We start from the raw sequence: 108,401 nt of genomic DNA on the forward strand, positions 1-108,401 counted from the left end.
GATCGAAAAAGGCGAGAGCGAACGGCCAGATCGTGCGCCTCGATGGACGTCCCTTGCCGTCGGCATAAGCGATCTGCAGCTTGCACTCCGCACGGATCGCGTCGCGGATCGACGCGAGTTCGGTGTCACCAGCCGCGATCGATTCCCCCGGGCCGATCAGCAAGCTCGACGCATCGAGCCTGTCGCGCAAATCGTCCGGAAGCACCGCTCCGATCTTGGCAAGTGCGTTGCGGGCGGCCGCGCCGAGCGGCTGATCCGCGCGTTCCGCCACCCATCGTGAGCCGAGCACCAACGCCTCGATCTCCTCCTCGCTGAACATCAGCGGCGGCAGCATGAAGCCGGGCCGCAGCACGTAGCCGACACCGGCCTCGCCGTCGATATGTGCGCCTTGCGCCTTCAAGGTCTCGATGTCGCGGTAGAGCGTGCGGAGCGACACGCCGACCTCGTCGGCGAGCACGGCGCCCGCGACCGGCCGCCGATGCCGGCGCAGCACCTGAATCAGATCGAGCAGTCGTTGCGAGCGGGACATCGGCGAGCCTCGGGCGAGGCATACTACGTCATGCTGCCAGGAAATGGCAGTATGAGAATGTCAGCGCGAGATCAGCGGACGTCACCGGCGATTTACGCGTAGGCGGCCTAGTGCTCGCCGCCCATCTGGGCGAGCAACTCCTCGATGTCGACGTCGACCTGGCCCGCGGCGCGGACGTGGCGGACCTCGAAGCTGTCGGGCTGGAAGCGATATTCCACGAGCCCGACTTCCTTGATCGCGATGCGGTCCTGGCGCTGATCATTGATCCTGAAGCCGGCCGACGGTGCCCAGACGTGGCGCGTCTGCCGATAGGTGAAGTCGCGCCGCTGGTGCACGTGCCCGCTGGCGATCAGGCGCAGGTCGACATCCGCGAACATCTCGATCAATCGCGCGCGTGCCGGCTGCGGCACGTAGCGGATCGAGGTCTCCGGTGTTTCAGGGTCGTCGGGCAGGTTGAGAAACAGCGGCTTGTGGACGAACAGCGCGACCGGCCTGCCGTTGGTGCGCGCGATCTCGGAAGTCAGCCAGTCGAACTGCTCGGCCTCGAAGGCGAGCCCTGAATTCATGACCAGCGAGTTGAGGCCGATGAAGCACCAGCCCGCGGCCTCGAACGACCAATGATCTTCGCCGATGATCTCGCAGAATTGCCGGCGGTGCGCCTCCGCGACCGGCGGCTTCGGTGCGGGCCCGATCGCGGTCGGATTATCGCCGATGTCGTGATTGCCGGGGATGTAGCGGCAGGCGACGGGCAGGGCGTCGTGCAGGCCTTTGGCGAATTCGACATCGTCGCGGCTGGTCGGCCCGTCGAAGGAGACGTCGCCGGTGTTGACGATGAGATCGGGCCTGTCAGCGTCGATGTGCTCGCTGACGCGCTGGAAGTTGGCGATCAGACCGGGGAAGCGCCGGCCGAGATGGGTGTCGGAAATCTGCGTCAGGCGAAATTCGGGCATGGCCGATCATAAGGCCGGCCAGACGTCGGAACGATGACGGCACGCGCTCGAACAAAGTTTAAAGCACGCGATAGCGGATCGTGTAGGCGTCCTGCGGCGCGACACTGCCGGTCACTGGCGAGGCGATGCGGTCGGCGAGGTGCCAAGGGCCGAACTGCTCGGAGCGATGCGGCTCGGCCGGCAGGCGGAGGCGGAATTCGAAAGTGCCTTTGCCGGGCAGGTTCACGACCAGCATGCGGTCGGCAGTGCGATGGTTGAGCGCGACCGCGCCACGCAGCAGCGCGTGGCCGTCCGGGAGGTCGCTGATCCCATCAACCAGCGCCAGCGTCTGGTTGCGGTCGGTGTGCAACTCGATCTGGGTGTCGGTGACGGCTGCCAGCGTCTCCCGGGGCATGCGGATCTCGAACTCGACCGCGGGCTTGGACGGGTTGAGGCCGAGATAGGCCGACGCGGCATGGCGCATGTCGAAGGCGGCAAAGGCGAACAGGGCCAGTGCGGCGAGTGTCGCGAGGCCATGCCTGACCACGTCGCGCCAGCTCCGGTAGCTCAGGCGGAAATACACCGTCATGGCCAGCGCGACCGCGAGCGCCGCGGCGATACCTGATAGCGCCGACATCCAGATGCCGAGCTGGCCGTCCGCGGATTCGGTCCAAAGGCTGGACAGGATGGTCATGATGGTCTCTTGGCGCTCTCTCGCCTTGCGGCCTGCAAAAGGGGGCCGAAATCGCTTTAACTATCGGCAGTTGGTCGCGGGATCGGGAACACCGGTTCAACTGGTTGATTGTCAGGACGAGGAGCGGCGGCTAAGGGACAGGTCCGGCGGCCGCCGCCGGATGGGAAAGCTCGGATGTCCATTCAAATGGTTTTGCTGCCTGTCTTCATGCAGGTCGGTCTCACCTTCGCGCTGCTGATCGGCATGGCGCTGGGGCGCCGGCGTGCGCTCGTCTCCGGCGAGACCAAGAGCCGCGACATTGCCCTCGGCGAGCCGAACTGGCCGAAGGGGGCCACACAGATCGCCAACTGCTACCGCAACCAGTTCGAGCTGCCGGTGCTGTTCTACGCCCTGATCGCGCTGGCGCTTCCCTTGCGCCATGCCGATCTCTTCATCGTGCTGATGTCCTGGGTGTTCGTGGTGACGCGCTTTGCCCATGCCGGGATCTTCGTCTCCTCGAACCAGCTCGGCCCGCGTTCCACGATCTGGCTCGCCGGCGTGCTTGTGCTGCTGGCGATGTGGATCTACTTCGCGCTGAAGATGCTGTTGTTGATCTAGGCCTTAGGTGCCGGATCTAATCTGAAAGATTCAAATGACTCCCGCTGCCCGGCTGTCCGCAGCCATCGAACTGATCGACACCATCGAGAAGGACCGCGTACCTGCCGCCAAGGCGCTGAAGGAGTGGGGCACCGCGCACCGCTTCGCCGGCTCCGGCGACCGCGCCGCCATCGCCGGCCTGGTCTGGGACGTGCTGCGCCGCTACGCCTCGAGCGCCTGGCTGATGGACGCCGATACCGCGCGGGCGCGGCTGATCGGCATGCTCCGCCTCGAGCGCGACATGGACACGGCGACCATGGCCGCGTTGTTCGATGGCGGCCGGTTCGCGCCGGCACCGCTGACCGAGGCCGAGCAGGCCGCGCTCAGCCATCGTTCGCTGAAGGACGCGCCGGCTGCGATTGCCGGCGACTATCCCGAATGGCTCGATCCGCATCTGACAAAAGTGTTCGGCGAGGACCGCGCCGCCGAGGCTGCCGCGATGGCGAGCCGGGCGCCGCTCGATCTGCGCGTCAACACGCTAAAATCCAATCGCGACAAGGTGCTGCGGGCGCTTGCTCATCTTCATGCGAAACCGACGCCATGGTCCGCAAACGGCCTGCGCATCGAGCTGTCGGCCGATGCGCGCAACCCCGGCATCCAGGCCGAAGAGGATTTCATCAAGGGCGGCGTGGAAGTTCAGGATGAGGGATCGCAGCTTGCGGCCGCTCTGACTGCGGCAAAACCCGGCGAGCAGGTGATCGACCTCTGCGCCGGTGCCGGCGGCAAGACATTGGCCCTCGCGGCGATGATGCAGGGCAAGGGCCGGCTGATCGCGACCGACAGCGACAAGCGGCAATTGGCGCCCATTCATGAACGCCTGTCGCGCGCCGGCGTCCACAATGCCGATGTCCGCACGCCCAAGGGCGAGGCCGATCCGCTGGCCGACATCAGCGCCACCGCCGACCTCGTCGTGATCGACGCGCCCTGCACGGGAACCGGAACCTGGCGCCGCAACCCCGATGCCAAATGGCGCATGCGTCCGGGCGCGCTGGAGATCCGCCTGCGCGACCAGCAAGAGGTGCTGGAGCGCGCGGTTCCGCTGGTCAAGGCCGGCGGCCGCATCGCCTACATCACGTGCTCGGTGCTGGCGGAAGAGAACGGCGAGCAGGTGAGGGCGTTCGTAGCGAAGCATCCCGAGTTCGCGGTGGTGCCGCCGGAGCAGACCGCGAGCGTGCTCTGGGACAAGGCCGAGGATTTTGCGCAAGCCGCGTTGCCGTCGCCGGAAGGCTGGCTGATGACGCCGCGGCGGACGGGGACCGATGGGTTTTTCGTCTCGGTGCTGCGCAAAGCGTAGCTCTCGTAGGGTGGGCAAAGCGAAGCGTGCCCACCAATTCTAGCGAGAACGCGGAGAGGTGGTGGGCACGGCGCAAGTGCGCCTTTGCCCACCCTACGGCACCGCGTGTGGGGCGCCATAGTTCCCCCAAAACAAAGCTCCCCCAAAACAAAAACCCCGCAGACCGGATCCCGGTCGCGGGGTTTTCTAACTCAACGTCCTGCCGGTACGTCCGCGGTCAGAACGGTGCGTAGGCGATTAGCCGACGCGGAGATTGTCAGCCGACGACTTGCCACTGCGGCGGTCGGCGACGATGTCGAACGAGACCTTCTGGCCCTCGTTGAGGGAGGAGAGGCCGGCGCGCTCGACGGCGCTGATGTGAACGAACACGTCCTTCTGGCCGTCATCCGGCTGGATGAAACCATAACCCTTTTGGGTGTTGAACCACTTCACGGTGCCCATAGCCATGGGAATTTCCTTTAGTTAGTTTGAGACAGTATGCACGCGGACCGGTACGCATCGATGCGCCCATAGTCCCTGATGAGTCGATGTTTTGGAGAAGTCATCTGAAGCGTGCGCGCCTGTCTTAGACGAGGCGAAGCGGCCCAGTCGTTCGGCCAAGTATCGATGATCACAATATAGCGAGAATTTGGGGCCACTTCAAGGCACCACCCGTGGACCGGCATGTCGCCGGACTTTGCTATTTTGCGGTGCAAATAAGCGGCTGCGCGCGGCCTCAGTCCACGATGAAAAGCGTGGCGCCCGACGCCGTCGAGGACCGGTGCGCGGCATCGCCGAAATCCGAGACCTGGTAGCTCATCCCGGCCGTCAGCTTGAACTTGCGCCCGTCGCGCAGCTCGCTGTCGAGCTCGCCCGCGAGCACATAGAGCACGTGGCCGCGATCGCACCAATGGTCGGCGAGATAACCCGGCGAATACTCGACCATCCGCACCCGGAGATCGCCGATGTTGAGCGTGCGCCATTTGGCCTCGCCGGTCTCGCCGGCATGCGTGGTCGGCTCGACCTTGCTCCAGTCGGTGACGGTGAAGGGGGAGGTGGGGAGTTTCATCTGGAATCCTGTGTCAGAGCCGGCGGCGCTGTTGTTAGCGCACACTGTTGCGACAGTCTGCGTCATTGCGAGCGAAGCGCCAGCAATAATGAGGTTGGGGCACGCTCTCGCCTCACTCGCTGTGTCATCGCCCGCGAAGGCGGGCGATCCAGTATTCCAGAGGCTGTGCCGTGATACGGAGAAGCCGCGGCGTACTGGATTCCCCGCTTTCGCGGGGAATGACATCGGTGGATGAGGCGGCACCGCCTGCACGCGACGCGCGTAGCATTCAATGCATCAAATGGTTCGCCGACCCCTGCACGATCAGCCCCGCATCATTCACCCGCAGATATTCGCAGATCTTCTTGCCCCGCTCGTTCGCGTAGAACACCACCACGCTGTCCGGGCTGACGAACAGATCGATCACCGTGAAATGCAGGTTCGGGATCAGCCCAAGCGCCTTGCCCCAATAGGCGCGCAAGCTCTCCTTGCCGCGCACGGTGCCGCTGGCGTCGAACCCGAGGGACGGGATTCGGTCTGAGGTCATCACGGCCGCCTCGTCATAGAGTGTGAGCACGCGCTCGAGATCGCGCGCGTTCCAGGCCTCGACCCAGGTCCGGCCGAGCGCGGCCAACGTTGCGGGCTGATGATGCTGTGACATGGCGTTCTCCCTGATCCGCCCCTCTTGTTGGCGAGGGGCATATTAGGTCAATAATACTTACCTATATCTGTTTGTCCATGCCCAAAGAAGAATGTGGGCGCGCAGCCGGCGCGGTTGCGGCTGGCGCTCCGCCAGCGTATTTGCTGGCCATGACAGCAGCACAGAACGACCGCTCCGCGTCGACGCCCTCGGTGGCCTCGGCGCACGACAAGATTCTCATCGTCGACTTCGGCAGCCAGGTGACGCAGCTGATCGCGCGTCGCGTGCGCGAGGACGGCGTCTATTGCGAGATCGTCCCGTTCAACAAGGCCGAAGAGGCCTTCAAGGAGATGAAGCCGAAAGCGGTGATCCTCTCCGGCGGCCCTGAATCGGTGCATGAGGCCGGCTCGCCCCGCGCCCCGCAATTGATCTTCGCCTCCGGCGTGCCCGTGATGGGCATCTGCTACGGCCAGATGACCATGGCGGAGCAGTTAGGGGGCACCGTCGAGGGCGGCCACCACCGCGAATTCGGCCGCGCCGATGTCGAGGTCAAGGCCGACAGCAAGCTGTTCGAGGACGTCTGGTCGTCAGGCAGCAAGAACCAGGTCTGGATGAGCCACGGCGACCGCATCACCAAGATGCCGCCGGGCTTCTCCGTCGCCGGCACCTCGCCGAATGCGCCGTTCGCCATCATCCAGGACGAGACGCGCAAATATTACGGCCTGATGTTCCACCCCGAAGTGGTGCACACGCCCGACGGCGCCAAGCTGATCCGCAACTTCGTGCGCAAGATCGCGGGGCTGTCAGGCGACTGGACCATGCGCGCCTTCCGCGAGGAGGAGATCGCGAAGATCCGCCAGCAGGTCGGCAAGGGCAAGGTGATCTGCGGCCTCTCCGGCGGCGTCGATTCAGCCGTGGCGGCCGTGCTGATCCACGAGGCGATCGGCGACCAGCTCACCTGCGTCTTCGTCGATCACGGCATGCTGCGCCTCGATGAAGCCAAGACAGTCGTCGACTTGTTCCGCCACCACTACAACATTCCTCTCGTGCATGTGGACGCGTCGAAGCAGTTTCTGGGCGAGCTCGAAGGCGTCACTGACCCCGAGACCAAGCGCAAGACCATCGGCCGCCTCTTTATCGAGGTGTTCGAGCAGGAGGCCAAGAAGCTCGGCGGCGCCGATTTCCTGGCGCAGGGCACGCTCTACCCCGACGTGATCGAGAGCGTCTCCTTCACCGGCGGACCTTCTGTCACCATCAAGTCGCACCACAATGTCGGCGGTCTGCCCGAGCGCATGAACATGAAGCTCGTCGAGCCCTTGCGCGAGCTGTTCAAGGACGAGGTGCGCAAGCTCGGCTACGAGCTCGGCCTCCCCGAAATCTTCGTTGGCCGCCACCCGTTCCCGGGCCCGGGCCTTGCCATCCGCTGCCCCGGCGACATCACCAGGGACAAGCTCGACATCCTGCGCAAGGCCGACGCCGTCTACATCGACCAGATCAGGAAGCACGGCCTCTACGACGACATCTGGCAGGCGTTTGCCGTGCTGCTCCCGGTGAAGACGGTAGGCGTCATGGGCGACGGCCGCACGTATGATTTCGTCGTGGGCCTCCGCGCCGTCACCTCCACCGACGGCATGACCGCGGACTTCTACCAGTTCGACATGAAATTCCTCGGCGAGACCGCCACGCGCATCATCAACGAGGTGAAGGGCGTGAACCGGGTGGTGTACGACGTGACGAGCAAGCCGCCGGGGACGATTGAGTGGGAGTGACACTCGCACTGAGCGTGTTATTCTCACTATCAATCAGAAGGGGGGAGAATGATCAAATCAAGCGGAGACGCGCTTTCGAAAATCATTGAGCAACTGCAGCAATTGGAAGACCTAGAGCGCGACCGGGTTATTCGCGCGGCGCTAGCCTTCTTTGGTGTCGAGCAGGATGTTGGCAATGGCAGTGACGGCTTGCGAAGAGAAAATCCGGCCGATGGCAAAGCTGGTCCCAAAATAATTCGCGAGCGGGCGTCTGGAGCGAAAGAATTCTTTGACAACAAAGATCCTCGGAGCAAAATTGAGGAATTGGCGGTAGCCGCGCGCTTTCGCGAAGAGACAGAAGACGTCCACACTAGTTCGCAAGAAGAGCTGAGATCTATTTTTGGCGCGGCTCGAAGGACGTTCGACGCTCATAATTTTAGACGCGATATAGATAATGCTAGAACGAAACGTTTATTCATGCGCGGCACCGGGCGAGACTCCGTGCAATTGTCCAGCTTTGGGCAGACCTTCGTTGATGCGTTGCCGGATCGCGAGAAGGTAAAGTCGCTTCGATCGAGTGTTAGACGGCGCGGTGGAGGAAGGAAGAAGAAATCACCCAAAAAGGCCAAGGCATAACTTGTGCGATCCATCATAGAAAACCAACTTGCGCTTCAGCTGGACGCCAAGTTGGTGCGCGAGTTGCTAGAAGCGCATGCTGAAGCGAAACGAAATTTCTATCTTGACCATTTGCGCCCCACCGAAGTCGAAGGAGGGCGATTTTGCGAAGCAGCCTTTCGAATCCTGGAGCTGGTCACGAAGGGCGCGTTCACGCCTCTGAATAAGCCGCTGACCAACTCCGATAAGATCATATCAGATCTTGCTAATCTAGATGCTTCGAAATTCAACGACTCCATACGGCTGCACATACCACGATCACTGCGACTCGTTTACGACATCAGAAATAAGAGAGATGCCGCGCATTTGGCGGATGGCATCGATCCGAATTTGCAGGATGCAGGCCTTGTTGTAGGTATACTTGATTGGGTTTTAGCCGAATTTATTCGGCTGTATCACAGCGTTTCCGCCGATGAGGCGTCCGAAATTGTCTCAGGGATTGTGAAGCGAGTTGCGCCTGTCGTTCAGAATTTTGATGGCTTTCTCAAGGTGCTCAACCCCGATCTGGGTGCGAGCGATCACTGTTTGGTGCTTCTCTATCAACGGGGAGATCAAGGCGCCACGTTCGAGGAAATCAGGGGCTGGGTACGCCCGGCGATGCGGGCCAACTTGCAGCGAACGCTCAATAGTCTTGTTGAGAAAAAAGATTACGCCCATCTTGCTGGCGGGCGAGATTATCGGATTACTCGTCTGGGCGAGCAATACGTGGAAGCAGAGCGCCTCATAGTGCCCTCCCAACTATTTTGAGTGACCGAGTTGCTGAGCCTTTTGGCGGATCAAAGGGTCCTCTCGTCTGACTAATTAGGGCGGAAACGATGGCAATTAGAGAGGAAGTTCGGCAAATCATTTTCATACTTGAAGAAGAGGGCTTTGGGGCGCTTGCTGGAGAGCTTTTGACCGAAATCAGTTTAGGGCGCGAAGTTGAGAAGGAAATCCCTTCGGACGAGCATGCCGATGGACGCGTCGATGTCGAGACGGTTGTCATACGTACTCCAATCGGGGAGGATGAACAGCTTCGTGAGGCGATGAACTTCATTCGCATGCGGTTGGTACAGCCGGTGCGGGCCTTCGCAGAAGCGGAGCGGATAGCCAGCGAATTATCTGACCAGCACAGCGTGCGGATCAGGTTTATCGACCCCGAGGATCGCGTAGAAGTCGAAGCTATCAGCCGACGTGATGTTGGCGATACTTCAGTCGCCGACCGGCTCGAGGCCCTGCTGGAGCGCCTTCCTTCAATGATTGAGCCACCGAACGTGGTTGGATCCTGATATGCCCTTGAGCGCTACTGCCGAAGCCGAACTGCGGCAGATGCTCCGCGATTTTCGCGCCGCGCATCTCGGCGCCGTGACACCTACAGGCGAGGGCAAGGCGCTTGAGGCGTGGGTCTTGATGAAGCTCGCCCACACAGTCTGGCAGTCAATGCCGGCTTGGCGAGTAACGCTATGCCGCGGCGATGGTAGTTCACTGCCGCCGGGCGCGACTTTTGATTTGCCGAGCCAACGGTCGAGAATTCAGCCCGCTAGTCCGACCGCACCAAGCTATGTCCTTCTGGAACACACGACCTACGAGGACCGCCGACTCGAACTGCGTGGGAGCGTCCAGTGGAAGGGGCGCAGCGGCGCGAAACACGAGATTGATGTGTCGGTTGTCCCGGCTGACATCGGGGAGGCGATCCGGGATAATGGCGGCGGATATCCTCACGGGCTCCCAATCGTGGCGATCGAATGTAAGGATAAGGGTGGTTTCGGTCCACTTGACGAAACCCGGCAGACTCTTGCTCGGATGTATGACCTAGTGCTTGTCACCCAACCGGTTTCAACTTGGTCCTGCCGTATATACGAGACGGCGACGAACACAAATTGGGGCAACAAGAGTTCGCGCTACATCTCCTTCTTCCAAAAAGGCACATTCGGAATTGTGAGAGCTGGCGGGTTTCAATCCGGCGCGGGAACGCTCGCTGCGCATTATTCGATTGAGCACTTTTCCGACGTCTACGCCGCTACGTCCGCCATCAATGTTCTTCTAGCCAGCTTCCGCCGTACCCTTGCTAGGATAAGCGAATTCTAGATTTTGGAGTTACGGTGACAGTGCATTTAACTATCGCGGGCCAAAGGAGGCTTGTGAGTTGAACGAACTGTCACCTTGATTCGACGTTTCGGGATTTTACTCTCGGGTCAAATCACACGGTCGTCGATCGATCACTGCTCCTTCCTGAACAAATCCTGGAAGATGAGCGGGCCCCAAATGCGGCCGCGCGCGTGCACCAGCGCGCCGCCGTCGTTGAGCCTTCCCAGCTTGATGGGTGCGAACCCGAGTTGTTTGGCCAAGGCCGCCACGGGAGTGATCGCGTCCTCGTCGTCGCTTGACAGAAAGACGACCCGGTGGCCGCCCTCGACGACGGGATCGGCAGCCAGCTTGGCCGCAGCCAGGTGATTGAAGCCTTTCACGAAGCTGGCGCCGGTGAACGCCTTCGCGACGAAGGCGGAGGACGTGAGACCGTCCAGCTCTTCAGGGGGAACGCCATACGCGTTCGTCGCGTCGATGATCGTCTTGCCTTTCCAGCTCGGCAGGGCCTTCGCAACCTCGCGGTTCTCGGCGAACGGCACCGCCAGGATGATCGTGTCGGCCTCGAGTGCGTCCCGCAGCGATTTGGCGACGACCGTGGGTCCAATCGCCCGCGCCTGCGGTGCCAACGCCTCGGGCGGCCGGCGGCTCGCGACTGTTACCTCGATGTTCTTGCGGGCGAAGGCGCGGGCGAGGGCCTGGCCTACCGGACCGAATCCGACAATCGCATAGCTCATGATCATTCTCCGATTTGTGTTGATATTGATTGTCCGGCCTCAGATGGCCGAGAAGCCGCCGTCGACAGACAGCTCCACCCCGTTCACGAAGCTGGAATCGTCAGACGCAAGAAACAGCGCGACCGCCGCAATTTCCTCGGGACGACCCATCTTTCCCCGCGGGATCAGCGACTCGAACATCCGCTTCGCTTCCTCGGTGAGAACCTGGTCCTGCATCGGTGTGGCGATGGGCCCCGGGCTCAGCACGTTCACCCGGATATTCCGGCCCTTCAGTTCGTTGAGCCAGGTGCGCGCGAATGAGCGTAGCGCCGCCTTGCTCGCCGCATACACGCCGTAACCGGGAAAACCTTTCACCGAAGCAACCGACCCGGTCATGAAGATCGATCCGCCATCGCGAAACAGCGGCAACGCCTTCTGCACCGTGAACAGCGTGCCGCGCGTATTCAGGCCGAAGGCTGCATCGAAATGCTGCTCGGTAATCTCGCCCAGCGGGACGGCTTCGCCCGTGCCGGCGCTCGCATACAGGATGTCGATCTTGCCCTTGACCCGCTTCACCGTGTCGAACAGGCGGTCGAGGTCCTCGAGATTGGCCGCGTCGCCGCGCACGCCGGTGACGTTCCGGCCAATCAGCCTGACGGCCTCGTCGAGCGCTTCCTGCCTCCGGCCGGTGATGAAGACATAGGCGCCTTCTTCGACGAACAGCCTAGCGCTCGCCAACGCCATGCCGCTCGATCCACCCGTGACGACTGCAACCTTACCCTCAAGCTTTCCCATGACTTCCTTTCAGACTCCGTCTTTGGTCGTTCGGGGACGCCCCCGAAGGATCTCGACATAGGTCTGCCGGCGTCAGGCGTTGAGTGCGGAAGCGCGCACACCGGTGGTGCGAAATCGATCCGGCTGGACAATTGGCGCCTGCCGCGACGATCGGTGTCCGCGGTTCGGAATTGGGACGTGCTTGCCGGCATGGGCTGTGATCGCCGCCCGTGCTACCCACATACGAGATGCTGTCCGATGTGCAGGACACGGGCATTGGAAGGCGCACCCCGGCGGTGCTGGATTGCACCATGATCGACTGGGATGACGTTCGCTACTTTCTTGCCGTCGCGCGTGGAGGCTCGGTGCGGGCTGCGGCCGAGCGCCTCGGGGTGAACCACTCGACCGTGCTGCGACGCGTCGCCCAACTGGAGGAGCGGCTCGGGGCGCTCATGTTCGAGAAGCTGCCGTCAGGCTACCGCTTGACGGCTGCAGGGGAGGAGGTCCTCGAGCTGGCGGACCAGATGGAAGCGTCGTCGCACCAGCTGGAGACGCGCGTCTTCGGCCGCGACCAGGGCGTGCGCGGGCTTCTGCGGGTGACGCTGGCACCGCCGCTGGCGACACACCTGCTCATGCCTGATTTCGCCGATTTCGCGCGTCTGCATCCGGATATCGAGATGGACATCCTGTCGTCCGGCGAGCTGGCAAATCTGACCAACCGGGAGGCCGACGTCGCGATCCGCGTCGTCTACGACCGCAAGACCTTGCCGCTCAATCTTCACGGCGTGAAGGGACCCGAGGTGTTCGGCGGCGTCTACACGTCCCGCGATCGACTAACCGCGTGGCGTGCGGGCGCGCCCGATCCCGTCAGGTGGATCGTCATCAGCATTCATGGAATTCCGGATTGGGCCAGCGAGGGTGAGGTTCGCACCACGGAGGTTCCGTTCAGGGTCACGGACGCCGGGGCGCAGATCGTGGCCGTGCGGCAAGGGCTCGGGATGACGACACTGCCGTGCTTCGTCGGAGATGCCGACCCCCTGCTGGTGAGGGTGCCGGGCACCGAGCTGCACATGTACGGAACGCTCTGGCTTCTCACCCAGGGAGAGACACGCAAGACCAAGCGCGTGCGGCTCTTCACCGAGTTCGTATCCCGCAGGCTCGCCGCGTACGCGCCGCTTCTCGCGGGACTGTCCGTATCGCGCGACTGATGCCATGATAGCGCGTAGGCGACACGGACAAGGGTACGTCGCGCAAGCCATTCCTTGACCCGCACACCGACGCTTTTCCACGACAGGCCAGAGTGACCATCGTATAATCGCAAGTCATGGCGGTGAACATATGACTGCCGACGACCTTGGAGTTTAACGTGAGGAGACATGGCGGTTTCGGAGGACAACAAATCTCTCGCCCGCTATTTGCGAGATGTTACGCAGGGCTCACCGACGGTTACCAAATATTGGGATGACGCCCGCGTCAGCGATGTCGACATCATGATCATCAAGGACGTCCCGGCAGGAGGCGTTTCCACCTATGCCAGCCTGGCGCTCTCTGACGCGAAGACAGGGCTGACGTCCGGCGACAAGGCCCTGGGCGTCGAGATCCTGCTGGCTCTGGCGACGGAATGCGCCGAGGGCGCCAATATGATCGCGACCTGCGCTTTCAGCATCAAGAAGAACGAGATCACACCCTTGCCCGGCGTCGTCATTCCGCGAGTCCTGGAACTATATGGCGAAGGGCGCGACATGAAGCACGCCATGCTCGTCTCTCCGTTCTCGTGGGAGCTGGAAGCGCAGTCCTTCCCGGCCAAGTCCGTCGCCTGGCTGCAGGTGCTGCCTATTTCCGACGCCGAGCGGGACTACGCGCTGGCGAACGGGTCCGAGGCGCTGGAGGATCTGTTCGAGGAACGACAGATCGACGTCTTCGACATCGATCGTCCCAGCGCGCTTTGAACCTTGATCGCCGCCATCTCGTGGACGCCTGCGCCACACCTCGTCTGGAATAGGATGATGAGGGACTTCGGCCCGATGAGTGTCGCTTCGCGTCGCTCTACCGCGGAGCCAATCCCGCACCGTTTTGAAACGCCAGCAGCCCAATGCAGAAGATCGCTGCGCCAACCCACAGCACCACGGGGACCAGGTATGGCGACGAGATGATTTCGAGCACGGGAAATTCCCGGTCTGAAACAAACCTTCTGTAGGCCACCCATGCGGTTGCGACGAGGGGCGTGAAGGCGACAACGAAGTAGAGCGCCCCCAGGATCCAGCCGAAGGCGGTCAGATCCTTGGATCGCGTGACCTCTCCTGCGAAGCCGAGCGCGGCAATTGAAACGAAAGCGCCCAACGCGCTGATGAGAAGCTCGGCGGCCAGGACGACGATCGATAGAGTTGCATGCATGCTTTGATTCCGTTTGAGAGTGGGATTTCCTTGAGGCCGCGGCCCGGATGGCCGGCGAGTGCATCAGCCACGATTGAAGTCCTCGAGGTCGAGGACGAAACGCTCGAAGTCCGGCGCCAGCTCGTGCATGTTCGGGAAGTCGGCGAGATCATCGCCACCATCATGCGGTTCGTTGTCGTGGTCCCAGAAATAGACCCGGCCGTAGGATGCCGGCTCGAGGCTCAGAATGAACAGATTGCCGCCGGGGTCGCGTCCGATCGGGCAGCATCTGACAGGAATGCGATCCATCGACCGCCGCATCTCGTATTGCTGGAGGATGCCCGATGTCGCGGTGCCCCGGACGGACAGGATGCGATCGAGAATCGTGACGTCGTTCTGGGTCTTGATCCGAACGCCGTCGATGCTGAACTCACCGCCGTCGCTCTGGGCCAGAAGCGCCTTGAAGGACTCGGGGAGCCTGGCACCCAGGGCCGCCTCAACACGGGCGATGTCCTGGGCTGAAGCCGGCGGATGGGTCACTTTGAGCAAAGGAAGGTAGTTCATCCGCACGTCAGCTTGAAAGGCAATGCCGGTCCTCGTGAGTCCCGAGGTTCCGACAGTCTAGCGCTTGGACGTAGGCGCTTGCAATCGTAGCGCGTAGGATGCGCGCTGTCTGCGAGGAGGCCGGGCATCGCCTGGCGTGCAAATCGGCGGGCCGTGCGGTGTGCTGCAAACCGGCCGCACTTTTATGGAAGAAGCCGCAGGATGGACATGAGCTTCGAACTGATGATGTTGGCAGCCGCAACCATTTGGGGCTTCCTTCAGCTGGTCGCCGCCGCGCAGGCCGCGAACGCGCAGTACGGCCTCAATTGGGCTGCAAGCCCGCGCGACGTCGAGATGCCTCCGCTCAAGCCCATCCCCGGGCGCATCAACCGCAACTTCCGAAACTACATGGAGACGTTTCCGTTCTTCGTCGCGGCGGTCCTCGTTGCTCAGACGGCCGGCGTCCACAATGAGCTGACCCATTGGGGATCGATCGCTTATCTCGGCGGGCGTATCGCTTACACCGCGCTGTATGTCTCCGGCATACCGCTCGTCCGCTCGCTGTTCTGGAACGTCGCTTCCTTCGGCATGCTCGCAGTTCTGGCCGCGCCTTTCCTGCAACACTGAATCCCGCAGGATGGCGACAGCGCAGCGAACCGCTCATTTGACGATGAAAATTGCGCTCAGCGGAAGTCCGGTGATGAAGGCCAGGACCGCGAGGTAGAGGAGCTTTGCCACGGGACGGCCGGCTTCGCGCGCCCGGCTCGGTTTTGCCGGATCGTAGTCCACCTCGACCTTCGCGCCGAGCCTGCGCGTGGTGTCGTTGCAGTTGAGGTCCGAGGTAAAGGTGAATTCGCGGCCGGATGCATCCTTGAAGCGGATGATCGGCCGATCGGGAGAATCGTCACCGGGATCGATGCCGACGACCGTGCCGGCCGCGCGGCGGCCTCTGCGCAGGATGACGAGATCGCCATAGAGGTGGATGAACAACAGGGTCGCAAAGCCCGCGGCGACCAGGAAGAAGTAGGTCTGTGGGACCGACGGATTGAACCCGACCAGTCGCGCGAGAGCCTGGAACGGCGTCAGCACCGCCTCGAACAGGGCGGATACATTCATCCAGAAATGATTCCAGATCTGCTGCAAGGTCGGTCTTCAACCTTCAGGGTGGAACGACTTCCGCCGTCCGTCGTCAATCGGTCTAGCTCAATTGCGGCTTGCGCGCCAATCGTCTTGCAGCATTCGGTTAAGGACAGGTGACGACGAGCCCGCCGATGCAGCGATATCTGGCATTCACTTGTCAGCGCGTCGGATGGGTAAGGCGCCGAGCCTGCCGACTGAGCTGCTTCGCTGCGGGCATTTCATTTCCCTCAAACCCCGGCGCTCAATTGTCGCACCTTCGTGTGAAACCCTTCACACGCACGCTCACATCAATCATGCGACAAAGTACCTGTTGTGATTGTATGTGGTGAATTGACACCACATCGGCTTGAAATGAGCTGCACACGCCAGAACGACATGTTGAAATAGCCATCGACCGGCCGATCGCGCCGGTCGATGAGAGCTATGGAGACACTATGGCTGACAAACACGGACAGGGCATGGTTGGTACGTGGACCAAAACCACGGCGGCCGCGTGTGCGGACAAATATCCCGCCACCATCACATTCTCGACCGGCACTTACCGCGGCATGCGCGGTGAAGGGCAGGGCATGGTGTGGTGGGACGCGGGAATCTACCGTCTCGAAGACTCCAACACGCTCGTCGTCGGGACGGCGACTGATGAACTTGTGACGTATCACATTTCACGCGAGGCCGACCGATTTGAGTTCACGGATTCAGAGGGCTGTCTTGTGACTTATCGGCGCGCGTAGGATTTCGCACGCTGGATTTTTCACGCCGTTTCTTACGCCCTGGCCAACAAGAAAACTCGGTTCAATCGCCAATGAGCCCGCTGCTCACGTCGATCGCCTCCATATTTTCAACGATGGAGAAGACGACATGTGCAATTGTTCAGAGCATGGATCGAGCGCAAGCCTATCGAAGATGACTGCGGCATCGGTCGAGCCGGCCATGAAGCCGCTTGTGCCGCTGTCGCGGCAGATCAGCTTCAGCGATGACGATGCCGGCGATCAGCCGGCCTCGACCGATCTCCAGCCCATTCCGCCGTTCAGGCTGTGCAAGCTCGACTTCCGCGAAGGCTGCTACCAGATCAACTTCAAGCCGACGGCCGGCTTCGTGTCGTTCGAAGGCACGCTGCGCGTCGATCGCTCGGCGCCCGACGGTGGCGCCGATCATCTGATCGTCAGCGGCGATCTCTACTCGAAGCGGCCTGTGATCGGTCCGATCACGCCGGTCCTGCCGGTGCTGCCCGTGGGTGATGCGGACGAAGACGAAGCGGCGGGGGAATCGGGACTGACGAGCCTGGCCGGTTCGCTCAGCGCGCTCGATAACCCCATCATTCCGTCTCCGATTCTCAGGCCGAGGATCCCCATCTTTCCCCGCGCGCGCTATCATTCCTATCTCAGGGTGACCAGCGTGTCGGCGCCGGTGGCGGTCCCGTTTCCGAAGAAATGCGAGCTGACGATCACGGCCGAGCAGTTCAATTACACGCAGCCGCCGGCCGGCCAGTTCAAGGGCTCATTCCCGGCGACGCCGTCGCGCACCGTGACGCTCAAGCTTGCGAAAGTGCCGGCGCCGTTTCCGTTCTCGCTGACCGGCGGGCCGTTCTACCAGGGCCGGCTGTTCGAGGGCGGCGTGGACAAGGGCAGCATCACGCTCGCCTGGGTGTCGAGATTCTTCCGCCGTTGCACGCTGGAGATCGACACGCTGGTCGGTGCGGTCAGGCCTGCACCGGTGCCGGATGGCGCCGGCGGCACGGAGTTCTTCGACACGGTCTTCGCCAAGACCGGCTGGCAGTTGACGGTCGTGCAGGACCAGCTCAACGTCCCGGTGCCATCGGGCGTGACGCCGACCAATTGCTGGAGCTCGGCGGATCTGCACGCGCTGATGACCAGCGTGCGCAATCCCGCGACCAATCTCGACACCGAATGGCGCGTGCACATGATCGTCGTGCCTGCAAAACTCGGCTGCTCGCGCGGCATCATGTACGACCAGATCGGCGTGCCCCGCGAGGGCTGCGCCAGCTTCTCCGATGACGGTTACCCCGTCGCGGACTCCTCCAACTTCGGCCTCGCCGCCAACAAGAAGCAGCGCGACGTGCCGCGTGCGTTCCTGCGCAGTGCGACCCACGAGCTGACGCATACGCTGAACCAGATCCATCAGGAGCAGGAAACGGCGGCCGACAACTCGATCATGACCACGACGCCGAGCGTGGCCGACGTGCTCGGCGGTCCCGCGAGCGGCGAGCCAGGCGTGTTTCCGGATCAGATCAAGCTCGCGCACAACACCAACGTCCGTCATCACCTGAACCACATGCCGGATCCGGTCATTCGTCCGGGCGGATGGCCGTTCGCAAGCTGGTTCCCGACCGGTGCGCCGCAGGCCGCCGACCGTCACGACTTCGAGCCTTCCGAGCTCGCGCTGACGGTGACGGCCGCGACAGACCGTGTGGCGCTCGGCCAGCCGCTGGATCTGACGTGGACGATGACGAACAAGAGCGGCGTGTCGCTGCGCGCGCCGAACGACGTCAGCATCGAGGCCCTGTTCGCATCGATCACCGTCACCGACGGCGAGGGGCGCGAGTGTCCGGTCAGGCCTTTCGTGATCCTGTGCGAGCACGCGAAGCTGGGCGAGCTGGAGCCGGGCAAGACCGTCACGGCGTCGGCAAAAGTGTTCTGGAGCACGGCGGGCTTTGCCTTCGAGAAACCGGGCCGCTACCGCGTCGACGTCGCGGTGTCGTGGTCGGCGCAGGGCGTGATGGTCGGCGTGCAGTCGGGCATCGACGTGTTCGTCGACTATCCGACCAGCTCTGCCGACAACCATTCGGCCAATCTCGTGCTGCATCCCGAGGTCGGCAAATGGGTCGCACTCGGCGGCGAGGCCTATCACCTCGGTGAGGCATGCCGGCGCTTGCAGGCACTCAGCCAGACCGCGGCGCCAGCCGGCGCGCGGGCCGCGATGGCTGAAGCCGGCGACGGCGCGGCCGCGCCGCGCGCGATCGACGGCTTTGCGGACATGCTGCCGGACCGCGCCAAGCTCGCGCGGCTGCGCCCTGAACTGACCGCCGACACCGGCGGCCGCGCGCTGCGCGGACCGGCGCGCGCCGCGGCGCCGGGACGCAAGCGCGCCGCGAAGGCGAAGAAGCGCACGGGACGAAAAGGGTAGCCGCTTCGGCGAAGACCGCCGGTGTCGGGTAGACGGCCGTACCTTGCGATGATGTCGCTTGTGCGCGCCGTCGCCGCCACCGGCGGAACGACGGCAATATGAAACGTCCACATTTGTCGCGCCGGCCTGGCGCGGGTGAAGCACGCTGCGCCGTTCAGAACCGGCGCGGGGCCGTCATCGGGGAACACCGCACGGCACCCCGGCGCAAACGCGGGATGTGGGCTGCGCGCTCCCATGATAGGCCAGCCACATCGTCACCTCCGGAGCCTGCCTTCATGTCCGTCGCGACCGCTGCCAGCCAAGCCCCCGCAACCGCCACCGAGACCGACCCTGAAGCGCTTGGCTGGATGAAGGGTTTCCCGCCGGCGCCCGACCGCATCGTCAGCTTCCAGGACGGCTCGTTCCGCAGCTTCCCTGAACTCCGCTGGGCCTGGAGCAACATCCGCCAGCTGGTGCCGACCGTAAACGTCTGGCGCGGGGCGGGGCCTGCGTCTCCGCTGCCGCGCGAGGACCACGACATCGGCGGGGTCGCCTCGACCACGATGGACGGGCGCCCCATGACGTTCGCGACAATGCTGGAGGAGACCTATACCGACGGCATCGCGGTGCTGCATCGGGGCAAGCTGATCTATGAGCGCTATTTCGGCGCATTGAAACCGCACAAGCCGCATATTGCGATGTCGGTGACGAAGTCCTTCACAGGCGTGCTTGCCGGCATGCTGGTTGCGGACGGCAAGATCGATCCGCAGGCGCCTGTGACGGACTACGTGCCGGAGCTGAAGGCGGGTGCGTTCGGGGATGCGCGCGTGCACGAGGTCATGGATATGACCACCGGGCTCGCATACACCGAAGTCTACACCGACAGGAATTCCGCCGTGTGGGGCCTGCGTCGCGCCAACGGCATGGCGCCGATCCCGCCCGATTATGACGGCCCGACCACCATTTTCGATTTCCTCGTCGCGCAGAAGAAGCAGGGCGAGCACGGCAGGGCGTTTGCCTACAAGACCGTCAACACTGACGTGCTGGCCTGGATCATCAGGCGCGCCAGCGGCATGACGCTGTCGGACCTGCTCTCCGAGCGCATCTGGCAGCCGATGGGCGCGGAGGAGGACGCGCATTATCACGTCGACCGCATCGGCACCGAGAGCGGCGGCGGCGGCCTGTCGACCACGCTTCGCGATCTCGCCCGCTTCGGCGAGACCATGCGCAATCACGGCCGGTTCAACGGCCGTCAGATCGTGCCTGAAACCGTCGTCCGGGACATCGCGCGCGGCGGCGATCCCGAAAAGTTCAAGCCGGCCGGCTACACCACGCTGCCCGGTGCGTCCTATCGCAATCAATGGTGGGTCACGCACAACGCGCACGGCGCCTACATGGCGCGCGGCGTGCACGGGCAGGGCATTTACATCGATCCCAAAGCCGAGATGGTGATCGCGCGCTACGCATCGCACCCCGCCGCGGGCAACGCCGCCAACGACCCCGTCACGCTGCCGGCCTACATGGCGCTGGCGAAGGCGCTGATGGCGGGCGGGTAGGGCAGCTTGTAGGATGGGTAGAGCGGAAGCGAAACCGATCATCACTCGTCACAAAGAACCCGATGGGTTTCGCTTCGCTCTACCCATCCTACGCGTTCCTTCATGCCAAACCGCAAGATCGGTCGAGCACGCCATGGCCATCAGCGGCTAACTGGAGCCGCCACGGAGGAGGGACGATGACGGCGGCACTGCAACACTATCAGGCCCGGATGCGACGGGTGCTGGATCATATCGACCGGCATCTCGACGAGGATCTGGATCTGGATACGTTGAGCGGCGTTGCGGCCTTCTCGAAATTTCATTTCCACCGGCAGTTCACGGCGACCTTTGGGCTGTCTGTGCATCGCTATGTCCAACTCGCCCGCATGAAGCGTGCTTCCTATCGGCTGGCCTTTGCCGACGCCCAAAGCGTCACAGAGATTGCGATGGATGCCGGTTACGACGCACCCGATGCCTTCGCCCGCGCCTTTCGGCAACGGTTCGGGCAATCGCCGTCATCGTTCCAGAAATCTCCCGACTGGGAGCCGTGGCTTGCGGCCTTCGGGCCTCTCGATATCGCAAGGAGCAAGCTCATGAGGACTTTTACGGCTGATGACGTGACGATCCGCGAAGTGCCCACCACACGGGTGGCGATCATGGAGCATCGGGGGAGCCCTGCGACGTTGGGCGCCACCATTCAGCGGTTCATCGCGTGGCGCAAGGCCCGCGGCCTGCATCCCAGGAACAGCCCGACCTTCAATGTCTGGCGTTCCGAGCGGCGTCCTGAATCGCCTGCCGATTACAGCACGGACCTCTGTGTCGGGACCGACCAGCCGATCGAGGCGAACGGCGAAGACATCAAGGCTGGAGAAATCCCCGGCGGACGCTGCGCCGTGCTGCGCGTCGTCGGCTACACCGACAATCTGGAGCCCGCGGCGCTCTATCTTTATCGCGACTGGCTTCCGGCCAGTGGCGAGGAAGCGCGAGATTTCCCGATCTATTGCCAGCGGCTGAGCTTCTTCCCGGAGGTGCCGGAGCATGAGACGGTCGCCGAGGTTTTTCTGCCGCTGAAATAGCGTCGTCTGACGGCGGCTTGTCCCTTTCGATAGAACCGGATAGGCCGCTATCTACCACCGCAATTCATGCCTCAGCCATGCTCCTCCTGCCAATGCGGGTAGGTGACGTAGGCGGTGACGGCGCCTTGCTCGTGCGAGCGGATGGTGACCGTCTCGCCCTTCGGCATGTAGACGATCTCGCCCGGACCCGCGGTGACGGTGCTTCCTTCACTCGTGACCGAGAGCTTTCCTTCCAGCACGAGCATGACGTCGTCGACCGCAAGCTTTTCGTCGAGGCTCTGGTCTGGCGCGTAGCGGCCGAAGCCGATGGTAACAGGTCCGCCGTGACGCTGGTCGATCACATTGCCGGCGAAAATCTCGCCGTCCTGTCCCGGCGAACGCTCGAACGAGGCGTCGGCGATGGCGAATTTGCGAACTTTCATGAAATCCTTCCGTCTTGCGCCAGGGTCCGGCGGCGTGGAGGACCGACGCTTCAGCAGCTTCTTTGTTCATCTCGCCCTGCGAGGCGGTTTGACGCAGCTTGAAAATATAAGGATTGACTTATATTAGTTCAGGCCGATATTCGTACCTGCAGCCAACGACACGGAGGAGCGCAATGGAGATCGATGTCGCCAGGGTTTTAGGGCTCGTTACGCGTTCGGTGAAGAATTTCGAGAAAGACGGGAAGCCCGCCAGTGCGGTCACGCTGACGCGGCTCTACGACACCAGCGTCGACGATCTCTGGGACGCAGTGACCAGCAAGGAGCGGATTCCGCGCTGGTTTTTGCCGGTCGAGGGAGATCTCCAGCTTGGCGGAAGGTACCAGCTCAAGGGCAATGCAGGCGGCACCATCACGGCGTGCACGCGGCCGGCCCATTTCGCGGCGACGTGGGAATTCGGCAGCGCCGTGAGCTGGATCGATGTCAAGCTGACGGCAGAACGAAGCCAGGCGCGCCTGACGCTGGAGCACACCGCGATCGTCGAGGATCACTGGAATCAGTTCGGGCCCGGCGCGGTGGGGATCGGCTGGGACCTCGCCATTGCGGGACTCGAGCGATATCTTGCGACCGGGGCGTCGGTCGACCATGAGACGGCCGAGGCATGGATGGTCTCTCCAGCGGGCAAGGACTTCATGACGAGAAGCGGCGAGTATTGGCGCGCAGCGCATGTCGCGAGCGGGGTCGATCCCGACACGGCGAAGCAGCGCTCGGACCGCACCATCGCGTTCTATCGCGGCGAGATGCCGCCTGACATCGCACATCCGGGCACGGGAAGCTGATGCACGTCTTCGACGTCCTCGCCGATCCCGTGCGCCGTCGCATCCTCGAGCTGCTCGCGCCGGGCGAAATGGCGTCCGGTGAGGTTGTCGAAGCGATCGGGGCCGAGTTCGGGATCACGCAGGCGGCCGTGTCGCAGCACCTCAAGGTGCTGCGCGAGAGCGGCTTTGCAACGGTTCGGGCGGAGGCGCAGAGACGGCTCTATTCGGTCGACGTGGCCGGGCTTCGGGCGGTGGATGCATGGATCGGCCAGTTCAGAAATTTCTGGGAGCCGAAGCTGGATGCACTGGCGACCGAGATCGCGCGTGGCAAACGCGAGCGCCGCAACGCGCCGATCACCAAGCGGAGCGGGAAGAGGGCCTGAGAGAAGGCAAGTGGCGAAAGAGACAAGACGTCGCGGTCACCGCGACATCTTGTCAGACCCTTCGTCAGATCCTTGCGTTCAGTCGCGATCGTCGAACCGGCACGATCCCGTGCGACAGACGGCGCGCAAAACATTCCATGCTCATTTTCGTTCTATTGCGAAACGATTCCGGCACTTGCGGTTGAACTCCGCCGGCGCGTCCATCAAGGTTTGTTTCAACAGATCTATGAGGACGGCTCGACACCTCTTGGCGATCACGATGGACGCCGCGACGATTAGCAGGAGAAGATTCATGAGCGAGATAAAGGACGACCCCGAGGATTCGAGCCGCCGCGACATGCTTCGCACGACCGGCGCCGCGATGGCGATCGGGCTCGCCGCATCAAGCGGTGCACTCGTCACGCCTGCATCTGCGCAGGGCGCCGACCCGACGTCTGCCGCCGCCCGCAACACCGGACACCTCGGTGGACGGCTGCAGGGTGTCCAGCACTTCGGGCTGACGGTGCAGAATATGGAGCGCGCTTTCGAATTCTACACCCAGGTGCTTGGTGGGACGGAGGTGTTTCGTCACGGTGACTTCCAGGGCGACGCCGTCCAGAACACGCTGCTCGCGGATCAGGAGATCCGCGCTCACGAGCTGGCGGTCAACCCGCGCACCATCGGCGTGCCCGATTTGCGTGGCGGCGCGCAGCGGCTCGACGTGCGCTTCGTCCAGTTTGACAACGTCGTCATCGAGCTTCTGCAATATCGCGATTCAGACCAGCCGATGGGCAGTCCGCACTCCTTTGCAGAGCCGGTCCACAATATGAGTCCGGCCTTCCCACGGATGATGCACATCTGCTTCTACGTCCGTGACGATGTCGATTTCAACAAGTTCATCACCGATCTCGAAGCCGAGTCCGCACGCCGCGGCATGACCCAGGTGCGCGCCAACCGCACGATCCGGGTCTCGACGGAAGAACAGCGCCGGGCGGCGCCCGAAAACACCCATACCAACAAGGTGACGGTCGCCCCGTCGGATGGCTGGGAGCTCATCTATTGCAAGGGGCCCGAGGGCGAGCAACTCGAGTTCGTGAAGGCGCTTGGTCCGGTCAAGCAGCGCTTTGCCGATGCGCTTTCGGCACGACGTCGCACGGTCGGCAGCGCGCAGTAATCCGGTGGAGATCGGAATGCGATACAGAATTGCTGTTGCGTTGTCGTGCGGCGTGTTCGCCGTGGCTGTGCTCCTCACCTGGGCGCCGCGGGCGGTGGCTCAGGAATCTGCGGGGATCCGCTACGCGCAAATCCCCGACGGGGCCTACTCGATCGTGGCCGAGGTTCGGGCCAAGCCGGGCAAGGAGGCGGACCTGCGCGCCGCCACCCTGCCGCTGGTCGCGCTGGTCCGGAGCGATCCCAAGAACCTTGTCTATTTCCTTCAGGAGGATCGCGAGGTGCCGGGGCATTTCATCTTCTACGAGGTCTTCGCCAGTCTGGCCGACTTCGACGCCCATAACGCCACTCCGTACGTCAAGCAATGGTTCGCCAAGCTGCCGGATCTAGCGGATGGCGGGGTCAAGGTGATGCGCATGGAAGTGCTGACCCACGCCGCGCGGTGATGCCTTGAGTCGGTGGATCAGCCGGCGGCGGCGCGACGTGCTGTCCGCCCGGCGAAGTGCGCCACTATGTTGCGGTCATGGGTGCGCGCGGGTTACCGCTCACGGCAATTCGCGCCAGCGCATCGGCAGGACGCCGTCCTGCCTGAAACGGTCGAGGAAGCGGAAGCGAGCGGCTTGCGGATTGGGGCGGGCTTCGATCGTGTTGCCGATGATCTGCACGACGTCGTTCTCGTCATAAGCGGGCCAGAGCGGCACGCCAGGTCCGTTCGGATCGCCGCGTGTCGCGAAGTTCACCCAATAGTCCATCATCGTTCCCGCCAGCGCGCGGTCCTGTTCGGCCGGCGGCGCCGTGCTGCCGACGATCTGTTGCGGCGTCAGTGTTCCGAACACGAACGGGATTTCGGTGACGTGCGAGGCGATCGGCGTGTAGGGCGATGTATAATTGAAGAAGTAGCCATAGACCGGCGCGCGTCCCGCGCGTCGATGCAGCCGAAGCCACTGCCAGCACTGCTCGCCGATGACGGTGTCGCCGGTGAGCGCGGCCGCCGACGTCCTGGCCTCCGCGTCGGTCGCTGCAGGATAGACCTTCAGGAAATCGGCCATGCGCTCCCGGCTGAACATCCGCTCGGCCGCGGCGAGAAAGGTGAGGGCGGACTGATGGGGAAGTGATTGTGCTGGAAAAGGGAATTCCTCCGCGGCATTCCAGCCCGCCAGCAACGGGATGTGCATCTGTTCGCCGCGCAGGAAACGCCGGGCGGGCACGTCGGGCACCAATTGATGATCGATGCTTGGTGAAAATGCCGCAACGACGGGGCTGGTCTTGAAGCTCCACGGCGCGGCGGCATTCAGGCGGTCGGCCGGCATGGTGCGCAATTCCGCGATCGACGCATTGCCTTGCTGTCGGGCGAAGGTGCGACCTCGCGCCCGGGCTTCCTCGAAAGTCTGGAGTGGCCCGTGTCTGCCATCCCAGAACGCGCCGCTCTGTCCGATGGCTTTATGAAACAATCCCCGTGCGAGCGGCGAAGCCATCAGGATGCCGACGGCCATGGCCCCGGCGGACTCGCCGAACAATGTGACGTTATCGGGATCGCCGCCAAAGCCCGCGATGTTGGCCTTGACCCAACGCAGCGCCATCAGTTGGTCCTGCAAGCCGTAATTGCCTGACGGCGCTTCCGTGTCGAGATAGGGATGGGCGAAAAAGCCGAGGATGCCGAGGCGGTAATTGAAGCTGACGACGACGACACCCTTGGCGGCCAACGCGGCGCCATCGGTTGCGGGGTTGGCCGAAGAGCCGAACTGAAAGCCGCCGCCGTGAATCCACACCATTACGGGCCGCCTCTCGTCGGTACGCCGTGCGGCAGTCCAGACATTGAGATAAAGACAGTCCTCGTCGCGCGGTCCCGGCCGATGGTCGTTTTCGAGTGCCGACAGACTGCCCGCGCCGAAGGCGAGCGCATCGCGCACGCCATCCCACGGCGCCGGCGGCCTTGGTGCGCACCAGCGCAGGGGCCCGACCGGCGGCGCCGCGTACGGGATCCCTTTGAACGCAAGAACGCCGTTCGCATCCCTGTGGCCGTGCACGGCACCTGCCTGGGTGCGGACCTCACGTCCAAGCTCGGCTGCTTTCGAGGTCATGACGCCATGCATGATTGTGTCCCTTGATCGCGTGAGCACCCGGCCGCCGGCCGGGCAGGTTCGGTGCGAGCCTATGGACTTCGGCGTCTCCTGAATTTAGATATTCAGCCAATCAATGACTAAAAACAGTCAGCCTCAAGACAAAGGTTTATGCGGCAGCCCCTTCGCTTTCCCTGGTCCAATCTCGATGTCGACGATCGCTCCGCGCCCGTTATCGCCGTGCGCGTCGATGTCACCGGGACCAGGGCAGAGGTGCCCGATCATCAGCACCGCAAGGGGCAGCTGATCTTCGCGCTGGGCGGCGGCGTCACATGTCGCGTTCCGAGCGGCCTCTGGATGGTGCCGCCGCATTGTGCGGTGTGGGTGCCGGGCGGCATGAAGCACAGCAACCTCGCGACCGCCAATGCGCGGCTGTTCTTCGTCTACATCGAGCCGGAGATGATCGAACTGCCGGATCGATGCTGCACATTGTCGATCTCGCCGCTGCTGCGCGAATTGATCGTCGACTTGTCCGATCAGGCCGCTGACGACGGGGCGAGGAGGGATCTGCTGGCGACAGTGCTCTTGCGCGAACTACCTCGCATGCCGGTTCAGCAGTTGCATCTACCGCTCTCGCCGGAGCCACGATTGAAGCGGATTGCCAAGGCGCTCGCAGAAGATCCTTCCGACCGCAGGACGCTGGCCGAATGGGCCAAACGCGTTGCGTTGAGCGAGAGCAGCCTCGCGCGTCTCATCGTCAGGGAGACGGGGCTTAGCTTCGGGCGCTGGCGCCAGCAATTGCACCTGATCGTCGCCATCCGGGAGCTCACCTCCGGCGCAAGCGTGCAGCAGGTTTCGGCGGACCTCGGCTATGACTCCGTCGCGGCCTTCATCACCATGTTCAAGAAGGCGCTCGGGAAGCCGCCGGCGAAATATCTCGCCAGTATCGCACAGGATCCCCCTACGAATTCCGCGACATCTTCTCGAACTTCTTGATCAGCCGCTCCCGCTTCAGCCGCGACAGCCGCTGGATCCAGAATAGGCCGTCGAGCTGGTCGATCTCGTGCTGGTGGCAGACGGCGCGCAAACCGTCGGACTCCTCGCTTTGCATGTTGCCGTCCAAATCCTGATAGCTGATCCGCACGCGGGCGTGGCGCTGGACCTCGTCGTTGACATCAGGCATCGAGACGCTGCCTTCCTTGTGCAGGATCATCTCGGACGAGGCCCATTCGACTTGCGGATTGACGTAGGTCTGCGCACCCGCCTTGGCGTCGAGCTCGAGCACGACGACGCGCAGCGACACGCCGATATGCGGCGCCGTGATGCCGATGCCCGGCGCGGCGCGCATCGTGTCGAGCAAATCCGCCGCGAGCTCGCGCAAGGCGTCGTCGAAGGTGGTGACGGGGCGGGCCGGCATCGCGAGCCGGCGGTCGGGGTAGCGGACGATCGGGCGAATGGTCATGCCGGGCTGGTACCACTCACGGAGGGTTGAAGCACCTGTTCTTGACGTCCTACCAACTGGAAGGTAGTTAAGCTGCCATGTCCAACGTTTCCTCGACCGCCGACGACATCCTGGCCTGCGCCCGCACCCTGATCATCGCGGGCGGCTACAACGGCTTCAGCTATGCCGACGTCGCCGACGTGGTCGGCATCCGCAAGCCGAGCATTCACCACCATTTCGCCAGCAAGGTCGATCTGGTCCGCACCCTCGTGTCGCGCTACCGCGCGGAGGCCGAGGCAGGACTGGCCGCGCTCGAGCGCAATGTCACGGACCCCGGCGATCAGCTCAAAAGCTATGTCGCGTATTGGGAAGCGTGCATCAAGGATGCGACGGCTCCGTTTTGCGTGTGCGCGCTTCTTGCCAGCGAGCTTCCGATTCTGCCGGAGGAGGTGGCGCTCGAAGTCCGGGCGCATTTCAAATCTCTGGCGGCCTGGCTGACGTCCGTCATGGAGCGCGGCAAGCGGCAGGGGCGGCTCCAGCTCTCCAGCATCGCGCGGGTCGAGGCGGAGGGATTCATGGCAACCGTTCACGGCGCGATGCTGTCGGCGCGCGCCTATGGCGATCCAAAAACCTTCGCGATCATTACCCGGCCGCTGCTGGATCGGCTTTCCACCAGGCACTGAAGGACGAGATTGGCGCCGATGCAATCGATCGGACGGGCGGGGCGCTTTTTCGCTTCATACGAAATCTACCAACTAGTAGGTAAGGAACAGACAATGAGAGATCGTGAGATGACTTCGGACACTGCCGACCATGCGCAATGGCTGAAGCAGTACTATTTCCTTCGGGCCGCGTTTTCCGTCGCCTGGGTCATTGCGGCCTTTACCCTCGCGCCGTCGTCGGCGGCGATCGCAGCAACCTTGCTCGTCGCCTATCCGGCGTGGGACGCCGCCGCCAATTATCTCGACACGCTCCGCAGCGGCGGCCTGAATCAGAACCGCACGCAGGGCTTCAATGTGCTGGTCAGTCTGGCGACCACCATCGCGGTCCTCCTGGCCTTGCAGGCGAGCATGAACTGGGTGCTCGGGATCTTCGGTGCGTGGGCGATCCTGTCGGGGTTGCTCCAGCTCGGCACGGCCATCCGGCGCTGGAGGAGTTTTGGCGCGCAATGGGCCATGGTGCTCAGCGGTGGCCAGTCGGCGCTCGCAGGCGGCTTCTTCATCTTTCAGGCCACGACGCCGATGTCCCCAACGATCGCGAATGTCGCGGGCTATGCCGCGGTGGGTGCGATCTACTTCCTGGTCTCGGCGGTCTGGCTCACCGTCAGCGCATGGCGTCAGAGTGCAGCCCTGTAAGGCGGCGCCGCCGACGTCACGCCGGATAGGGCGTGCCGTCCTTGTGCAGGAAACGGCCGTCGGACGCCGGGCTCATCATGTCGACGTCGGAGCAGGTGATGAGATCGTCGGGTGAGCGCGAGCCGATTTCGAGATAGACGGCCATTGCATTTGATCGGTTGATCATGTGATGGCCGTTGCCGCTTGCCTTCGGGAATGCGGCGCAATCGCCCGCGTGCAGCACGGTTTCGCCGCCGTCCTCGATCAGCGTCACTTCGCCTTCGAGCACATGGACGAACTCATCTTCATGCGAATGCCAGTGCCGCTGGCTCGACCAGCCGCCCGGCGGCAGGCGCATCAGGTTGACGCCGAAATCAGCCAGTTCCCCGGCATCGCCGAGCCGCTGCCGGATACGCTCGGCGCAAGGCGCGTTGAAGGGCGCCGGGTAGCCGGAGCCTTTGCGGGCTGGCACGGCCGCGATGTCGATCTTCGGCATGGATGCTTCCCTGGAATTCGCTGTGGGGCGGCTCTTCGCGGCGGACGCCGAACGCGGCCACAGACATGGCCGCAACCGCGTGGCGCGAGGTCGACGGGAGCTGATGAGCGGGACGATGCTCATCGTGCCGGTGTTTTGCCCGACGTGTCAAATCGGGTTCCCGCATCGCACGTCGCCGGCATCGTAAGTCATTGATGTCGCAGAGGCCGGCTACTGTGCATGGGGTTGTTTTCGACTTTTTTGTTGGCAGGTTCCAAAAGGGTGCGGCAAAAATGACGCCGCACTGTCGGCCGGCGCTGTTCCCATTCGTCTTCCAAGTGAGACAGACCTGACGGGAGACCAACATGAACACTTCCTCCTATCGCTGGGTGATCGTCGCCGCCGGCGGCCTGCTCGGCTGCGTCGCGATCGGCGGCATGTTTTCGCTGCCGGTGTTCCTGCAGCCGATCGCAAAGGATACCGGCTGGTCGGTGACCGGCATTTCCAGCGCGATGACGATCGGCTTTCTGGCAATGGCCTTCACCAGCATGGCCTGGGGCACGCTGACGGATAGGCTCGGGCCGCTGCCGGTGGTGCTGACGGGATCGACCGTGCTGTCGCTGAGCCTGTTCGCGGCCAGCCACGCCACCTCGCTGCTCGCGTTCCAGTTCCTGTTCGGCCTCTTGGTCGGCGCCTCCTGTGCGGCGATCTTCGCCCCGATGATGGCGACGGTTACCGGCTGGTTCGACACCCATCGCAGCCTCGCCGTCTCGCTGGTCTCGGCCGGCATGGGCATGGCGCCGATGACGATGGCGCCGCTCGCGGCCTGGCTCGTCTCCGGCCATGACTGGCGCACCTCGATGCAGATCGTGGCGCTGGTGGTCGGCGCCATCATGATTCCGGTCTCGTTCGTGGTACGCCGTCCGCCGGCGCTTGCACACGCCGTGGCCGCACCAACGGGCGAGGGCGCCGCGCAGGGCGAGATGTCGATGGGCGAGGCGCTGCGCTCGCCGCAATTCATGATCCTGCTTGCCACCAATTTCTTCTGCTGCGCCACCCATTCCGGCCCGATCATCCACACCGTCTCCTATGCCGTGAGCTGCGGCATTCCGCTGGTCGCGGCGGTGACGATCTACAGCATTGAGGGTTTTGCCGGGATGGGCGGGCGCATCGCCTTCGGCCTGATGGGTGACCGCTTCGGCGCCAAGCGCGTGCTGGTGACGGGCCTGCTGCTCCAGGCGTTCGGCGCACTCGCCTATGCCTTCGCGCACCAGCTCGCGACGTTCTACGCGGTCGGCGCCGTCTTCGGCTTCATCTACGCCGGCACCATGCCGCTCTACGCGGTGCTGGTGCGTGAAAACTTTCCGCTGCGCATGATGGGCACGGTGATCGGCGGCACCGCGATGGCCGGCAGCCTCGGCATGGCCACCGGTCCGCTCGCCGGCGGCCTGATCTACGACGCCTTCTCCAGCTACGCCTGGCTCTACATCCTCTCCTGGGCGATGGGCCTGGGTGCGTTCCTGATGGCGATGAACTTCCGGCCGTTCGCGAAGCCGCGGGGTGAGGTGGTGCCGGCGGCGGCGTGAAGCAGGGGGCTCGTCAGCCGCGCTCGTTCTGCCGTGCCCTCTGATAGTGCCGGTGCGCCTTGGCGCGGTTTCCGCAATCGCCCATCGCGCACCATCGCCGGTTTTGTGCGCGGCTTTCGTCGACAAAGAGCCAACCGCATCCGCGGTCATCCTCGCATTGCTTCACGCGATGCGCCCGCGGCCCTGTCATCAGCGCGGCCGCCGAAATGATGATCGGCTTGAGCCAGTCGAGGCCGTCGCCCTCGGGTCGCAGGTTCCATGTGACGTCACCGGAATCCCATGCGAGCGCCGCCGCCGGCATCGTCCGGGCAAGCATCCGGTTGAAGGCCTCGAGGGCCTCGCGGGGAGGCGCGCGGCGTCTTATCCGGGCGACGAGAATCTCGTAGATCGCCTCGCGCAGAGTGATCGCTTCGCAATACGCCGCCTCGCAGCGTGCGACGTCGGCCCGCCACGCCGACCGGATTCGTTTCAGATCGCGCGCACTTCCAACCCCGCTTCCTCCGAGCCACGTCAGCAATGCGCCGGCGTCGGCAAGCCGTTCCTCGGAGGGATCGCGCAACCGCCAAGCCGCCGTGTTGACGAAACGGATCGCCAGCTCTTCGCCGCCCTCCTTCTCGCGGGACCTGTCAGTTTGTTGGGAACGCAAACGGCACCTGCAAGGTTTGTCTAACCATATAACAGGTTATGAGCTGATTATGCCGCCTTCAAGTGTGCATTTGGCGATCGTCTCGGCGTTTGCCGCCATCTACCTCGTCTGGGGCTCGACCTATCTTGCGCTCGCGCTTGCCCTGCAATCCCTGCCGCCATTCACGCTGATGGCGGCGCGCTGCTTGATGGGCGGCGCCATCCTGTTCGGCGCCGCACGCGCGGCCGGCGCATCCTCGCCGCCGCGGAAGACCTGCCTCGTCGCCATGATCTGCGGCGTGCTTTTCTTCGTCGGATGCCACGGCGTGCTGGCCTACGCCCAGCAGCGGGTGCATTCGGGGCTTGCTGCGGTGCTGCTCGCAACCATTCCGCTCTGGATCGTGCTGTTGCAGGTCATCTTTCCCGGCAGCGAGCGGCCAAACTGGAAGACCGTGGCGTTCCTCATTCCCGGTGTCGCGGGGGTTGCGCTGATTGCGTCCCATGAAGCGTCCGCCGGCAGGGACGGGCTGCGCGCGAGCGACGTCCTTCTGCTGCTTGGCGCAGCACTGTCCTGGGCCGCCGGGACATTCGTGTCCGAGCGCCATTCCGGAACCTCCTCGCCTGTCGCGCTGTCCGGCCTGGAGCTGCTCGCCGGCGGCGTGGTGTTGCTGGCGATTGGCGCGGCGCGCGGCGAGCTCGGCGGGCTGCATCTGTCCAGCATATCGGCCGCATCGATTGCAGGCTGGACCTACCTGACCTTGATGGGCACCGTCGTCGCCTTCGCAGCCTATATCTGGCTGCTCAAGCAGGTGCCGTCCACGCTGGTTTCGACCTACACTTTCGTCAATCCGATTATTGCGGTGCTGCTCGGCTGGGCGTTTCTCGGCGAGACGCCGTCGCTGTGGATGCTGGCCGGGGCCGCCCTGGTCATTGCTTCCGTTGCAGGTCTGCTTCTCGCGCGAAGCAAATCACAAGGGAGGGCGAACAGATCATGGTCGGTGCAGCTATCCGAGGGCTAAAGCTGCGCCTCGATCGTGGCCTTGTCGACGACGGACCATACCTGCTGGATCTTTCCGTCGCTGAACTCGTAGAACACGTTCTCGCAGAATGACACGCGCTTGCCGTTGACGGCAAGCCCCAGGAATGTCCCGACCGGCTTGCAATCGAATTTGAGCCGGACCGCGATGCGGGGTGGATCGCTTATCAGCAGTTCGATGTTGAAGCGCAGATCCGGAATCTCGCGAAAATCCCGCTCCAGCATCGCGCGATAGCCCGTCAGCCCGAATGGCCGCGCGTTGTGGGCGACGTCATCATGCACGAACTGCCCGAGCGCCGGCCAATCCTGCCGGTTCAGGCAGGCGATGTAGTCGCGGTAGAAACTGGCAAGGTCGTCTCTGGTCACGGCAGGGTCCTCCGGCTTACCCGCGCCGCCGCAGATGCTCGATCAGCGCGCGCAGCTTCGGTGCAACATTGCGGCGGCTCGGGTAGTAGAGATAGAAGCCGGCAAAGGCGGGGCAATAGTCTTCCAGGATCGGCACCAACTCGCCGCGCGCAAACGCTGGACGAAAGCTCGCCTCCATGCCGAAGGTGATGCCGGCGCCGGCCACCGCCAGCTTGATCATCAGTGCCATGTCGTTGGTGGTGATCTCAGGTGCGACCGCGACGCTGAACTCCTTGCCGCTATCCGCAAACTCCCAGCGATAGGGCGGGGCGTTCGGCGCCGGGCGCCAGCCGATGCAGCGAAAGGAGGCGAGCTCGGACGGGTGCGAGGGGACGCCAAAACGGTCGCGGAAATCAGGCGCGCAGACCGCGAGCTGGCGTTCGTCGCCGGCGATCGGCACCGCGACCATGTCCTGCTCGATGACTTCGCCGAGGCGGACGCCGGCGTCGTAGCCCGCGGCGACGATGTCGAATTCCGCGTCGGTCACGGTGATGTCGAGCTGCACCTCCGGATTGGTTGCCGTGAAGGCCGCCAGAAACGGGCCCGACAGAAAATGCTCGGCAATGGAGGAGACCGCGAGCCGCAAAAGTCCGCGCGGCCGCCCGCGCAACGCCTCGGTGCTATCGAGGGCGGCGCGCATGTCGGCGATGGCAGGGGCGACCTCCGCATGAAGCCGCTCGCCGGCCTCGGTCAGGCTGACGCTGCGCGTCGTGCGCTGGACCAGCGCGATGCCGAGGGTTTCCTCCAGCCGCCGGATCGTCTGGCTCACCGCCGAGCGGGTGACGCCGAGACGGTCCGCGGCGGCACGAAAATTCCGCTCTTCGGCGACCAGCGCAAAGACGGCGAGGGCGTTGAGGTCAGGTTCCATCGGTTAGCGCAACTTGTCAGTGTGGTTAGGTATTGTCGTCTTATCATGACAGCGGCGCCGGTCCATCTTCCCGTCATCACTTCGAACGCGACGGGAAAGAGCTTCATGCCGATCGACAAAGTCATTCTCATCACCGGTGCCTCCAGCGGCATTGGCGCGGGCATCGCGCGCGAGCTGGCCGCGGCCGGCGCGAAAGTCCTGCTGGGCGCACGGCGCGCCGATCGACTGAAGGCGCTCGCGGCCGAACTGAATGCGGCAGGCGGAACGGCGCTCGCGCATCCGCTCGACGTCACCGACCGCGCCAGTGTTGCCGCCTTTGCGGACGCCGCGCGCGGCGCCTGGGGCCGTGTCGACGTCATCGTCAACAATGCCGGCGTGATGCCGCTGTCGCTGATGGCCTCGCTGAAGGTCGAGGAGTGGGACCGGATGGTCGACGTCAACATCAAGGGCGTGCTCTACGGCATCGCGGCCGTGCTGCCGGAGATGGCGGCGCGCGGTTCGGGTCAGGTCATCAACATCGCCTCGATCGGTGCGCTGAGCGTGGTGCCGACAGCGGCGGTTTACTGCGCGAGCAAATATGCGGTACGAGCGATTTCGGATGGCCTGCGCCAGGAGCACGACAACATCCGCGTCACCTGCGTCCACCCCGGCGTGGTCGAGAGCGAGCTCGCCGACACCATCACCGATCCCGTGGCGGCCGCGGCAATGAAGACCTATCGTGCGATTGCGCTGCGGCCGGATGCCATCGCCCGCGCGGTGCGCTTCGCCATCGAGCAGCCCGATGATGTCGACGTCAACGAGATCGTCGTGCGCCCGACCCGGACGACGTGACGAGACCCCATTCGCATCAGATGCGTTTCTCGAAAAACAGGTCCGGGTAGGGATCGTCGTTGAACCGCGGAATTTCCCTCCACCCCGTCTTGCGGTAGAGCTGGCCGGCCTCGGCGAGCGCGCTGTTGGTGTCGAGCCGCAGCAGTGCGATGCCGAGCTCGCGCCCAGCATCTTCGGCCGTGTCCATCAGGCGCTGGCCGAGCCGCAATCCGCGCGCGGCGGGAGCGACCCAGAGACGCTTGATCTCGGCGTAGCCGTGATCGGTTCCCTTCAACCCGACGCAGCCGATCGGCAGCGTGTCCGACATCGCAACGATGAACGTGCCGCGCGGCCGGCGCATGTCCTTGGCGTTGGGGTCGCGCGACAGCGACACGTCAAAACCCTGTTTGAAGCGGCGGCCGAGCTCGGCGTAATATTCGCCGAGGCAATAGCGTGCCTCGTCGCTGCGCGGATCCATCTCGTCCAGCGAGATGCGCTCGCGCGTCAATGCGGAGGCGATCAGATCCATCGCCGCCAGCAGCGCCTCGGCTTGCGAATGTTGCGCGAGGAACCCCTCGGCCTGCTTGTTTGACAGCGCCTCATAGGCCGCGAACTCGCGCCGGCCGGTGCGCGTCAGCGTGGCAACGCGACGGCGTGCATCGTCGGCATGCGCGGTGGTTTCGATCAGCCCTTCGTCCTCGAGGCTGCGGAGCAGCCGGCTCATCAGCCCGGAATCCAGGCCGAGATAGTCGCGGATATCGGCCACGTCCGAGCGGCCCTGTCCGATCGCATTGAGCACACGCGCGGCACCCAGCGGCCGGCCGCGTCCGAGGAATGAATTATCGAGCGCGCCGACGGCGGAGGTGACGGCGCGATTGAAGCGGCGAACGCGGGAAACGGGGTCGAGCATGATGTCGGACTTTAGTCAGATATTATTCCCGGGTCAATGGCGGCAGTGTTTCTCACTTCGCCAGCGTGAGCAGCGCCTTGTCCTTCTCGACGATATAGGTCGCAAGCTCGCTTGCCGTGTCGTTGCCGACATTCTTCGCCGCATGCACCGTTCCGGCCGGAACGAACAGCACGTCGCCGGCCTTCAGCGTCACCGGCGGCTTGCCTTCGACGTCATATTCGATGGCGCCCGCCAGCACGTAGATGATCTCTTCGCCCGGATGGGTGTGCCGGCCGAACGCCGCGCCGGGGGCGAGGTCGACGCGCACCTGCACGGCTTCGTGCCCGGGCGCACTGAGATCGTGGCGCTGGAGGTCGGTGCGCGTGACGCCGGCCGGCTGCGCCGCAGCGGGCAGGGTGACGAGATTGGCGGCGAGCACGGCTGCGCTCGCCAGCACGCGCAGGGGTCGCAAAAGTCGGTAGCTCATGATCGGCTCCTTGTGATCGCTCGATGGTCAGCGCCGCGCGAGCCCGGCCGGTCTCCGGCCGGTCCGCGTCGTGGCGTTTCAGGCGAGGGTGGTGGTCACCTCGATGTTGCCGTGCACCGCCTTGGAATAGGGGCAGATGCCGTGTGCGGCTTCGATCAATTCCTGCGCAATCGCGCGATCGATGCCGGGGACGCTGACGTCGAGACGGGCGCGCAGGAAGAAGGCGCCGCCCGCGTTGTTCAGATCGATCGTGGTCTCGACCGACGGCTCACTCGGCAGCTTGATCTTGCGCTGGGCGGCGGCAAGCCCGAGCGCGCCGAGGTAGCAGGCCGACCAGGCGGCGGCGAACAGATTTTCGGCGGCCGGGTGCGGCTGGGCCAGCTTGATGTCGAGCGAGCCGTCGCCCGAGCGCGCGGCGCCGTCGTGGCCGGAGGTGACGTGGGTCTTGCCGGAGAAGAGGAGCGTTGCAGCGGTGGTCATGGTCGTATCCCTTCGTTGGATTAAGATCGTGTCCGATCTAATCGGATGCGATGTGAAATAGAGCCGCCATCTCCGGTGGTCAAGCTCTTCCGATTTAATCGGATGCGATTTATATGGATTGGCAGATCACGAATTGCGGAGGTTCCCGTGGCCCGTTCCCCCAAAACCGCCGGCAAAGGCCGGAAACTGTCGAATTTCCTGTGCTTTGCGATCTATTCGGCCAATCTCGCCTTCGGCCGGGCTTATAAGCCGCTGCTGGACAAGGTCGGGCTGACCTACACCCAATACATCGCCATGGTGGCGCTGTCGGACGAGGACGTCCTGACCGTCAGCGCGCTCGGCGAGAAGCTGTTCCTGGAATCCAACACGCTGACGCCGATCCTGAAGAAGCTCGAGCAGATGGGCTTCATCAGGCGCCAGCGCGATCCCGCGGACGAGCGACAGGTGCGGGTGAGCCTGATGCCTGCGGGGCGCAAGCTGATCGAACAGGATCTCAGTGGATCCCTGATCGAGGCCACCGGCCTCGGCGACGATTTTCCGGTGGTGCAGAAGACGGTAAGCACACTGCGCGACAATCTGTTGCGCGCGACGAACGCCGACGGCACGAAAAACCGCTGATCCCGGACGCGCCGCTTCTCCGCTCGTCGATGGCCTGGGTTTCGGACCGGATCAGCTTGATATCCTGGTCGGCGGCCCGATCTTCTAAATCGAATCCAGAACCGGCAGTATATCGGGGAATCTCAATGTCGCCGCGAGCAAGCTGAGTGCTGCACGCGGAGACCGTCATGCCGGCGGTGCGAGCCCAAGTTCCTTGCGCGTCTTCCGCGTCAGTTTGGCCACGATCAACGCATGGGCCTGCGCCAGATAGGTAGCGAGCTCGGAATCCGACAACGCGTCGTTTCCGACGAGCTGTACCCATTTGGCGCGCGCCAGATAGGGTGCCGGCCGCGCGATGCCGTGCTCGATCAGCATCGCATAGGCCATGTTCGAGACCTTGAACATGTAGCCGCCGGAGCGCGCCGCAAAGCCGCCGCCGAGCGCGAACATCTTGCCGCCGACCTTGAACACGGAGGTGCCCTCCCACTGAACCACCTTGGTGACGGCGGGCAGGCGCAGACAGCGGGTCTCGAAGCTCCTTGGAGTCATGACGCCAGCGATAGCACGCTACGTGCGGCGTGCAATGCGCATGCTAGCGGCCGAGCGCTGCGAACGCGGCAATGGTGCGGTCCACCGCGGCCTCGTCGATGTGGCGATGGGTGACGAGCCGGAGCTGCGAGGGACCGCTGGCCTGCACCAGGATGCCGCGGCGCTTCACGCCCTCGGCCCATGCTGCGGCCTCGCGCGCGCTCGCGGAGACGTCGATGCGCAGGATGTTGGTCTGCACGTGGTCGGGATCGGCGAGCGCGGGGTCGAGCCAGCTCAAGGCGGCGGCGAGCCGTTTTGCCGCCGCATGATCCTCGGAGAGGCGCGCGATCATGGTCTCCAGCGCGACGAGGCCGGCGGCCGCGACGATGCCGGACTGGCGCATGGTGCCGCCGACGAGCTTTCGCAAGGCCCGCGCCTTTGCAATGAACGCCTGGCTCCCGCAGAGCAGGCTGCCGACCGGCGCGCTCAGGCCCTTGGACAGGCAGACCATCACGCTGTCGGCGTGCTCGGCGATCCGTGCCGCCGATACGTCGAGCGCAACCGAAGCGTTGAAGAGGCGGGCGCCGTCGAGATGCACGGCAAATCCGTTGGCCTGTCCGAGCGCATGAATTCGCATCATATGGGCGAGGGGCAGCACGGTGCCGCCGGCGCCATTATGCGTCGTCTCCATCGCAATCAGGCCGGGCTGGCCCGAGGTGCGGATCGCTTCTTCGAGCGCCGCTTCGTCCATCGCGCCGCGACGGCCCGGCATCGGCGTCGGCACCAGCCCTGCGATCTCTACGACGCTGCCGAGCTCGGAATTGAGCAGATGCGCGCCGCTATCCGCGAACACATCCTTGCCGCGCTCGGCATGGACGAGCATCGCCAGCAGATTTCCCATCGTGCCGCTCGGCACGAATAGGGCGGCCGCCTTGCCGGTCAACGCGGCGCCGCGCGCCTCGAGCTCGCGGACGGTCGGATCGCCTTCGCGGCCGTCGTCGCCGAGCGGGGCGCGCTGCATGCGCTCCAGCATCGCCGCCGTCGGCAGCGTGACGGTGTCGCTGCGCAGATCGACATGGGGTTGCTCGGCGCTCATCAGGCGTCCTGCACTTGCAGGCCCGTTGTCACAGGCTGCGCCTCGTCGGCGGCCACGTCGCCCGCAAACCGTTCGACCAGCTTCACCGCGACCGTATTGCCGAACACGTTGATCGCGGTACGGCCCATGTCGAGGAAAGCGTCGACGCCGGCGATGATCGCGAGCGCCTCGATCGGCAGCCCGATCGCCGACAGCACCATGGCGATGGCGACGAGGCCTCCGGAGGGAACGTTGGCGCTGCCCTTGCTCGCGATGGTGGTGACCATGACGATGGTGAACAGGGTCGACCAGGTCAGCGTCACGCCATAGGCCTCCGCGAGGAAGGTGACGGCCAGCGCGAAATACATGATGGCGCCGTCCCGGTTGAAGGCGTAGCCGAGCGGCAGCACCACCGAGACGATGCGCTCCGAGGCGCCCATCGCCCGCAGCTTCTCCATGTGCAGCGGCAAGGTCACTTCCGAGGAGCGGGTGGAGAAGGCGAGGATCATCGGCTCCATCACCGCTTTCGTGACGGCAATCGGCTTCTCGCCGATCGCAAGCAGCATCAGCCAGAAGATCACCACCATGATGGCGAGGCCGAGATACATCACGCCGACGAGTTTTGCGAGCGCGAGCACGGTGGCGAGGCCTTGCGTCGCGAACAGCCACGCCATCACCGCGAAGATCGCAATCGGCGCCAGCGAGGTGATCCATTTGGTGATCTTGAACATCGCCGCCATCACCGCTTCGAGCACGGCAACCATGGGCTCGCCGACCTTGCCGACCGAGGCCAGGGCGAGGCCGAACAGAATGGCGAAGACGAGCGTCGGCAGGATCCTCTGCTCGGCCATCGCGGCGACGATGTTCGAGGGAATCATGTCCATGAAGAACTTGATCCAGTCGACCGTGACCGCAAGGTTCTGCGGCACCTTGCCGGTAGCCGCCAGCGGCGCGCCGGCGCCGGGATGGAAGGCGGCGTTGAGGAGCAAGCCGATCAGGATCGAAATCACGGTCGCAAGGTAGAAATAGCCGAGGCTGATCGCAGCGACGCGCCCGAGAATCTTCAGCTCGCTCCCCATCCGGTAGAGGCCGAGCGTGACGGCCGCGAACACCACGGGAATGACGATCATCTTCACCGCCTCGACGAAGGCGGTGCCGATCGGGCGCAGGCTCGCGCCGACATCCGGCCAGAGCAGGCCGACACAGAGGCCGGCGGCAAGGCCGATTAGCATCTGGAATACGAGCGGCAATCTGAGCAGCGGCCGGATCATGAATGGCGGTCTCCTTGTCCCGGATATTGCGTGCGGATGGCGCCGAGCGCGGTGAGGCGCGCCTCGAATGCGGATGAGAGGTGCCGCCACATGCGATGCTGCGCGGCATCGGGATCGTGCGCTTCAATGGCTGCGTAGATATCGAGGTGCTCGCCGACGGCCTGGCGCGTGCGCTCGATGCTGTATTGCCGCATCTTCTGGAGAGCGAGGCCGCTCTGCGCGCGCAGATTGTCGTAGGATTGCGCCAGCCGGCCGTTGCCGGTCGCGCGAAACAGCTCATCGTGGAAGGCCCAGCCGACCTGCTGCGCCTCTTCGACATCGAGCGTCGCGCCTGACTGGATCCGGCGCAGCTCCTCCGCGCAGTGTCGCAGCGGCGCTGTCGGCCCGCGCGTCGCGGCGAGATAGGCCGCCATGCCTTCGAGCGCGAGCCGCAATTCATGGATCTCGCGCAGATCGTCGAACGACATCTGCCGCACGAAGGTGCCGCGCATCGGATGGATGGTGAGGAGGCCGTCCTGGGCGAGCGCCTTCAGCGCCTCGCGGACCGGGGTCCGGCCGAGCGCGAGCCGGCTCGACAGGCTGCGCTCGGACAGCGGCTCGTCGGGGGCGAACTCGCCTGACATGACGAGATCGCGGAGCAGGGCATAGGCGCGGTCGCGGTCCAGAGAGGTCGTGGTCATAACTGACATACCAGCGGCATGTCAGAGGAGTGTCAAGCCTACGCGCTGATTTTGCTGGTGAAAGAGGGCGTGAGGCGAAATCACGGACTCGTGCCTTGCAGATTGTATCTCAAAACGTATCTTACGATATATCTGACAGCGGAGACGTAAGATATGTTTCGAGATAAGCATCATGGCCGGCATGGCCGGGACGATCGGGAATTCCAGTTTGCTTTCGCCATGGGCCGGCACGGCGGGCGGCATCGCTTCGGCCGTGGCGGGCATGGCTTCTTCGGCGGCGGCCCGGGCGGCGACTTTCCCGGCGCAAGGCGGCTGTCATCGCAGGACCTCCAACTGGTGATCCTGGCGCTGCTCGCCGAAAAACCGGCGCACGGCTACGAGCTGATCAAGATCATCGAGGAACGCTCCGACGGCTTCTACACGCCGAGCCCCGGCGTGATCTATCCGGCGCTGACCTATCTCGAAGAGGTCGGCCACAGCAGCGTCGCGCAGGATGGCGGCCGCAAGCTCTACAGCATCACGGCGCAGGGTGAGGCGCATCTTGCCGAGAACCGCGCGACCGCAGATGCGATCCTGCAAGCGCTGTCGCGGATCGGTCGCCGCATGGACGAGGTGCGCGAAGCCTTTGCCGGCGTCGGCGATCTCGATGCGGATGCGTCCGACGAATTGCATCGTGCGCGCCACAATCTGAAGCGCGCGCTGCGCTCCAGGCACGGCGGTGACGCCGCAGAGGCGCGCCGCATCGCTGCGATCCTGGACCGCGCCGCCGCGGAAATCCTCGGCAAGTAACGGACTGGCAAGTGAGGCAATCCATGAGCGATCGGATCCACAGTCCCATTCAGGACGCGCGCGTCAACGCCGTCATCGCGCGCCTGCAAGGCGCGCGGCAGCGTCCGTCCGGCGGCGGCCCGCGCGGCGGCTTCAACAGCCGCGATCCGCACGCCTATGCCGAGCAGGGTTTTTCGATCCATCCGGAGCAGGGCGAGCTGATCTATCTCTTGTGTCGCGGCCTGCGCGCGACGCGCGTGGCCGAGTTCGCAACCTCGGTCGGCATGTCCACGTTCTATTTCGCGGCGGCCATCCGGGACAATGGCGGCGGCACGGTGATCGGCTCGGAGATCGTGCCGGCCAAGGTCGAGACCGCGAGGCGCAACCTCACGGACGCAGGCCTTGCCGACTACGCCGAGATCCGCGAGGGCGATGCGCGACAGACGTTGCGCGATCTCGGCGGGCCCGTCGATTTCGTCCTGATCGACGGCTGGCCGCGCGAGGAGGAGCCGTCGCTGGCCCGCGAGGTGATCGAGATCGTCGCGCCGCAGCTGCGCGTCGGCGGCTATGTCATGAATGACAACGCCGAGCCGGACTATCTCGATTTCATCCGCGATTCCAACAACGGCTTCGTCTCGATGACGCTGCCGCTCAAGGGCGGCACCGAGCTCAGCCTCAAGGTCAGGTGACCGCGTCCCTGGCGCGATACGCCTCGGGAACGACGAACACCTCGTCGGCGCGGCCATAGCCGCCGTCGCCGACTTCCTCGATCAGCACCATCGTGTGCGGCCGCGCCCCTTCGCCGAAATAGTCGACGAACAGCGCGGTGAGGCGATGCACGATCTCCGCCTTCTGTGTGCGCGACAGCGCGGCCTGCGGGATCTTGATGTTGGCGAAAGGCATGATGGTTCTCTCCGTGTAAGGGTGCTTCAGACCACGCCACCATTGGCGCGGACGATCTGGCCGTTGACCCAGCCGCTGTCATCTCCGGCGAGGAAGGCGACGATTCCGGCGATATCGTCGGGCTGCCCGAGCCGGCCGAACGGGTTCATGCCGGCGATCGCGCGCACCTGCTGCTCGCTCTTGCCCGCGAGGAAGAGCCGGGTCTCGACCGGCCCGGGCGCGACCGCGTTGACGGTGATGCGCCGGCTGCCGAGTTCCTTGGCGAGGATGTGGGTCATGGCTTCCACCGCGGCCTTGGTCGCCGCATAGACGCCGTAGCCGGGCTGATAGAGGCCGATGACGCTGGACGAGAAGCTGACGATGCGGCCGCCGTCGTGGAGCCGGCGTGCAGCTTCCCGCAACGATCGGAATACGCCGTCGAGGTTGATCGATGTCTGCCGCGCGAAGGCTTCGTCGGTCACCTCGGCGAGGGGTCCGAGCTCCATCACGCCGGCATTGTTGACGAGGATGTCGACGCCGCCGAAGGCCTGCTCGGCCGCATCGAACAACCGGGCCGGCGTTGTCGGATCGGCGAGATCGGCCTGAACGGCGAGGGCGCGTCCGCCGGCGGCCTCGATCTCGGCGACGAGCGCGCCGGCGGCCGCCTGGCCGCTCGCATAGTTGATCGCAACCGCGATTCCGTCCCGTGCCAGCCGGCGGGCGATGGCTGCGCCGATGCCGCGGGAGCCGCCGGTGACGATGGCGGCACGTTGATGTTGGTTGGTCATGATGGGCCTCCTCGGGGGTCTTCCGCCCCGAGATAGCTGATCGCGCCCTCCGGATAATCGCCCGGCGCTTGCCATCACTTGTCGGCTGTGGTGAACAATCGGCCATGGACCGCTTTGACGCCATGCGCCTGTTCATCCGCCTCGTCGAACGGCAGAGTTTTACGGCTGCCGCGGCCGACCTCGGCATTCCCCGCTCGACCGCGAGCGAGGTGCTGCGTGGTCTCGAGACGCGTCTCGGTGCACGGCTGCTCGAACGCACCACGCGGCACGTCACGCCGACGCTCGACGGCGAGGATTATTACCGCCGCTGCGTCGCCATCCTGGCGGAGGTCGAGGAAGCGGAAGCCGCGATGCGCGATGCGCAGCCGCGCGGCTTGCTCCGGATCGACGCACATCCCTTGCTGACCCGCACCTTCATCCTGCCGCACCTGCCGGAATTCCTGGCGCGCTATCCGCAGCTCGATTTGCAGATCGGGCAGGGCGACCGGCTGGTCGATCTCGTGCGCGAGGGCATCGATTGCGTGATCCGGTCGGGCGAGCCCGACGACAGCGGGATGATCTTGCGCCGCCTCGGCACGGTCGCGGAGATCACGGTGGCGAGCCCGGCCTATCTCGCGCGTCACGGCATGCCCGCGGCGCCCGATAGGCTCGACGGCCATCAGATGGTGGCGTTCATCTCCTCGCGGACCGGCGATGTGCTGCCGCTGGAATTTTCCGTTGCCGGTGGCTTGCGCCACATCGTGTTGCCGAGCCGGGTTCGCGTCAACAATTCCGACACCATGGCCGATCTCGCGCGGCTCGGCTTCGGCCTGGCGCAGGCGCCCCGCTATCGCTTTGCGGAGGATCTCGCCCGCGGCACGCTGGTCGAGGTGCTCGCGGATTATCCGCCATCGCCGACGCCGCTCTCCGCACTCTATCCGCAGAACCGCCAGCTCGCGCTGCGCCTGCGCGTCTTCCTCGACTGGATCTCAGGCATTTTCGCCACGGCGAAGCTGTGAGAGGGCGCTTCTTTGTGAGTTGTGCCCGCGCCGCGGACCGGTACGATGCGCGCGCTCCTGTGGACACGGGAGCCAGCACAGCGACCGGGAGGCGACATGAGCGGGCAGGACCACAAAGTCAAAGGATCGGACCTGTTTGTCGCGGCACTGGAGAACGAAGGCGTCGATCGCATCTTCGGCGTGCCCGGCGAGGAAAATCTCGACCTCGTCGAATCGCTCCGCACCTCTAAAATCGAGCTGGTGCTGACCCGCCACGAGCAGGCCGCCGCCTTCATGGCGGCGACGCATGGCCGGCTCACCGGCAAGCCCGGTGTTTGCCTCTCGACGCTCGGCCCCGGTGCGCTCAATTTGTCCACGGGTGCGGCCTATGCCCATCTCGGCGCGATGCCGATGATCTTGATCACCGGACAGAAGCCGATCATGAGCAGCCGGCAGGCGCGTTTCCAGATCGTGGATGTGGTCGCGACCATGAAGCCGCTGACAAAATTGTCGCGGCAGATCGTCAGCGCTTCCAGCATTCCGACCGTGGTGCGCGACGCGTTTCGCGTCGCGATGGAGGAGCGGCCGGGGCCCGTGCATCTCGAACTGCCCGAGGATATCGCCGGCGATGAAGTCCCTGCCGCGCCCGTGATCCCGGTTCACCCGATTGAAATTCCGGTCGCCCATCGCACCACGCTCGACCGCGCCGCCGACATGATCCTGGCCGCCAAGCGACCGCTGGTGATGATGGGCGCCGCCACGAGCCGGCCGCGCTCGACCCACGGCATCGCCAGCTTCGTACGGCGGACCGGCATTCCGTTTTTCACGACGCAGATGGGGAAGGGCACCGTGCCCGGCGGCACCAATCTCTACATGGGCACGGCAGCGCTGTCCGAGCGCGACTACGTCCATGACGCGATCGACGCGGCCGATCTGATCGTGGCGATCGGCCACGATCCGATCGAGAAGCCGCCCTTCATCATGGGACCGTCGGGGCCGAAGGTCATTCACGTCAGCTACACGCCGGCGAGCGTCGAACTGGTCTATTTCCCCGACGCCGAGGTCGTCGGTGATGTCGGCCCGAGCCTCGAGCTTCTGGCCGACCGGCTCGAAGGCAAGCTGCCGCAGGCGGCGGCGCTGCTGCCGCTGCGCGAGGAGATTCTGAAGCACATCGCCGACCGCGCCACCGAGGCGCGCTGGCCGCCGACGCCGCAGCGGATCGTGCACGACATCCGCCAGGTGATCCCGGAGAACGGCATCGTCGCGCTCGACAACGGCATGTACAAGATCTGGTTCGCGCGCAACTACCGCACCCGCGTCGCCAACACGCTGCTGCTCGACAATGCGCTGGCGACGATGGGCGCCGGCCTGCCGTCGGCGATGCTGGCCGCGATGCTCTATCCCGACCGACGCGTGCTTGCGGTTGCCGGCGACGGCGGCTTCATGATGAACAGCCAGGAGATGGAGACCGCGGTTCGCCTCAAGCTCAATCTCGTCGTGCTGGTGCTGGAGGACAACGCCTACGGCATGATCCGCTGGAAGCAGGCCGTCGACCATTTTGCCGATTACGGCATGACCTTCGGCAATCCCGATTTCGTCCTTTATGCCAAAGCCTACGGCGCCGAGGGACATCGCATCGAGAGCATCGACAGCTTTGGCCCGACGCTGGATGCCGCGTTCAAGGAGGGCGGCGTGCATCTGGTCGTGATCCCGATCGACTATTCGGAGAACGTGCGGGTGCTGGTCGATGAGCTGCGGGCGCATGAGAAGGCGAAGGGGTGATTGATGGAGCGAAGCTGTCTCCACATCGTCATTGCGAGCGCAGCGAACCAATCCAGGCTGCCTCCGCGGACAGACTCTGGATTGCTTCGCTGCGCTCGCAATGACGGACGTCTGGGCGAGGACCTCCTGCCGACATGACAATCACACTTGTGTCGCACTCTCCGATCTCCGACATTCCCAATCACCAAACCAACCACAGGAATATCAAATGACTCGCGTTCGCTGTATCACCGAGATGGGCATGGGCGTCGACGTCCACGGCAGGGACGCCACCAAGGCGGCGAAGCGTGCGGTGTCGGATGCGATCCGGCATTCGAGCCTTGGTTTCTTCCGCATGATCGACAAGACCGCGAACGACATGTTCGTCGATGTCACGATCGCCGTGCCCAATCCGGAAAGCGTGGACAAGGACGCGGTTGCCAAGGAGCTTCCCTACGGCACCGTGACCGTCACCGCGGTCAAGGGTGGGCTGGAGATTCCTTCGGCCACGGAAGTGGCCAACGACCCCATCCTGATCGCCAACGCCGCCGTCATCGTCAGCTTCGAGAAGGACTAGGCCCGTGTCCGACAGCGATGAGCGGCTTCTGGATCGTCCGATCTGGAGCGCGCTGACGACCAGCCAGAAGCACCTGGCGGAAGGCGGCCCGCAGGCGCTGCGCTATCCCGTAGACATGACGCCGTTCGCCGACATGGTGGACATGTCCGCGGCGAGCTTTGCCGCGCTCGGCGAACTCATGTCGCCCTCGCAGGTCGCCGCGCTGTTCACGCCGGACCCCGTTGATGTACCCGCCGGCTTCAAGGTCGTGCTGGCCGACGCTGGCGAGCAGATGATCGGCTCTCCGGCCGACAGTCCGCTTCATGATGCCGAGATCGTCCGGCTGGGTGCAGCCGACGTTCCCGCCATGATGGCGCTGACAGAGTTGACCAAGCCCGGTCCCTTCGCGCTGCGGACGCATGAGCTCGGAACGTTTCTCGGCATCCGCGCCGGCGGCGAACTGGTCGCGATGACCGGCGAGCGGATGAAGCCGGGAAAGTTCGTCGAGATGACAGCGGTCTGCGTCCACCCTGATCATCGTGGGCGGGGTTACGCGCAGGCGCTGCTCGCGGCGGTCGCGCGTCAGATCGAAGCGCGCGGCGAAATTCCGTTCCTGCACGTGTTTTCGAGCAACTCATCGGCCATCGCGCTGTACCAGCGCCAGGGGATGAGGATTCGGCGCCGCCTGCACGTCACGGCGTTCATGAAGCAGGAATGAGCCGCGTCGTTCGGACGGGCTTCATATCCGGCGAATTCACGCTATATCGATCCCAATCATCATTGGGGGAGCACATGGACGCCAGAACACCGGATTTTTCCGCCGCGCGGACGGCGATGCAGCGGTACGTCGATCAGGAGATCATTCCCGGCGCATCCTGGGCCGTGCTGCGCGGCCGTGATGTCGTCGATCAGCAATGCGTCGGCTTCGCCGACCGTGAGGCGGGCACCGCGCTGCGGCCCGACCACATTTTTCGCGCGTTTTCCAATACCAAGATCTTCGTCACTTGCTCGATCATGCTGCTGGTCGAGGAGGGCCGCATCGGGCTCGATGACCCGATCGAGAAATTCCTGCCGCAGCTCGGCCATCGCAAGGTGCTGAAACAAGGTGCGGCAAGCCTTGCCGAGGTCGAGCCGGCGAGGAGCGCGATCACGATCCGCCACCTTCTGACCCACACGTCGGGCCTCAGCTACGGCATCTTCGATCCCGGCACGGTGCTGTTCAAGGGTTACAACGACGCGCGCGTGCTCAATCCGCTGACTCAGCTCGCCGACATGATCGACCAGCTCGCCGGTCTGCCCCTGTCCTATCATCCCGGCGAGGGTTGGGAATATTCGGTGGCGACCGATGTGCTCGGCCACGTCGTGGAGGTCGTTTCGGGCAAGTCCCTCGATGCCTTCCTCAAGGCGCGCATCTTCGATCCGCTCGGCATGACCGATACCGGCTTCCATGTGCCGGAGGCGCAGCAGGGCAGGCTGGTCGCGCTCTACACCGGTGCCGACGTCCTCGATCCCATGAAGCCGGGCCTGACGCGAGCCGACAATCTTCCGTTTCCGCAGGCCTATCGGCGGCCGTTCCCGCGGCTGTCGGGCGACGGCGGCCTGGTCTCGACCCTGCCCGACATGCTCGCGCTGGTCCGTGCCCTGCTGCCCGGCTCGGATGCGCTGCTCAAGCCCGACACGCTGCGGCAGATGATGACGAACCAGTTGCCCGCGGGCCAGACCATCCGCTTTGCCAATCTCGGGCCCATCCCCGGCAAGGGCTTTGGCCTCGGCGGGGCCGTCACCTTCGCGCCGGCGCCCTTTGATCCCCCGAATTCGACCGGCGAATTCCAGTGGGGTGGCCTTGCCGGCACCCATTGGTGGATCTGCCCGCAGGCCAATACCGCCGGTGTGCTGATGGCCCAGCGCTATATGGGATTCTGGAATCCGTTTTTCTTCGAGTTCAAGCGCCTGTCCTATCAGGCCGTCGGAGGCTGACCGCAAAAAATTGTCGCCCGCCGCGAATCCTTTTGGGTCGTCGCGCCCTCTTGACGGTCGAGGCATTTTGCTTCGGCTCTTCTCGGAGGATGTGATGGCATTCTACAGAAAGAACATCGGTGGCCTGCACCAGGCGGTGCGAAGGTGCGCCTGCATCGTGCGCGCGTCCTGATGCGCGAATATCTGACGAGGTGATTGGAGGATGCAGGCGGGAGGCCAAGCCTCCCGCCCACTGTTTGCGTTAGTCCTTCCACGGATCGAATTCGCCTTCGCCGGCCATGGCGACGGCGAACGGCCGCAGCGTGTGCAGCACCCGTACGGTCCCGGCGTGCTCCGCCAGCACGTCGGGCAGGCGGCGATAGGCCATCGGGCTCTCGTCGAGGTCGGCACCGATCAAGGTGACGCCACGCTCGTTGAGCCAGCGGTCCATCTCTGCGCGCGAGAAGCGCCGCTTCGCCTCCTTGCGTCCAAACATGCGGCCGGCGCCGTGCACGGTCGAATAGAGCGAAGCCTTGGCTTCCGGACTGTCGACGCCTTCGAGGATGACGGCGTCGTCACCCATCGAGCCGCCGACGAATCCCTTCTGGCCGGGAAACGCCGGCGTCGCGCCCTTGCGCACCACCCACAGATCCCGCCCGTCGTGGGTTTCACGCCAGGCATAGTTGTGGTGGTTGTGCACGCTCTCGGTGACGCTGCCGCCGATGATCTGGCGAACGCGCTCGACGACCCACTCACGGCCCGCATAGGCGTAGCGCCCGGCGAGCTGCATCGCCGCGATGTAGCGCCGGCCGAGCTCGGACTCCTCGTCGACCACGGCGGGTGGGACGTTCATGCCGTCCTTGCCGCCGGCGGCCTTGAGGTAGCGCGTCGCGGAGGTGTGCCCGAGACCGCGGCTTCCGAAGTGGACGCCGATCCAGACAAAGCCGTCCTCGTCGCGCATGAGGTCGACATAGTGGTTGCCCGACCCGACCGTGCCGAGCTGGCTCACCGCCTTCTGGCGGTAGGCCTCCATGTCGCTCTCGCGCCAGGCATCGCCGTCGTCGAACAGCGCGTGCTCCGCCCGCTCGGCGTTGGCGCGGCCGACGCCGAACGAGATCACCTTGGCGACGTCGCGGATGATCGTGGGCACGATCGCCGCAATGTCGTCGAAGCGCGTGTCGAGCTTCGCAGCCATGTTGCCGCAGCCGATGTCGAAGCCGACGCCCGAGATGCTGATCTGCTTCTCGTAGGCGATGACCCCGCCGACCGGCTGGGCGTAGCCGAGATGGCCGTCGGCGCAAATCACGCCGGACACGACATTGCCAACCGCCATGCAGTTGCGCATCTGCGCCACCGTCGCATCCTCATGCGGGCCGAAGATCTTCAGCGGCGCATTCTGGAAGCGAGCCTCCTGCGGACGAAGCTCGGCGATCGCGCTGGCGGTCGCATCGGCCTCACGGGCGAGGTGCTCCTTGCGCGCGGCGTCCCGGTAGGAGCACCAGGCCGGCTGGCCGCGTCCTTCGCCAACGCGCGAGTCGGGATCGACGCCGGCGGCGAGGCAGAGCTCGCGGGCGCGTTCCATGAAGGGATCGGATCGTCGCATGGTCGTATGTCCTGCTTAACGTATTGCTTTGGGCAACAAAAAACCCTCCTGAGCGGTCGGCTCGGGAGGGTCCGTGAGATGTGGACTCTTGATCTCGCTATCAGGCAAGACCTCTCCCATGAGCCGAGCGTTCGCGATCGATTGACCGTAGATCATTCGACAGGCGGACCAGGATTGCGTAGCGGTACGGCATGGCTCGGTTCATGATGTGCTTCGCGAGCGGAAGTGCTGGCGAGGGCGCACGACCTACGCTCGCAACTTGCAGATGTCAAGCGATGCGCGGGTGAAATTTGAAATGATGGACGCATGATTTGCCGAACTATCTCGGCCTCGACGGATTTCGCTTCGGCTGGGTCGCTGCCTGGATCGATGAACGTGGCCATCATGGTTTCGATTACTCGCCGGGCCTGACGCGCCTGCTCGCGCTGCCGCACGCACGCGCGATGATCGACATGCCGATCGGCCTGGAGGAGCGCGGCTATCGCGCTTGCGATCTGCGTGCGCGCGAGCTGGTTGGCCCTGCCGTGTTTCTCGGTGCGCGTCGGGATCTCTGGAGATTTCCGGACATGGCAGCGGCCAATCGCCACTACTGGAAGCACGAAGGCGAGGGCAGGGGTGTGTCGGCGCAGCTCTGGAACATCAGGGACAAGATCCGGGACGTCGACGAGATCATGACGCCGGCGCGGCAGGCCACGATCGGCGAAGCGCATCCGGAATTGATTTTCTGGAATCTGGCAGGGCAAATCCGGCTTGCGACCAAGACATCTGCAGAAGGTCGCGAGCAGCGCATCGCGCTGCTGACGCAACGCGGCTTCACGCGCTTGCCGAAATGGCTGACGCTTCGCTACGGCACCGGCATCGGTCGCGACGATCTCATCGATGCCTGTGCCTGCGCGGTTGCGGCACGCGACAGCAGGCAGCGGGTCGGCGGGGAGAAGGTCGATCCGCGCGGGCTGCGGATGGAGATCAACTACTGAAGGCTGGACGCCGGTCTCGCTCGGGAAAAAGTGGCAATTTATTTGACGCATATAGGAACCGCCGATGGTCAGCCGGCGTTCCCCGTCCGAACATTTGATAGAGAAGCTCGGCGATGAATGATGCCAGTCAGTTCGCGACCGCGATGCTCGCGCTCGTTTTCACCGCGGCCCTGCTCGTCACCGGGCAGCTCTTCATCGAGCAGCGCGCCCAGCGCGATATGACGTACGCCATGGGCCATTTGCTGCGGCCGTTATGATCCGGCTGACCGCTCAACCTTGCGTCGTTCGGTGGCTCGCCTAGATTAGGCGGAAGCTCACAAACGAAGCCGGGGTCCCGATGTCCGATCTTTCCTCCTTTGCCATCACCAGGCGCTGGCCGGCCAAGCATCCCGAACTGCTCCAGCTCTACTCGCTGCCGACGCCGAACGGCGTCAAGGTTTCGATCATGCTGGAGGAGATCGGGCTGCCTTACGAGGTGCATCTCGTCGACTTCGGCAAGGACGATCAGAAGACGGACGAATTCGTCTCGCTCAATCCCAACGGCAAGATCCCGGCGATCCTCGATCCCAACGGTCCCGGTGGCAGGCCGCTGCCGCTGTTTGAATCCGGGGCGATCCTGCAATACCTCGCGGAGAAGACCGGCAAGCTTTTGCCCGAAGATGCCGCGCGCCGCTACCAGACCCTCGCCTGGTTGCATTTCCAGATGGGCGGCATCGGGCCGATGTTCGGCCAGGTCGGCTTCTTCCACAAATTCGCCGGCAAGGATTTTGAGGACAAGCGGCCCCGTGACCGCTACGTCGCCGAGGCCAAGCGCCTGCTCGGCGTGATGGAGACGCATCTGACGGGCCGGCAATGGTTCATGGACGACGACTACACCATCGCCGACATCTCCATGCTCGGCTGGGTGCGCAATCTCAACGGTTTCTACGGCGCCGGCGATCTCGTCGAATTCAGCCGATTCACGTCGGTCGGTGCCTGGCTCGAACGCGGCCTTGCGCGTCCGGCCGTGCAGCGCGGGCTGAACATTCCGCCGCGGCCTTGAAACTAGCCTACCGCTTTGTAGGTCATGTAGAGCGCCATCAACGCAACGAGGGCGATCATGCTCCGGCGCAGCACCGATTTGCCGACGCCGTTTGCTAAGCGCGCGCCGAGATCGGTGCCGACCCAGAGGCCGGCGACGATGCCGATGATGGCGGGCCAGCCGACCATGAGGCCCTTGCTCCAGTAGATCCAGGCCGCGGGAATGTTGGTCGGGATAATCGAGAAGATGAGGCTGACGAGTTGCGCCTGGTGCTGCGGTACGCGCAGCCCGGCGGCGAGACCGACCGTGATCGCGAGCCCGCCGCCGATGCCCATGAAGCCGGAAGAAAAGCCGGCAAGGAAGCCGATGAGCAGAAGGGGAGGCCAGGGCAGCTGCTCGCGATCATGGACGTCGCCGCCGCCGTCCTTGCGGTCGCGACGCAGGATCAGGAGCGCGATCAGCGCGACGAGATAGGCGACATAGGTCCATTGCAGGACCGCGTCGGAGACGGCGGCCGCGGCATAGCCGCCACCCGCGCCGCCGGCGAGAAATCCGATGGCGATCCAGACGATCCACGGCAGCGGGCTGCGGTTGCCGCTTTGCCAATAGCGGCGCGCGCCGGCAAGGCCCGTCGGCGGGATCTGCGTGATCAGCGAGGTGCCCTGGGCGATGTGTTGCTCCGCGCCGAGCAGCAGCACGCTGAAGATGACCAGGCCGCCGCCAGGACTTGTGCCCGTGAAGCCCGACGCCAGCCCCGCGACGAGGCCGACGCCGCCGCCGGCGAGAAGCTCGTGAATCCAGGACATCATTCACGTCCTGCTTCGGCGCTTGATGTCCGTCTTGGTCGTGCGAAAACCCTCGATCACGCTCGAGACGGCCGTCATGCCGGCCGCGACGTCAAAATCCTCGCCCCAGCATTTTTGCAGCACAAGCCCCTGGAAGATCGCGACCAGCACGCGCGCGATCGCGTCAGCGCCAACGTCGCGCTTGATCAAGCCGTCGTGCTGGCCGCGCTCGACCAGGGCCACGATCAGCGCGCGCGGCATGGCGATGCCCTCGACGACGCTGGTGCGGACGCGGCGGTTGCGCAGCGCCTCGGCCCAACCGTGAATGCCGACGCGGCGTCGCGCTTCGCCCGCGGCATCGGTGAGCCATTGCGCGTAGACGCGAACCAGCGCGTGCAGTCCCTCGATGGGATCGCCGGAGCCCTGCGCGACCGAATTGAGGACGGCCTCGCGGCGATGCCGGTCGTCGGCCAGCGCCTCGATCAGATCGTCCTTGCTCTGAAAGTAGAGATAGACCGCGCCATGGCTCAGGCCCGACCGCTTCACGATGTCGGCCATGCCGGTCTGGTGAAATCCGTCTTCCGAGAAGCAGGCGAGCGCCGCTTCGAGGATCTGCTGACGCCGGTCTTCACGTTTCTTGTCGCTGATTTTGGGCATCCGTCCGGTCCATAAATAATTGACAGATCAATCGTTTTGGAATTGTGGTCAGAAAAGCCAGGGCGCAGGCGCGAATTATAAAAAACGATCAGTCAGTCATTTTATAATCGAATCATATTCTGGTCAAGTCGGAGCGGCTTGGCTGACGAAAGGGAACGAGGCGATGGCAGTAGTGCAGACGTTAGAACAGCCGCCCGCCGTTCGGCACGGGCTTGCCCGGCTGCACCAGCACGACGTTGCCGTCGGCATCGGGGAAGCCAAGCGTCAGGACCTCCGAGATGACGGGACCGATCTGGCGCGGCGGGAAATTGACGACGGCCGCGACCTGCTGCCCCACCAGTGTCTCCAGCGGATGGTTTTCGGTGATCTGTGCCGAGCTCTTGCGCACCCCGATCGCGGGGCCGAAGTCGATCCACAGCCGAAAGGCCGGCTTGCGCGCCTCCGGGAAGGGTTTGGCGTCGACGATGGTGCCGACACGGATATCGACTGCGAGGAAGGCGTTGAAGTCGATGGTCGGCGACGCGGCCGCGGCGGGATCGTGGGTGACGTGCATCATGTATCCGTTCGGAGGGCTGGCTTCGTTCGCGATATTGTCGCGCGAAGGAGAGTTTCGTACAACGCCGCAGCCGAAGCATCACGCATGCGCGAGGAACTGGTCTTGCCCAACATCATCTACGGCATCAAGAATTGCGACACCATGAAGAAGGCGCGCACCTGGCTCGATACCCACGGCGTCGCCTATGAATTCCACGACTACAAGGCGGCGGGCGTCGAGAAGGACAAGCTCAAGCAATGGAGCGACAAGGTCGGCTGGGAGACGCTACTCAATCGCGCCGGCACGACCTTCAAGAAGCTGCCCGATGCCGACAAGGAAGGCCTCACCGAGAAGAAGGCGCTGGCGTTGATGCTAGCGCAACCATCGATGATCAAGCGGCCGGTGCTCGAAGCCGGCGGCAAACTCCTGGTCGGCTTCAAGCCGGACATCTATGCCAAGGACGTCAAAACCAGATAGGTCGTGGCCGGTTAATTCAGCTCGATGATCTCGGTGGTGACGCCGGGCTGATCGGCGAATTCGACAACGTCGGCCGCAGCGATGCGGCCGGGTGCGCGATGGAAGAGGTCGTGGTCGATCACCGCGCGCAGTTTCGGGCGCGGCGGCGCGTCATTTCCGCGCATCAGATTCTTGATCTCGAAACCGCCGTCCTCGCAGAACGTCTTGACCGAAGCGATGATGTGACAGACCGTGCCGTCGGTCTGGAACGGCAGCAACAGCCGTTCATAGGCAACCACGCGGCCGTAGATGTCGTCGACGTCGGCAACGCTGTAGACCGGAAGCCCGCGCGCCACGCATTCATGATAGAACGGCATCACGAACGGCACGAGCTGCGGACCGATATAGTCGTCGAGCAGAACACCCTTGCCGGTATGTCCATAGGCACGTGAGATGCGCGTGCCTTCGCTCTGGATGGTGAGGCGCGGCGCCGCTGCAGAATTGTCCACCGTGTAATAGATGAGATCGGACAGCTCTTCCTCGAGCCGCGCGGGTTGATACTCCCAGATCGCCGGTGCCGTCTGCTCGCGCGCATAAAGTCGCAGCCACGTGTTCAGGAGATCACGCTGCCTGATCGACTTGACGACGGAGGGAGCTGCGCTTGCAAATTCCAAGACAATATTCCCGGCGATAAAAACGCGTACATGATCCAGCTTGCGGGAAAATTTTTGATGAAGGCTGGCGCAAGGAACGAAAGACCGTTAACGACGGCTTGATAACCGGTGCTTTGAGAGCCGGGAGGCCGGGCAGGCGACAACAAATCAAGTCCGACTAAGGGAGCATAAGCCTCCCGGCCGGAGACCTGATCTGCTCAGCTTTCCGCCTTGCCTAACCCCCGTCACCTCCGGCATATTCCGCGCCCGGAGGCGGCGTTCCGGGACGGGCTCCAAGGCCTCCGGAAAGCCGAAGTACACCAAGGATAGCCACGCGCATTTCGCGGGCAGGGGGAAATCTGTTTGGCCGATGAGTTCATTCTCGAAACGGAAGGCTTGACCAAGGAGTTCGCGGGCTTCTTCGCCGTCCGCGACGTTGCGCTCAAGGTTCGCCGCGGGAGCATCCACGCGTTGATCGGCCCGAACGGGGCCGGCAAGACGACCTGCTTCAATCTTCTGACCAAGTTCCTCAAACCGTCCGCCGGCAAAATCCTGTACAAGGGACAGGACATCACCGCGATGGCGCCGGCCGATGTGGCCCGCATGGGCCTCGTCCGTTCATTCCAGATCTCGGCGGTCTTTCCGCATCTCACCGCGCTGGAGAACGTTCGTGTCGCGCTTCAGCGCCAGCACGGCAGCTCCTTCGATTTCTGGCGCTCCAAATCCGTGCTCAACCGCTTCAACAACCGCGCGCTGGAACTGTTGAACGATGTCGGCCTCAGCGAGTTTGCCAACACCCCGGCGGTCGAGATGCCCTATGGGCGCAAGCGCGCACTGGAGATCGCAACCACGCTCGCGCTCGACCCGGAGATGATGCTGCTGGACGAGCCGATGGCCGGCATGGGCCACGAGGACATCGACAAGATCGCGGCGCTGATCAAGCGCATCTCTGCGAAATACACCATCTTGATGGTCGAGCATAATTTGAGCGTCGTCGCCAATCTCTCCGACATCATCACCGTGCTGACGCGCGGGCAGGTGCTCGCGCAGGGCAATTACGCCGAGCTCACCAAGGACGAGCGCGTCAAGGAAGCCTATCTGGGAGCCGGTCATGCCTGAGATTGCAACCGCGGAAGCTCCCGCGAAGACCGCTGCCGGCGGCAACATCCTTCAGGTCCGCAACCTCGAAGCCTGGTACGGCGAGTCCCACATCCTGCACGGGATCAATTTCGACGTGAACGCAGGCGAGGTCGTCACGTTGCTTGGCCGCAACGGCGCCGGCAAGACGACCACGCTGAAGTCGATCATGGGCATCATCGGCAAGCGGACCGGCTCGGTGAAGTTCAACGACCAGGAGATCATCCGCGCGACCTCCGACAAGATCGCGCGGATGGGCATCGCGTTCTGCCCGGAGGAGCGCGGAATTTTCTCCAGTCTCGATGTGCGAGAGAATTTGCTGCTGCCGCCGGTGGTTCGCCCGGGCGGATTGCCGCTCGAGCAGATCTTCGACCTGTTTCCCAACCTGAAGGAACGTCTCAACAGCCAGGGCACCAAGCTCTCCGGCGGCGAGCAGCAGATGCTCGCGATCGCGCGCATCCTGCGCACCGGCGCGAGCTTCCTGATGCTGGACGAGCCGACCGAGGGCCTCGCGCCCGTCATCATCCAGCAGATCGGTCACACCATTGCACGGCTCAAGAAGGAGGGCTTCACCATCCTCCTGGTCGAGCAGAACTTCCGCTTCGCATCCACCGTCGCCGACCGCTATTACGTGGTCGAGCACGGCAAGATCATCGACGGATTTTCCAATTCGGAGCTTGCCGCCAACATGGACAAGCTCCACACCTATCTCGGCGTTTGAGACTACCAACGAGAAGAATTCAAAAAGGAACGTTGCATGAAGACCAAGTCGATTGCGTCATTGCTGCTGACCACCGCGCTCACCTTCGCCGCAACAGGCGCAGCGTTCGCGCAGGACAAGACCGTCAAGATCGGCGCGTTGTCCGATCAGTCCGGGCTCTACGCCGACCTCGGCGGACCCGGCTCGACCCTCGCCGCGCAGATGGCCGTTGAAGATTCGGGCCTTGCTGCGAAGGGCTGGAAGATCGACATCATCTCGGGCGATCACCAGAACAAGCCCGACATCGGCACCGCGATCGCGCGGCAGTGGTTCGACGTCGAGAAGGTCGACATCATCGTCGACGTGCCGAATTCCGGCGTGGCGCTCGCCGTCAACAACGTCATCAAGGAAAAGAACGGCGTCTACATCAATTCCGGTGCTGCGACCTCGGACCTCAGCAACGCGCAGTGCTCGCCCAACACCGTGCACTGGACCTACGACACCTACATGCTGGCCCACACCACCGGCCAGGCGCTGGTGAAGGCTGGCGGCGACACCTGGTTCTTCCTGACCGCGGACTACGCCTTCGGCGCGGCGCTCGAGCGGGACACCAGTGCGGTCGTCACCGCCAATGGCGGCAAGGTGGTCGGCGGCGTCAAGCATCCGCTGAACACGCCGGATTTCTCGTCCTTCCTGCTGCAGGCGCAGGCGTCCAAGGCCAAGATCATCGGCCTTGCCAATGCCGGCGGCGACACCACCAATACGATCAAGCAGGCGGCCGAGTTCGGCATCGGCAAGGGCGGCCAGAAGCTCGCGGCGCTGCTGCTGTTCCTCACCGACGTCAAGGCGATCGGCCTGGAGACCGCGCAGGGCCTCAACTTCACCGAGACCTTCTACTGGGACATGAACGACCAGACCCGCGCGTTCTCCAAGCGCTTCGCCGCGAAGATGAAGAACAGCGCGCCGCCCACCATGGTGCAGGCCGGCGTCTATGCGGGCGTGCGCCACTACCTCAAGGCGCTGGAAGCGCTCGGCGGCAATTCGCATGACGGCGCGAAGATCGTCGAGAAGATGAAGTCGATGCCGACCGAGGATGATCTGTTCGGGAAGGGCGAGATCCAGCCCAACGGCCGCACCATCCACAACGCCTATCTGTTCGAGGTGAAGAAGCCCTCGGAGTCCAAGGGGCCGTGGGACTTCTACAAGCTGGTCGGCACGGTGCCGGGCGACCAGGCCTTCACGCCGCTGTCCGAGAGCAAGTGCGCGCTCTTGAAGAAGTAGGATAACGGCCCGCAGGCCATCAGGCCCGCGGGCGACTTTCAGGGAACGCCGAAGGGACCGGGTGCGGGATCGATGCAGGCTCTTTACGCTCAGCTACTGGTGGGACTGATCAACGGCTCGTTCTACGCGCTGCTCAGTCTCGGGCTTGCCGTGATCTTCGGCATGCTCAACATCATCAATTTCGCCCACGGCGCGCTCTATATGATGGGTGCCTTCGTCGCCTATTTCCTGCTCAACAATGATTATCTCAGTATCGGCTACTGGCCCGCACTGATCATCGCTCCGATCGTCGTCGGCATCTTCGGCATGATCCTGGAACGGACCATGCTGCAATGGCTGACCGGGCTCGACCATCTCTATGGGCTGCTCCTGACCTTCGGCATCGCCCTGATCGTGCAGGGCGTGTTCCAGAACTATTTCGGCTCCTCGGGCCTGCCTTACGCCATTCCGGACCAGCTCAAGGGCGGCATGAATCTCGGCTTCATGTTCCTGCCGGTCTATCGCGGCTGGGTCGTCGTCTTCTCGCTGATCGTGTGCATCGCCACCTGGTTCCTGATCGAAAAGACGCGGCTCGGCGCTTACTTGCGCGCGGCCACCGAAAATCCGACGCTGGTGCGCGCCTTCGGCATCAACGTGCCGCGCATGATCACGCTGACCTACGGTCTCGGCGTCGGTCTTGCCGCGCTCGCCGGCGTGCTCTCGGCGCCGATCAACCAGGTGCGGCCGCTGATGGGCGCCGACCTCATCATCGTGGTGTTCGCGGTGGTCGTGATCGGCGGCATGGGATCGATCATGGGCTCCATCATCACCGGCTTCGCGCTCGGCGTGATCGAGGGCCTGACCAAATATTTCTACCCCGAGGCCTCCAACACCGTCGTGTTCGTGCTGATGGTGTTGGTGCTTTTGGTGAAGCCAACGGGATTGACGGGAAGGGCGGCCTGACATGACAGCCTTGACGGACGACACGCTGCCGGTAGCCCCGCGCGCCATTCGCGACGAAATGATCGTCTTCGTGGTGATGGCGCTGCTGCTGGCCTCGGTGCCATTCAGCGGCATCTACCCGTTCTTCGTGATGCAGGCGCTGTGCTTCGCGCTGCTCGCCTGCGCCTTCAACCTGCTGATCGGCTATGGCGGCCTGCTGTCGTTCGGCCACGCGATGTTCCTGGGAACGGCCGGCTATTGCAGCGCGCATGCGCTGAAGGTATGGGCGCTGCCGCCGGAGCTCGGCATCCTCGTCGGTGTCGCGGGGGCTTTCGTGCTCTCGATCGTCACCGGCTACATCTCGATCCGCCGCCAGGGCATCTATTTCTCGATGATCACCCTGGCGCTGTCGCAGCTCCTGTACTTCATCTACCTCCAGGCGCCGTTCACCCATGGTGAGGACGGCATCCAGGGCATTCCGCAAGGGCACATGTTCGGCGTGTTCGATCTGTCCAAGCCGACCGTGCTCTACTACGTCGTGCTGGTCGGCTTCCTCGCCGGCTTCCTGCTGATCTACCGCATCATCAACTCGCCGTTCGGCGAGGTGCTGAAGGCGATCCGCGAGAACGAGCCGCGCGCGATCTCGCTCGGCTACCGGACCGACCAGTACAAGTTCCTGGCGTTCGTGCTGTCGGGCACGCTGGCCGGCTTTGCCGGATCGCTGAAAGTGTTCGTGGCGCAGAACGCCTCGCTCACCGACGTGCACTGGTCGATGTCGGGCGAGGTCGTGCTGATGACGCTGGTCGGCGGTCTCGGCACCATCTTCGGCCCCGTGGTCGGCGCCTTCGCGATCATCGCCATGCAGCAATATCTGGCAGGGTTTGGCCAGTGGGTGACGGTGATCCAGGGCTCGATCTTCGTGATCTGTGTGCTGACCTTCCGCCGCGGCGTCATCGGCGAAATCGCGCATTACTTCCGGCGGTCGCTCTAAGGCATTGATTTAAAGTCAATTTATCCTCCGCGCGAAAGTGGTGGATGATCCGGCTTCGCGGGCGTGAGGTGACGCACGCGGATCGAAAATGGTCTATGACAGTTTTGTGACGGTCCTTTTGGGCCGGGCCATTTCCAACCGGTAGCCACTTCCCATGATGCGATGGTTTCGCGCGTTCCTGCCCAAGGAAGAACGCTTCTTCGACCTGTTCGACCGCCATGCCCAGACCGTGATTCAGGGCTCGATCGCGCTCCAGGGCATGCTCAACGGGGGCGAGGAGACGCCGGTCTACTGCCAGCGGGTCAACCAGTTCGAGAATGACGCCGACAACATCACCCGTGAGGTGCTGACGGCGGTGCGACGCACCTTCATCACCCCGTTCGACCGCGGCGACATCAAGAACCTCATCACCTCGATGGACGACGCCATCGACCAAATGCAGCAGACGGCCAAGGCCGTGATGCTGTTCGAGGTCCGCAGCTTCGAGCCGCCGATGCGCGAGATCGGCGCGCTCCTGATCGAATGCGCCAACCTGGTCGGCCGGGCGCTGCCGCTGATGCAGTCGATCGGCCCGAACGTCGCGATGCTGACCGCGATCACGGAGGAGCTGGGCAAGCTGGAGGGCCGGGTCGACGATCTCCACGACATCGGGCTGAAGGAACTGTTCCTCAAGCACCGCGACGGCAACGCGATGGATTTCGTCGTCGGGGCGGAGATCTACGACCATCTCGAAAAGGTGGCCGATCGCTTCGACGACGTCGCGAACGAGATCAACAGCATCGTCATCGAGCAGGTCTAGGGGCGGCGCCGTGGATGCTGCGTTGGGTCTTCCCGTCCTGGTCGGACTGATCGCCGTCGCGCTGCTGTTCGACTTCCTCAACGGCCTGCACGACGCCGCCAATTCGATCGCGACCATCGTCTCGACCCGCGTGCTGCGGCCGCAATTCGCGGTGCTCTGGGCCGCGTTCTTCAATTTCATCGCCTTCATGGTGTTCGGCCTCCACGTCGCCCAGACCATCGGCACCGGCATCATCGATCCCTCGATCGTCGATGCCCAGGTGATCTTCGCGGCCCTTGTCGGCGCGATCGTCTGGAATCTCGTGACCTGGGGCCTCGGCATCCCGTCCTCCTCGTCGCATGCGCTGATCGGCGGGCTTGTCGGCGGCGGCATGGCCAAGGCTGGAATCTCGGCGGCGGTGTGGAGCGGATTGTCCAAGGCGGTGCTGGCGATCGTGCTGTCACCGCTGGTCGGCTTCCTGCTGGCGATGGTGCTGGTCGCAATCGTGTCCTGGGCCTCGGTGCGCTCGACGCCGTTCGCGGTCGACCGCGCCTTTCGCATCCTGCAATTCGCCTCCGCCTCGCTCTATTCGCTCGGCCATGGCGGCAATGACGCGCAGAAGACGATGGGCATCATCGCCGTGCTGCTCTACTCGCAGGGCCATCTCGGCAGCGACTTCTCGGTGCCGTTCTGGGTCGTGCTGTCCTGCCAGGCGGCGATGGCACTGGGCACGCTGATGGGCGGCTGGCGCATCGTCCGCACCATGGGCCTGCGCATCACCAAATTGACCCCGATGCAGGGCTTTTGCGCCGAGACCGGCGGCGCCGCGACGCTGTTCATGGCGACCTTCCTCGGCGTTCCCGTCTCGACCACCCACACCATCACCGGTGCCATCGTCGGCGTCGGCGCGGCCCGCCGCGTCTCGGCGGTGCGCTGGAACGTGGCGAGCTCGATCGTCTATGCCTGGGTGATCACCATCCCGGCCTCGGCCATCGTCGCAGCGCTGACCTGGTGGGCGGTCCAAATCTTCGTCAGGTAACGAATTTCAGTCCGGCAATACCGGCGACGATCAGGCCGATGCTGGCAAGGCGGAACGCTGTGGCCGGCTCGCCGAACAGGATGATGCCGAGTGTCGCAGTGCCGACCGCGCCGATCCCGGTCCAGACCGCATAGGCGGTTCCGACGGGCAGTGATTTGAGAGCTATCCCGAGCAGGATGACGCTGCCGGCCATGGCCGCGAGCGTGATGACGGACGGAACAAGCCTGGTAAAACCCTCTGTGTATTTCAGGCCGATCGCCCAGGTGATCTCGAGAAGACCGGCGACGAACAGGATGCTCCAGGCCATGACGACCCTCCGTTCAAGGCAGGGTCGTCCCCGCGGGCAAGGATGCGTGAAAAAGGAGGGTCGTCCCTCCCGAAGGCCGATATGGGGCTGGCCGAAGGGCTCCGCAATCACCAGATCAGGCTTGATCCGGCCGATTTTCCCTGCCAAACGCTGCCGCCATGTCCGACATCGCCACCACCACGGCCGAATCGCCGGCCCGTTCCCCGCTTGCCGCTGAAGTGTCGCGGCGGCGCACCTTTGCGATCATCTCGCACCCGGACGCCGGCAAGACCACGCTGACCGAGAAGCTGCTGCTGTTCGGCGGCGCCATCAATCTGGCCGGCCAGGTCAAGGCCAAGGGCGAGCGGCGCAACACGCGTTCGGACTGGATGAAGATCGAGCGCGAGCGCGGCATCTCGGTCGTGACCTCGGTCATGACCTTCGAGTTCGAAGGCCTCGTGTTCAACCTTCTGGACACGCCGGGCCATGAGGACTTTTCGGAAGACACCTATCGCACGCTGACGGCGGTGGACTCCGCGGTCATGGTGATCGACGCCGCGAAGGGCATCGAGGCGCGCACGCGAAAACTGTTTGAGGTGTGCCGTCTTCGGGACATCCCGATCATCACCTTCATCAACAAGATGGACCGCGAGAGCCGCGACGTTTTCGAATTGCTCGACGAGATCGAGAAGACGCTGGCGCTCGACACCACGCCGATGACCTGGCCGGTCGGTCGCGGCCGCGACTTCCTCGGCACCTATGATGTCATCAACGGCGGCGTGCGCCTGCTCGAAGGCGGCGGCGCCAAGACCGGCGCGGCGCAGCAGATCGAGATCGCCGAGCTCGCCAAGCTCAACGCCAATCTCGACGCCTCCGCGGTGAAGGACGAACTCGAACTCGTCACCGAGGCGTCAAAACCGTTCGAGCTGGAAGCATTTCGCGAGGGCCATCTGACGCCGGTCTATTTTGGCAGCGCGCTACGCAATTTCGGCGTCGGCGACCTGCTCGAAGGTCTTGGCAAGTTCGCGCCCGAGCCGCGCGCGCAGGAGAGCGACCAGCGCAAGATTGAAGCCACCGATCCGCGCATGAGCGCCTTCGTGTTCAAGATCCAGGCCAACATGGATCCGAACCACCGCGACCGCATCGCGTTTGCGCGCCTCTGCTCCGGCAAGCTCAGCCGCGGCATGAAGGCCAAGCTGGTGCGCACCGGCAAGAGTATGCCGCTGTCGAGCCCGCAATTCTTCTTCGCACAGGACCGCTCGGTCGCGGATGAGGCCTTTGCCGGCGACGTCGTCGGCATTCCCAATCACGGCACCTTGCGCATCGGCGACACCCTGACCGAGGGCGAGGATTTCACCTTTGTCGGCGTGCCGAGCTTCGCGCCGGAAATCGTCCGCCGCGTCCGTCTCACCGACGCGATGAAGGCCAAGAAGCTGAAAGAAGCGCTTCAGCAGATGTCGGAAGAGGGCGTCGTGCAGGTGTTCCGCCCGCGCGACGGTGCGCCGGCACTGGTCGGCGTGGTCGGCGCGCTCCAACTCGACGTGCTGAAGGCGCGCCTTGACGCCGAATATTCACTGCCGGTCGAATTCGAGGTCAGCGAATTCCAGCTCGCGCGCTGGGTTTCGTCCGAAGATCGCAAGAAGCTCGATACCTTCATCGCCGCGAACACGTCGAGCATTGCCGACGACGTCGACGGCGATCCCGTCTATCTCGCCAGGAACGAGTTCTATCTCGGCTACGCCAGGGAACGCGCCGAGGGGATCGAGTTCACCAACGTCAAGGACGTCAAGAAGAAGGGGTAGGGCAGGCTCGCTGCTCGCCACGCTCTCGGCTCTGGAGCCACCCTGCGTTGTCATGCCCCGCGAAGGCGGGGCATCAAGTACGCCGCAGCCCCTCATCACAACTGTCACGGAGCACTGGGTCGCCCGGTCCTAGTGCGCGATTGCGCACTGGCCGGGCGACGACACCGGGGTTAAACGCGAGCATGTGAACAGCCGCGGGCTTGACGCGCGCTTTGATGATGCCACGTTTTGATCACTTGGCATCTTGAGCGCAAAAAGCATGTGGCGCGGCATTCTCGTTCTCATCCTGCTGGCGATCTCGACCATCGCCGCCGATGCGCAGCGCCGGCAGATCAATCCGATCCCTTTTTCGCACGAGCCGTGCAGCGTGCTCGACGGCCGTCCCTGCACGCCGTCCTATTGCAGCCCGCTCGAGCCCGGCCCCTGCATTCCCGAAATGGATTATCCCTACGGGCAGAATCTCCAGCTCACGATCCAGAGCGTCCCGCCCGAGGCCGACCGCGCCAAATATCAAAAGCCCGATCATGACCTCGACACGATCGGCGACCTCTTCGCCGAGCTGCGCACCTGCTGGTCGCCGCCTTCGGACAATGCGCGGGCGGGCATGCAGATGGCGGTGCGCTTCAGCTTCAACAAGGCGGGCGGTTTGATCGGTCCACCGCGGCTGACCTTTGCGACGGCGGGCGTCCCCGCGGATACTCGGACCACCTATCTCAACGCGATCAATTCATCGCTGAAGGCGTGCCTGCCGCTGAAATTCACCAGCGGTCTCGGCGGCGCGCTGGCCGGGCGGCCGATCGCGATCCGCTATGTCGATAATCGCGAGTTCGCGAAGTAGCACAGCTCTATCCCCTCATCCTGAGGAGCGCGCTTGCGCGCGTCTCGAAGGATGAAGGCCACGCTGTTGCGGCAGCCGGGCCTTCATGGTTCGAGACGGCGCTGACGCGCCTCCTCACCATGAGGGGAAGAGTTGCGACCAGCAGCCAATCGATGATACGCCATTGGCGGGGGCTGCTTTGCGGGGAGGATGTCGTGGGTCTGCTGGTCATGATCCTGGGGCTGGTGCTGTTTTTCGCGGCCCACGTTTTCACGACGAAACGCGATGCGCGCGCGCAGGCGATCGCGAAGCTGGGCGAGGGGACCTACAAGATCCTCTATTCGGTGGCCTCGCTTGCGGGGCTGGCGCTGATCATCTGGGGCTTTGCCCATTATCGAGCGACCGGCTGGATCGACGTCTGGTATCCGCCGAAGGCGCTGAAGCACATCACGCTCGCGCTGATGCTGCCGGCCGTCATTCTCGTGGTCGCCTCTTATTTGCGCGGTCGCATCTATGCGACGCTGAAGCATCCGATGCTGGCCGGCATCAAGCTGTGGGCGGCCGCGCATCTGCTCGCCAATGGCGATCTCGGCTCCATCATCCTGTTCGGCTCCTTCCTGGGCTGGGCGGTCTATGACCGCATTTCGCTGAAGCATCGTACTGACGCCGGCGGCCCGCCGATACCGGTGGGCGGCGTCACCAACGATCTGATCGCGGTCGCGGTCGGAATCGTCGCCTATCTGGCGCTGGCGTTCGCGTTCCATCCCGTCGTGATCGGTGTTCCCGTGATGGGCGTCTAGCGCATGATCCGGAAAAGTGTGCGGCGGTTTTCCGACAAGATCATGCGCCAAACATAAAGGCAGCCGATCAGCGCAAGACCGTTCCGCGCAGCCGTGCACGGAACGTGACGAAGCAACAAGCTCAGGGCATTCCGATGGACTGGTCGCAATCTCAGATCCCGCAGATGCGGTTCGAGGCGCGCTTTGGCGATCGGGTGGTGCCGGCCTTCTGCGACCGGCCGGCAAGCCTGTGGGCGATGATCGCGGACGCGCGCGCCCGCAATCCCGACGGCGAGGCGTTGGTCGCAAGTGAGGTCCGCCTGAGCTGGCGCCAGGCCGCGGAGCAATCCGCGCGGATCGCTGCAGGCTTTTGCAAGCTCGGCCTGCAGCGCGGCGACCGCGTCGCGATCCTGCTCGGCAACCGCATCGAATTTCCGCTGCTGCTGTTTGCCGCCGCGCATGAGGGGCTGATCACGGTGCTGCTCGGCACACGCCAGCAGAAGCCGGAGATCGCCTATGTGCTGGCCGATTGCGGCGCCAAAGTTCTGATCCACGAGGCCGCGCTCGCCGAGCGGCTGCCCGATACGAGCGATGTGCCGGATGTGATCCACCGCATCGCCGTCGACCACGATCCCGCACTGTCACGCTTCGCCGCGCTCGCGGACAACGCGCCGGCCCCCGCGCCGGTCGAGGTCGGTGAGGAGGATACCGCGATGATCCTCTACACCTCGGGTACGACGGGCAAGCCGAAGGGCGCGATGCTCGCCCATTGCAACATCGTCCACTCCTCGATGGTGTTCGTGTCCTGCCTGCAATTGACGCAAGCGGACCGATCCATCGCGGCGGTGCCGCTCGGCCATGTCACCGGCGTCGTCGCCAACATCACGACCATGATCCGCTGCGGTGGTGCGCTGATCATCATGCCGGAGTTCAAGGCGGCCGATTATCTCAAGCTCGCCGCGCGCGAGCGCGTCACCTACACCGTGATGGTGCCGGCGATGTACAATCTCTGCCTGCTGCAGTCCGATTTCGACAGCTATGACCTCGAGAGCTGGCGCATCGGCGGCTTCGGCGGCGCGCCGATGCCGGTCGCGACGATTGAGAAGCTCAAGGCGACGATTCCCGGCCTCAAGCTGATGAACTGCTACGGCGCGACCGAGACGACGTCGCCCTCGACGATCATGCCGGGCGAGCTGACGGAGAGCCATATCGACAGCGTCGGCCTGCCGTGTCCCGGCGCGCGCATCATCGCGATGGGAGCGGATGGCCCGAGCTGCCGCATGGCGAGATCGGCGAGCTCTGGATCCAGAGCGCCTCCGTCATCAAGGGCTACTGGAACAACCCGAAGGCCACGGCCGAGAGCTTCACCAGCGGATTCTGGCACTCCGGCGATCTTGGCTCGGTCGATGCGGAGGGCTTCGTCCGCGTGTTCGACCGCCAGAAGGACATGATCAATCGCGGCGGCCTGAAGATCTATTCCGCCGAGGTCGAATCCGTCTTGGCCGGCCATCCCGACGTGGTCGAAAGCGCGATCATCGCCAGGGCGTGCCCGGTACTGGGTGAGCGGGTCCACGCCGTGGTGGTGACGCGCGCCCCGGTGGCGAGCGAGGCCTTGCGGGCCTGGTGCGCCGAGCGCCTGTCCGACTACAAGGTGCCTGAAACCATGGCGATCACGCCCGTGCCGCTGCCGCGCAATGCCAATGGCAAGGTGCTGAAGCGGCAGTTGCGGGAGCTTCTGGGAACCTGAGCCGGGCAGGCGGCTCTCCGGGCTCTCCCGGGTGGTTAACGCCTTGATCGGGCTCGCTTTGCCTTGCCACCGCCATATCGTTAGGGTACCTCGCCGCCACGTGGGGGACGGGATTCCTGACGCGACTGCTTTGGCGCGCGCACCCGGACGGGCATGGGATTAGCATAAGTGTCTGAATTATTTGACGAAGTCGACGAGGAAGTACGTCGCGAACAGCTCAAGAAGCTGTGGGACAAGTATTCGATTGTCTTCATCGCCCTGATGGTGCTGGTCGTGGCCGCGGTGGGCGGCTGGCGCGGCTATCAGTATCTGGAGGGCAAGAAGGCCGCCGAGGCCGGCGCCGCCTTCGAGAAGGCCGCCGAGCTGTCCGACCAGGACAAGCACGCCGAGGCCGAGGCCGCTTTCGCCGAGCTCGCCGCCAAGGCTCCCTCGGGCTATCGCACCCTGGCGCGGCTGCGTGCTGCGGCCGAGGCCGGGGCCCGCGATCCCAAGGCGGCCGCCAAGATGTTTGACGACATCTCCGCCGATCGCAGCATCGGCGGCGAGTGGCAGGATCTGGCGAAGATCCGCGCCGCCGGCTTGTTGGTCGACAGCGCGTCCTATGCCGACATGCAGCAGCGGCTGGAGCCTTCCGCCGCGCCCAAATCGACGTTCCGCCACAGCGCCCGCGAGATGCTGGCGCTGTCGGCCTGGCGCAACAACGACATGACCGCAGCCCGCAAATGGCTCGACGCGATCGCCGAGGATGGCGAAACGCCGCCGGGCCTGCGCTCGCGCGCGGAGGCGCTCCAGGCCCTGCTGCCGCCCGTCGCCAAAAGCTGACCGACGGCCCTCTGACGTAAACGAGACACAAGATGCGCCGCACGCCACGCTTGATCGCAGCCGCCGTCCTGATCGCCTTCACGGGCGTCCTGGGTGGCTGCTCCAGCTTCGATCCAACGGACATGCTCGACTTCCTCGACACGAAGAAGAAGCTGCCGGGCGACCGCAAGCCGGTCTTCCCGGAAGGTGTGCCGGGCCTCGAGCAGGGCGTGCCGAAGGACCTGTATAAGGGCGCGCAGCAGCAGCCCGATCCGAATGCGCCTGCCGTTGCGGCTTTGCCCGCGGAGCCACCGCCCGAGGCCAAGCCGGCCAAGGGTGCCAAGGGGAAGAAGACCAGACAGCCCGCTGCCGCAGCCGCGCCGGCCGATGCGCCTGCCGGCGAGGTCGATGGCGAGGCCCAGCCGGAGGCCGCGCCGCCCACGGCTGCTCCGCCGCCCAAGCAGAAGATCGTGCGCCGGCGCACCACGGCGCCACCGCCGGACCAGCCCGCCCAGCAGGCCCAACCGACCCAAACCACGCAGCAGCAGTCGCAGAGCGCTTTCCCGGCACCGTTGCCGAGCGGCGGTTTCTCGCGCTGATATTTTCCATTGCATTGACAGGCGCAGCTCTCGCAGCGCACGAATGACCGATGTCCTTCACGATCGCCATCATCGGCCGGCCCAATGTCGGCAAATCGACGCTGTTCAACCGCCTGGTTGGGCAGAAGCTCGCGCTCGTCGATGATTTGCCGGGCGTCACCCGCGACCGCCGCGAGGGCGAGGCCAGGCTCGGCGATCTAGAATTCACCATTATCGACACCGCCGGCCTCGACGAAGGCGCCAAGGGCTCGCTGACCGCGCGCATGCAGGAGCAGACGGAGGCCGCGATCGCGCAGGCTGACGCGCTGTTCTTCGTCATTGACGCCCGCATCGGCCTCACGCCGAACGACCGCGCCTTCGCCGATTTCGCCCGCAAGGCCAACAAGCCGGTGCTGCTGGTCGCCAACAAGAGCGAGGGCAAGCACGGCGATGCCGGCGCGATGGAGGCCTTTGCGCTCGGCCTCGGCGATCCCATCCAGATCTCGGCCGAGCACGGCGAGGGCATGGGCGAGCTCTATGACGCGCTCCGCGAACTGATGCCGGAGCCCGTCGAGGAAGACCAGGACGAAGACGAGGACGGCGCGCCGCTCACCGAGGAAGAGGCCGCGACGCGCCCGATCCGGGTCGCCATCGTCGGCCGGCCCAATGCCGGCAAGTCGACGCTGATCAACCATCTGCTCGGCGAGGAGCGGCTGCTGACCAGCCCCGAAGCCGGCACCACGCGCGATTCCATCGCGGTCGAGATCAACTGGAAGGGCCGCGATTTTCGCGTGTTCGATACCGCGGGCCTGCGCCGGCGCTCGCGTATCGAGGAGAAGCTGGAAAAGCTCTCGGTCGCCGACGCGCTGCGCGCGGTGCGTTTTGCCGAAGTCGTCGTGCTGATGATGGACACGCAGAACCGCTTCGAGGAGCAGGATTTGCGCATCGCCGATCTGATCGAGCGCGAGGGCCGCGCGGTCGTGCTCGCCGTCAACAAATGGGATCTGATGGAGACCAAGGGCGGCGGCGCCATCTCGACTCTTCGCCGCGACGCCGACCATTGGCTGCCGCAGGTCAAAGGCGTGCCGATCGTCGCGGTATCGGGCCTGATGGGCGAGGGCATCGATCGCCTGATGCAGGCGATCCAGGACGCCTACGCGGTCTGGAACAGGCGCGTGCCGACCTCCGCGCTCAATCGCTGGTTCGAGCAGGCGGTGCAGGCCAATCCGCCGCCCGCGGTGTCCGGCCGCCGGCTGAAGCTGAACTACATCACGCAGAACAAGGCGCGTCCGCCGAGCTTCGTGCTGTTCTGCTCGCGTGCGGACGCGGTACCGCAGTCCTATTTGCGCTATTTGACCAATTCCATGCGTGAGAGTTTCGAGCTGCCGGGCACGCCGGTGCGCATCACCCTGCGCGAGAAGGCCAACCCGTTCGCCCACAAGCGCAAGCGGCCGTCGTGAGCAACGATGCCGGCGAGGCGATGGCGCAAGGCGCTGCGCCGGTCCGGCGCGGTGCGGTCGCCTTCATCTTCGTCACCATCCTGCTCGACATGCTCGCGCTTGGCGTGATCATGCCGATCCTGCCCAAGCTGATCGAGAGCTTCGTCGACAACGACACCGCGCATGCGGCCCGGATCTTCGGCCTGTTCGGCACCGCGTGGGCGCTGATGCAGTTCGTGTTCTCGCCGGTGCTGGGCGCGCTGTCGGATCGCTTCGGACGCCGGCCGGTGGTGCTGCTGTCGAATTTCGGCCTCGCGGCCGACTACGTGCTGATGGCGCTGGCGCCGTCGCTGGTCTGGCTGTTCATCGGCCGCGTCATCTCTGGCATCACCTCGGCGAGCATTTCGACCGCGTTTGCCTATATCGCCGACATCACGCCACCGGAGCGCCGCGCGGCGATCTTCGGCAGGATCGGGGCTGCCTTCGGTGCCGGCTTCATCCTGGGCCCGGCGCTCGGCGGCCTTCTCGGCGATATCGATCCGCGGCTGCCGTTTTGGGCCTCGGCTGCGCTCAGTCTCGCCAATGCGCTCTATGGGCTCTTCGTCCTGCCGGAATCGCTGGCGCCCGACAAGCGCGCGCCGTTCCGCTGGAAGAGCGCCAATCCGGTCGGCGCTCTGCATTTGCTGCGGTCCGACGCGGCGCTGGCCGCGTTGTCGGTCGTCAATTTCATTTCGCAGGTCGCGCACGTCGTGCTGCCCTCGACCTTCGTGCTCTATGCGACTTATCGCTATGGCTGGGATTCCAAGACGGTGGGGCTGACGCTCGCGATGGTCGGCATCTGCGCCATGGTGGTGCAGGGGCTCGCGATCGGGCCGATCGTGCGCTTCCTCGGCGAACGCAACGCGCTGGTGATGGGCCTGTGCTGTGGCGCGCTCGGCTTCGCGGTCCTGGGCGCTGCGCCGACCGGGCCGCTCTCCTGGCTCGGCATTCCCGTGCTGTCGTTGTGGGGCATCTCGGGCGCCGCCATGCAATCGCTGATGACGCGGCTGGTCGCGCCCGATCAGCAGGGCCAGTTGCAGGGCGCAGCCGCGAGCGTGCAGAGCGTATCGCAACTCGTCGGCCCGTTCCTGTTCACGCTGACGTTTTCGTACTTCATCGGCACCAGCGCGCCGCTGCATCTGCCCGGCGCGCCGTTCCTGCTTGCGGCGGTGCTGATGGTGGTGTGCGTGATGATCGCGATGCGGACGGTGGCGACCACAAAGACGGTCCCGTAGGGTGGGCAAAGGCGCGTAAGCGCCGTGCCCACGATCCCGCCATGATACGAAGAACTGGTGGGCACGCTCCGCTTTGCCCACCCTACGGTGGCTGTTTCCTGAGCCCAAAGCGAAAATGCCCGGGACGAGCCCGGGCATAATATTGTTGAGCAGGAATGACCGCTATGCGGTCACTTCTTCACCAGCGGACAGTCGCTGTCCTTGAGCGGCTTGGCCGCGTCTTCCGCCGAGATCGTGGCGATCTGCTTGTAATAGTCCCACGGACCCTTCGACTCCTCGGGCTTCTTCACCTCGAACAGATAGGCCGGGATCAAGCGGCGTCCGTCCTGGCGCAAGGGCCCGTTGCCGAACAGCGGATCGTCGGTCGGCAGCTCCTTCATCTTGGCGACCACCTTGGCGCCGTCATGCGGATTGCCGCCGAGGGCTTCCATCGCCTTGAGATAGTGCAGCACCATCGCGTAGTTGCCGGCCTGCGTCATCGACGGCATCGCGTTCTTGCTGGCCTGCGCCTGGAAGCGCTTGGACCATTCGCGGGTCTTGTCGTTCAGGTCCCAGTAGAACGATTCGGTGAAGGTCAGGCCCTGCGCGGTCTTGAGGCCCAGGGAGTGCACGTCATTGATGAACAGCAGCAGCGCGGCGAGTTTCTGGCCGCCCTGGACGACGCCGAACTCGGCCGCCTGCTTGATGGCGTTCGTGGTGTCGCCGCCCGCATTGGCGAGGCCGATGATCTTGGCCTTCGACGATTGCGCCTGCAGCAGAAAGGACGAGAAGTCCGCGGTGTTGAGCGGGTGCTTGACGCCGCCGAGCACCTTGCCGCCATTGGCGGTGACGACGGCGCTGGTGTCGCGCTCCAGCGCATGACCGAACGCATAGTCGGCGGTCAGGAAGAACCAGCTGTCGCCCCCCGCCTTGGTCAGCGCCTTGCCGGTGCCGTTGGCGAGCATGTAGGTGTCGTAGGTATAGGAGATGGTGTTCGGTGTGCAGGCCTTGCCGGTGAGGTCCGCGGTGGCCGCACCCGAATTGAGCAGCACCGCATTCTTCTCCTTGACGAGGTTGCTCACCGCAAGCGCTACGCCCGAGCTCGGCGTGTCCGCGATCGCGTCGACCTTGTCGTTGTCGATCCATTGCCGGGCGATGTTGACGCCGACGTCGGGCTTGTTCTGGTGATCGCCGCTGAGCACGTCGATCTTCCAGCCCTTCTTGAGCAGGCCGGAATCCTCGACCGCCATCTTGATGGCAACCACGGAGTTCGGGCCGCCGATGTCGGCATAGAGGCTCGACATGTCGTTGAGCACGCCGATCTTGACGGTCTTGTCCTGGGCGTAGGCGGATGTGGCAAAACCGAAAGCGGCGCAGGCAAGAAGGGCCGCGGAGCGGCGCGCGAACGTCGTCGTCATGAAAGGTTTCCTCCATTGTCAAATATGCGGACGGCTCTCTTCAAGGAGCCTTGTTCCGGCTGATGGCTCTACCGTGTCCCGCAGGTCCCGGCAATGCGCCTAAAGCCGGATGACGCTTTCGTCGCAGCGTCATCCGTCGGTTAACTTTTGGGCAAAATGTGTTGAGACGCTATTTGAGCGCGTCCGAGGTCAGCTTGAATTTCTGGATGCGCTTTCCGGTATCGACCTCGGCGGTATAGACGTTACCCCTCGCGTCGATCGCCATGGCGTGCACCCAGTGGAATTGACCGGCGTTGCGGCCGTTATGGCCGAAGCTGCCGACCACGCTGCCGTCGTCGCGCTTGATGACCCGGATCTCGTTGTTCTCGCCGTCGGCGCTGAGCAGATAGGTCTGCTTCGGATCGGGCCAGATCGCGATGTCCCACACCGCGCCGTTGCCGAGCGTGTTCTTCTCGAAGAAGAACTCCTTCACGAAGGTGCCGTCCTTCCGAAACACCTGGATGCGGTTGTTGATGCGGTCGCAGACGTAGACGAGCCCGTCATTCGCAAGCTTCACGCAGTGGACGGGGTTGCCGAATTGCTGGGCGACCGGCGCCTTGGGATCGTAGGGGACCTGCTTGCTGTCGTCAGGCTTGTTGCCGTAGGCGCCCCAGTGCCGCTTGTAGGCGAGCGTGGTCGCGTCGAACACGATGACGCGGCGGTTGCCATAGCCGTCGGCGACGTAGATTTCGTTGGCGTCCTTGTCGATCGCGGTCTCCGCGGGCTTGCCGAGCTGCGTGGTGTCGTTGCTGCCGAGGCTCGGCGCGATCTTGCCGATCTGGGCGACGAACTTGCCGTCGAGCGAGAACTTCAGGATGGCGTTGTCGTTGTCGGCATTGCCGCCGACCCAGACGAAACCGCGCTCGTCGACCTCGATGCCGTGCTCGCGGCCGACCCATTCATAGCCCTGGCCCGGACCGCCCCAGGACCGCAGCAGATTGCCGTCGCTATCGAATTCGAGCACGGGCGGCGCCGACACGCAGCACTTGGAGCGCGGCGGGTTGAGGCTTGCGCCTTTCTCGTCGTCGGTCAGCGAGCGCGGGCGATGGATCACCCAGATGTGGCCCTGCCAGTCCACGGTGATGCCGCCGACCTGTCCGAGGATCCAGTTGTTCGGCAGCGGCTTCGGCCAGGAGGGATCGACCGCGAAGGTCGGGACGTCGCCGGCAGTCGCAACACGAGGAAGTGCGAAGGCGATGGCTGCAATCAGGATGGCGAGGGCCTGAGAGACTTTTGCGAGCGCACGCAAAAAGCCTGCGCGATCATGCCATGACGCCATGGCGACCTCCCTTTTTTGCTTGCGGCTTGCTGCCGCTTCAGCGCGGGCAGTCAATCGCGGGGAGGTGCTCAAGTCAATCAGGCCGGCGCGCGGAAGCTCATCAGGCTGCGGGTCTTGTAATCGTAGAACTTGCCGGTCTCGGTCCAGCTGGGCGCGCACATCGGCACGATGAATTCGGCGACCTGCTCGGCCGTGTCGAGCGTCGCCGGATCCTCGCCCGGCATCAGGGTTGCGCGCATGCGGGTGCGGACCGGGCCGGGGTTGAACAAATTGACGCGCAGCTTCGTGTTCGCGGTTTCCTGCGCCCAGGCGCGGGCCAGCGTCTCCAGTGCGGCCTTGGAGGCGGCGTAGGGGCTGACATAGGCGGTTGCCTTGTTGGCGGCGCCCGAGGTGATGAACACCGCGCGGCCCGCATCGGACTGCTTGAGCAGCGGCTCCATGCAGCGGATCAACTGGAAGTTCGCGGAGACGTTGACGGCCATCACATCGGTGAAGGCCTTCAGCTCGATATGGCCGACCGGCGAGGAGGGACCGAGCACGCCGGCATTGCCGACGAGGATGTCGAGCTTGCCGTAGCGTTCGTGCAGGCCGGCCCCGAGCCGCGCGATGCCGTCGGAGTCCGTGAGGTTGAGCGGCACCAGCGTGGCACTGCCGCCGTCCTTGCGGATCTCGTCGTCGAGCTCTTCCAGCCCGCCCTGCGTCCGCGCAACCGCAACGATATGCGCGCCGGCCCTGGCGAGCGCGCGTGCCGTGGCGAAGCCGATGCCGCGCGAGGCGCCGGTGACGAGAGCGATGCGGTCGGCGAGGAGTTTTGTCATGGCGCGGTTTTACAGGCGTGGGTGGCCGGGACAAGCCCCCACAACGCCGTCATCGCGGGGCGGTCCGTGAGGACCGAGCCCGCAATCCAGATGGCTGCGTCGTCAGCTCGCTTCCGCCAGCAGCGACAATTGCCGCGGCTGCTGCTCGGTCTGGGTCTGGTCGGTGAGGTGGGTCGGATAAGCCCCGGTGAAGCAATGATCCGCAAACTTCGGATTGGCGGGGTCGCGGCCTGGCTCGCCCATCGCGCGGTACATGCCGTCGATCGAGAGGAAGGCGAGCGAGTCGGCCCCGATGATCTCGCGCATCTCTTCCATCGAATGTGTTGCCGCCAGCAGGCCGCCGCGGTCGGGCAGGTCGATGCCGTAGTAGTCGGGATAGAGGATCGGCGGCGAAGCGAGGCGGAAGTGCACTTCCTTGGCCCCGGCATCTCGCATCATGCGCACGATCTTCTTCGAGGTGGTGCCGCGCACCAGCGAGTCGTCGATCAGGATGATGCGCTTGCCCTCGATCGCGGCGCGGTTCGCCGAATGCTTCATGCGCACGCCGGATTCGCGGATCGCCTGTGTCGGCTGGATGAAGGTGCGACCGACATAGTGGTTGCGGATGATGCCGAGCTCGAACGGTACGCCGGAATGCTGGCTGTAGCCGACCGCGGCGGGCACGCCGGAATCCGGCACCGGCACCACGACGTCGACCTCGACATGGCTCTCGCGTGCGAGCTGGGCGCCAAAGGCCTTGCGCACCTCGTAGACCGAGCGGCCGTGGACGATAGAATCCGGACGCGAGAAATAGATGTATTCGAAGATGCAGGGACGCGGCGCCATCGGCGGGAACGGCTTGTGGATGTCCTGGCCGTTCTCGTCGAACACGATGACTTCGCCAGGTTCGATGTCGCGCACGAAGCGCGCGCCGATGATGTCGAGCGCGCACGTCTCCGACGTCAGGATCGGGCAGCCGTCGAGCTCGCCCAGCACCAGCGGACGGATGCCGCGGGGATCGCGCGCGCCGACCAGCTTCTTGTTGGTGAGCGACACCAGGGCATAGGCGCCCTCGATCTCGCGCAGCGCGTCGATATAGCGCTCGATGAAGCGGCTGCGCCTGGAGCGCGCGACCAGGTGCAGGATCACCTCGGTGTCGGACGTCGACTGCATCATCGCGCCGCTCTTGACGAGCTCGCGGCGCAGCGTCAGGCCGTTGGAGAGGTTGCCGTTGTGGGCGACCGCGAGGCCGCCGGCATTGAGCTCGGCGAACAGCGGCTGCACGTTGCGCAGGATGGTGGCACCGGTGGTGGCGTAGCGGACATGGCCAACCGCCATGGTGCCGGGCAGGCGGTCGATCACCTCGCGACGGGAAAAGGTGTCGCCGACGAGACCGAGGCGGCGTTCACTGTGAAAGCGGCCGCCGTCATAGGAAACGATGCCGGCGGCTTCCTGGCCGCGATGCTGAAGGGCGTGGAGGCCGAGGGCCGTGATGGCGGCCGCGTCCGGATGTCCGTAGATGCCGAAGACGCCGCATTCCTCGCGCAGCGTATCCCCCTCCAGGTCATCCTGTAGCTCGAGCGCGGCGGGGCCGAGATCGTGGTCAAGCTGGGCGTCCTGGTCAGGGTGTCGCATCTCGTCCGCGCCTCTCTTTAGGGCCAATCAACGCGCCGCAGGTTTCTCGAGCAGCTTCTTCATGCCGTCACGAGCCGATTTACTGTATCCGTCGCCACTGCCCGAAGGCTGCTGCTCGGAATCAGCTTGATCATCATCTGGTTTGTTTTTCTTGAATCTCTTCAAGATGGTGTTCTCGGGGTCGTCAGGCAAGAGGGACATCAGCCAATCCCCGGTTCCCTGGAGCACCACGCGGGACTTGGCCCCCGCGACCCAGTCCGGGCGCTGCTTGTCCGGCACCAGCCAGGTGAAGAACAGGAACGCGACCACCACGATCAAAAGCCCGCGAGCCAGCCCGAACAGGAAACCCAGGGTGCGGTCCAGCGCGCCGATGCGCGAATCCAGGATCATGTCGGAGATCCGGACCGTGATGACGGAGACCACGACCAGGGTACCGACAAACACGCCGGCAACGACGACCACGCTCGCGACCGTGTCGTTGTTGAAATAGGTTTTTGCGGTCGGCAGCAGCTTCGAGAACGAGTACAGCGTCACGATCGCGGCAGTGCCCCAGGCCGCGATCGACAGGATTTCGCGCATGAAGCCGCGGACCATGGCGAGCAGGCCCGAGATCAGCATCACACCGAGCAGGATCAGGTCGAGGAGTGTTACTGGCATCGGCTGGTCGGGTCCGCTCGTACGTCAAAGGTGCTCAGCGAATCGGTGCTTGGCCATCGCCCTAAGTGAGGGCCAGACGGCGTTCCCGGCAAGGCCGCAACCACGCAATCCCATGCTGCTTTTGTGACGGCTGTATAGCGGCGGGGGCGGGGGACGTCACCTCCACCTAACCCTCTCCACGGCGGAATCTTGCCGGTGTGGCATTTTTCTCCGCCGGCGACGACGAGTCGCCGCGGCGCGAGCCCTTGGCGGCGATCTCGGCGACCAGCGTGGTCAGGCTGTTGACCGCGTTCAGGGACAATCCGGCATCACCGCCGGGATCGCCGCGGGCCGATTCGGGCAGCACGGCGCGCTTGAAGCCCAGCTTGACCGCTTCCTTGAGCCGGGCCGGGGTCTGCGCCACCGGCCGGATCACGCCGGAGAGCGAAATCTCGCCGAAATAGACCGCATCGGTGGGTAACTGCGCGTTAACCAGGGACGACACCAGCGCGGCCGCGGCGGCCATGTCGGCCGCCGGCTCGTGGATGCGCAGGCCGCCGGCGACGTTCAGATAGACGTCGTGGCCCGACAGCTTGACCCCGCAATGGGCCTCGAGCACCGCCAGCACCATCGAGAGCCGGCTCTGGTCCCAGCCGACCACGGCCCGCCGCGGGGTGCCGAGCGAGGTCGGCGCCACCAGCGCCTGCAATTCGACCAGAACGGGCCTTGTGCCCTCGATTCCTGCGAAGACGGCGGTGCCGGGCGTGCCGAGATCGCGCTCGGACAGGAACAACTCGGAGGGGTTGGTGACCTCGCGCAGGCCAAGCCCGGTCATCTCGAACACGCCGATCTCGTCGGTCGGGCCGAATCGGTTCTTCACGGCGCGCAGGATGCGGAATTGCTGCGAGCCTTCGCCCTCGAACGACATCACTGCATCGACCATGTGCTCGACCACGCGGGGGCCCGCGATCTGGCCGTCCTTGGTGACGTGGCCGACCAGGATAATGGCGGCGCCGGTCTTTTTCGCAAAGCGGATCAGGGCCTGTGCCGAGGCGCGCACCTGGGTGACGGTGCCGGGGGCGGATTCCACCGTGTCGGTCCACATGGTCTGGATCGAATCGATCACGATCAGCCTGGGCACCGCGCCTTCCGACAGCGTCGAGACGATGTCCTCGACCGAGGTCTCGGCAGCGAGCTGCACCGGCGCGTCCGACAGCCCGAGCCGCTCGGCGCGCAACCGCACCTGGGCGATGGCTTCTTCACCGGAAATATAGACGATGCGGTGGCCGGCACGCGCCATCAGGCTGGTCGCCTGCGTCAGCAGCGTCGATTTGCCGATGCCGGGATCGCCGCCGACCAGCAGCACCGAGCCGCGGACGAAGCCGCCGCCGGTGACGCGGTCGAGCTCGGTCATCCCGGAGGAGAGGCGCGGCGCGTCCGGGCTCTTTCCGGCGAGGCTCTCCAGCGCAAAGGTCCGGCCCTTGCGCTTGGAGCGGATCGAGACCGGCACGCTGCCGGTCGCATCCTCCTCGGCGAGCGTATTCCACTCGCCGCAGGACTCGCACTTGCCCTGCCAGCGGTTATAGGCCGCGCCGCAGTTCTGGCAGACGAAGGAAAGCGTGTTCTTGGCCATGGGGACAGCGAGTCGGAGGGATCTAGTTTGCTGATAGCACGGAATGGCAGGCGGTGACGGCGATCGCCAGCGCCCCGATGAGCGCAATTCACGGCCGCCGATACACCCTTCGTTAGCTCTGCTCCGCTGCGCAGTTCCGGACTTTGCCAAATGTTAGCGGACACAGGTCCAGTTACGGAACTAATATGGGGTGGCGATAACAATGACGGTAGTCTTGCGCATATTGCTCGCTGTGGGCTTGGCCTGCGGCGTTCTGATGCCGCCTGGCGGTGCCGTTGCGGCCGATGCCGGGCATCTCGACATCGTCTTCGTCAATCCCGGCAAGACCGGTGAGGTCTACTGGGACATGGTCGCGCAGGCCATGCAGGCCGCCGGCCGCAAGCTCGATGCCCACGTCGAGGTGCTGACCAGCGAGCGCAACTACCGCACCATGCAGGAGCTCGGGCTCGGTGTGGTCGCGCGCGCCGACAAGCCGGACTTCCTGATCCTGTCGAATGAGGAATCCGCCGCCGTGCCGATCCTGGAGGCGGCCGAGGCTGCCGGCGTCAAGACGCTGCTGTTGTCGAACACGCTGATCGGCGACGATGCGGCGCGTCTCGGACCGCCGCGCCGGACGCTCAAGACCTGGCTCGGCGATATCACGACCGATCTTCAGACCGCCGGCGCACGGATGGCCAACGCCCTGATCAGTGCGGCGCGGTCCGAGAAATGGCAGAGTTCCGACGGCAAGATCCACCTTCTCGGCATCGGCGGCGACGAGATCACGCCATCCTCGATAGCCCGTAATGCCGGGCTCCAGCTTGCGGTGACGGCCGCGCCCGACGTGGTGGTGGACCGGATGCTGTTCGCCAACTGGACGCAGTCCGAAGCCGAGCAGGTCACTGCGAATTATCTGAGCTGGGCTTCGCGCAAGGGCATCCGGCCCGCCGGCATCTGGGCCGGCAACGATCCGATGGCGCTGGGCGCCATCAAGGCGATCTCGACGGCGGGCCTTGTGCCCGGCCAGGACATCCAGGTGGTTGGACTCAATTGGTCGGAGGATGCGCTCCGTGCCATCAGGGCGGGCCGTATGCTCCTCACCGACGGCGGCCACTTCCTGCTCGGCGGCTGGTCGATCGTGCTGCTGCGCGATTATGCCGATGGTTGCGATTTCGCAGCCACGTCGCCGCGCGTCGAGGTCAAGACGTCCGCCATCACCAGCGCCAACCTTGTTGCGGTCGGCGACCTCATCAGGACGCGCGCCTTCGACCGGATCGATTTTACGCGATTCAGGGCGAAGGCGGGACGCTGCGGGCAATATGACTTCTCCATCGATGCGCTGATCTCGTCGCTGGCGCCTCTGGAAGGCGCCGCTGACTGATGCGAAACGATCACGATATGACTGACCCGAAACGCACGACGCAGGCGCCGCCTTCGCGCTCGGTGGTCCGTGCGATGATCTGGGCGACGGTGCCGGTGCTGCTCATCGTGCAATTGCTCGCTTCCGCCGGCGTCGAGGTCTCGAGCTTCTGGTCGCAGATCCGGCAGCTCGACGCGCGCATTGCCCGCACCGCCGAGAGCCGCGCCGAGCTGATCGCCGAGCCGCTCTGGAAGATGCGTTACGACCAGGTCACGAGCGTGCTCAACGAGATCATGCACGACGAGACCGTTGCCGCCGCGGCGGTCTATGACGACACCGGCGCTGCGATCGCCCGCGTGGTGGCGCGGCCGGCGGACCAGGCGGTCTCGGAGGTCTCGCGTCCGATCAGCTACGCCAACGGCAACATCGCCGTGCAGGCCGGCCGCATCGTGATCGCCTATTCCTATGCGACCGTGTATGCGGATACGGGCAGCCGGCTGCTGCTGCTTCTGGTCGTCGGACTGCTCGCAACGCTGGCGACCCTGATCGCGATGCGGATCTCGGCCAACACCTTCATCGGCAAGCCGCTCGCCGCGATCATGTCGGCGATCCAGCGCAGCAAGCAGGATGGCCGCGCCTATCCGGCGGACATCAAGTCGACCAACGAATTCGGCCAGCTCGCGCGTGCCTTCAACGCCATGCAGCACACGACCTCGGGTGCGCTCGACCGGCTCGGCCACATGGCCGCGCATGATCCGCTGACGGGCCTGCCCAACCGCCGCTCGCTGTCCGAGCATCTGGTGACCTTGAGCCAGGATGCCGGCTCGCCGGACTCGCTGATCGCGTTCTGCTTCATCGATCTCGACGACTTCAAGGGCATCAACGACACCTTTGGTCATGATGCCGGCGACAAGTTCCTGGTGCACATCTCCGAGCGGCTGCGTGACGCGGTCGAGCCGCAGGATTGGGTCGCACGTCTCGGCGGCGACGAGTTCGTCGTGATCCGCCCCGAGGTCAGCAACGAGGCGACCGCGCAGGCGTTCGCACGCCAGCTGCTGGATGTGATCTCCGAGCCGATCCGGCTGCACGACAAGCAGGTCGTGCCGCGCGCCAGCATCGGCCTTGCCGTGCGCCGCGCCGGCGACCCCGAGCTGTCGCATCTGCCGGCGCTCGCCGACATCGCGCTCTACCACGCCAAGAGCAAGGCGCCCGGCACCGTGGCCGTGCTGGACGAAGCGCTCCAGCGCGACTATCGCCGCCGCTGGGAGCTGGAACTTGCCATTCCCACGAGCTTTGCCGAGGGCCAGTTCGAGGTCTGGTATCAGAGCCAGGTCGATCTCGAGAGCCAGGCTGTCGTCGGCCTCGAAGCACTCATTCGCTGGCGTCATCCCGAGCACGGCATCATCGGTCCCGGCGAATTTTTGCCGTTGATCGAGCGCAGCGGCAACAATGCGCGGCTGACGCGCTATGTGCTGACCGATGCCTGCCGCGCGCTGAAGCGCCTGGCCGCCGCCGGCAAGCCTCAGATCCGGATCGCGATCAATCTGCCGCCGTCGGAGCTCGCCGACCATTCGCTCGCCGCGGAGCTGCGTGCGACCTGCACGCGCTTCGATGTTGCGGCATCCTTGCTCGAGCTCGAGATCACCGAGGGCTCGCTGATCAACAACATCGCCAGCGCATCCGAGACGCTGCATCGCCTGCGGCGCTTAGGTGCCACCATCGCGCTCGACGATTTCGGCACGGGCTACTCTTCGCTCGCCCATCTCAGGCGCTTCCCGCTGGACAAGGTCAAGATCGACAAGGCCTTCATCAGCGAGATCCCTGACAGCGCGGAAGACAAGGCGATCGTCGGCGTCATCGCATCGCTCGCCGGAACGCTGGGATTGACGCTGGTCGCGGAAGGCATCGAGCGGGCCGAGCAGGCGCAGGCCATGCGCGAGATGGGCGTGACGCTCGTGCAGGGTTATTTCTATCATCGGCCGCAGCCGCTCGACGCAGTCTTGCAATGGCTTGAAGGACAGGCGGCACGGGAGAGCCGCGTCGTCACCGACAGCCCGTCGATCGCACCGGAATTCGCCGCCTGAGCGTGGCTACGGCTGCGTCGCGTTCCAGAGCATCGAGAGGCCGGCCGCGATCATGATCGCGTCCATCACCGTGCGGAACATCTCCGGCTTCAGGTGCAGCACGAAGCGCTTCGCAATGAAGGCGCCCGACATCAGCGAGGAGCCCGCAATCAGGCCCTTGACGAAGACGTCACCGGTCAGCGCGCCGAAACGCTCGAAGGTCACGGACTTCGCGAAATAAAGCCCGAGCGAGGAGGCCGCCTCGGTCGCCAGGAACGCGCCCTTGGACAGGCCGTAAAACAGGAACAGCGGCACGCTGAGCGGGCCGGTCGAGACCACGATGCCGGTGAGATAGCCGATGACGGCTCCGCCGATCGCGAGATGCCAGAGATTGGCCTTGAGATCATGCCGCGCCAGCCAGTGCCGCACCGGCACCATCGCGATCAGGAAGACGCCGATGGCGAGATCGACCGCATGCGAGGGCAGCGCCAGCAGCGTCCGCGCGCCAAGGGCAGCCGCCGGAATGCCGGTGACCGAATAGGCTGCGCAGGCCCGCCAGTCGACCTCGCGCCACCAGGCCAGGATCCGCGAAAAATTCGCCATCACCGAGGCGATGGCCATGATCGGCACCGCTTCCTTCGGCCCATAGGCATAGACCAGCACCGGCATCAGCATGATCGACGAGCCCGTGCCGACGATGCCTGAGACGGTGCCGGCGATCAGGCCGACGATGAGGACGAAGAGAAAGGCCAAGGGCAGGGCTCCCGGAGTCGGAGCAGTCTAGCCGCAGGAGGGGCCAGGAGTGAATGGCGGTGCCATGGTTCCACCGCCGTGTCCCGGACGCGCCGCAGCGTGTAACGCTGCTGCGCAGAGCCGGGACTCAGGAAGCGACACAGTCAACTGATGCCGCGCTGCGTCCGGGGCACGAGAGTGGAGCAGTGATGCACACCTGCTTCCACCCCATCATTGCGAGCGCAGCGAAGCAATTCAAAAATGCATCCGCGGAAAGATACTGGATTGCTTGGCTGCGCTCGCAATGACGGAAGTGAGTAGCCGTCAGCCTTGCTCGTCCATGACCCGCAGCTTCTCGACCCGGCGGCGAAAATCCTCGTCGGTGGAGAATTCGGCGGACAAATAGGAGGAGACGAGATCGACTGCGAGCCAGGCGCCGACGATCTGGGCACCGATGCACATGACATTCACGTCGTCATGCTCGACGCTCTGATGCGCCGAATGGACGTCGTGGCAGACCGCGGCGCGGATGCCCTTCATCTTGTTGGCCGCGATCGAGGCGCCGACGCCGGTGCCGCACACCATGATGCCGCGGGCGGCTTCGCCCGATGTCACTTTCTGCGCCACCGCCCGCGCGATGTCGGGGAAGTCCACCGGCTTGTCGTCATGGGAGCCGACGTCGACGATGTCGTGGCCGAGCTTGCGGATGTGGTCGATGACAGTCTGCTTGAGCGGCCAGCCGGCGTGGTCGGATCCGATGACGAGACGCATGTGATGTCCTTCTTGATCTTGCGATGGGTCGTGACAGCCGCAAGCGGGCTGTCACGAATGTTCCGGTGCTAGCTGCGCATGTCCGGCGGCAGCTCGACGCCGTGGAATTTCTTGTAGATCGCGTTGAGCTTGCCGTTCTTGACGTTCTCGGTGATCCAGGCGTTGAGCTTGTCCGTCAGACGCTGCTCGCCCTTCTTCAGGCCGATGGCGAGATCGAAGGTCGCCAGCGGAATCCTGGATTCGAATACGCGCGAGGGGTTCTTCACGCCGATCTGGTTGATGATCGTCGCCGACGAGCCGACGCAATCGACCTGGCCGGAGACGGCCGCGGTCACCATGGTGGCATCGTCGTCAAAGCGCGCGATCTTGAGGTCCTTGTCCTTCATGTTGGACAGCGTCGTGTCCTGCGTGGTGCCGCGCGAGACGCCGATCGACTTGTCCTTCAGGTCGGGCCAGTCCTTGACGGTCGACGATTTCAGGCAGCCGACGTCGGATTGCAACGTCGCATAGCGCTTGGTGAAGTCGATCACCTTGGCGCGATCGGGCGTCACCGACAGGGTCGAGATGATGATGTCGGCCTTGCCGGTCAGAACGTTCGGGATGCGCGTCGCGCCGGTGGTCTGGATGAATTCGAGCTCGAGCCCCCAATCCTTGGCGAGGAGCTGCGCCACTTCGACGTCGGAGCCGGTCGGCTTCATGGTGCTATCCATCGTGCCCGAGGGCGGAATGGCGAGGTCGGTCGAGATGCGGATCTTCTTCGCCTTCGTGATGTCGTCGAGCAGATCGGCCGAGGCCGGCGTGGCAGCCATGATGACGAGGCCGCTCAACGCGGCGGCGGCGCCCAGCAATGTCTTGTTTATCATCCTTGGTACTCCTCTCCCTGTTATGATTTTAGGTTTCCCGTGCCGACGAACTGCGTCAGCTCCGGCGTCGTTGGCGACGTCAGGATCGAGGCGGGTCCGGTCTCGTGGACCTTGCCGCGATGCATGAAGACGATCCGGTCGGCGATGCCCTTGGCAAAGCCCATCTCGTGGGTGACCATCACCATGGTCATGCCGTCGGCCGCCAGCTGCTCGATCACCTTCAGCACTTCGCCGGTGAGCTCGGGATCGAGCGCCGAGGTGACCTCGTCGAACAGCATCACCTTGGGCTGCATCGCCAGCGATCGCGCGATCGCCGCGCGCTGCTGCTGGCCGCCGGAGAGCTGTTCGGGATAGGCGTGCAGCTTCTCCTCGAGCCCAACCTGCGCCAGCACCTTTCGCGCGAGATCTTTTGCTTGGGCTGTGGCTATGCCCTTCACGGCGCAGGGCGCGAGCGTGATGTTCTGTTCGATGGTCAGATGCGGAAACAGATTGTAGCTCTGGAATACGATGCCGACGTCCTGACGTAGCGCACGCAGATCGATGTCGGGGCGGTCGACACGGTGTCCGCACACGACGATCTCGCCGCCGTCGACTTTCTCGAAGCGGTCAATGCAGCGCAGTGCGGTGCTCTTGCCGGAGCCGGAACGGCCGATCAGCGCCAGCACTTCGCCGCGCTGAACGGCAAAGGAGACGCCGTCGAGCACACGCAGGGAGCCAAAGCTCTTCTGGACGTTGCGGAGCGACACGATTGGCTCGGAGGAGAGGGCGTTTTGTTGCATGTCAGGCCGGCGCAAGGTTGGATCTGCCACGCCCCATCCGCCGCTCCAGCCTCTGGCTGAACAGCGACAGGGGATAGCACATGGCGAAATAGGTGACGGCGATGATGGCGTAGATCGCGAACGGCTCGAACAGCGAGTTGTTGACGATCTGGCCCGAGCGCATCAGCTCGACGAAGCCGACGACGGAGGCGAGCGAGGTGTTCTTGATGATCTGCACCATGAAGCCGACGGTCGGCGGCGTCGCGATGCGGATCGCCTGCGGCAGGATCACCTTGGTCATGCGCTGGGTCCGGCTCAGCGCCAGGCCCTCGGCGGCCTCCCATTGCGGCTTCGGCACCGACTGGATGCAGCCGCGCCAGATCTCGCCGAGATAGGCGGAAACATACAGCGTCAGCGAGGCGCCGGCGGCCGCGAGCGGCGAGACCTTGAGCCCGATGGCGGCGAGGCCGAAATAGCCGAGGAACAGGATGACGAGCAGCGGCGTGCCCTGAATGAGCTGGACGTAGACGGCGCTGGCGATTCGTACCGATTTGAGCGGCGAGATCCGCGCCAGCGCGATCACGAAGCCGACGATGCCGCCGCCGATCAGTGCGATCACCGAGAGACTAATGGTCCAAAGCGCGCCCTGGCCGAGAAACATCAGATGGTTGATGTTGAGATGTCCGCCCATGGTCATCTCACAGCGGCGTGCCGAGCCGGCGACGGCGCGGGAACAGGACGAGGCCGAGGCCCCAGAAGCCCGCGCGCATCACCAGCGAGAGGATGACGTAGAGCACGGCGACGATGATGTAGGTCTCGAACGCGCGATAGGTGTCCGACTGGATGTAATTGGCGACCGCGGTGAGCTCTTCGGCCGAGATCTGCGAGCAGACCGATGAGGCCAGCATCAGCAGCACGAACTGGCTGGTGAGTGCGGGATAGACCCTTTCGATCGCCGGAAGCAGGATGATGTGCCAATAGATCTGCAGGCGCGACAGCGCCAGTCCTTCGGCGGCCTCGATCTGTCCGCGCGGTATCGCCTCGAAGCCGGCGCGCATGATCTCGGCAGTGTAGGCGCCGACATTGATGGTCAGCGCGGCCACCGCCACGGTGAAGGCGGAGAATTTCAAGCCGAGGCTGGCGAGGCCGAAATAGACAAGGAAGATCTGCACCAGCAGCGGCGTGTTGCGGATCGTCTCGACATAGGCTTTGCAGGCACCTGCAATCAGCGCGTTGTGCGTGCCGCGCCCGACCGCGGCGAGCGTACCGAGCAGGGCGCCCAGCACCGTCGCGAACGCTGCAAGCTCCAGCGTCAGTGCAGCGCCAGCCACGAAACTTGGCCAACGCTCGAGCACTGCGGGAAAGTCGAGTTGGAGGCTCATCGTATCCGGTTCAGCCGGTGGTCTGGTTGGTCATGCGGTCATAGACGCGGAACAGCGCCTGGTTGCCGTTGCTGCCTTCGCCATGTGCGCGCGCATCGACATACTGGCTGGTGACGAGCGCGGTGCCGGGCAGCGGCACGCTCAGCGCCTGAGCCTGCTCCTGCACGAGGCGGAGGTCCTTGAGTTGCAGATCGATCCGAAAGCCTGCGGAGACGTCGCCCGCGATCATCGCGGGGCCGAGCTTGTCGAGCATCCAGGAGGCGGCGGAGCCGCCAAGCAGCACGCGGCGCAGCAGATTGAGATCGAGGCCAGACGCGCGACCGAGCGCGAGCGCTTCGCAGATCGCCTGGATGTTGATGCCGCAGATCAGCTGATTGCAAAGCTTGACGGTCTGGCCGGCGCCGGGGGCACCGACATGCGTGATAGTGGTGCCCATCGCGCGGAAGAACGGCTCGGCCTTGGCAAATGCTTCGGCATCGCCGCCGGCCATGATCGACAGTGCAGCGTTCTTCGCGCCCACGGGGCCGCCCGAGACCGGCGCGTCGATGAAGCCGACGCCGATATTTTGCAGGTCGGCATGGATGCGGCGGACTGCGACCGGCGAGATCGTGCTCATGTCCACGATGAGCTTGCCTGATGGCGGCGACTTCAGGAGGCCGTGCTCGCCATAGATGGTTGCTTCGACATGGGGCGTGTCGGGCAGCATGGTGATGACCATGTCGGTGCCTTCCGCTGCATCGGCAGGGCTGTTGGCGCGAACCGCGCCTTCCTTGACGCTGTCGGCCAGTGCGGCCTCGTTGAGATCGAAGACGCGAACCGCATGCCCGGCCACCAGGAGGTTGCGGACCATCTCCCGGCCCATCGTGCCGATGCCGATGAAGCCGACATTGCCCTTGTCGTTCCGTCCCATGTTATTTGTCCGTTTCTTGGTTCGCTGGTCTGCGATCAGCCCGAGGCGCTGGTCTTGTCGATGTCGCCGACGACGGCGCGCCTGCGATATTCATCGCCGATGGCAAAGTGCTTGCGCAGCGTCGCATCCGCCCGCTCGGGATCGCGCGCGATCACCGCGTCGAAGATGCGGCGGTGGTCGTCGATCAGGTAGGTCTTCATCGACGGGAAGGCCTGCACCAGTTCGCGGCGGCTCCGATGCGAATGCGTCAACAGGCCCGCCATTGAGCTGTGCAGAACCGACAGCGTTTCCGAATGCGACGCCACGACGATGGCGCGATGGAATTCGAAGTCGGCCATGCCGCCGGCATCGGCCTCGTCGATCGTCTCGCCGATCTTGGCAAGGGCGCGCTGCAGGCGTTCGAAATCGGCAATGTTGGCACGCTCGCAGGCGAGGCGGATCGCCTGGCATTCGATCGCGACGCGCGCCTGCATGACGTCGTCGAGCATGTCCGCCTGCTGGGCGAGCGCGAAGGTGAAGAAGTCGTTCAGCACCGAGACGTCCGGGCGCGTCACGACGGTGCCGATGCGGTCGCGGATCTCGACGATGCCGAGCACGGTGAGGGCTCGCAGCGCCTCGCGCACGATGGGACGGCTGACGCCAAGGAGGGTCGCCAGCTCGCGCTCGGAAATCAGGCGATCGCCGGGCTTGAGCGAGCCTGCAAGCAGGCGCTCGCGCAAGAAGGCGAACACCTTCTCGAACCCTTTTTCGCCTTCGGCAGCGCGCTTCAGTTCCATCCCGCTCTCTTTTGGTCTGATCTTGGTCAGACCAGTATGATAACCAGAAGGCCCAGGTCAAGAGGGTCGAGATCAAAGAACGAGGGCGGCGCTGTCAGACCGGATCTGGCGGCCTGCTAAGGCATTGTTCCGATTGGGGTCGGCTACTTTGCATGGGGTTGTTTTTCATGATTTTGTTTGCCGACTGCTGCTGACAGCATGTTGGCAGCAGCAACCGGCTACGTCCTCCTCCTGACAAAACGGGGAGTGGGTCATGCCGATCGAGGCAAGCTGTCATTGCGGTGAGACGGTGTTCGAGGTGACGGAGGCGCCATCGAACCTGACGCGCTGCACCTGCTCGCTCTGCGCCAAGCGCGGCGCGCTCTGGGCCTATTACACGCCGGCGCAGTTTCGGCTGCTGTCACCGGCGGAGAATGTCGCGACCTATCTCTGGGGCAGTCGCACGGTCAAACATCATTTCTGCGCCGCTTGCGGCTGCGGCACCTATTCGGAGTCGCCGGACTGGTCGAGCGGCAAGCCCGATTTCGACAATCCCAAGGTCGCGGTGAATGCGCGCCTGTTCGACGATTTCGATCTCGAGGCGGTGCCGGTGAACATGATCGACGGCAAGAACCTATGGTGAGCATTTGGCTCGCGCATGTCTGCTGCACGTCAGTGCCCTTGAGGCCGTTTTGAAAAGCTGATTTGTTTCCGGCCCGAGAAAAAGGGGAGGAAACCCATGACGCGTCTTTTTGCGCGAGCGATGCTCGCAATGTGTCTGGCCGTTGCATTCGGTTTCAGCGCGCAGGCGCAGACCAAGCCGAAGGTCACTTCGCTCGGACCTGACTTCCCCAAGGCCACGCTGTTCGTCGGCAACAGCTTCTTCTACTACAACAACGGCATGCCCGGGCATCTCTCCTTCATGGAGCGGGCAGCCGATGCCGAGAACAAGGCGGCCTATCGCAACACCATGGCCACGATCGGCGGCTCCGGCCTCGACTGGCATGACATGGACAATCTGCTGCGGCCGGGCGGCCTCGGTGCCTATTCCTTCGACGAGCAGAACAACGTCGTCTTCAACAAGCCGGGCAGGCAGTACGACGCCGTCGTGATGATGGATTGCAGCCAGTGCCCGATCCATCCGCAGTTGAAGGACGCATTCACGACCTTCGCGAAGAAGGACAGCGAGATCGTCCGCGCCCACGGCATGCGGCCGGTGCTGTTCATGTCCTGGGCCTATGCCGACAAGCCTGAGATGACCGAGACACTGGCCGAGGCCTATACGACCGCCGGCAATGCCAACGATGCGCTGGTCATTCCCGCGGGTCTTGCCTTCGCGCGGGTGCGCAAGCTCCAGCCCGAGCTCAATCTCTATGCTCCGGACAAGCGGCATCCGAGCCCGGCCGGCACATACCTTGCGACGTGCGTGACGTTCGCCGCGCTGACGGGACGTTCGCCGGTCGGCAATGCCTACAACATGGGATTGGATGCAGAGACGACGCAGCTGCTGCAGAAGGCGGCGTGGGACACGGTGCAGGACTATTACGGGCGGTGATCTAGCGTCGTTCTCGATGCCGTAGGGTGGGCGAAGGCGCACTTGCGCCGTGCCCACCATCTTGCTTTTGCAAAACGGATTGGTGGGCACGCTTCGCTTTGCTCACCCTACGCCTCGCTCATTTCAGCACCACCCACGCCGGCGCGTGATCGCTGGCGCCATCCTCGCCGCGGACTTTCTTGTCGACGCCAGCCCTGGCCAACCGTGAGACGAGGGCAGGGCTGAGCAGGAGATGATCGAGCCGCAGGCCCGCATCGCGCGGCCAGCGGTTCCGCTTGTAGTCCCAGAACGTGTAGATGCGTTGCTCCGGATGCAGCTCGCGGATCGCATCGCACCAGCCTTGCGCGACCAGCGAGGCAAACGCCGCACGGCTCTTCGGCTGGATCAGCGCATCCTTGTCCCATGAGCGCGTCTGATAGATGTCGATCGTATCAGGCGCGACGTTGTAGTCGCCGGCGAGCACGACGGGCAGATCCTGCTTGATGAAGCTTTTGGCGTGGCGCTTGAGGCGTGCGAACCAATCGAGCTTGTAGTCGAATTTCGGTCCCGGCTGCGGATTGCCGTTCGGCAGATAGATGCTGGTGACGATGATGCCGCGCACGGCGGCCTCGATATAGCGGGCTTCGTGATCGTCAGGTTTTCCCGGCAATCGATCGCGGGTGAGGATGGGCTCAGCGTTGCGGGCGACGATGGCGACGCCGTTCCAGGTCTTCTGTCCACACCACACCGCGCCATAGCCGGCCTTTTCGATGGCGGCCGCCGGAAATTCGCCATCACTTGCCTTCAATTCCTGAAGCGCGACGACATCGGGCTTCGCCGCCTTCATCCATGCCAACAGATTGGGCAGGCGGCGGTTGATGTTGTTGATGTTGAATGTCGCAATCTTCATGTAGAGCTACCGGCTTCTGCCTTCCGTTCCCGGAGATACAATGTCCAAGTTGAGCTTTGCCGCACTCGTCGTCGCTGTCGCGTTCTCCGGTGTCGCCTCGGCACAATCGTCCGATCCGCGCGGTGCGTGCAAGGCGGATTACGACAAATTCTGCGCCGGCATCGCGCCCGGTGGCGGCAAGGTCATCGCCTGCCTCAACGCTAAGCGCGATCAGCTCAGTGCATCCTGCAAGACGGCGCTCGACAGTCGGAAGAAGTAAGCGGCGGGACGCTCAGCCCGGTAGCGGCGGCGGGCTCGCCGGCGGCTCGACCGGCGGTGGGGAAGGCGGCTGCTCGGCCGTCTGCGCGGGCTCCGGCTTGACCAGTGGCTCCACCACATTGCCGCCCTTGTAGATGCGCGCGTAGCGATGGCCGAGGCTGGTCAGCACCTCATAGCCGATCGTGCCGAAATGATGCGCGAGCTCGTCGACGGTGATGCCCTCGCCGAGCAGTGTCACCATGTGGCCGCGCCTCACCGCGTTCGGCGGCAGATCGGTGATGTCGATGGCGATCAGGTCCATGGAGACGCGGCCTGCGACCGGGCAGCGCTTGCCGGCCACAATCACCTCGGCGCCGCGCGTGCCGTCATTGGAGCTGGCGGCGCGGAAATAGCCGTCGGCATAGCCGACTGCGATGATCGCAAGCTTGGTCGGCCGCCGCGCGGTCCAGGTGCCGCCATAGCCGACGGTCTCGCTGCGGTCGATGGTGCGGATCTGCACGATGCGTGCCTTGAGGTCGACCACCGGCTGCATCGGATTGTCGGCCTCCGGCGTCGGGTTGACGCCGTAGAGCGCGGCACCCGGCCGTACCAGGTCGAACTGGAAGGGCGCGCCGAGGAAGACGCCTGAGGAATTGGCGAGCGCCGCCGGCACGCCGGAGAATTCGCTGGCGATGCCGCGGAAGGAAGCGAGCTGCTTGGCGTTGATGGGGCTGTTGAGCTGCTCTGCCGAGACCAGATGGCTCATCACCAGCGTGATGCCGTGGTCGCCGGCATTGATGCGGGGGATGATCGCTTGCGCCTCGGAAAGCGTCAGTCCGAGCCGGTTCATGCCGGTGTCGATGTGGATGGCCGCGCCGCCGGTCCAGCCGGTGCGGCGGCAGAACACGTCCCATTCGGCGAGCTCGTTGAGGTCGCCGATGACGGGGCGGCAATTGATCTTGGCGTAGTGCTCGCCGGTGTTCTGGAAATAGCCGCCGAGCACGTAGATCGCGGCCCCCGGCACGGCACCGCGCACGGTACGCGCTTCCTCGATCGTGGCGACGAAGAAGGTCTTGCAGCCGGCCTTGCTCAGGGCACGCGAGACCTGCTCGGCGCCGCAACCATAGGCGTCGGCCTTGATCACCGCCGAGCATTCGGCCGGCACCGCCGTCTTCTCGAGCTTGCGCCAATTGGCGATGATGGCGTCGAGGTCGACGGTGAGCACGCCGCCATAGGCTGCGAGCGCGGCAGCCTGATTGGCCTCCGCGGAGAGAAGGCCGGATTGCGGGATCATTTTCGGGTCGGACGCCATTGTCATGGCGTCGTTTTACGCAAGAGGGCGTTTCTGTTCAAGGAACTCAGTAGTCGTTGCCGCTGCGAACCGGCAGCTGACTGTCAGGCGCGAGGTCGCCGAATCGCGTGACCGAGGCTTCGAACGCCAGGTCGACGGTGCCCGTCGGGCCGTGGCGCTGCTTGCCGATGATGACTTCGGCCTTGCCGTGCGCAAGACTCATGTCAAGCTGCCACTTCTCGTGCTCAGGCGTGCCCGGGCGCGGCTCTTTCATCGCGAGATAATATTCCTCGCGATAAACGAACAGCACGACGTCGGCGTCCTGCTCGATCGAGCCGGATTCACGCAGGTCCGAGAGCTGAGGCCGCTTGTCGTCGCGGGATTCGACCTGACGCGAGAGCTGGGACAGCGCGATGACCGGGACGTTGAGTTCCTTGGCGAGCGCCTTCAGGCTGGTCGTGATCTCCGTGATTTCCTGCACGCGATTGTCGCTCCGCTTACCGGAGCCGGACAGCAGCTGGATGTAGTCGATCACGAGGAGATCGAGGCCCTTCTGTCGCTTCAGCCGGCGTGCACGCGCCATCAGCTGCGCGATCGACAGGCCGCCGGTCGCGTCGACATAGAAGGGCAGCGATTGCAGCTCGATCGAGACTTCGCGGATCTTCTCGAAGTCGGCTTCCGAGATGCCGCCGCGGCGAATGTGGGAGGAGGGGACGCCGGTGCGCTCGGCCACGATACGCGTGGCGAGCTGGTCGGCCGACATTTCGCAGGAGAAGAACCCGATCACGCCGCCATTGGCGGCCTTCGTGGTACCGTCGGCCTGGAGCTCCGGCACGTAGGCTTGCGCGACGTTGTAGGCGATGTTGGTCGCCAGCGAGGTCTTGCCCATGCCGGGGCGGCCTGCGACGATGATGAGATCGGAGTGCTGCAGGCCCCCCATCTTCGTGTCGAGGTCACGCATGCCCGTCGAGATGCCGGACAGTTTTCCGTCGCGCTGGAACGCCTTTGCGGCGAGATCGACCGCGACCGCCAGTGCCTGCGAGAATTTCTGGAAGCCGCCGTCATAGCGGCCGGATTCGGCGAGCTCGTACAGGCGGCGTTCGGCGTCCTCGATCTGCGCCCGCGGCGCGAAGTCGACCGGTGCGTCATAGGCGACATTGACCATGTCCTCGCCGATGCCGATGAGGTCGCGACGCAGCGCCAGATCATAGATGGTCCGGCCATAGTCCTGGGCGTTGATGATGGTGGTCGCCTCAGCCGCAAGGCGCGCCAGATATTGGCCGATGGTCATGCCGCCTACGTCGGTGTCGGCGGGCAGGAACGTCTTCAGCGTCACGGGTGTGGCGATCTTGCCCATCCGGATCAGGCTGCCGGCGGTCTCGTAAATGGTCTGGTGCAGCGGCTCGAAGTAGTGCTTCGGCTCAAGGAAGTCGGAGACGCGGTAAAACGCATCGTTGTTGACCAGGATCGCGCCCAAAAGGCTCTGTTCAGCCTCGATATTATGGGGCGCACTCCGGTAGGCAGGAGTTCCGGGTTCGGGCGCGAGTTTGAGGACGTTCGAATCAGTCAGGGCCATGGTCGAGCGATAGCAATTTTCTGGGGCGGATGCGGGGCCGGGATAAAGCGCCGCCTCGAACCAAAGCGGAAGCAAAAGCTCGCCGCTATCAACCGATCTTAAAAATGGTGGATGATTAGCAGCCGCAGCATGCGCCGCGCTTGACGGATTTTCGCGGAACTCACCCGCGGGGGAGTGGTCGCGACCCGTGTTACGGAAAACTCCGGATGAGGTGAACCTAATGGATCGGCGCACAGACGTATCGTGGAGCGCGCGAAATGACGCACGCCGGGCGCTCTGGGCTCGGATTCAGACCAGCAGGAGGTAGACCAGCGCAACCAGGGCTGCCCCGACGCCCGTGACGATCAGGGCGTAATCGGTGCGGAGGTCGTCCTGCACGTCGAATGAGGTTTGGGTCTGCTTGCTCATGGCGACGGGTCTAAGCCCAGTCCGACCAGACTTATGTGAAATGGATCACATCCCCCCGGATTCTTTCGGGGGTAAGACCGGAACAGGCAGGCGGGCGGGGGGTTGTCTCCCGCGACCCGCCATCAGGGAGACGAGGCAAGCGATGCGGCCAGAACGGCAGCACCAGATCTGGCGAAGCGAGGCAGGCAGCCGGCTCTGGCTGTCGGGGCTCATCGCGGCCATGGAGCACGCTGGGCGGCCCGAAGTGCGGCGCGAGCCTGTCTCGCCGGAGACCCTCGCGGACCTGCGGGCGCAACTGGCGTTAACAGCCTCTTTCCGGTCCTCCCAGATATCGACCCTGCGTCACTAGGATCTGTTCACCAGCCGACTTCACGCTGCGTTCGGCACCGCCTTCGATCGCACGCAGACGCGCGCCTGCGGCGTTGTGGCTTTGCGACGATGTGCCGCCGTCGGACCGGGGCTGCGCGTCGCATGAGGTCTCCGGCGCGCGAACGAGGTGCAGCGCTATTGCGCTGTGTTCACAGTCGATATTCCAAAAGCGCTTAATCACATCCTTGCGTCCGGTGGCTGCTTCCATTCGCGGCTCAATCCGTTAAAAGGTGACCGCCGCCGAGCGGGATGCCGGCTGCATTCGCGTAAATTCAATGGAGATGATGGGATGTCGAGCCGAGCGCTCAGCCTCGCGACGGTATTGCTTCTGATGGGCTTCGGCGCGACCGATACCGTTCTGGCACAGGCGACGAACCTCGAAGCTGGCAAAGCCCCATCCCAGCTTTTCGCGCAGACCTGCAATGCCTGCCACAAGAGCCCGCGCGGCCTGTTGAAGACGGTGGCGCCGGGCTCGCTGCCGGGTTTCCTGCGCCAGCACTACACCACCAGCTCCGACATGGCCGGCGTGCTCGCGTCCTATCTCGTCTCCAACGGCGCCACCGACACCCGCTACCAGGCCAAGGACGGAAACAAGGACGGCAAGGACAAGAAGGACGGCGCCAAGGAGAAGGAAGCCAACACGGCGCCGGAACATCAGGGACGCCGCCAACGCTCCCAGGAATCCGCCAAGCCGGAAGGCGAGGCTGCCGCCCCCGCGCCCGAGGGCGCGCGTTCGAAGCGCGCGGCGCGGCCGGCTGAGGAGGGAGCCAAGGAAGGGGCGAAGCCCGAGGGTCAGACGGCGCCCGAGGGACGCAAGGGCAAGCGTCGCAGCAAGCCCGGCACCGAGGACGCACCGAAGCTCGATGCCGCCGCGCCGGCCAAGGAAGACAAGAAGAGCGAACCCAAGCCCGAATCCAAGCCCGAGCCCGACGCTGCCAAGGTCGAGTCGGGCCGCGACGAAGCAAAGCCCGAGAGCAAGCCGGCAGAGAAGCCGGAGGCCAGGCCTGATAGCGCCAAGGTCGAGCCGCGCAGCAGCGATACGCCGGCGCTGCGGCCTGATCCGGTCCCGCAAGTGACGCCGGCTGCACCGGCTGCTGCGAAGCCTGCCGACGCCAAGCCGGCGGAGGAGGCGGCTCCCAAGCCGGCTGCGAGCTCCGAACCGGCAGCCAAGCCGTCGGAGCCGGCGCCGCCCGCGGCCGCTGCGGCCCCGCCGTCGGCAGAGTCGTCGGGACCGCCTGCGCCGCCGATCTCGCGCTAAGCCAAACCTGCTCGTCCAATCGACCTGGAGCGGCCGCGTCCATCGCGGCCTCGGCGGCGTCTTGACCATGATTAGAGTAATACTCTAGAGTATCACTCTAGGAGGCGTTGATGACGGCGAGCGTGCGCGACGATCTGTTGGCGGCCGGGCTTGTCGTGTTCGACCGCGTCGGCTTCGAAGCTGCGACGGTCGCCGCAATCCGCACCCGGGCGCACGCCTCCAATGGCAGCTTCTTTCATGTCTTTGGATCCAAGAAGGAGCTCGCGGGCGCGCTGTTCCTGGAGGTGCTCAGGCACTATCACGCCGCGATGCTGGCTGCGCTCGACCCGGTGCCCGATGCGGCGCTGGGGATCAATCGCCTGATCCGGGCGCATCTCGACTGGGTCGTCACCAGCCGCCGTGAGGCGCGCTACCTCTTCGAGATCTCGCGCAGCGAATGGGGCGAGGACATCCGCGACGCCCAGCGCGCGCAGAATGCACGCCTTGCCGAAGGCGTCGAGCGCTGGCGAGCACCGCTGGTTGGCAGCGGCGAGCTTCTGCCGATGACGCCGGTGATGTTCGTCAGCCAGCTCATCGGCCCCGCGCAGATTTTTTGCCGCGCGTTCCTGTCGGGACGCGATCGTGCCGATCCGCGGGCCGAGGCCGATACGCTGATTGCCTGCGCCAATCGCGCGTTGCGGCCGCCCGATCGCATCAACAAGACATAAGGAGAGGCCTCATGCGAGCTGAAGCAGATCGCGAATTCGCAGCCGTAGCCGAACGCATCCACGCCAATGTCGGCCGGCAAGGTTTTATGAACTTGGTCGGCGCCGAGCTGTCCGAGCTCGCGCGCGGCACCTGCACCATTGCGGTGGAGCGCCGGCCGGAGCTGCTCCAGCAGCACGGCTTCTTTCACGGCGGCGTCACCGCCTTCCTGGTCGACAATGCCACGACGATTGCGGCCGCGACCTCGCGCGGCCAGCCGGCGCTGACGGCGGAATACAAGCTCAACCTGCTGTCGCCGGCGGTGGGCGAAAAACTGATCTGCCGTGCCAGGGTGATCAAGCCGGGTCGTCAGGTCTCCGTGGTCGCGGCCGACGTGTTCTGTGTCAGCGACGGTGTCGAGAAGCATACCGCAACCGCGCTCGCCTCGATCGCGATGCTGAGCGAGGAGGTCGCCGCGAAAACGAAAAGCCCGGCCGCCTGAGGCGACCGGGCTTCGCAGCCTGCGCGAACGCGAGGCTTACTTCTCGGTTTCTTCCGCAGCCGGCGCCGGCTCCTCGTCCTGCTGGGCTTCCGGATCGAAGAACTCGCCGGCGGCGGCGATTGCCTCGGCGGCCGCGTCGCGGTCCTCGTTGCGGGTCGAGATGTCCTCGCCGCGGTTGATGCGTTCGGCCTCGTCCTGGCTGCGCGCAACCGTGACGGTGACCTCGACCTCGACCTCGGGGTGCACGGCGACGGTGATCGAGTGCTTGCCGATGGTCTTGATCGGCGCATCGAGCTGCACCTGCGGACGGTCCAGCGACACGCCGTCGGCTTCGAAGGCCATGACGACGTCACGCACGGTGACCGAGCCGAACAGCTGGCCGGCTTCCGAAGCCTGACGGATCACAATGATGTTCTTGCCCTCGATCTTCTCGGCGATCTTGGACGCCTCGCCCTTCGACGCAAGATTGCGAGCCTCGAGATCGGCCTTCATGCCGTCGTACTTGGCGCGGTTGTCGGCGGTGGCGCGCAACGCCTTGCCGCGCTTGAGCAGGAAATTACGGGCATAGCCGTCGCGAACCTTCACGACTTCGCCCATCTGGCCGAGCTTGCTCACGCGTTCCAGCAAAATGACTTCCATATTCGTTCTCCTTTGAAGTGTTGGTGAGTTGGATTTTCGGGGTTGAACTCAAGGGGTCGGCAGCGGGGGCGGCTGCCGCGTGCGCAGGAAGCGCTCGCGGAAGCCGAACACGGCGTCCGCCATGCCGAGGATCACCATCGCGATGACGGGCCAACCGAACACGACGACGACGGCGTAGGTCGAGCCGAGCCAGAAGGTGCGGCTCTTCAGCGCCAGCGTCAGCGTATGCAGCACGGCGAAGCCGGTCAGCGCATAGCCCATCATCAACGCCGCCGCGGAGATCTGCGCGACGATCGCGAGCAGCCCGCCGGTGAAGCAGAACGCAAGCGCGACGCAGAGCCCGACCAGCGTCATCGGCGGCAGCTCCGCCGTCTTCATGTCCGGCCACGGGCGCCGAAGCCGGCCCGATGTCGCCGTTACTTTTGCGCTGAGCCACAGATTGAGGGTGAGCGTCATCATCGCGACGATGGTGGCGGCGGCTGGTGCGATGCGGACCATCGCGTCGACGAACTGGCTGACTTCGCCCGAGGTCTGCGGGTCCGTGGCGCGGAGGAGGCGCATCAGGCCGCGCCTGAGCGCGCCGAGGATGGTCTCGGCATCGGTGCCGAGCGTCAGCAAGGCGGCGATCGTGGTCAGCGTCGCGAAGCCCGCGATCCACAGCAGGATGCGGCCGACCGGATACCATTCGAGCTCGGGCTCCGCTGGCGGCTGGGTGGCGGCCTCCGGCGCAGCAGGCTCTGTCCTGCGGCTGAGCAGGACGAGATGGCCGAGCCACCAGGCCGGCAGCGCGACGGTGACGGCAAAGGCGATGCAGTAGGGCAGCCCGAACAGGGCGCCGAGGCCGATCGCGGCGGCGATGCCGCCGAGGCTCGCGCACAGCGGTCCCCAGCCGATCGAGGCGACCATCAGCGGCAGCGGTGCGAGATAGAACAGGACGAGCGAGATCAGCGCACCCGAAACGATCGAGGCGAACATCAGGGCCGACGCAGCGCCGGCGATCAGGGCTATCAGTCCAAAGGCCATCATCAGCTGTCCCGCTCCTTTCGAGCGGTTAGAGGCATCTCGCCCCAACCATCGGCGACCGGACGACCCGGAAGCCTTATGAAATTAGTCAAGTGCGGCCGGCGGCGATGTCGCCGCCGGCCGCATTCGTCTTAGCGAATGACGTAGGGCAGCAGGCCCAGGAAGCGCGCGCGCTTGATGGCGCGGGCGAGTTCACGCTGCTTCTTCGCGGACACCGCGGTGATGCGACTCGGCACGATCTTGCCGCGCTCGGAGACGTAACGCATCAAGAGCTTGGAGTCCTTGTAGTCGATCTTCGGAGCATTGGCGCCCGTGAACGGGCAGCTCTTGCGACGACGGAAAAACGGGCGGCGTGCACCAGCTTCAGCCATTGTTCTTACTCCCCATCCGTCGTGGTGGTGGTGGTGGTTTCAGCGTCTTCGCGCGGACGGCGCGGGCCGCGATCACCGCGGAAGCCGCCGTCGCGATCGCCGCCACGGAAACCACCCTCGCGGTCGCCACGGAAGCCGCCTTCACGCTCGCCGCGGAAGCCGCCGCCACGATCGTCACGCTCGCGATCGCGATCGGCCTTGCGCATCATCGCGGACGGGCCTTCCTCGAGCTCCTCGACGCGGACGCTGAGATAGCGGATCACGTCTTCGCTGATGCGCTCCTGGCGCTCGATCTCGGCGATCGCCGCGGACGGCGCGTCGATGTTGAGCAGCACGAAGTGCGCCTTGCGGTTCTTGTTCATGCGGTAGGTGAGGGAGCGAACGCCCCAGTTCTCGGTCTTGGTGACCTTGCCGCCGAGACCCTCGACGATGCCGGTCATCTGCGCAGTCAGCTCTTCGACCTGCTGCGTGCTCGCGTCCTGACGCGCGAGAAAAACATGCTCATAGAGAGCCATAGTGGTCCTTTCCTCATGTTGGCGCATCGCCCGGCGTCAAGCCCTTAAGAGGCCTTGGGAAAGGACTCTGGGATTAAGCTCAGAAGGCGGAAACACGGGACGACGGGCCGACTGGCCCTGCCACACCAAAATCACGAATGATTTGCTGAGACCGTCCGTTCAGCTCCCGGCCGGGGTCTGCGGATGGCGCGCTTATACGGATTTTGGCCGGCTTTGCAAGGTTTGAGGCCGGGTTTTCGGCCGGGATGGTTCCGGTACCGGCGGGTCAAGCCCCGTCCTCCCATACCACATATCGCTTGAATTGTTTGTTTGTATGCCATACAAATAATGCAACTATGAGGACCCCATGGTGGAAAAGTCGGTCCATGAGCCGTTTGAGGCGGCTGGCGACCCCAAGCATGCCGTGCGCGCGACGCGCTCGGCCGGCCGCAAGATGCGGTCGCTGCTGCTGGATGCCGCGAGCCCGCTGTTTCGGGAGCGGGGGCTGTCGGGCACGGCGATCACCGACATCGCGGCCGCCGCGGACGCTTTCCCGAGCCAGATCACCTATTACTTCCGCACCAAGGAGGCGCTGTTCGTCGAATGCGCCTGCCGCGAACTCCTGTATCTGGCGCGCGCGACCGAGCAGGCGGCGCTGAAGGCGCGCACGCCGCGGGAATACACGCTTGCGTTGGCCGCGACGGTGACGGCGAGCGATTCGGTCGCCTTCTTCGCCGAAGCCCTGACATTGACGCGGCGCCGCCAGGATCTGGCACCGCTGGTCGAGCGCACGATCGAGCGCCTGCACGGCGAAGGCGCTCGCGCCTATGCGAGCCAGGTGGCGCGGCACGGCTGGCGCTCGCTGCGCGCGCCCGACGAAAGCTCGCGGCGGTTCTGGGCCGTCGCCATCGGCGTCATTCTCGAAGGCTATGCGATGGGCCGTTCGCCCGAGGGGCTTTGCGCCGAGATGCTGCGGGTGCTCGGCGAGCAGGCGAAATCCGCTGATGATGCTGCGCGCCTGCGTCTCGTCGGCGAGCGCGATGTATCAAGCCATTCGAATGAGGAGGGTTAGACCATGACCGCACTTCGCATGCGCGCCCGCGATTTCCTGACCGACGATCAACTCGCCGACGTCCGCCAGCGCGTGACCTGGAAAGGCGTTGCGATGATCGCGCACGCCTGGGCGCTCATTATCGCCGCGATCGCTCTGGTCGCGTGGTGGCCCAATCCCGTCACCTACGTTCTCGCCGTGGCCATCATCGGTTCGCGCCAGCTTGGCCTCGCCATCCTGATGCATGACGGCGCGCATGGCTGCCTGTCCGCCGACGAGAAGACCAATCTCACTCTGAGCCAGTGGTTCTGTGCCTATCCGCTGTTTGCGGAGACGCGCAGCTACCGGCGCTATCACCTTCAGCATCATGCGCGCACCCAGCAGGAGGACGATCCCGATCTCGTGCTGTCGGCGCCGTTTCCGATCACGAAGCTGAGCTACCGCCGCAAGTTCATCCGCGACATCACCGGACAGACCGGCTACCAGCAGCGCAAGGCGCAGCTGCTCAACGCGCTCGGCGCGAAGGACTGGCCGTGGCGGCAGCGCCTGGCGCATTTCTGGGACAAGCTCGGTCCCCAATGCATCGTGAATGCCGTGATGTTCGCCGCGCTCGCGGCGGCCGGGGTGTGGTGGGCCTACCCACTGCTATGGCTGGTGCCGCTCCTGACATGGATGATGGTCATCACCCGCATCCGCAACATTGCAGAGCACGCCGTCGTCCCCGACAGCAGCGATCCCTTGCGCAACACCCGCACCACCCATGCCAATTTTCTGGAGCGCCTGTTCATCGCGCCATACTACGTGAACTACCACCTCGAGCATCATCTGCTGTTCTACGTGCCCTGCTACAATCTGCCGAAGGTCCATCGCCTGCTCAGCGAGAGCCGGCATGCCGGACGCATGGAGGTGCAGTCGGGCTACGCAGCCGTGCTGCGGCTGGCGACGGCGAAGCCGAACCGGGATGACCGCCCGGGCCAGTTGGTGAACAGCGCGCGCCGTGCACAGGCAGGGGCGGCGGTCGACGCCAACCAGACCAATGGTGGATTTTAGGAGACCACATCCCAGTTGAATGCACGCCCAAGTTCCCATCTTGGCTTGACATTCTGGCCCCGGACGGTGTCTACGGCCCCCTTTGGAGCGTGATCCGGAACCATGGCCCAAGGCCGTGCGTAATCGGCTGCCGGTTCTCGCAGGGATCATGCCCGACAAGCAGGGAGCGCCGATGACGGCAGCATTCACATTTCCGGGGCAGGGTTCCCAGGCGGTTGGTATGGGCAGGGCCCTGGCCGACGCCTTTCCGGTGGCGCGCGCCGTGTTCGACGAGGTCGATGCCGCGCTTTCCGAGAAGCTGACGGCGATCATCTGGGATGGCCCGGCAGAAACCCTCCAGCTCACCGAGAACGCCCAGCCGGCGCTGATGGCGGTGTCTGTCGCCACCCTGCGCGTGCTGGAGGCCGAGGCCGGGTTTTCCGTCGGACGGGATGCGGCCTTCGTTGCCGGCCACTCGCTGGGTGAATATTCGGCGCTGGCTGCCGCCGGCAGCCTGACGATTTCGGACACCGCGCGGCTGCTTCGCACCCGCGGTCTTGCAATGCAGAAAGCCGTGCCGGTCGGCGTCGGCGCGATGGCCGCGCTGCTCGGCCTCGACTACGAGGCCGCGATGGAGGTCGCCACCGAGGCGGCGCAGGGGCAGGTCTGCCAGGCCGCCAACGACAATGGCGGCGGACAGGTGGTCGTCTCCGGCGACAAGGCCGCGGTCGATCGCGCCGTCGAGATCGCCAAGACCAAGGGCGCCAAGCGCGCAATGTTGCTGCCGGTGTCTGCCCCGTTCCATTGCAAGCTGATGCAGCCTGCGGCCGACGCCATGGCGGAAGCGCTGGCCAAGGTCACGATCAAGGCGCCGGCCGCGCCGCTGGTGTCGAACGTGCTCGCAAGCGCCATCACCGATCCCGACGAAATCCGCCGCCGTCTGGTCGAGCAGGTCACCGGCACGGTGCGCTGGCGCGAGTCGGTTGCCTATATGGCAGGGCAGGGCGTCACCCGCTTCTTCGAGATCGGCGCCGGCAAGGTGCTGACCGGTCTCGTCAAGCGCATCGCGGACGGCGCCGTCGGCGTTGCGGTCGGCGGCCCGAACGACATTGCCGCCGCTAAGGATGCATTGGCCGCTGCGAAGCAGGGCTAGAGGAGTACTCAATGTTCGATCTGACAGGCAAAAAGGCGCTCGTCACCGGGGCGACCGGCGGCATCGGCGGCGCGATCGCGCAGGCGCTGCATGCGCAGGGCGCCACCGTCGCGATCTCGGGGACGCGCAAGGACGTGCTGGATGAGCTTGCCGGCAAGCTTGGCGAGCGCACGCATGTGCTGCCCTGCAATCTCTCCAAGGCCGACGAGGTCGAGGCGCTGGTGCCCGCCGCGGAAGCTGCGATGGGACAGGTCGATATCCTCGTCGCCAATGCCGGCATCACGCGTGACAATCTCTTCGTCCAGCTCCGCGATGAGGACTGGGAGGAGGTCATCAACATCAATCTGACCTCGACCTTCCGCCTGGCGCGCGCCGCCACCAAATTGATGATGCGCAAGCGCTTCGGCCGCATCATCGCCATCACCTCGGTGGTCGGCGTCACCGGCAATCCCGGGCAGGGCAACTACACCGCCTCGAAGGCGGGCCTGATCGGCATGATCAAGACGCTGGGGGCCGAATATGCCAAGCGCGGCGTGACCGCGAACTGCATCGCCCCGGGCTTCATCAAGACGCCGATGACCGATGCGCTCAACGACAAGCAGCGCGAGACGATTCTGACCAAGGTTCCGGCCAACCGCCTGGGGACGCCAGAGGACATCGCCGCGGCCGCCGTCTACCTGAGTTCGAACGAAGCAGCCTACGTCACGGGGCAAACAATCCACGTGAACGGTGGCATGGCCATGATCTGACCTCTCGTCCCGCACTGCCCACATGGGCGGCGCGGGATGCGGCAAACGGCCGTTTCCGGAGCGAAATGAGGCTTGTAGTCAAGGCAGTTGAAGTATGATAACCGGACCATCAACGGATGGGCAAAGAACGCCATTGCAGGTTTTTGAAACCCTGTATATTGGCGATGCGGAGCCTTGGCCGTCATTCGCCGGGCCTGCATCGGTTAGGGTGGGGCCAAATCAAAGTTCGTAAGCGAAGACAGTCAACGACCACGACGGCTCGTATCGTCCCGGGGGGTCGGGTCTACAGGGAACAACACGAGGTTATGCAATGAGTGACATTGGCGAGCGGGTTAAGAAGATCGTGGTCGAACACCTTGGTGTTGAACCCGAGAAGGTTGTCGACGCAGCGAGCTTCATCGACGACCTCGGCGCCGACAGTCTGGACACCGTCGAATTGGTGATGGCGTTCGAAGAAGAATTCGGTTGCGAGATTCCGGACGACGCCGCGGAGACGATTCTCACCGTCGGCGACGCGACGAAATTTCTCGAGAAGAACGCGAAGAGCTAAGGCTCTTCATTTTCGCGGGGACAACATTGAAACCGGACGGGCCGCTGACCAGCGGTCAGCCGGTTTCTTGTTATTGGCCGTGAATCTTTCGATGCGGAGTTTTCGGATATGAGACGGGTTGTCGTCACGGGTCTCGGCATGGTGTCGCCGCTCGGCTGCGGCGTCGAGCCGACCTGGAAACGCATCCTCAACGGCGAAAGCGGTGCGCGAGCGATCGAGAGCTTCGATGTCTCCGATCTCCTGACCAAATACGCCTGCACGGTCGTGCGGGGCGACGGCACCAACGACACCTTCAATCCCGACAAATGGATGGAGCCGAAGGACCAGCGCAAGGTCGACGACTTCATCATCTTCGGCATGGCCGCAGCCGGCCAGGCGCTCGACGATGCCAACTGGCATCCCGAGACCGAAGAGGACAAATGCGCGACCGGCACCATGATCGGGTCCGGCATCGGTGGTCTCACCGGCATTGCCGACACCGCGATCCTCCTGAAGGAACGCGGACCGCGCCGGGTGTCGCCGTTCTTCATTCCGGGCCGCCTGATCAATCTCGCCTCCGGCTATGTCTCGATCGCGCATGGTCTGAAGGGCCCGAACCATTCGGTGGTCACGGCCTGCTCGACCGGCGCGCATGCGGTCGGCGATGCCGCCCGCCTGATTGCGCTGGGCGATGCCGACGTCATGGTGGCCGGCGGCGCAGAATCGCCGATCAGCCGCATCGGCATTGCCGGTTTCAACGCCGCGCGTGCGCTCTCGACCGGCTTCAACGGGACGCCCGAGAAGGCCTCGCGTCCCTACGACAAGGACCGTGATGGTTTTGTGATGGGCGAGGGCGCCGGCGTCCTGGTGCTCGAGGAACTCGAGCACGCCCAGCGCCGCGGCGCCAGGATCTATGCCGAGGTGATCGGCTACGGTCTTTCGGGTGATGCCTATCACATTACGTCGCCGGCGCCCGATGGCGATGGCGGCTTCCGCAGCATGTCGGCCGCGCTCAAGCGCGCCGGCCTCACGGCGTCCGATCTCGACTACATCAACGCGCACGGCACCTCGACGCCGCTTGGCGACGAGATCGAGCTCAGTGCGGTGGAGCGCCTGCTCGGCAACGCCGCCTCCAAGGTCGCGATGTCCTCGACCAAATCCTCGACCGGCCATCTTCTCGGCGCCGCCGGCGCGATCGAGGCGATCTTCGCCATTCTCGCGATTCGCGATAATGTCGTTCCGCCGACCATCAACCTGGACAATCCGTCGGTCGAGACCGCGATCGATCTCGTGCCGCATAAGGCGAAGAAGCGCGAGGTCAACATCGCGTTGTCGAATTCTTTTGGTTTTGGCGGTACCAACGCGTCGGTCATCGTCCGGCGTCTGGTCCATTAGTTTGTTGTTGCGACGAATCCACCGTTTTGCCGTATTCGGCGATAGTCATGGAAGTGGGCGCGCGCATTTGGCTCGGCAAGCGATTGCCTGGCCGCGATTGAACCGGCAGGATTCAGGTTGCTTCGATGAGTGAAAGGCCGCCCATTTCGCCCCGGAGTCCGCGGGCAGCGCTCGAGCCCGAGCAGGTCCCGCCGCCGCCGAAGCGGTCGGACCGGGCGCGCAATCCGTTTGTGATCGTCGGCAACGCCATCATCACCCTGCTGCTGATCGCCATGATCGGCGCCGGCGGCGTCTATTATTACGGCCGCCAGGTGCTCGAGGCGCCGGGGCCGCTGAAGGACGACAAGATCGTCAACATCCCGCAGCGTGCGGGCAAGCGCGACATCGCCGAGACGCTGAACCGGGAAGGCGTCACCGACGTCAATCCGTGGGTGTTCATCGCCAGCGTCGCCGCGCTGAAGGCGAGCTCGGACCTCAAGCCCGGTGAATATTCGTTCCAGAAAAACGCCTCCTTGCGCGACGTCATCGGTACCATCGTCGAGGGCAAGGTGGTGCAGCATTCCGTCACGATCCCGGAGGGCCTGACCTCCGAGCAGATCGTGGCGCGCCTGTCCGACAACGACATCTTCACCGGCAGCGTGCGCGAGCTGCCGCGCGAAGGCACGCTGTTGCCCGAGACCTACAAATTCCCGCGCGGCGCCCCGCGTGAGCAGGTGATTCAACGCATGCAGCAGGCGCACAAGCGCGTGCTGGCCGAGATCTGGGAGCGCCGCAGCCAGGACATCCCGGTCAAGACGCCGGAGCAATTGGTGACGCTGGCCTCGATCGTCGAGAAGGAGACCGGCAAGCCCGACGAGCGCAGCCGTGTTGCGGCCGTGTTCGCCAACCGGCTGAAGCAGAAGATCAAGCTGCAGTCCGATCCGACCATCATCTACGGCCTGGTCGGCGGCAAAGGCACGCTGGGCCGTCCGATCAAGCGCAGCGAGATCACGCAGCCTTCGCCCTACAACACCTATGTGATCGAGGGATTGCCGCCGGGCCCGATCTCCAACCCCGGCCGCGCCTCGCTGGAAGCCACCGCCAACCCCGCCCGCACCCGCGACCTCTATTTCGTCGCCGACGGCACCGGCGGGCACGCCTTCACCGAGACTTACGACGCGCACCAGAAGAACGTCGCCAAGCTCCGCGCGATGGAAAAGCAGATCCAGAACGACACGGTCGAGCCGGCCGAGGACGCGCCGCCGCCGGCCGCCGCGGCGCCCGGCGCTGCGACCGATACGCCGACGGCGACGACGCCGGCACGGCCCAATCAGCAGAAGAAGCAGCCGTCGCGGCCCGCAGGTCCGGCGCCGGCCCGGCAGGGCGCGGTGCAGCCGTCGCCACCCGTGGTGCAGCGCTAGGCTCTATGCAGACCTGCCTACGGCGCTTTGCGGATTCCACTTTCCTGCAAAATAGTCTTAAGATTCGCGTGGCCTGATGGCCTCGCGAATCCCATGTTCCGGAGAATCTTATCTAATGGCGCTGTCGTCCATGACCGGCTTTGCCCGAAGCCACGGCGCTAGCGGGCCGTACACGTTCGAATGGGAATTGAAGTCGGTCAACGCCAAGGGCTTTGACCTCAGGGTACGGCTGCCGCAGGGGTTCGACGAGCTCGAGGCCCACGCCAAGAAACGCGCCGGCGAGCTGTTGTCGCGCGGCACCGTCTACGCCAATCTCAACGTCAAGCGCGCCAATGCCGCGGCCTCGGTCCGCGTCAACGAGGACGTGCTCAACGCCGTCCTCAAGGCCGCCGCCATGATCGCCGGCAAGGTCGACGCGGTCGCGCCGAGCATCGACGGCCTGCTCGCCATCAAGGGCGTCGTCGAGGTCGCAGAACCCGAGGGCGACGAGGAGGAGGACAAGGCCGCGCGTGCCGCTGCGGCCGAAGCCTTCGACAAGGCGCTCGCCGATCTCGTCGAGATGCGCAGGCGCGAGGGGACCTCGCTCGGGCAGATCCTGACCCAGCGGGTCGACGAGGTCGAGCAGCTGGCGAAGAAAGCGGAAGGTTCGCCCGGTCGCAAGCCGGAGGCGATCAAGGCGAGGCTCGCCGAGCAGATCGCAACCCTGCTCGATACTTCCGACCGTTTCGATTCCGACCGCCTGATGCAGGAGGCGATCCTGATCGCGACCAGGGCCGACATCCGCGAGGAGCTCGACCGCATCGCTTCCCATATCGCGCAGGCGCGCGAACTGATCGGCAAGGGCGGTCCGATCGGGCGCAAGCTCGACTTCCTGGCGCAGGAGTTTCACCGCGAGGTCAACACCTGCTGCTCGAAGTCGAACGACATCGAGCTGACCAATACGGGGCTCGCCATGAAGAACGTGGTCGAGCAGTTCCGCGAGCAGGTCCAGAATCTGGAGTGATCGATGACGACGGGCGGGCACGGAACTGACGGTGTCGAGCGGCGTGGATTGATGTTCGTACTGTCCTCGCCGTCGGGCGCGGGCAAGACGACGCTGTCGCGTCTGTTGATCGACCGCATGCCCGGCCTGAA

General features: G+C 64.6%; 122 protein-coding genes and 1 pseudogene (2 of these 123 running past the window's edge). 68 read left to right on the forward strand and 55 right to left on the reverse strand.

All coding sequences use genetic code 11. The features are described from left to right. From I3J27_RS15995 to I3J27_RS16005, 3 genes are all read right to left on the reverse strand, one after another. A protein-coding gene (locus I3J27_RS15995; RefSeq protein ID WP_270171047.1) for a helix-turn-helix transcriptional regulator crosses the window boundary here: on the reverse strand, positions 1-529 show its 5' portion. 161 nt of this gene lie to the left of the window's left edge; only the first 529 of its 690 coding nucleotides appear in the window; the start codon lies at positions 527-529; its stop codon lies beyond the left edge, outside the window. Between the two features lie 107 nt (positions 530-636). Further along, positions 637-1,479, reverse strand: coding sequence for a metallophosphoesterase family protein (locus tag I3J27_RS16000; RefSeq protein WP_270171049.1), 843 nt, complete (start codon positions 1,477-1,479; stop codon positions 637-639). A gap of 58 nt (positions 1,480-1,537) precedes the next feature. After that, the gene (locus tag I3J27_RS16005; protein ID WP_270171051.1) at positions 1,538-2,152 is read right to left on the reverse strand and encodes an acriflavin resistance protein; all 615 of its coding nucleotides are present in this window, start codon (positions 2,150-2,152) and stop codon (positions 1,538-1,540) included. A gap of 174 nt (positions 2,153-2,326) precedes the next feature. Between I3J27_RS16005 and I3J27_RS16010 the strand changes: the two genes are divergently transcribed. Next, on the forward strand, positions 2,327-2,749 hold the full coding sequence (locus tag I3J27_RS16010; RefSeq protein WP_270171053.1) for an MAPEG family protein: 423 nt from the start codon (positions 2,327-2,329) through the stop codon (positions 2,747-2,749). Between the two features lie 34 nt (positions 2,750-2,783). Further along, positions 2,784-4,082: an RsmB/NOP family class I SAM-dependent RNA methyltransferase gene (locus tag I3J27_RS16015; protein ID WP_270171055.1), complete on the forward strand. Its 1,299-nt coding sequence runs from the start codon at positions 2,784-2,786 to the stop codon at positions 4,080-4,082. 237 nt (positions 4,083-4,319) lie between these two features. On the opposite strand, the gene I3J27_RS16020 is transcribed toward I3J27_RS16015, so the two are convergent. The 3 genes from I3J27_RS16020 to I3J27_RS16030 form a co-directional block, all read right to left on the reverse strand. Further along, positions 4,320-4,529 carry a cold-shock protein gene (locus tag I3J27_RS16020; protein ID WP_008141931.1) on the reverse strand — a complete coding sequence of 70 codons (210 nt, stop codon included), beginning with the start codon at positions 4,527-4,529 and terminating at the stop codon, positions 4,320-4,322. 268 nt (positions 4,530-4,797) lie between these two features. Then, complete coding sequence (locus I3J27_RS16025) at positions 4,798-5,130, reverse strand: DHCW motif cupin fold protein (protein ID WP_270171084.1); 333 nt, start codon at positions 5,128-5,130, stop codon at positions 4,798-4,800. 268 nt (positions 5,131-5,398) lie between these two features. Beyond that, positions 5,399-5,770 (reverse strand): nuclear transport factor 2 family protein, encoded by a 372-nt coding sequence (locus tag I3J27_RS16030; RefSeq protein WP_270171086.1) that lies wholly within the window; start codon positions 5,768-5,770, stop codon positions 5,399-5,401. Positions 5,771-5,919: 149 nt separating this feature from the next. Between I3J27_RS16030 and guaA the strand changes: the two genes are divergently transcribed. The 5 genes from guaA to I3J27_RS16055 all read left to right on the forward strand — a co-directional run bounded on the left by guaA (position 5,920) and on the right by I3J27_RS16055 (position 10,239). Then, positions 5,920-7,518, forward strand: coding sequence for a glutamine-hydrolyzing GMP synthase (guaA, locus tag I3J27_RS16035; RefSeq protein WP_270171088.1), 1,599 nt, complete (start codon positions 5,920-5,922; stop codon positions 7,516-7,518). Between the two features lie 48 nt (positions 7,519-7,566). Next, positions 7,567-8,133 carry a hypothetical protein gene (locus tag I3J27_RS16040; RefSeq protein ID WP_270171091.1) on the forward strand — a complete coding sequence of 189 codons (567 nt, stop codon included), beginning with the start codon at positions 7,567-7,569 and terminating at the stop codon, positions 8,131-8,133. Between the two features lie 51 nt (positions 8,134-8,184). Then, positions 8,185-8,919 (forward strand): hypothetical protein, encoded by a 735-nt coding sequence (locus tag I3J27_RS16045; RefSeq protein ID WP_270171093.1) that lies wholly within the window; start codon positions 8,185-8,187, stop codon positions 8,917-8,919. Positions 8,920-8,987: 68 nt separating this feature from the next. Continuing rightward, positions 8,988-9,440 carry a hypothetical protein gene (locus I3J27_RS16050; protein ID WP_270171095.1) on the forward strand — a complete coding sequence of 151 codons (453 nt, stop codon included), beginning with the start codon at positions 8,988-8,990 and terminating at the stop codon, positions 9,438-9,440. 7 nt (positions 9,441-9,447) lie between these two features. Beyond that, positions 9,448-10,239: a hypothetical protein gene (locus tag I3J27_RS16055; RefSeq protein ID WP_270171097.1), complete on the forward strand. Its 792-nt coding sequence runs from the start codon at positions 9,448-9,450 to the stop codon at positions 10,237-10,239. 131 nt (positions 10,240-10,370) lie between these two features. Here the strand turns inward: I3J27_RS16055 and I3J27_RS16060 are convergent, their stop codons facing one another. After that, positions 10,371-10,973: an NADPH-dependent F420 reductase gene (locus tag I3J27_RS16060; RefSeq protein ID WP_270171099.1), complete on the reverse strand. Its 603-nt coding sequence runs from the start codon at positions 10,971-10,973 to the stop codon at positions 10,371-10,373. A 39-nt stretch (positions 10,974-11,012) separates the two neighbouring features. Further along, positions 11,013-11,747: an SDR family NAD(P)-dependent oxidoreductase gene (locus I3J27_RS16065; RefSeq protein WP_270171101.1), complete on the reverse strand. Its 735-nt coding sequence runs from the start codon at positions 11,745-11,747 to the stop codon at positions 11,013-11,015. 290 nt (positions 11,748-12,037) lie between these two features. On the opposite strand from I3J27_RS16065, the gene I3J27_RS16070 reads away from it, so the two are divergent. Together I3J27_RS16070 and I3J27_RS16075 are read left to right on the forward strand one after the other, a co-directional pair. Beyond that, on the forward strand, positions 12,038-12,934 hold the full coding sequence (locus I3J27_RS16070) for a LysR family transcriptional regulator (protein ID WP_270171103.1): 897 nt from the start codon (positions 12,038-12,040) through the stop codon (positions 12,932-12,934). A gap of 168 nt (positions 12,935-13,102) precedes the next feature. Then, positions 13,103-13,675: a suppressor of fused domain protein gene (locus tag I3J27_RS16075; protein ID WP_270171105.1), complete on the forward strand. Its 573-nt coding sequence runs from the start codon at positions 13,103-13,105 to the stop codon at positions 13,673-13,675. A gap of 97 nt (positions 13,676-13,772) precedes the next feature. On the opposite strand, the gene I3J27_RS16080 is transcribed toward I3J27_RS16075, so the two are convergent. Together I3J27_RS16080 and I3J27_RS16085 are read right to left on the reverse strand one after the other, a co-directional pair. Next, complete coding sequence (locus I3J27_RS16080) at positions 13,773-14,120, reverse strand: Asp23/Gls24 family envelope stress response protein (protein ID WP_270171107.1); 348 nt, start codon at positions 14,118-14,120, stop codon at positions 13,773-13,775. A gap of 63 nt (positions 14,121-14,183) precedes the next feature. Further along, positions 14,184-14,663, reverse strand: a complete 480-nt coding sequence (locus I3J27_RS16085) for an SMI1/KNR4 family protein (protein WP_270171109.1) — start codon at positions 14,661-14,663, stop codon at positions 14,184-14,186. Positions 14,664-14,864: 201 nt separating this feature from the next. Between I3J27_RS16085 and I3J27_RS16090 the strand changes: the two genes are divergently transcribed. Further along, entirely contained in the window at positions 14,865-15,269 is a 405-nt protein-coding gene (locus I3J27_RS16090; protein WP_270171111.1) for an MAPEG family protein, read from the forward strand. Between the two features lie 33 nt (positions 15,270-15,302). Here the strand turns inward: I3J27_RS16090 and I3J27_RS16095 are convergent, their stop codons facing one another. Further along, the gene (locus tag I3J27_RS16095; RefSeq protein ID WP_270171113.1) at positions 15,303-15,785 is read right to left on the reverse strand and encodes a DUF3592 domain-containing protein; all 483 of its coding nucleotides are present in this window, start codon (positions 15,783-15,785) and stop codon (positions 15,303-15,305) included. A gap of 431 nt (positions 15,786-16,216) precedes the next feature. Here I3J27_RS16095 and I3J27_RS16100 point away from each other — a divergent pair, with 431 nt between their 5' ends. From I3J27_RS16100 to I3J27_RS16115, 4 genes are all read left to right on the forward strand, one after another. Next, positions 16,217-16,513, forward strand: a complete 297-nt coding sequence (locus I3J27_RS16100) for a hypothetical protein (RefSeq protein WP_270171115.1) — start codon at positions 16,217-16,219, stop codon at positions 16,511-16,513. Positions 16,514-16,712: 199 nt separating this feature from the next. Then, complete coding sequence (locus tag I3J27_RS16105; protein ID WP_270171121.1) at positions 16,713-18,926, forward strand: hypothetical protein; 2,214 nt, start codon at positions 16,713-16,715, stop codon at positions 18,924-18,926. A 275-nt stretch (positions 18,927-19,201) separates the two neighbouring features. Further along, the gene (locus tag I3J27_RS16110; protein ID WP_270171123.1) at positions 19,202-20,461 is read left to right on the forward strand and encodes a serine hydrolase domain-containing protein; all 1,260 of its coding nucleotides are present in this window, start codon (positions 19,202-19,204) and stop codon (positions 20,459-20,461) included. Between the two features lie 176 nt (positions 20,462-20,637). Continuing rightward, a complete protein-coding gene (locus tag I3J27_RS16115) occupies positions 20,638-21,516 on the forward strand; it encodes an AraC family transcriptional regulator (RefSeq protein ID WP_270171126.1) in 879 nt (292 codons plus the stop codon). A gap of 71 nt (positions 21,517-21,587) precedes the next feature. Here the strand turns inward: I3J27_RS16115 and I3J27_RS16120 are convergent, their stop codons facing one another. Next, positions 21,588-21,938, reverse strand: coding sequence for a EutQ-related cupin domain-containing protein (locus I3J27_RS16120; RefSeq protein ID WP_270171129.1), 351 nt, complete (start codon positions 21,936-21,938; stop codon positions 21,588-21,590). A 173-nt stretch (positions 21,939-22,111) separates the two neighbouring features. Between I3J27_RS16120 and I3J27_RS16125 the strand changes: the two genes are divergently transcribed. From I3J27_RS16125 to I3J27_RS16140, 4 genes are all read left to right on the forward strand, one after another. After that, positions 22,112-22,774, forward strand: a complete 663-nt coding sequence (locus I3J27_RS16125) for an SRPBCC family protein (RefSeq protein WP_270171131.1) — start codon at positions 22,112-22,114, stop codon at positions 22,772-22,774. Beyond that, the gene (locus I3J27_RS16130) at positions 22,774-23,136 is read left to right on the forward strand and encodes an ArsR/SmtB family transcription factor (RefSeq protein WP_270171133.1); all 363 of its coding nucleotides are present in this window, start codon (positions 22,774-22,776) and stop codon (positions 23,134-23,136) included. Before I3J27_RS16125 ends, I3J27_RS16130 begins: the two co-directional genes overlap by 1 nt. Positions 23,137-23,428: 292 nt before the next feature. Further along, positions 23,429-24,289, forward strand: coding sequence for a VOC family protein (locus I3J27_RS16135; RefSeq protein ID WP_270171136.1), 861 nt, complete (start codon positions 23,429-23,431; stop codon positions 24,287-24,289). 16 nt (positions 24,290-24,305) lie between these two features. Then, a complete protein-coding gene (locus I3J27_RS16140) occupies positions 24,306-24,731 on the forward strand; it encodes a putative quinol monooxygenase (RefSeq protein ID WP_270171139.1) in 426 nt (141 codons plus the stop codon). A 99-nt stretch (positions 24,732-24,830) separates the two neighbouring features. Here I3J27_RS16140 and I3J27_RS16145 read toward each other — a convergent pair whose 3' ends face one another. Next, complete coding sequence (locus tag I3J27_RS16145; protein WP_270171141.1) at positions 24,831-26,366, reverse strand: carboxylesterase/lipase family protein; 1,536 nt, start codon at positions 26,364-26,366, stop codon at positions 24,831-24,833. A gap of 150 nt (positions 26,367-26,516) precedes the next feature. Between I3J27_RS16145 and I3J27_RS16150 the strand changes: the two genes are divergently transcribed. Further along, complete coding sequence (locus tag I3J27_RS16150; protein ID WP_270171143.1) at positions 26,517-27,341, forward strand: AraC family transcriptional regulator; 825 nt, start codon at positions 26,517-26,519, stop codon at positions 27,339-27,341. On the opposite strand, the gene I3J27_RS16155 is transcribed toward I3J27_RS16150, so the two are convergent. Next, positions 27,307-27,807: a peptide deformylase gene (locus I3J27_RS16155; protein WP_270171145.1), complete on the reverse strand. Its 501-nt coding sequence runs from the start codon at positions 27,805-27,807 to the stop codon at positions 27,307-27,309. The two genes, I3J27_RS16150 and I3J27_RS16155, sit on opposite strands and share 35 nt — an antisense overlap. A 77-nt stretch (positions 27,808-27,884) precedes the next feature. On the opposite strand from I3J27_RS16155, the gene I3J27_RS16160 reads away from it, so the two are divergent. Both I3J27_RS16160 and I3J27_RS16165 read left to right on the forward strand, forming a co-directional pair. After that, on the forward strand, positions 27,885-28,469 hold the full coding sequence (locus I3J27_RS16160) for a TetR/AcrR family transcriptional regulator (RefSeq protein WP_270171147.1): 585 nt from the start codon (positions 27,885-27,887) through the stop codon (positions 28,467-28,469). Positions 28,470-28,577: 108 nt separating this feature from the next. Continuing rightward, positions 28,578-29,141: a DUF308 domain-containing protein gene (locus I3J27_RS16165; protein WP_270171149.1), complete on the forward strand. Its 564-nt coding sequence runs from the start codon at positions 28,578-28,580 to the stop codon at positions 29,139-29,141. Between the two features lie 16 nt (positions 29,142-29,157). Here I3J27_RS16165 and I3J27_RS16170 read toward each other — a convergent pair whose 3' ends face one another. Further along, positions 29,158-29,616 (reverse strand): cupin domain-containing protein, encoded by a 459-nt coding sequence (locus tag I3J27_RS16170; RefSeq protein WP_270171151.1) that lies wholly within the window; start codon positions 29,614-29,616, stop codon positions 29,158-29,160. 344 nt (positions 29,617-29,960) lie between these two features. Between I3J27_RS16170 and I3J27_RS16175 the strand changes: the two genes are divergently transcribed. Next, positions 29,961-31,181, forward strand: a complete 1,221-nt coding sequence (locus tag I3J27_RS16175) for an MFS transporter (protein WP_270171153.1) — start codon at positions 29,961-29,963, stop codon at positions 31,179-31,181. Positions 31,182-31,194: 13 nt separating this feature from the next. On the opposite strand, the gene I3J27_RS16180 is transcribed toward I3J27_RS16175, so the two are convergent. Continuing rightward, a complete protein-coding gene (locus I3J27_RS16180; protein WP_270171155.1) occupies positions 31,195-31,740 on the reverse strand; it encodes a CGNR zinc finger domain-containing protein in 546 nt (181 codons plus the stop codon). A 16-nt stretch (positions 31,741-31,756) separates the two neighbouring features. On the opposite strand from I3J27_RS16180, the gene I3J27_RS16185 reads away from it, so the two are divergent. After that, a complete protein-coding gene (locus I3J27_RS16185) occupies positions 31,757-32,824 on the forward strand; it encodes a DMT family transporter (RefSeq protein ID WP_270171157.1) in 1,068 nt (355 codons plus the stop codon). Here the strand turns inward: I3J27_RS16185 and I3J27_RS16190 are convergent. Both I3J27_RS16190 and I3J27_RS16195 read right to left on the reverse strand, forming a co-directional pair. After that, entirely contained in the window at positions 32,821-33,207 is a 387-nt protein-coding gene (locus I3J27_RS16190) for an ester cyclase (RefSeq protein WP_270171159.1), read from the reverse strand. The genes I3J27_RS16185 and I3J27_RS16190 overlap by 4 nt on opposite strands. Before the next feature lie 16 nt (positions 33,208-33,223). Then, complete coding sequence (locus I3J27_RS16195; protein ID WP_270171161.1) at positions 33,224-34,114, reverse strand: LysR family transcriptional regulator; 891 nt, start codon at positions 34,112-34,114, stop codon at positions 33,224-33,226. A gap of 105 nt (positions 34,115-34,219) precedes the next feature. On the opposite strand from I3J27_RS16195, the gene I3J27_RS16200 reads away from it, so the two are divergent. Beyond that, positions 34,220-34,945, forward strand: coding sequence for an SDR family oxidoreductase (locus I3J27_RS16200; RefSeq protein ID WP_270171163.1), 726 nt, complete (start codon positions 34,220-34,222; stop codon positions 34,943-34,945). A 16-nt stretch (positions 34,946-34,961) separates the two neighbouring features. On the opposite strand, the gene I3J27_RS16205 is transcribed toward I3J27_RS16200, so the two are convergent. The 3 genes from I3J27_RS16205 to I3J27_RS16215 all read right to left on the reverse strand — a co-directional run bounded on the left by I3J27_RS16205 (position 34,962) and on the right by I3J27_RS16215 (position 36,780). After that, entirely contained in the window at positions 34,962-35,834 is an 873-nt protein-coding gene (locus I3J27_RS16205) for a bifunctional helix-turn-helix transcriptional regulator/GNAT family N-acetyltransferase (protein WP_270171165.1), read from the reverse strand. 52 nt (positions 35,835-35,886) lie between these two features. Next, positions 35,887-36,300 (reverse strand): cupin domain-containing protein, encoded by a 414-nt coding sequence (locus I3J27_RS16210; protein ID WP_270171166.1) that lies wholly within the window; start codon positions 36,298-36,300, stop codon positions 35,887-35,889. Between the two features lie 78 nt (positions 36,301-36,378). Continuing rightward, entirely contained in the window at positions 36,379-36,780 is a 402-nt protein-coding gene (locus tag I3J27_RS16215; RefSeq protein WP_270171168.1) for an Ohr family peroxiredoxin, read from the reverse strand. A gap of 102 nt (positions 36,781-36,882) precedes the next feature. Here I3J27_RS16215 and I3J27_RS16220 point away from each other — a divergent pair, with 102 nt between their 5' ends. Continuing rightward, a complete protein-coding gene (locus I3J27_RS16220) occupies positions 36,883-37,398 on the forward strand; it encodes a MarR family winged helix-turn-helix transcriptional regulator (RefSeq protein ID WP_370691958.1) in 516 nt (171 codons plus the stop codon). A 165-nt stretch (positions 37,399-37,563) separates the two neighbouring features. Here the strand turns inward: I3J27_RS16220 and I3J27_RS16225 are convergent, their stop codons facing one another. Genes I3J27_RS16225 through I3J27_RS16240 form a run of 4 tightly spaced genes read right to left on the reverse strand, consistent with a single transcriptional unit; the run spans position 37,564 to position 40,931 of the window. After that, positions 37,564-37,926, reverse strand: coding sequence for an MmcQ/YjbR family DNA-binding protein (locus tag I3J27_RS16225; protein ID WP_270171171.1), 363 nt, complete (start codon positions 37,924-37,926; stop codon positions 37,564-37,566). 43 nt (positions 37,927-37,969) lie between these two features. Beyond that, positions 37,970-39,001, reverse strand: coding sequence for a GntG family PLP-dependent aldolase (locus I3J27_RS16230; protein ID WP_270171177.1), 1,032 nt, complete (start codon positions 38,999-39,001; stop codon positions 37,970-37,972). Next, positions 39,001-40,251 carry a dicarboxylate/amino acid:cation symporter gene (locus I3J27_RS16235; protein WP_270171179.1) on the reverse strand — a complete coding sequence of 417 codons (1,251 nt, stop codon included), beginning with the start codon at positions 40,249-40,251 and terminating at the stop codon, positions 39,001-39,003. The genes I3J27_RS16230 and I3J27_RS16235 overlap by 1 nt, the downstream gene beginning before the upstream one ends. Then, positions 40,248-40,931 (reverse strand): GntR family transcriptional regulator, encoded by a 684-nt coding sequence (locus I3J27_RS16240; RefSeq protein WP_270171181.1) that lies wholly within the window; start codon positions 40,929-40,931, stop codon positions 40,248-40,250. The genes I3J27_RS16235 and I3J27_RS16240 overlap by 4 nt, the downstream gene beginning before the upstream one ends. Positions 40,932-41,084: 153 nt before the next feature. On the opposite strand from I3J27_RS16240, the gene I3J27_RS16245 reads away from it, so the two are divergent. After that, positions 41,085-41,720, forward strand: a complete 636-nt coding sequence (locus I3J27_RS16245) for a PadR family transcriptional regulator (RefSeq protein ID WP_270171183.1) — start codon at positions 41,085-41,087, stop codon at positions 41,718-41,720. 23 nt (positions 41,721-41,743) lie between these two features. Beyond that, positions 41,744-42,388, forward strand: coding sequence for an O-methyltransferase (locus I3J27_RS16250; protein ID WP_270171184.1), 645 nt, complete (start codon positions 41,744-41,746; stop codon positions 42,386-42,388). Here I3J27_RS16250 and I3J27_RS16255 read toward each other — a convergent pair. Next, the gene (locus I3J27_RS16255; protein ID WP_270171186.1) at positions 42,381-42,602 is read right to left on the reverse strand and encodes a tautomerase family protein; all 222 of its coding nucleotides are present in this window, start codon (positions 42,600-42,602) and stop codon (positions 42,381-42,383) included. The two genes, I3J27_RS16250 and I3J27_RS16255, sit on opposite strands and share 8 nt — an antisense overlap. 26 nt (positions 42,603-42,628) lie before the next feature. Continuing rightward, positions 42,629-43,369 (reverse strand): SDR family oxidoreductase, encoded by a 741-nt coding sequence (locus I3J27_RS16260; RefSeq protein WP_270171188.1) that lies wholly within the window; start codon positions 43,367-43,369, stop codon positions 42,629-42,631. A gap of 104 nt (positions 43,370-43,473) precedes the next feature. On the opposite strand from I3J27_RS16260, the gene I3J27_RS16265 reads away from it, so the two are divergent. From I3J27_RS16265 to I3J27_RS16285, 5 genes are all read left to right on the forward strand, one after another. After that, positions 43,474-44,367, forward strand: coding sequence for a LysR family transcriptional regulator (locus I3J27_RS16265; protein ID WP_270171190.1), 894 nt, complete (start codon positions 43,474-43,476; stop codon positions 44,365-44,367). A gap of 96 nt (positions 44,368-44,463) precedes the next feature. Beyond that, the gene (locus I3J27_RS16270; RefSeq protein ID WP_270171192.1) at positions 44,464-46,128 is read left to right on the forward strand and encodes an acetolactate synthase large subunit; all 1,665 of its coding nucleotides are present in this window, start codon (positions 44,464-44,466) and stop codon (positions 46,126-46,128) included. 208 nt (positions 46,129-46,336) lie between these two features. Continuing rightward, positions 46,337-46,684: a Lin0512 family protein gene (locus I3J27_RS16275; RefSeq protein ID WP_270171194.1), complete on the forward strand. Its 348-nt coding sequence runs from the start codon at positions 46,337-46,339 to the stop codon at positions 46,682-46,684. A gap of 4 nt (positions 46,685-46,688) precedes the next feature. After that, positions 46,689-47,381, forward strand: coding sequence for a GNAT family N-acetyltransferase (locus I3J27_RS16280; protein WP_270171196.1), 693 nt, complete (start codon positions 46,689-46,691; stop codon positions 47,379-47,381). Between the two features lie 74 nt (positions 47,382-47,455). Further along, positions 47,456-48,640 carry a serine hydrolase domain-containing protein gene (locus tag I3J27_RS16285; protein WP_270171198.1) on the forward strand — a complete coding sequence of 395 codons (1,185 nt, stop codon included), beginning with the start codon at positions 47,456-47,458 and terminating at the stop codon, positions 48,638-48,640. A gap of 241 nt (positions 48,641-48,881) precedes the next feature. Here the strand turns inward: I3J27_RS16285 and I3J27_RS16290 are convergent, their stop codons facing one another. After that, positions 48,882-50,222, reverse strand: coding sequence for an RtcB family protein (locus I3J27_RS16290; protein WP_270171200.1), 1,341 nt, complete (start codon positions 50,220-50,222; stop codon positions 48,882-48,884). Between the two features lie 311 nt (positions 50,223-50,533). On the opposite strand from I3J27_RS16290, the gene I3J27_RS16295 reads away from it, so the two are divergent. From I3J27_RS16295 to I3J27_RS16305, 3 genes are all read left to right on the forward strand, one after another. After that, on the forward strand, positions 50,534-51,199 hold the full coding sequence (locus tag I3J27_RS16295; protein ID WP_270171202.1) for a DUF429 domain-containing protein: 666 nt from the start codon (positions 50,534-50,536) through the stop codon (positions 51,197-51,199). A 113-nt stretch (positions 51,200-51,312) separates the two neighbouring features. Next, positions 51,313-51,456, forward strand: coding sequence for a hypothetical protein (locus I3J27_RS16300; RefSeq protein ID WP_270171204.1), 144 nt, complete (start codon positions 51,313-51,315; stop codon positions 51,454-51,456). A gap of 80 nt (positions 51,457-51,536) precedes the next feature. Beyond that, positions 51,537-52,241: a glutathione S-transferase family protein gene (locus I3J27_RS16305; protein ID WP_270171207.1), complete on the forward strand. Its 705-nt coding sequence runs from the start codon at positions 51,537-51,539 to the stop codon at positions 52,239-52,241. A gap of 2 nt (positions 52,242-52,243) precedes the next feature. Here I3J27_RS16305 and I3J27_RS16310 read toward each other — a convergent pair whose 3' ends face one another. The 3 genes from I3J27_RS16310 to I3J27_RS16320 all read right to left on the reverse strand — a co-directional run bounded on the left by I3J27_RS16310 (position 52,244) and on the right by I3J27_RS16320 (position 54,215). Then, complete coding sequence (locus I3J27_RS16310) at positions 52,244-53,026, reverse strand: sulfite exporter TauE/SafE family protein (RefSeq protein ID WP_270172815.1); 783 nt, start codon at positions 53,024-53,026, stop codon at positions 52,244-52,246. A 3-nt stretch (positions 53,027-53,029) separates the two neighbouring features. Further along, entirely contained in the window at positions 53,030-53,662 is a 633-nt protein-coding gene (locus tag I3J27_RS16315) for a TetR/AcrR family transcriptional regulator (protein WP_270171213.1), read from the reverse strand. A gap of 181 nt (positions 53,663-53,843) precedes the next feature. Continuing rightward, complete coding sequence (locus I3J27_RS16320) at positions 53,844-54,215, reverse strand: tRNA-binding protein (protein WP_270172817.1); 372 nt, start codon at positions 54,213-54,215, stop codon at positions 53,844-53,846. Between the two features lie 105 nt (positions 54,216-54,320). Between I3J27_RS16320 and I3J27_RS16325 the strand changes: the two genes are divergently transcribed. Further along, positions 54,321-54,674 (forward strand): ArsC family reductase, encoded by a 354-nt coding sequence (locus tag I3J27_RS16325; RefSeq protein WP_270172818.1) that lies wholly within the window; start codon positions 54,321-54,323, stop codon positions 54,672-54,674. Between the two features lie 11 nt (positions 54,675-54,685). Here I3J27_RS16325 and I3J27_RS16330 read toward each other — a convergent pair whose 3' ends face one another. Then, entirely contained in the window at positions 54,686-55,327 is a 642-nt protein-coding gene (locus tag I3J27_RS16330) for a hypothetical protein (RefSeq protein WP_270171215.1), read from the reverse strand. A 342-nt stretch (positions 55,328-55,669) separates the two neighbouring features. Between I3J27_RS16330 and I3J27_RS16335 the strand changes: the two genes are divergently transcribed. The 7 genes from I3J27_RS16335 to I3J27_RS16365 all read left to right on the forward strand — a co-directional run bounded on the left by I3J27_RS16335 (position 55,670) and on the right by I3J27_RS16365 (position 62,153). Continuing rightward, positions 55,670-56,425, forward strand: a complete 756-nt coding sequence (locus I3J27_RS16335; RefSeq protein ID WP_254118694.1) for an ABC transporter ATP-binding protein — start codon at positions 55,670-55,672, stop codon at positions 56,423-56,425. Then, positions 56,418-57,164 carry an ABC transporter ATP-binding protein gene (locus I3J27_RS16340; protein ID WP_270171219.1) on the forward strand — a complete coding sequence of 249 codons (747 nt, stop codon included), beginning with the start codon at positions 56,418-56,420 and terminating at the stop codon, positions 57,162-57,164. The genes I3J27_RS16335 and I3J27_RS16340 overlap by 8 nt, the downstream gene beginning before the upstream one ends. A gap of 36 nt (positions 57,165-57,200) precedes the next feature. Then, on the forward strand, positions 57,201-58,424 hold the full coding sequence (locus I3J27_RS16345) for an ABC transporter substrate-binding protein (RefSeq protein ID WP_270171221.1): 1,224 nt from the start codon (positions 57,201-57,203) through the stop codon (positions 58,422-58,424). Positions 58,425-58,496: 72 nt separating this feature from the next. Next, the gene (locus I3J27_RS16350) at positions 58,497-59,366 is read left to right on the forward strand and encodes a branched-chain amino acid ABC transporter permease (protein WP_270171223.1); all 870 of its coding nucleotides are present in this window, start codon (positions 58,497-58,499) and stop codon (positions 59,364-59,366) included. A gap of 1 nt (position 59,367) precedes the next feature. Then, positions 59,368-60,336, forward strand: a complete 969-nt coding sequence (locus I3J27_RS16355; RefSeq protein WP_270171225.1) for a branched-chain amino acid ABC transporter permease — start codon at positions 59,368-59,370, stop codon at positions 60,334-60,336. 154 nt (positions 60,337-60,490) lie between these two features. After that, positions 60,491-61,135, forward strand: coding sequence for a DUF47 domain-containing protein (locus I3J27_RS16360; protein WP_270171227.1), 645 nt, complete (start codon positions 60,491-60,493; stop codon positions 61,133-61,135). 10 nt (positions 61,136-61,145) lie between these two features. After that, positions 61,146-62,153: an inorganic phosphate transporter gene (locus I3J27_RS16365; RefSeq protein ID WP_270171229.1), complete on the forward strand. Its 1,008-nt coding sequence runs from the start codon at positions 61,146-61,148 to the stop codon at positions 62,151-62,153. Here I3J27_RS16365 and sugE read toward each other — a convergent pair. After that, positions 62,146-62,460, reverse strand: a complete 315-nt coding sequence (gene sugE / locus I3J27_RS16370; protein WP_270171231.1) for a quaternary ammonium compound efflux SMR transporter SugE — start codon at positions 62,458-62,460, stop codon at positions 62,146-62,148. The genes I3J27_RS16365 and sugE overlap by 8 nt on opposite strands. Before the next feature lie 158 nt (positions 62,461-62,618). On the opposite strand from sugE, the gene I3J27_RS16375 reads away from it, so the two are divergent. The 8 genes and pseudogenes from I3J27_RS16375 (at position 62,619) to I3J27_RS16410 (ending at position 71,676) form a co-directional block, all read left to right on the forward strand. Then, a complete protein-coding gene (locus tag I3J27_RS16375) occupies positions 62,619-64,241 on the forward strand; it encodes a peptide chain release factor 3 (RefSeq protein WP_270171233.1) in 1,623 nt (540 codons plus the stop codon). 259 nt (positions 64,242-64,500) lie between these two features. After that, on the forward strand, positions 64,501-65,079 hold the full coding sequence (locus I3J27_RS16380) for a UCP034077 family protein (RefSeq protein ID WP_270172819.1): 579 nt from the start codon (positions 64,501-64,503) through the stop codon (positions 65,077-65,079). Between the two features lie 194 nt (positions 65,080-65,273). Further along, entirely contained in the window at positions 65,274-65,858 is a 585-nt protein-coding gene (locus I3J27_RS16385; RefSeq protein ID WP_270171235.1) for an NnrU family protein, read from the forward strand. A gap of 134 nt (positions 65,859-65,992) precedes the next feature. After that, positions 65,993-67,584: pseudogene (locus I3J27_RS16390) on the forward strand (class I adenylate-forming enzyme family protein). 168 nt (positions 67,585-67,752) lie between these two features. Then, complete coding sequence (locus tag I3J27_RS16395; protein WP_270171237.1) at positions 67,753-68,406, forward strand: tetratricopeptide repeat protein; 654 nt, start codon at positions 67,753-67,755, stop codon at positions 68,404-68,406. A 32-nt stretch (positions 68,407-68,438) separates the two neighbouring features. Continuing rightward, the gene (locus I3J27_RS16400; RefSeq protein WP_270171239.1) at positions 68,439-68,984 is read left to right on the forward strand and encodes a hypothetical protein; all 546 of its coding nucleotides are present in this window, start codon (positions 68,439-68,441) and stop codon (positions 68,982-68,984) included. 50 nt (positions 68,985-69,034) lie between these two features. After that, the gene (gene der / locus I3J27_RS16405) at positions 69,035-70,423 is read left to right on the forward strand and encodes a ribosome biogenesis GTPase Der (RefSeq protein WP_270171241.1); all 1,389 of its coding nucleotides are present in this window, start codon (positions 69,035-69,037) and stop codon (positions 70,421-70,423) included. Beyond that, a complete protein-coding gene (locus I3J27_RS16410) occupies positions 70,420-71,676 on the forward strand; it encodes a TCR/Tet family MFS transporter (protein ID WP_270171243.1) in 1,257 nt (418 codons plus the stop codon). The genes der and I3J27_RS16410 overlap by 4 nt, the downstream gene beginning before the upstream one ends. Before the next feature lie 170 nt (positions 71,677-71,846). Here I3J27_RS16410 and I3J27_RS16415 read toward each other — a convergent pair whose 3' ends face one another. The 6 genes from I3J27_RS16415 to radA form a co-directional block, all read right to left on the reverse strand. After that, positions 71,847-73,073, reverse strand: coding sequence for an ABC transporter substrate-binding protein (locus tag I3J27_RS16415; RefSeq protein WP_270171245.1), 1,227 nt, complete (start codon positions 73,071-73,073; stop codon positions 71,847-71,849). 169 nt (positions 73,074-73,242) lie between these two features. Then, positions 73,243-74,391 (reverse strand): NHL repeat-containing protein, encoded by a 1,149-nt coding sequence (locus I3J27_RS16420; protein ID WP_270171247.1) that lies wholly within the window; start codon positions 74,389-74,391, stop codon positions 73,243-73,245. A gap of 77 nt (positions 74,392-74,468) precedes the next feature. Beyond that, entirely contained in the window at positions 74,469-75,209 is a 741-nt protein-coding gene (locus tag I3J27_RS16425) for an SDR family NAD(P)-dependent oxidoreductase (protein WP_270171249.1), read from the reverse strand. A 102-nt stretch (positions 75,210-75,311) separates the two neighbouring features. Then, entirely contained in the window at positions 75,312-76,823 is a 1,512-nt protein-coding gene (gene purF / locus I3J27_RS16430) for an amidophosphoribosyltransferase (protein ID WP_270171251.1), read from the reverse strand. Positions 76,824-76,850: 27 nt separating this feature from the next. Beyond that, positions 76,851-77,480, reverse strand: a complete 630-nt coding sequence (locus tag I3J27_RS16435) for a CvpA family protein (RefSeq protein ID WP_270171253.1) — start codon at positions 77,478-77,480, stop codon at positions 76,851-76,853. Positions 77,481-77,646: 166 nt separating this feature from the next. Further along, complete coding sequence (gene radA, locus I3J27_RS16440) at positions 77,647-79,092, reverse strand: DNA repair protein RadA (protein ID WP_270171255.1); 1,446 nt, start codon at positions 79,090-79,092, stop codon at positions 77,647-77,649. A 202-nt stretch (positions 79,093-79,294) separates the two neighbouring features. Between radA and I3J27_RS16445 the strand changes: the two genes are divergently transcribed. Next, positions 79,295-80,452, forward strand: a complete 1,158-nt coding sequence (locus I3J27_RS16445; protein ID WP_270171258.1) for an ABC transporter substrate-binding protein — start codon at positions 79,295-79,297, stop codon at positions 80,450-80,452. Further along, the gene (locus I3J27_RS16450) at positions 80,452-82,515 is read left to right on the forward strand and encodes a putative bifunctional diguanylate cyclase/phosphodiesterase (RefSeq protein ID WP_270171259.1); all 2,064 of its coding nucleotides are present in this window, start codon (positions 80,452-80,454) and stop codon (positions 82,513-82,515) included. Before I3J27_RS16445 ends, I3J27_RS16450 begins: the two co-directional genes overlap by 1 nt. 6 nt (positions 82,516-82,521) lie before the next feature. Here I3J27_RS16450 and I3J27_RS16455 read toward each other — a convergent pair whose 3' ends face one another. The 8 genes from I3J27_RS16455 to I3J27_RS16490 all read right to left on the reverse strand — a co-directional run bounded on the left by I3J27_RS16455 (position 82,522) and on the right by I3J27_RS16490 (position 88,686). Next, on the reverse strand, positions 82,522-83,247 hold the full coding sequence (locus I3J27_RS16455) for a sulfite exporter TauE/SafE family protein (protein ID WP_270171261.1): 726 nt from the start codon (positions 83,245-83,247) through the stop codon (positions 82,522-82,524). A 303-nt stretch (positions 83,248-83,550) separates the two neighbouring features. Then, positions 83,551-83,997, reverse strand: a complete 447-nt coding sequence (gene rpiB, locus I3J27_RS16460; protein WP_018317596.1) for a ribose 5-phosphate isomerase B — start codon at positions 83,995-83,997, stop codon at positions 83,551-83,553. 68 nt (positions 83,998-84,065) lie between these two features. Continuing rightward, complete coding sequence (locus I3J27_RS16465) at positions 84,066-84,860, reverse strand: transporter substrate-binding domain-containing protein (RefSeq protein WP_270171265.1); 795 nt, start codon at positions 84,858-84,860, stop codon at positions 84,066-84,068. Positions 84,861-84,880: 20 nt separating this feature from the next. Then, positions 84,881-85,639, reverse strand: coding sequence for an amino acid ABC transporter ATP-binding protein (locus I3J27_RS16470; protein WP_270171267.1), 759 nt, complete (start codon positions 85,637-85,639; stop codon positions 84,881-84,883). Position 85,640: 1 nt separating this feature from the next. Beyond that, a complete protein-coding gene (locus tag I3J27_RS16475) occupies positions 85,641-86,309 on the reverse strand; it encodes an amino acid ABC transporter permease (RefSeq protein WP_270171269.1) in 669 nt (222 codons plus the stop codon). A 7-nt stretch (positions 86,310-86,316) separates the two neighbouring features. Continuing rightward, on the reverse strand, positions 86,317-87,000 hold the full coding sequence (locus I3J27_RS16480) for an amino acid ABC transporter permease (RefSeq protein WP_270171271.1): 684 nt from the start codon (positions 86,998-87,000) through the stop codon (positions 86,317-86,319). Between the two features lie 10 nt (positions 87,001-87,010). Continuing rightward, positions 87,011-87,946 carry an NAD(P)-dependent oxidoreductase gene (locus I3J27_RS16485; RefSeq protein ID WP_370691981.1) on the reverse strand — a complete coding sequence of 312 codons (936 nt, stop codon included), beginning with the start codon at positions 87,944-87,946 and terminating at the stop codon, positions 87,011-87,013. After that, positions 87,946-88,686, reverse strand: a complete 741-nt coding sequence (locus I3J27_RS16490; RefSeq protein ID WP_270171275.1) for a FadR/GntR family transcriptional regulator — start codon at positions 88,684-88,686, stop codon at positions 87,946-87,948. The genes I3J27_RS16485 and I3J27_RS16490 overlap by 1 nt, the downstream gene beginning before the upstream one ends. Before the next feature lie 253 nt (positions 88,687-88,939). On the opposite strand from I3J27_RS16490, the gene I3J27_RS16495 reads away from it, so the two are divergent. Together I3J27_RS16495 and I3J27_RS16500 are read left to right on the forward strand one after the other, a co-directional pair. Continuing rightward, positions 88,940-89,308, forward strand: coding sequence for a GFA family protein (locus I3J27_RS16495; protein ID WP_270171277.1), 369 nt, complete (start codon positions 88,940-88,942; stop codon positions 89,306-89,308). 96 nt (positions 89,309-89,404) lie between these two features. After that, positions 89,405-90,220: an SGNH/GDSL hydrolase family protein gene (locus tag I3J27_RS16500; RefSeq protein ID WP_270171279.1), complete on the forward strand. Its 816-nt coding sequence runs from the start codon at positions 89,405-89,407 to the stop codon at positions 90,218-90,220. Between the two features lie 118 nt (positions 90,221-90,338). Here I3J27_RS16500 and I3J27_RS16505 read toward each other — a convergent pair whose 3' ends face one another. Beyond that, complete coding sequence (locus I3J27_RS16505) at positions 90,339-91,109, reverse strand: exodeoxyribonuclease III (RefSeq protein ID WP_270171281.1); 771 nt, start codon at positions 91,107-91,109, stop codon at positions 90,339-90,341. A 40-nt stretch (positions 91,110-91,149) separates the two neighbouring features. Between I3J27_RS16505 and I3J27_RS16510 the strand changes: the two genes are divergently transcribed. Further along, entirely contained in the window at positions 91,150-91,368 is a 219-nt protein-coding gene (locus I3J27_RS16510; protein ID WP_270171283.1) for a cysteine rich repeat-containing protein, read from the forward strand. A gap of 12 nt (positions 91,369-91,380) precedes the next feature. Here the strand turns inward: I3J27_RS16510 and alr are convergent, their stop codons facing one another. The 3 genes from alr to I3J27_RS16525 all read right to left on the reverse strand — a co-directional run bounded on the left by alr (position 91,381) and on the right by I3J27_RS16525 (position 95,198). Further along, positions 91,381-92,658: an alanine racemase gene (gene alr, locus I3J27_RS16515; protein ID WP_270172820.1), complete on the reverse strand. Its 1,278-nt coding sequence runs from the start codon at positions 92,656-92,658 to the stop codon at positions 91,381-91,383. 46 nt (positions 92,659-92,704) lie between these two features. Then, the gene (locus I3J27_RS16520; protein WP_018317583.1) at positions 92,705-94,213 is read right to left on the reverse strand and encodes a replicative DNA helicase; all 1,509 of its coding nucleotides are present in this window, start codon (positions 94,211-94,213) and stop codon (positions 92,705-92,707) included. A 709-nt stretch (positions 94,214-94,922) separates the two neighbouring features. Next, entirely contained in the window at positions 94,923-95,198 is a 276-nt protein-coding gene (locus I3J27_RS16525) for a hypothetical protein (protein ID WP_270171286.1), read from the reverse strand. Between the two features lie 81 nt (positions 95,199-95,279). Here I3J27_RS16525 and I3J27_RS16530 point away from each other — a divergent pair, with 81 nt between their 5' ends. The 3 genes from I3J27_RS16530 to I3J27_RS16540 all read left to right on the forward strand — a co-directional run bounded on the left by I3J27_RS16530 (position 95,280) and on the right by I3J27_RS16540 (position 97,434). After that, positions 95,280-96,248, forward strand: coding sequence for a hypothetical protein (locus tag I3J27_RS16530; RefSeq protein ID WP_270171288.1), 969 nt, complete (start codon positions 95,280-95,282; stop codon positions 96,246-96,248). 110 nt (positions 96,249-96,358) lie between these two features. Beyond that, the gene (locus I3J27_RS16535; protein ID WP_270171290.1) at positions 96,359-96,955 is read left to right on the forward strand and encodes a TetR/AcrR family transcriptional regulator; all 597 of its coding nucleotides are present in this window, start codon (positions 96,359-96,361) and stop codon (positions 96,953-96,955) included. An 11-nt stretch (positions 96,956-96,966) separates the two neighbouring features. Continuing rightward, positions 96,967-97,434, forward strand: a complete 468-nt coding sequence (locus tag I3J27_RS16540) for a PaaI family thioesterase (protein ID WP_270171292.1) — start codon at positions 96,967-96,969, stop codon at positions 97,432-97,434. Between the two features lie 36 nt (positions 97,435-97,470). On the opposite strand, the gene rplI is transcribed toward I3J27_RS16540, so the two are convergent. The 4 genes from rplI to rpsF all read right to left on the reverse strand — a co-directional run bounded on the left by rplI (position 97,471) and on the right by rpsF (position 99,982). Then, positions 97,471-98,073 (reverse strand): 50S ribosomal protein L9, encoded by a 603-nt coding sequence (gene rplI, locus I3J27_RS16545; RefSeq protein WP_270171294.1) that lies wholly within the window; start codon positions 98,071-98,073, stop codon positions 97,471-97,473. Positions 98,074-98,121: 48 nt separating this feature from the next. Beyond that, complete coding sequence (locus I3J27_RS16550; protein WP_270171296.1) at positions 98,122-99,099, reverse strand: DUF2232 domain-containing protein; 978 nt, start codon at positions 99,097-99,099, stop codon at positions 98,122-98,124. Between the two features lie 128 nt (positions 99,100-99,227). Next, positions 99,228-99,467, reverse strand: a complete 240-nt coding sequence (gene rpsR / locus I3J27_RS16555) for a 30S ribosomal protein S18 (protein WP_007592020.1) — start codon at positions 99,465-99,467, stop codon at positions 99,228-99,230. Between the two features lie 5 nt (positions 99,468-99,472). Continuing rightward, complete coding sequence (rpsF, locus tag I3J27_RS16560; RefSeq protein ID WP_270171324.1) at positions 99,473-99,982, reverse strand: 30S ribosomal protein S6; 510 nt, start codon at positions 99,980-99,982, stop codon at positions 99,473-99,475. 346 nt (positions 99,983-100,328) lie between these two features. On the opposite strand from rpsF, the gene I3J27_RS16565 reads away from it, so the two are divergent. From I3J27_RS16565 to gmk, 9 genes are all read left to right on the forward strand, one after another. Then, on the forward strand, positions 100,329-101,033 hold the full coding sequence (locus I3J27_RS16565) for a TetR/AcrR family transcriptional regulator C-terminal domain-containing protein (protein WP_270171326.1): 705 nt from the start codon (positions 100,329-100,331) through the stop codon (positions 101,031-101,033). A 3-nt stretch (positions 101,034-101,036) separates the two neighbouring features. Then, positions 101,037-102,062, forward strand: a complete 1,026-nt coding sequence (locus I3J27_RS16570; protein WP_270171328.1) for a fatty acid desaturase family protein — start codon at positions 101,037-101,039, stop codon at positions 102,060-102,062. A gap of 172 nt (positions 102,063-102,234) precedes the next feature. Then, a complete protein-coding gene (fabD, locus tag I3J27_RS16575; RefSeq protein ID WP_270171330.1) occupies positions 102,235-103,194 on the forward strand; it encodes an ACP S-malonyltransferase in 960 nt (319 codons plus the stop codon). Positions 103,195-103,205: 11 nt separating this feature from the next. Continuing rightward, positions 103,206-103,943 carry a 3-oxoacyl-[acyl-carrier-protein] reductase gene (fabG, locus tag I3J27_RS16580; RefSeq protein WP_254130981.1) on the forward strand — a complete coding sequence of 246 codons (738 nt, stop codon included), beginning with the start codon at positions 103,206-103,208 and terminating at the stop codon, positions 103,941-103,943. A 310-nt stretch (positions 103,944-104,253) separates the two neighbouring features. Further along, a complete protein-coding gene (locus I3J27_RS16585; protein ID WP_008130699.1) occupies positions 104,254-104,493 on the forward strand; it encodes an acyl carrier protein in 240 nt (79 codons plus the stop codon). Between the two features lie 108 nt (positions 104,494-104,601). Beyond that, complete coding sequence (gene fabF, locus I3J27_RS16590; protein WP_270171338.1) at positions 104,602-105,867, forward strand: beta-ketoacyl-ACP synthase II; 1,266 nt, start codon at positions 104,602-104,604, stop codon at positions 105,865-105,867. A 125-nt stretch (positions 105,868-105,992) separates the two neighbouring features. Further along, positions 105,993-107,267, forward strand: coding sequence for an endolytic transglycosylase MltG (mltG, locus tag I3J27_RS16595; protein WP_270171340.1), 1,275 nt, complete (start codon positions 105,993-105,995; stop codon positions 107,265-107,267). Between the two features lie 115 nt (positions 107,268-107,382). Next, the gene (locus tag I3J27_RS16600) at positions 107,383-108,270 is read left to right on the forward strand and encodes a YicC/YloC family endoribonuclease (RefSeq protein WP_270171346.1); all 888 of its coding nucleotides are present in this window, start codon (positions 107,383-107,385) and stop codon (positions 108,268-108,270) included. A 3-nt stretch (positions 108,271-108,273) separates the two neighbouring features. Next, positions 108,274-108,401, forward strand: the 5' portion of a protein-coding gene (gene gmk, locus I3J27_RS16605) for a guanylate kinase (RefSeq protein ID WP_270171348.1). It continues 532 nt past the right edge of the window; 128 of the gene's 660 nt are visible here — the first part of the coding sequence; the start codon lies at positions 108,274-108,276; its stop codon lies beyond the right edge, outside the window.

The organism is Bradyrhizobium xenonodulans (assembly GCF_027594865.1).
GTDB lineage: Bacteria > Pseudomonadota > Alphaproteobacteria > Rhizobiales > Xanthobacteraceae > Bradyrhizobium > Bradyrhizobium xenonodulans.

Coding starts and splice junctions, on each gene's coding strand:
- I3J27_RS16435 (WP_270171253.1), bottom strand. CDS start 77,480: ATGCCAGTAACACTCCTCGACCTGATCCTGCTCGGTGTGATGCTGATC.
- I3J27_RS16160 (WP_270171147.1), top strand. CDS start 27,885: ATGTCCAACGTTTCCTCGACCGCCGACGACATCCTGGCCTGCGCCCGC.
- rpsF (WP_270171324.1), bottom strand. CDS start 99,982: ATGGCTCTCTATGAGCATGTTTTTCTCGCGCGTCAGGACGCGAGCACG.
- I3J27_RS16345 (WP_270171221.1), top strand. CDS start 57,201: ATGAAGACCAAGTCGATTGCGTCATTGCTGCTGACCACCGCGCTCACC.
- I3J27_RS16240 (WP_270171181.1), bottom strand. CDS start 40,931: ATGACCACGACCTCTCTGGACCGCGACCGCGCCTATGCCCTGCTCCGC.
- fabF (WP_270171338.1), top strand. CDS start 104,602: ATGAGACGGGTTGTCGTCACGGGTCTCGGCATGGTGTCGCCGCTCGGC.
- I3J27_RS16470 (WP_270171267.1), bottom strand. CDS start 85,639: ATGCAACAAAACGCCCTCTCCTCCGAGCCAATCGTGTCGCTCCGCAAC.
- I3J27_RS16420 (WP_270171247.1), bottom strand. CDS start 74,391: ATGGCGTCATGGCATGATCGCGCAGGCTTTTTGCGTGCGCTCGCAAAA.
- I3J27_RS16110 (WP_270171123.1), top strand. CDS start 19,202: ATGTCCGTCGCGACCGCTGCCAGCCAAGCCCCCGCAACCGCCACCGAG.
- I3J27_RS16075 (WP_270171105.1), top strand. CDS start 13,103: ATGGCGGTTTCGGAGGACAACAAATCTCTCGCCCGCTATTTGCGAGAT.
- I3J27_RS16135 (WP_270171136.1), top strand. CDS start 23,429: ATGAGCGAGATAAAGGACGACCCCGAGGATTCGAGCCGCCGCGACATG.
- I3J27_RS16465 (WP_270171265.1), bottom strand. CDS start 84,860: ATGATAAACAAGACATTGCTGGGCGCCGCCGCCGCGTTGAGCGGCCTC.
- I3J27_RS16080 (WP_270171107.1), bottom strand. CDS start 14,120: ATGCATGCAACTCTATCGATCGTCGTCCTGGCCGCCGAGCTTCTCATC.
- I3J27_RS16170 (WP_270171151.1), bottom strand. CDS start 29,616: ATGCCGAAGATCGACATCGCGGCCGTGCCAGCCCGCAAAGGCTCCGGC.
- der (WP_270171241.1), top strand. CDS start 69,035: ATGTCCTTCACGATCGCCATCATCGGCCGGCCCAATGTCGGCAAATCG.
- I3J27_RS16140 (WP_270171139.1), top strand. CDS start 24,306: ATGCGATACAGAATTGCTGTTGCGTTGTCGTGCGGCGTGTTCGCCGTG.
- I3J27_RS16125 (WP_270171131.1), top strand. CDS start 22,112: ATGGAGATCGATGTCGCCAGGGTTTTAGGGCTCGTTACGCGTTCGGTG.
- I3J27_RS16020 (WP_008141931.1), bottom strand. CDS start 4,529: ATGGCTATGGGCACCGTGAAGTGGTTCAACACCCAAAAGGGTTATGGT.
- I3J27_RS16100 (WP_270171115.1), top strand. CDS start 16,217: ATGGCTGACAAACACGGACAGGGCATGGTTGGTACGTGGACCAAAACC.
- I3J27_RS16260 (WP_270171188.1), bottom strand. CDS start 43,369: ATGACCAACCAACATCAACGTGCCGCCATCGTCACCGGCGGCTCCCGC.
- I3J27_RS16130 (WP_270171133.1), top strand. CDS start 22,774: ATGCACGTCTTCGACGTCCTCGCCGATCCCGTGCGCCGTCGCATCCTC.
- rplI (WP_270171294.1), bottom strand. CDS start 98,073: ATGGAAGTCATTTTGCTGGAACGCGTGAGCAAGCTCGGCCAGATGGGC.
- I3J27_RS16400 (WP_270171239.1), top strand. CDS start 68,439: ATGCGCCGCACGCCACGCTTGATCGCAGCCGCCGTCCTGATCGCCTTC.
- I3J27_RS16520 (WP_018317583.1), bottom strand. CDS start 94,213: ATGGCCCTGACTGATTCGAACGTCCTCAAACTCGCGCCCGAACCCGGA.
- I3J27_RS16565 (WP_270171326.1), top strand. CDS start 100,329: ATGGTGGAAAAGTCGGTCCATGAGCCGTTTGAGGCGGCTGGCGACCCC.
- I3J27_RS16025 (WP_270171084.1), bottom strand. CDS start 5,130: ATGAAACTCCCCACCTCCCCCTTCACCGTCACCGACTGGAGCAAGGTC.
- I3J27_RS16050 (WP_270171095.1), top strand. CDS start 8,988: ATGGCAATTAGAGAGGAAGTTCGGCAAATCATTTTCATACTTGAAGAA.
- I3J27_RS16505 (WP_270171281.1), bottom strand. CDS start 91,109: ATGAAGATTGCGACATTCAACATCAACAACATCAACCGCCGCCTGCCC.
- I3J27_RS16525 (WP_270171286.1), bottom strand. CDS start 95,198: ATGGAAGCAGCCACCGGACGCAAGGATGTGATTAAGCGCTTTTGGAAT.
- I3J27_RS16245 (WP_270171183.1), top strand. CDS start 41,085: ATGTTTCGAGATAAGCATCATGGCCGGCATGGCCGGGACGATCGGGAA.
- I3J27_RS16200 (WP_270171163.1), top strand. CDS start 34,220: ATGCCGATCGACAAAGTCATTCTCATCACCGGTGCCTCCAGCGGCATT.
- I3J27_RS16030 (WP_270171086.1), bottom strand. CDS start 5,770: ATGTCACAGCATCATCAGCCCGCAACGTTGGCCGCGCTCGGCCGGACC.
- I3J27_RS16270 (WP_270171192.1), top strand. CDS start 44,464: ATGAGCGGGCAGGACCACAAAGTCAAAGGATCGGACCTGTTTGTCGCG.
- I3J27_RS16210 (WP_270171166.1), bottom strand. CDS start 36,300: ATGAGCTACCGACTTTTGCGACCCCTGCGCGTGCTGGCGAGCGCAGCC.
- sugE (WP_270171231.1), bottom strand. CDS start 62,460: ATGGCCTGGAGCATCCTGTTCGTCGCCGGTCTTCTCGAGATCACCTGG.
- I3J27_RS16175 (WP_270171153.1), top strand. CDS start 29,961: ATGAACACTTCCTCCTATCGCTGGGTGATCGTCGCCGCCGGCGGCCTG.
- I3J27_RS16310 (WP_270172815.1), bottom strand. CDS start 53,026: ATGTCCTGGATTCACGAGCTTCTCGCCGGCGGCGGCGTCGGCCTCGTC.
- rpsR (WP_007592020.1), bottom strand. CDS start 99,467: ATGGCTGAAGCTGGTGCACGCCGCCCGTTTTTCCGTCGTCGCAAGAGC.
- I3J27_RS16320 (WP_270172817.1), bottom strand. CDS start 54,215: ATGCACGTCACCCACGATCCCGCCGCGGCCGCGTCGCCGACCATCGAC.
- I3J27_RS16305 (WP_270171207.1), top strand. CDS start 51,537: ATGTCCGATCTTTCCTCCTTTGCCATCACCAGGCGCTGGCCGGCCAAG.
- I3J27_RS16315 (WP_270171213.1), bottom strand. CDS start 53,662: ATGCCCAAAATCAGCGACAAGAAACGTGAAGACCGGCGTCAGCAGATC.
- I3J27_RS16350 (WP_270171223.1), top strand. CDS start 58,497: ATGCAGGCTCTTTACGCTCAGCTACTGGTGGGACTGATCAACGGCTCG.
- alr (WP_270172820.1), bottom strand. CDS start 92,658: ATGGCGTCCGACCCGAAAATGATCCCGCAATCCGGCCTTCTCTCCGCG.
- I3J27_RS16450 (WP_270171259.1), top strand. CDS start 80,452: ATGCGAAACGATCACGATATGACTGACCCGAAACGCACGACGCAGGCG.
- rpiB (WP_018317596.1), bottom strand. CDS start 83,997: ATGCGTCTCGTCATCGGATCCGACCACGCCGGCTGGCCGCTCAAGCAG.
- I3J27_RS16290 (WP_270171200.1), bottom strand. CDS start 50,222: ATGCGACGATCCGATCCCTTCATGGAACGCGCCCGCGAGCTCTGCCTC.
- I3J27_RS16535 (WP_270171290.1), top strand. CDS start 96,359: ATGACGGCGAGCGTGCGCGACGATCTGTTGGCGGCCGGGCTTGTCGTG.
- I3J27_RS16495 (WP_270171277.1), top strand. CDS start 88,940: ATGCCGATCGAGGCAAGCTGTCATTGCGGTGAGACGGTGTTCGAGGTG.
- I3J27_RS16085 (WP_270171109.1), bottom strand. CDS start 14,663: ATGAACTACCTTCCTTTGCTCAAAGTGACCCATCCGCCGGCTTCAGCC.
- I3J27_RS16380 (WP_270172819.1), top strand. CDS start 64,501: ATGTGGCGCGGCATTCTCGTTCTCATCCTGCTGGCGATCTCGACCATC.
- I3J27_RS16360 (WP_270171227.1), top strand. CDS start 60,491: ATGATGCGATGGTTTCGCGCGTTCCTGCCCAAGGAAGAACGCTTCTTC.
- I3J27_RS16475 (WP_270171269.1), bottom strand. CDS start 86,309: ATGGGCGGACATCTCAACATCAACCATCTGATGTTTCTCGGCCAGGGC.
- I3J27_RS16570 (WP_270171328.1), top strand. CDS start 101,037: ATGACCGCACTTCGCATGCGCGCCCGCGATTTCCTGACCGACGATCAA.
- mltG (WP_270171340.1), top strand. CDS start 105,993: ATGAGTGAAAGGCCGCCCATTTCGCCCCGGAGTCCGCGGGCAGCGCTC.
- I3J27_RS16015 (WP_270171055.1), top strand. CDS start 2,784: ATGACTCCCGCTGCCCGGCTGTCCGCAGCCATCGAACTGATCGACACC.
- I3J27_RS16285 (WP_270171198.1), top strand. CDS start 47,456: ATGGACGCCAGAACACCGGATTTTTCCGCCGCGCGGACGGCGATGCAG.
- I3J27_RS16195 (WP_270171161.1), bottom strand. CDS start 34,114: ATGGAACCTGACCTCAACGCCCTCGCCGTCTTTGCGCTGGTCGCCGAA.
- I3J27_RS16215 (WP_270171168.1), bottom strand. CDS start 36,780: ATGACCACCGCTGCAACGCTCCTCTTCTCCGGCAAGACCCACGTCACC.
- I3J27_RS16490 (WP_270171275.1), bottom strand. CDS start 88,686: ATGGAACTGAAGCGCGCTGCCGAAGGCGAAAAAGGGTTCGAGAAGGTG.
- I3J27_RS16220 (WP_370691958.1), top strand. CDS start 36,883: ATGCGATTTATATGGATTGGCAGATCACGAATTGCGGAGGTTCCCGTG.
- fabD (WP_270171330.1), top strand. CDS start 102,235: ATGACGGCAGCATTCACATTTCCGGGGCAGGGTTCCCAGGCGGTTGGT.
- fabG (WP_254130981.1), top strand. CDS start 103,206: ATGTTCGATCTGACAGGCAAAAAGGCGCTCGTCACCGGGGCGACCGGC.
- I3J27_RS16500 (WP_270171279.1), top strand. CDS start 89,405: ATGACGCGTCTTTTTGCGCGAGCGATGCTCGCAATGTGTCTGGCCGTT.
- I3J27_RS16510 (WP_270171283.1), top strand. CDS start 91,150: ATGTCCAAGTTGAGCTTTGCCGCACTCGTCGTCGCTGTCGCGTTCTCC.
- I3J27_RS16205 (WP_270171165.1), bottom strand. CDS start 35,834: ATGCTCGACCCCGTTTCCCGCGTTCGCCGCTTCAATCGCGCCGTCACC.
- I3J27_RS16070 (WP_270171103.1), top strand. CDS start 12,038: ATGATCGACTGGGATGACGTTCGCTACTTTCTTGCCGTCGCGCGTGGA.
- guaA (WP_270171088.1), top strand. CDS start 5,920: ATGACAGCAGCACAGAACGACCGCTCCGCGTCGACGCCCTCGGTGGCC.
- purF (WP_270171251.1), bottom strand. CDS start 76,823: ATGCGACACCCTGACCAGGACGCCCAGCTTGACCACGATCTCGGCCCC.
- I3J27_RS16040 (WP_270171091.1), top strand. CDS start 7,567: ATGATCAAATCAAGCGGAGACGCGCTTTCGAAAATCATTGAGCAACTG.
- I3J27_RS16150 (WP_270171143.1), top strand. CDS start 26,517: ATGCGGCAGCCCCTTCGCTTTCCCTGGTCCAATCTCGATGTCGACGAT.
- I3J27_RS16230 (WP_270171177.1), bottom strand. CDS start 39,001: ATGAGCGCCGAGCAACCCCATGTCGATCTGCGCAGCGACACCGTCACG.
- I3J27_RS16090 (WP_270171111.1), top strand. CDS start 14,865: ATGGACATGAGCTTCGAACTGATGATGTTGGCAGCCGCAACCATTTGG.
- I3J27_RS16105 (WP_270171121.1), top strand. CDS start 16,713: ATGAAGCCGCTTGTGCCGCTGTCGCGGCAGATCAGCTTCAGCGATGAC.
- I3J27_RS16060 (WP_270171099.1), bottom strand. CDS start 10,973: ATGAGCTATGCGATTGTCGGATTCGGTCCGGTAGGCCAGGCCCTCGCC.
- I3J27_RS16010 (WP_270171053.1), top strand. CDS start 2,327: ATGTCCATTCAAATGGTTTTGCTGCCTGTCTTCATGCAGGTCGGTCTC.
- I3J27_RS16275 (WP_270171194.1), top strand. CDS start 46,337: ATGACTCGCGTTCGCTGTATCACCGAGATGGGCATGGGCGTCGACGTC.
- I3J27_RS16155 (WP_270171145.1), bottom strand. CDS start 27,807: ATGACCATTCGCCCGATCGTCCGCTACCCCGACCGCCGGCTCGCGATG.
- I3J27_RS16255 (WP_270171186.1), bottom strand. CDS start 42,602: ATGCCTTTCGCCAACATCAAGATCCCGCAGGCCGCGCTGTCGCGCACA.
- I3J27_RS16115 (WP_270171126.1), top strand. CDS start 20,638: ATGACGGCGGCACTGCAACACTATCAGGCCCGGATGCGACGGGTGCTG.
- I3J27_RS16425 (WP_270171249.1), bottom strand. CDS start 75,209: ATGACAAAACTCCTCGCCGACCGCATCGCTCTCGTCACCGGCGCCTCG.
- I3J27_RS16165 (WP_270171149.1), top strand. CDS start 28,578: ATGACTTCGGACACTGCCGACCATGCGCAATGGCTGAAGCAGTACTAT.
- I3J27_RS16300 (WP_270171204.1), top strand. CDS start 51,313: ATGAATGATGCCAGTCAGTTCGCGACCGCGATGCTCGCGCTCGTTTTC.
- I3J27_RS16145 (WP_270171141.1), bottom strand. CDS start 26,366: ATGACCTCGAAAGCAGCCGAGCTTGGACGTGAGGTCCGCACCCAGGCA.
- I3J27_RS16445 (WP_270171258.1), top strand. CDS start 79,295: ATGACGGTAGTCTTGCGCATATTGCTCGCTGTGGGCTTGGCCTGCGGC.
- I3J27_RS16375 (WP_270171233.1), top strand. CDS start 62,619: ATGTCCGACATCGCCACCACCACGGCCGAATCGCCGGCCCGTTCCCCG.
- I3J27_RS16415 (WP_270171245.1), bottom strand. CDS start 73,073: ATGACGACGACGTTCGCGCGCCGCTCCGCGGCCCTTCTTGCCTGCGCC.
- I3J27_RS16000 (WP_270171049.1), bottom strand. CDS start 1,479: ATGCCCGAATTTCGCCTGACGCAGATTTCCGACACCCATCTCGGCCGG.
- I3J27_RS16550 (WP_270171296.1), bottom strand. CDS start 99,099: ATGATGGCCTTTGGACTGATAGCCCTGATCGCCGGCGCTGCGTCGGCC.
- I3J27_RS16250 (WP_270171184.1), top strand. CDS start 41,744: ATGAGCGATCGGATCCACAGTCCCATTCAGGACGCGCGCGTCAACGCC.
- I3J27_RS16235 (WP_270171179.1), bottom strand. CDS start 40,251: ATGATCCGGCCGCTGCTCAGATTGCCGCTCGTATTCCAGATGCTAATC.
- I3J27_RS16355 (WP_270171225.1), top strand. CDS start 59,368: ATGACAGCCTTGACGGACGACACGCTGCCGGTAGCCCCGCGCGCCATT.
- I3J27_RS16265 (WP_270171190.1), top strand. CDS start 43,474: ATGGACCGCTTTGACGCCATGCGCCTGTTCATCCGCCTCGTCGAACGG.
- radA (WP_270171255.1), bottom strand. CDS start 79,092: ATGGCCAAGAACACGCTTTCCTTCGTCTGCCAGAACTGCGGCGCGGCC.
- I3J27_RS16480 (WP_270171271.1), bottom strand. CDS start 87,000: ATGAGCCTCCAACTCGACTTTCCCGCAGTGCTCGAGCGTTGGCCAAGT.
- I3J27_RS16120 (WP_270171129.1), bottom strand. CDS start 21,938: ATGAAAGTTCGCAAATTCGCCATCGCCGACGCCTCGTTCGAGCGTTCG.
- I3J27_RS16225 (WP_270171171.1), bottom strand. CDS start 37,926: ATGACTCCAAGGAGCTTCGAGACCCGCTGTCTGCGCCTGCCCGCCGTC.
- I3J27_RS16600 (WP_270171346.1), top strand. CDS start 107,383: ATGGCGCTGTCGTCCATGACCGGCTTTGCCCGAAGCCACGGCGCTAGC.
- I3J27_RS16340 (WP_270171219.1), top strand. CDS start 56,418: ATGCCTGAGATTGCAACCGCGGAAGCTCCCGCGAAGACCGCTGCCGGC.
- I3J27_RS16005 (WP_270171051.1), bottom strand. CDS start 2,152: ATGACCATCCTGTCCAGCCTTTGGACCGAATCCGCGGACGGCCAGCTC.
- I3J27_RS16585 (WP_008130699.1), top strand. CDS start 104,254: ATGAGTGACATTGGCGAGCGGGTTAAGAAGATCGTGGTCGAACACCTT.
- I3J27_RS16540 (WP_270171292.1), top strand. CDS start 96,967: ATGCGAGCTGAAGCAGATCGCGAATTCGCAGCCGTAGCCGAACGCATC.
- I3J27_RS16530 (WP_270171288.1), top strand. CDS start 95,280: ATGTCGAGCCGAGCGCTCAGCCTCGCGACGGTATTGCTTCTGATGGGC.
- I3J27_RS16065 (WP_270171101.1), bottom strand. CDS start 11,747: ATGGGAAAGCTTGAGGGTAAGGTTGCAGTCGTCACGGGTGGATCGAGC.